Source organism: Vibrio iocasae (genome assembly GCF_042245395.1).
Classification (GTDB): Bacteria; Pseudomonadota; Gammaproteobacteria; order Enterobacterales; family Vibrionaceae; genus Vibrio; species Vibrio iocasae.
The window spans coordinates 2,072,133-2,187,475 of the sequence record NZ_CP145311.1; the positions used below are offsets into that span (position 1 = coordinate 2,072,133).

A 115,343-nucleotide genomic window follows, 5' to 3' on the forward strand; every position below is an offset into this window, starting at 1 on the left:
TCTTTGCTAACTTTTTGCAAAGTATCGTTTGCCGCGTTACCCGAAACGATTGAGAAAATAAAACCTTCTATCGTTGGTATTGGAACTCATAGCCGTCTGGCCTCTCCAAATACCCAATTAAGGGGCACTGGTTTTGTAATAGGAAATGGTCAGTTTGTTGCAACTAACGCACACGTGATACCAGACGTATTAAACAGCGCTATCAAGGAAAAGCTTGTTGTATTAGCAGGAACCGGGCGAAGACCCAATGTTAAGTTTGCCAATGTGGTGGCGTTAGATAAATCTCATGATCTAGCAATACTAAAAATATCAGGTAAAAAGCTTAAACCTTTAACGTTATCCGATAAAACAGTAAGAGAAGGCGAAAGCATTGCATTTACTGGTTTCCCTATCGGTTCGGTTCTGGGGCTATACCCCGTTACCCATCGGGGAATAATCTCAAGTATCACACCAATTGTTATTCCAGCGAAGTCCTCAAGAGATTTAACCATCACACAACTAAAGCAGCTAAAAGATCCTTATATGGTCTACCAGCTTGATGCTACCGCCTACCCCGGAAACAGTGGCAGTCCTGTTTACTCCCAAGATACAGGTCAGGTTATCGCAGTAATCAATAAGGTGCTGGTTAAAACCACCAAAGAGAACGTGTTATCCGATCCTAGCGCTATAACCTACTCCATACCTATAAGGTACTTGATCGAGTTGTTTTCAACAGTGGAGTAATACTGAGGAGAGCTATTGTTCACTCACTCTATCAGAAAACTTTCTACCGGCCGCCTTCTGGAGAAAGCTCTGGGTGGGCGAGCATAACCAATACGAAACAGTATAACGACTCGCTCTTTATCTGGCTGAGCTTCTATAAGCTCCTCAAGTTGTTGGATGTAGGTTTGCAAGAACTGCTTTTGTTGTTCATTGAAGCCTTCACCGTTAAGTTCTTTCATACGATAAATCAACAACGGAAACGCACCAAATGGCTGAAAGTGAACACCTTCATTCTTATTCACGGCTAACCAAAGCCGGTTTAAAGTCATACCTTGTTCCAGCTCATCTGCCTCTTTGGGAACAATCAAAGCCCCTATACGGTTGGCATTTTCAAGCGGAACTTTTGCGCCACGAAATGCCATGAAATAGTGCATTCCGATCAAGTTCAAAAAGTTAGCTACTGGCCACGGCTTTAATAACGGTAGTGTATAAGTAAACATGGACTCCAGCCCCAGAGTATCAGAAGCAAGTCCATCCGAGCTTTTTTCGATCTGGTCACCATACCGCAACTTAGAGTAAAAATCGTCATGTAGACTCTTATGCGTATACCTTATCCGATCTGTCGTCGTAATAATCCTGGTTATCTCATCGCGTTGACCTCCTTCAAACCAGTGCACCCTCGCTCCAGAAAGAGGCTCTACTGATTGCTCAATTCCTGCAATCAGGTCAAAAGGAATAGTCTTATCTCTTTCATAGAACCCTCTATGAGTGCACCGCTTTAAGATTGCACTCGCCAGTGGATCCTCACTATCTTCACAAGGTTCAAACTGCAATTGCGCAACTCTATATAGCGGTTTGTCTAAAACATGCTTCGTTACTAAGGTACGATACCCCATAGTCGATGCTCTAAGGCGAATATTTTCAATCACCCCTCCACATCCAAGTAAACTTGCATAACACTTAGCATCGAAGAACATTCCCAGATATTTGGGATCTAAGCGAAGTTCAATTTCATTATCAGAGAGCTTGAATTTGAATGGCTCACTATTATCAGGAGAAGATGCCGTTATACCGTAGGAGATAAGTTCGAGCAGTACTTTCTTATCGATCATTTGTATACCTACTCTGCTAGCCAGACCAAACAAGCAGGCTTGATAAAGCCTGCTTGCATTCAAAGACAGTTGATATTACGAAGAAGCTGATTCAAGTAACTCTCGTTGATCAGCAAATTTCCTAGCCGCCAGATAACGTTTAAGCTTCTGTAACGGTCCTTTGTTGCCCCACCTGAGTTTTCCTTTTTTGTACACACCACTATAAGTATCAAACTGAGCATAGCAAGGCGCAGCCATTGGCGGACGTTTGTTTAGTAAGATGATAAGCACTTCAGATGTAAGCAGCCCCGTAGCTATGTTACAGGCGCATGAAAGAGATGGTCCAGCGTGATCAGACGCGTCAACTTTACCTGTGTCCATGTATTTCAAATGCGTAGCCCAAGGAGCAATACCGACAACGAATGCGATTAACTGATCAAATAGATCCATACTCTCGTCGATGTCAAAGTACTCTTCAAACGTCATTCCATCCGGCATAAATACATTTAACGTTCCAGAAAAGCCAAGAGGGGCAGAAAAAACCACAGGTTTACCGTGCTTTCTCGCCGTGCGATAAAGCAGTATGCGAGCCGGCATCGAAAACAGGTCAATAGCGTCGACTATCACATCAGCGCTACTCACAAACTCATCTACATTTTCCGGTTGTATTCCTTCGGGGTATTGCTTTATATCCACTCCAGGGTGGATATCCGAGGCCATAGTCGCCATAACCTCTACTTTAGGAAGATCTACGGTTTTAGACGTTGCACCAATCTGTCGGTTAATATTTTTGATACTAAACTCATCAAAGTCTGCGACATTAAATGCACCAATACCCATTCTTACAAGATCAATCAGCTCTCTACCACCTAGCCCACCACACCCTGCAACAGCTACTCTAGAGTTTCTTAGTTTCTCTTGCTCCTGTTCAGTGACCAAACCTAGGTTTCTTGTTACCGCTAACTTATAAAAGTCATCTTTATTCATATTATTATGCTCTCATAGTATGTACTGACGCCATTGATGCCATTCGCTAAAATGGGAAGTTCGAACCACTACACTCATACTCTGAGCGAAGGATGTTCAAGTCTTTGTCATCAATATCTTCTATAAAGCTGGTTTTCTCAGTCAAAAAGTACTCTAACTCTTCACTGGAAATGGGCTTGCCTTCCCCTTTTTCTCTATTGTAGTTCTCTCCAAAAAAGAACCTGTGAAGATCCGCATCGAACTCTCTGCCACCATAAAACTCTTTCGCTTTTTTATTTGCATCAGCAATGTTTAGCCTATGCCCCTGCACTTTTAACTTGTATGCACCTGTATAAGGCATCAACTCGCCCATGGGCTCGAACAAACAAACTCTTCGGTAAAAGCGAATATGTCGCTCGGTTACTGAACAGCACAAATCCGTAACGCCTTTCATGTCAGCAAACTGGAAAAGCAGCTTAAACATGTGAAGAAAAACTTTGTATTTTGCATAGGTTGGATCAACGGCAAATGCCACAACCTCAGCTAGCTTTTTCCCTTCAGCTCTCATCTCAGCAATTTCGTCACTACAGAACTCTTCCATAGGTAACCCCATAGGGCTGTCTACAATAAGGGTAACGGTACCAACACATTTACCATCGCCTTTAAACTTACTCGGATCGCCTGCTGCTAGCTCTTCATGGAAATTTGCGATAAATACTTTGGTAGAGGGAAGAAAATGGTACTTGGTAAAACGCATACCTATATCATCAGAACGTTGAAGACCAGTCTCAACATAGTTCTTCCATACAAGAGAGAAAGCACTTTCTAACTCTTTTTTTCCCATTGCCACCTTATACGTTACCGAACTATCAAGTGGGCTCTCGGCCTGACTTTTGTCTAAACGTACTTCCTTTCGCCGTTCGATGGGAACGGTTCTACCGTTTAACTTTTGCTTTTCTTTATTCGCATTAGCTTTACTAAGTTCCTTAATCGGAGCCATTTGCGCACTAAGTTCAGGCGATTTATCTTTTTGGTTGGTCACAGATAACCCCCTTGGAAATGTAACAAATTAGTTTTCCTTAACCTAAATTTATTATATAGCAATTATACATAGATGCTGCGCGAGTATTTAATTTTTCGCAGATTTGCTAAAATAATTTTTGAGTTTTCTAGTACTAAAGTACCAATAATTTATGCAATTGAGTTTTCAAGCTGTTTAATAGTCCCCCACCAATCCAACCCCCTATCACACATTAAGAATAATAAGGTGTTTGAAATGGTCTTTATGCGTACTCTTTTTATTTAGAACCGAGAAACTCTAGGGCTCCTTCATACCAAATTGCTAATTGTCAGTATTTTTTACAGCAGTTGTTACAAACCGTTAATCATGATTTTAGGCGTATAACCATTTGTTTTAAATATAATATAGTATAACTCTGAAAACATATTTATCGCTAGACACCCTATACTCGTAGAATCATCATTATTAGATGACAGTATTTTTTACACTATCAATGAAATTGCTTACCTTACGTGTACATATACTCCTTTTACCCCAATAAATTCAATAGATTACAAACATGGCATTCAAATTGCAAATATCAGGCAGGGATATTGAAGTCCTAAACAAATAAAGAGGATTACATTATGCTTCATAAATCTGTTAAGGTTTTAGCGCTAGGTACAGCATTAGCACTTTCCAGTGGCTATGCTTCTGCTGCGCATCTAAACCTAGTAGCTGAAAACACCCTTATGGGCTTCAGCTTTGATGCGGGGGGCACTGCATCTACTAAGTTTGTTACATTTACCACTATTGATTACACTGGTTCTAGTATTGTAGATATAACAGATACCAATGGTAATGGTTTTATAGACAGTGGTGACGAGTTCACCGACTATGGCGCAATGACCAGTATTTCAGGTAACGCTTCAGGCAACGATGTCAACGGTACTACAGGTCTTCCTGATGGTGAGTTTAACTTCGGTGCTGCTGGTTACCAACTTTCAGCTTCTTTTACAAACTGGACTGGTGAGTTTACAAACCCTACGGGTGCAAGCACTCTAGAGTATGACTTCGCATCTGGTGACGTTGTCTGGAATGTACAGACCATAACTACTGGCGGCTTCGGAGCACCAACAATACTTTCTACAACACCATTACTAACCGCTTCTGTAATTGAAGGTTCAGGGGATTTAGAAGCAACCCCTGGCGGTGATGGCGAAATGAACGTTATTTTTGCTATTACTGATGTAGAAATCGACAATGCATTTTATGTTGACTTTAATGGTGATGGTATCATCACTGAAGATGAAGATGTGTTCGATAGACTTGCTGCGATTCGGATTTTGCTTGCTATACCTCCAGGCGACCCTATCCCTGTAGCTAGCTTTGAGCTTTTACCACCAGAAGTGAAGTCTCAACTACAGTATGGCTTGTCTTCGCCAACTACGAACTTACTTTCAGACCCAGATTTGACGCAAGCTGTAGATGCTATCAATACAGCGACAGGTGAGTCTTTTGACGCCGCTGATGCTATCGCTGCCAATACTATAAGTACTGGTGATGAGATCATGGTCGTAGATAACGATGGTTCATTTGTAGTTAGAGCGATTCCTGAACCTGGTATGTTAGGCTTGATGGGATTAGCATTCCTTGGCTTAGCTGGTTTCCAACGCCGCCGTAAGCACAGCTAATATATAATACTTATATCTATAAAGACCTTTGCCAGATTTGGCAAAGGTCTTTTATTTTAGTTGGTTATATAATCTATCCTGTAATATATTCATATTAAAGATTTACGTCATACGACAAGGTCAGATATTGAATATTTTATTTAGTATTTCAGGATTTATTGTTGCATCAGTTGGGTTTGTTCTGCTCTTTCTGTTATTTTTAACTGTCCGTAAAAACAGCCTGCAACGCACACTTTTATTATCATCATCTCTGTTATCTGCTTTGTGGGCGGCAAGTTCTGCCCTACAGATTCACTACAATTATTCCATATTTCAGCACCTATCCACTGAAACACTACGAAATTCCGGCTGGTTTTTATTAATAGTCACCGCACTCCGACCTAACAAAAACCTGATTACTATTGTTCAATCAAGCCCAATAATTCTTAGCATAGCTGTACTGCTGCTTATCAATCTCTTCCTGGAGTTGGGATATCCGCACTTAAATTGGCTTATGCCAAACCATATCCTTTCGTTTCATTTAGCTCAATCAGTCATCGGATTATGGCTTATTGAACAACTGTTTCGAAGTACAGATAAAAGTGCACGCTGGACAATTAAACCAATATGCTTAGGTCTGGGTACTGTATTCGCTTATGACTTCGCGTTATATGCAGACGGTGTACTCACCAATATGCTAAGCCGGGAATTTGTGCTCGCCCGAGGATGGGTTGTTATCATTTCTGTCCCATTGATTATGTTAACCGCCCGCCGTATAACACAGTGGTCAACACGCATTTATGTCTCCAGAGACATTGTCTATCACAGCACTCTGCTTTCCGTCGCTGGTAGCTATCTACTGGTAATGGCACTAGCCGGATATTACATCAAATACGCAGGTGGTGACTGGGGGGCAATGATCCAGAACGTTTTTTTTGCGCTTAGTGGTCTGGTGCTGGCCAGCCTCTTTTTATCTGAACCCCTAAGAAGAAAACTTAAAGTGTTTATTGCAAAACACTTCTATGCAAACAAGTACGAATACCGTCAGGAGTGGATGCGCTTTTCTTCAACTCTTGAGGAGGAAGCTGACTCACCTTATAAAATTGCCTTGCTAGCATTCATTCGTCCCTTTGAATGTGAGAGCGCTATGATAGCCTCTTTGATTCATAACAATCTTAAGTCTCAAGCCTCTTTGAATATCGACGAGAAAGATCAGGCCATACTTGGGGTTGCAACAATACTGGCCCGCGAGGCCATAAAGCACAACTGGATTATTGACTTAACTGAACTCAAAGATGACACATCAAAATTACCTTTTGATCTAGAAATAGATGATGAAGTACTATCCAATTTCAACGCGTTTAATTATATCATTCCTATCTCTAACCCCAGTGGAAGCCACAACGTTTGTTTCTTATCAGAGCCCAAGTCTACACACTCTATAAACTGGGAAGATAGAGACCTAATGTGGGCTATCAGCAAGCAGCTTTCGGTCTACCTCAACCTACACCAGTCAAACCAGATAATTGCAGAAAATCAGCAGTTTGATACTTTTAACCGAATGTCAGCGTTTCTCGCTCACGACTTAAAAAACGTACTCTCACAGTTACAACTGCTTTCCAGAAACGCAAAGAAACACAGAGATAACCCCGAGTTTATTGAAGATGCTTTTGCAACGATCGACTCTGCATCTGAAAGGTTGGAAAAGGTGGTTAACCACTTAAAGAAAAAGAACACTGACGAAAAGAAAGAGCAATCTTTTGATGTAGATAGCATTATCGAACAAGTATGCCATCAGCGCGCTATCGACAACCCCAAACCCAAGTTTCAGGGTGGCCTTATGCAAACCTCCATTACGGCCGATAAAAACCGCTTCAGCAATATTATTTCGCATTTGATTCAAAATGCTCAGGACGCTACAGAAGCATCTGGCTCAGTGACGGTGACCTCTTCTTTCAACGATGATTACAACCTAATTCGAATTAAAGATGATGGTGCAGGCATGACCGAAGAGTTTGTTGAGAGACGATTGTTTAAGCCATTTGATACTACTAAAGGTAACTCAGGAATGGGTATTGGTGCTTATGATGCAAAACGATTTATCGAGCAATTAGGTGGTTATGTTGAAGTCTTCTCAACCGTTGATAAAGGCACTCAATTTGAAATTAAAATCCCACGTAATTCTCAATAATGGTATTTAGTGAGCGCTATACGTCATAAACAGTTAGGCGGTATACTAAACTTGTTGGCGTAATCAAATAAAAACAGGCATTTCTGAATGGAATCATTACTTATCATCGAAGATGATTTAGGTATACAAAAGCAACTTAAGTGGACTTTTACAGATTACAATGTGGTTTTAGCGGGTGATAGGACATCGGCTATAACCGCTTTGCGTAGATACAGCCCTAAAGTCGTCACTCTTGACTTAGGCTTACCGCCAGATCCAGACAATGCGAGTGAAGGTCTGGCGACACTCAAAGAAATTCTCACCCTGTCTCCTAACACAAAAGTTGTAGTCATTACCGGAAATGATGATAAAGATAACGCCTTAAAAGCAATAGAAATGGGCGCTCATGACTTTTATCATAAGCCGATTGATGATGAGATTTTGACTGTCATTATAAACCGCGCTTTCTTTATCGCTAATATTGAACAAGAGAACGAAAAGTTAAAACGCTTCTCTCTTGATAGTAACGGTTTTATCGGCAGTTCCGAAAATGTACAACATGTATGCAGAATGGTAGAACGCATCGCTCCAACTGAGGTAACTACTCTTCTTCTTGGAGAGAGCGGAACCGGTAAAGAAGTCCTGGCAAGAGCCATTCACAACCAAAGTCAAAGATCAGATAAACCTTTTGTCGCGATCAACTGTGCATCAATACCTGAAAATCTTCTGGAAAGTGAACTATTTGGCTATGAGAAAGGCGCGTTCACCGGCGCTATGAAAACGACCGAGGGTAAAATTCAGGGCGCTCAAGGCGGTACTCTATTTCTGGATGAAATAGGTGACATGCCCTATGCGTTGCAAGCAAAAATACTGCGATTCCTACAGGAAAAAGTGATAACAAGGGTTGGTGGCAGAAAGGATATCGAGGTTGATGTGAGAATCGTTTGTGCCACGCATCAAAACTTACAACAGATGGTTTCTGAAAAAACCTTCCGCGAAGATTTATTTTACCGGATAAGTGAAATAACTATCGATATCCCTCCTCTAAGGGCAAGAGGTGAAGACATTATTCTGTTAGCCAGAGCTTTTTTGCAAAGCTACAACCAGCAGATAAACAAGAATATAAGCGGCTTTAGCGATGACGCAATCACAGCGCTTTTAAAACACTCCTGGCCCGGAAATGTGAGGGAGCTTCAGAACAAAATTAAGTCTTCCGTTATCATGTGTGACAACAAGCAGATCGGTGCTTTCGATCTAAACCTTATGAATGAAGAGCACAAAGAACAGTTAGTGCTGAATCTCAAGACAGTGAGAGAGGAAGCCGAAAAACAGGCTGTGAGTAGAGCGCTATCTATCGGAGACGGAAATATGTCCAATACAGCTGGCTTGCTAGGCATCACAAGACCAACTCTCTATTCTCTGATAGAAAAGTATGGGCTGCGAAAATAGCCCTAAAACTAATGAGTGAACTCTAATCTAGTGACTAACTTATGAGACATCCACTTCAAATAAGCCGCTGGTAGTGATTTAGCGTTGTGGTAATTTGCATAGTTTACGATAATTAGAAAGGTGGTACTAAACAATTAGACCTTCAATGTCGACTGGTTAATATATTTTTCTATAGGGATAGTTATGGATAGTCAACAATCCAGGGAAATAAAAGGAAGTAACACGTTTCCAAATAAACACAACGAATCTAGATTTAGTCGGCGTAAAGTTATTCAGTCCGGTCTTGCTGTATCCCCGCTACTTTTTACCGTCAAAAGCCCCACAGTCTGGGGGGCCGATCTCAACGCCTGTAATATCTCAACTTTGATTTCTGGTAATGTTTCACAACAAAACGATTGTGGAGGTAAAACGATCAACCCCGAGTCTCCAGGATATTGGCACCAAGTTTTCCACGCTACTAAGCAAAAAAAGGGAAAAGGAAATAAGTACAAAATACGCCGAGTATTGGCCAATAACTATCAGGTTTACGACTATACAGCTTTCAGCGCCTTAACAAACCTCGGCACGCTTCTTAGCAGTATCAGTACCACATTGGGAAGCAAGTGGACCGTCACACTGTCGGGAGTCTCACAGGATCCCGCGATGTCTACGGTTTTCCCTGACGGTGGTGTAACTAACGACTTTTCCCTTATTCTAAACTTCTACAGTACCGAAACGGGTAATGTCAGCGTTGACCTGACCGGTGGTACTACTGGCGGTAGCGGCGTATCTAACTTTCATCGTCATACTGCATCAGGATGTTTAAACGGTCTGTTTTCGGGAATCATCACTAGCTACTTTACCTATGCTCAGGTAATTCAGTTACTTCATGATGCTCTTCTTGATGTGTGTGTCAGTATAACAGGCTCTCTTAATAATACTCCCGCAACACCAATAGATTATGCCTATATATCCACTCGGCTTGGTGAAAATAATGGCGGCTTCCTGAAGGATATTATTGCGTGGTAGATACTGGCTGTTATTTAGAAGGTAAAAAGTTGCATCAGGAGTTTTCTACTGCTGAGTGTACCTACCAGCATCAAAACAGTTGCGTAATATACAGCCCAACGACAAATGAGAGCATCCTTTGCAAAAAGGATGTTCTTGAGTTTCTACTAAGTCTTGAAGGTTTAGACGATATCGAGGTTGTAATAAATAAATTTGTCCAACAAAACTCAGAATATGGATTTAATGTAATAAAACAGCTTGTTACAATGAAAATCCTTGTTGATTCGAATAGAAGATAATTGCTGATATATGTTGTCTGAAACTAAAAAGCATGTTCTTTCCGTTGGTCCATTTATGTTTTCTGTATCTTCAGATATACAGGCCGTTCACCAGTATCTGGAGCACCACTATCGCTCTAATCTCGTTTCACCTGATTCTAATCAGTTTGTTGATTATCACGTTTCCGTTGAGCATGGCTCTATATTAAGAAGGCTATACAAACCGCAGGTGATTTTTAAGTTTAACCACCGGGTTCCTTTTAAACCCCTTCCCCTATCTCAAGCGCATGCCATGCTGGAATGGGGAATGAACTGGGTAATATCCAAAAATGCCCATCAGTACTTAATCATTCACGCTGCCACACTGGAAAAAGATGGAAAAGGAATTATTATTTCTGCTCCATCAGGTTCAGGGAAAACGACCTTATGTGCCTATCTGGTTTCACAGGGTTGGAGGCTTCTTTCCGACGAACTGGCGTTAATTTCTCCAGAAGATGAACTACTATACGGCCTTGCCAGACCTATGAACCTAAAGAATCGTTCTATTGACTTGATGAGGCCTTATTTTGACCACAGTGATTTCAGTCAAGTGGCCAAAGACACTCATAAAGGTGAAATCTGCTTACTAAGACCACCTTCAGGAAGCAGTACAAACGCCCATATTGGTGTAAAACCAAGTTTATTAGTTTTTGTTAAATATAGTGCTAGCGAAGAATGTTATTCTGAACCTGTTGATAAGTGTCTGGCTTTGACAGAAATAATCCAGAATAGCTTTAACTTTGGACTCCTGAATAAGAAGGGATTTCAATATGCTCGCAATCTGGTAGACAATACAAAAGCGGTCTATATTGAGTACAATAATTTCAAGTCTTGCGAAAATGCTATCGTTGACGCTTTAAATAGTGAGGAATAATTTGATTCGACTTGCAGATGTTTTAGTTAACCCAGAGATACTCAATAAACTGTCTCCACTGGAGATATCAGACATTGTCTCTCAAGCCCGTTACCAAAATATGCTGAGTCAGCTTCACTATATATGCAAAGACAATGAAGTCTGGGAAAGTCTTCCGCCTCGATTAAAAACACACTTAGTCGCTTCGACTAAAGGGTATATCAGCCAACAAACCCAACTGCGTGCTGAAGCTGTTGAGTTTGGCCAACTTCTGCAGCCACTCGGAGTAAGTTGGGTCTACTTAAAAGGCTCTGCGTACCACCTTAAGGAGATGGATAACTTTAAAGGCCGAGTCATGGCTGATATTGATATTCTGGTCCCTGAAAAAGATCTCCCGTCCGTAGAGGCTGTTCTGGTTTCAAATGGCTGGGTTCAGAGCCATATTGATGACTATGATGATAAGTTCTACCGCGAATGGTCACACGAGATTCCCCCTCTAAGGCACTTAGAAAGACGAACCGAGCTTGATCTGCATTTCAACATTCTGCCAAAAACACTCAAGGAATCCCCAAACTCATCGGTCCTTATTCAGAACTCTATAGCGATTAACGAAAGCGCCCCTAACGCCAGAGTGTTGAGTCTACAGGCCATGGCAATACATAGTAGTATTCACCTGTTCTACGAAAGTGAGTTTCAAAAAGGCTTTCGGGATTTATTTGATCTTTACCTTTTATTGTCGGGTAAGAGCGAGCAGTTTTGGCATTGCTTACTGGATCTTCAGTCCCAACTGGGCAATGGCGATTCAATGTTTTATGCATTGAGATATTGCAAGTTAACTTTTGGGCTAAATGTACCAGGCTTTGTCACCGAGTTTTATTCAGCTTACAAACCGAACTCCATTAAATTACTTCTCGCTGATTTCGCATTTCGTCGAGTTTTTACCTACCCTTATCCTCCCCACAGACTTCCGCTGCATCATCTGGCTGAGTCAATGTTGTATTTGAGAGGGCATATAAAAAGGATGCCATTACAATTACTTATTCCTCACCTGGTGAAAAAGACAATAAAATCTTTTAAGAAGGAAGAAGAGCAGGGCCTTATTTTTTAGCAGGCACGTAATCTTTTTTACTAGTATTCCAACACTATCTAACTTCTTATCAATGAGACGACGTAACACAATAGTTAAGTTATTGTTGCCTATCTATCATTCACACACAATAATTAGATTAACTATTGATTGATATTATACTAGCCATAGTTGGTACGAAAGATAATGGATAAGCAAAACCCTACTAGTAATACAGAAAAGTCACGTTTTTCCAGACGAAAATTACTTCAGTCAGGTATAGCAGCCTCTCCTTTGTTGCTGTCAGTTAAAAGCCCCGTAGCCTGGGGAGGTAACTCGTTGGGAGCAGGAAATTGCAGCGTATCCGTTTTATTGTCAGCCAACGTTTCTGACCACAATATATGTCGCTCAAAAGCAAAAGACGAATGTTATTGGTATTATGCATTTAGTTGTCATCCAAGTGATCCGCAGCGTGTTGTTCGTGAAGCACTTGCAAACGCTACGCCCGACGTTCACTACTATACTTTTTTTAAAGATCGTCTACTTAACAGAAATAACTTCGGTATTATTAATGGGTGGAACAGCAGTATAGATTTACACCGCTCTGCAAACCCAGACTTTAATGATGTTACACACCAGTATCGTGCATATAAGTTGAAGTTTCTTTTTACCAAAACCGTTGGTAGCAAAACCATTAAAGTTGGTGTACCCGTCTATATTGATCGGTTGCATCAGATAGTAGCAACTGGCTATTTAAACGCGATGTTTTATCCGCATCTGATCGACTATATTGGCAATATCAATCATATTAAGTCTCTATTTGATACGGCTCTTGAAGAAACTGTTATAGAGTTATCTCGGATAGTCGAAAGCTACCTCTACGATGTTTCCTCTCTTAGTGATTACGAAATTCGTAGTAGAAGAAGAAAAATCCGAAACAAAGCAGATGAGTATGTTCATTACAATCGCATGAACCCTCTGACTCAGCTACGTGACTCATTAAGGCAAACCTGGGATTAATATCTATTCTTTAATAAAGCAATCCTTGTCAGATTGATAGGCACCCAGAAAATGACTTTCTTCTCCAATTTTATGCCCACAAAAGTCTTCTGTTGTTTTAAATACATAAGTGCTTTGTGGGTATTTTGCAGGATCTTTTTGTATTAACTGATCTTTCTGAAATGTAAAATCACCGATTTCAGCTGAAGTAAATACAGAGCTAAGCTGTTCTTCGTTGTTTAAAAAACCTCTTGGTACAACAAAGTTATTTGCTTTATTTAATTTAGCATCGCCAACATTGACTATCTTTCCGCCAACAATGTTATTCATTAGTTGAGCATCAGACTCCGGGAAACGTAACAGTATTCCATTTGTATTGTACACAGTATTGTTATTGATAAGACTTTCGTTACCTTTGTTTACGTAGACACCCATATCACTACAGTTAAATATGATGTTGTTCCGTAACACAACTTGAGACGCTTCAAAAGGTGCCGAATCTCTTCTGTCTTCGCTTCTCATCCCACCACCTCCGATGGATAACCCTACAGTGATATATTCAGGGTTTATTCGACCAGTGGCGTTGCATATCACCACATTGTTTTCCATCACCCCTCCTATTGATCCTCCCTTGATAAATGCACCATAGCTCACTTTATTTCCTGCAGCTTTTGAAAAGTCACGAATAATGTTATGTGAAACAACCCAATCATTAGCATGATCGATATTTATTGGAGTGACTGGATTCGAAGTCTGGCGTGAAGAAGTAAAGTAAAAGTGGTTGTATTTGATAACACCGCTATCAGGATAATGATATTTAACCCGGTTTACTTTAATCGCAGCATTGAAATCGACAAACTCATTATGGGCAATCACCGTGTTCTCAGCGTTTCCTGTTACGTGTAAAGCATGTTCGCATTTACTATGATGTTCGCAAACACCTGTGAATTTAAACCCTGATATACCCCAATATGGCTGGTTTATGAGTATTCCTTCGATGGTATCGAGTAATAGGTTTACCATTCCTGGGTTTTCAGCTATCAATCTCACAGGTAAGTCTTTAGATGGCTTATACTGGCTAATCTCTATTAACTTTCCAGATATCTTATAATCACCATCCGCAACGATTATCGTTTGCCCCGGCTTGACGTTTTTTATTGCTTCGACAAGCTGTTTTGACGTCGATATAAAGATTTTGTCTTCCGTCGTTTTTAGTTCCGCATCCGTAAGTTGCTTAAAATCTGGTCCAACCGTAGGCCAATTTTCTCGATCAAACTTCTTCCAATGATATGCTGGCTCATCAAGCTTGCGACTTAACTGTTTTAGAGGGTCAGACAGGCTATTAATCTGCGGGTGCTTTTCTATATAAATGGCTACTTTGTTCAGTAGTACAGGCAAAGTATAAAGGCTAAATAAACTATTACTTATATAAAAAACCAGAAAAAGACCCAGTACATTTGCCAATAATCCTGAAAGCAACAGGTACCGACGCAATAGTGTTTTTATCATTTTAAAGCTCCTATTCTTTCATAGCCCGCCGAGTGAGGAAATTATCTATCAGACAAAATTTCTCGTAATTGATCCAAATAAGGAAGCTCTGGTAACCGCCCATTATCTAGACCGGCTGCTTGCCGGCTTTCAAAATAGATGTTGTCTTTTTGCCATCGTTCTAAATCAAAATGCTTTCCAATCAGAATGTTATTGGCGATATTCACTTCAACAGGTATATGCGCATCTTTTTCACTTGGGAGGCCTATAAAAATATTACCTTGCTCTCTTTCCATAATAGCCAGGTTGTTTTCTATTTTGACACTATTTACCCGAGTTCTTTCTAACTTCTCAAGACCATAACCAATAACCTGACTATTTACTGTGTAGTTACTCTGGAAAAGTATCGAATTTTCAAGAATAAACTCCCCCCCATTGGAAATATCAAAAAGCCGACTATCCCGGCCCTTGCCAGTTGAAATAACAGAATCTCTGACAACAGTTTTCGCCGAACGAGATTTTATGGCATGTCCCTGACTCAGCATCGAGGTGAACCTTGAGTTTTCAATAATTAGTGCTCCACCGTGGGTATAAACTCCATGCGCCCTTCCGTTATAACCCAGTCTATGAAATCGGCTATTTTTTATCAGTAACTTCCCTTTGTTTGGTGCTTCGAGGATCCCTTGTTCGCTATCGTGAAAATAAACACCTGATACGGTTAAATTCTCACCTTGATGTCTGATACAAGCCCCATTCCCTGCTGATACCTGTATCTTGCTGCACTCTATGTTCTCGATAGTCGTATTCTTACCTGATGTAATAATTGCACCTTTACCTTCAATAGCGGCATCGACAAAGTGCGTGCCTCTGCTACCTGAAAGAATCACATTATCACTTCTTATGTGTATCCCTCGGGCATATTCACCGGGTCCTAAATAAACCGTGCTGCCGTTAACTATCAGTTGCTCTGCTTGCTTCATGTTATCGACAGTTACGCCATCAACAACAACTTCACCTTCAGCAAGCTCAGTGGCATGTAATGAGGTGGCAAGAGTTATGAGCAGAAATACCATCCAACTGATCATTCGTTCATCCGATTTCAGCCTCTCTTTTGGCTCGTTCAATTTCTAGAAGTAAAAATCTACAGCCATTTCAACAAAGTCATCCTTTCTCAATGAATATAGGGGATCCGTTGCAATATCATTCGTCATTCCCCAGGCTTCCATCCTGAGACTGAACTGGTTGCTTAACCTTGTTGAAGCTTCAATTCGATATATCCGAATGTCAGATTCATCGATATCCTGAGTCATACCTATCAATATCTCGCTGCTATCCTCATCATTGAACGCTAATCTGAGCCCGCCAAAAATATCATTTTGACCAATAGCATTAGAATCTGCCTCTCTGGAGTCGTAAAGATACTCAGAAATAATACCTAAGTCCCACACCCTTCCAAACGCACCAACCCAGGTATACTCAAAGCCCGCTACCGAAGCTGTGTAGTTTTCATAGCTATCTTTATATATTGCTTCAAGCTTCCATAGCCAGTCCCCAACTACTCCCTGAACATCTAAACCTGTATGTTTCATTTGTGCGTAGTATGGGATTAGATCCGTTCCTTCAACAAGCAGAGTTGGCTCTCTATCTGTGCCCTGTAAATAACTTACGCCTATGTCCCAGTCACCAAACATTTGAGAATAACGTAGTGCAAAATCGGCGTGTTTTTCTTTATCAGAAGATTCAAACCTGGGTTTATCTGTATTTACAACATAACCTGTACGTAACCTTCCATCTTTTCCAGGAAATGTCCTTTCTCGAAAATAAGGAAGGTAATAGACTTCGGTTGTTCCCCAGTCTTTGAACATTGAAAAGGTCCACATTGGCTGACCCAGCTTATCTTCACCATCTACCGATTCGATTAAATCTGTCTGATTGATAACATCAACCAAATGCGTTGATTCAGTGACACCCCAAAATACTTTCCCTATTCCAAACCGAAACTCATAATCTGACCATGCATTCAAATAAAGCATCTCTCTGATATCTGCATGTGTTCTTTCAGAATCCAGATTGTCATACCGATAGAAAGGTACAAAGGTAAAAGATGCGTCCCCTTCTTCGTCACTCAACGTCCAGTACATCTCCGGTTGTGCCAATATAGAAGGTTGCGACTGTTTTTGCCCCTGATCACCTTCACTTAAAAAATATCTGTACTCCGCACTTAATTTCCCAGAAAGCTCATACTCAAAAAGTGAAGATCCATTAACTGTAAATGTAAATAGAGTAGCCGCTACGCCAACAATATGTGTGAAAACGGAGTTGCGGTAAGCATCTCTGAGCAACATTGCAGGTCCCCCTAAATCACTTAACTCGTTTCAGAGTACTCTGTTTGAAATCTCTCTCTTCAAGCCCCGTTTGAAACTCAATATCTTTCGTCCTGAGGACGGTACTCTTCCCAGTCTGATGGTTAACCATCTCTAGCGTATGTGCACGCCAGTACTTATCCAGATACTGCTCGTAGTCAGAGAATGTGAGAGTTTTAAGCAAAGTATCTTTTCTATCGTAAAACTCCACTTTCAAGGGGCGATACTCCTCTTTGTCCAACCAGACTATCTGTCTCTTGTAGCCAGATTTTTTATCGCGTGGTTTTTGCTCCACAACGTATGAAGATAACTTCCCTATACTTTCATCTTTGAGATAAAGAAAGTCATACTTCTCTATCTCAAACGAGGTAAGGTCTTCGTACGCAAATTCGCTTCCCATAAATGGGCCAGATTTATTTCGCGACGAAATACGTTTCACTCGCTTCAGGGCAGGCAAATACAACCATTGGTCATCTGCTCCCTGTGTATGTGAATGGCTTAGAAAAGCAGTTCCTTTCACATCCCGGGGTTCATCAAATATGGTTAATCCTTTATCGCCGTCTCCTTCCACTTCCAATGACTTCATTCTCATTAATCGGTTAGCTGTATCTCCTCGGGAGTTTTTTAATATCATCTCCATAGAGGCTGAGCTGTCCTGCCACCCTTTATCTCTGAGTTTTCTTTCCTTAGCAATCTCTAGGCCTTTTTCGGCATTAGCCAGGACGAAAGAGGGATTCAGGAGTAATACCGAAGCAAAAAAACTTAAACCAATGGTCTTAATGACAGCAGTGAGACTTTTATTTCGAGATAACAGGGTCATTAGCTGTTCCTTTTTTATCAAACATCATTAACAAGCATGGTAAAAAGAAAAAATCCACAACCAAAGCCAGAAAAATAACTATGCTGCTGAGTTTTCCCATATCAGAGTTTAAGCGGAAAGAAGACATTGCAAGTACAAGGAAACCAGCCACAAGCACTACAGTCGTAATCCATAAAGCCCTTCCTACCGTATGAAATGCGTATCTGACCGCTTGTTCAGGATCTTTACCAGCGAGCCGCGCATTTTTGTACTTAGTCAAAAAGTGCACTGCATCATCGACCACTATCCCCAGCGTCAATGAGGCAACTACTGAGAGCCCCAGATTAACCTCACCAGATATCAGAGCCCAAACACCAAAGCCAATAAGCGCTGGCACCATATTTGGCACAATACTTAGCAGGCCTAACTTCAGTGAACGCAATGCTAAAAAGAGCAGTCCAGAGATCAATAACAAACTGACCGGTAGCGAAACCAGCATGCTTCTCATGTTTGTCTCCCCGATATGGGCAAACATAAGCGAAGGACTTGATGCCTTGACTTTATATTCCGTGCCTTTCGGAGCATTAATCTCTAACCAGTCGTATACTCTGTTTTCCAGGTTAACGAGCTCAGAACTGCCCAGGTTGTCTGTCTTTACCTGAATTTTGAGAGAAGATTTATCAATGTTTATTTGGTTGTTTAAATCCAATCCATATGGCAAAGACATCTCATACATGAGTAAGTATTGGGCAGCCAGTTCTCTATCATCTGGCAAGTAATAATAGCTCTCATCATCCCCATGCATGTTTTTGTTCAGCCTTTTAAAAACATCCGACATGGAAGAGACATGGTCAACCTCTGGCTGGACTCTTAACCAGGCGGTAAACCCTTCGATTGTTTTTAGAAACTCTGGATCGACTATCCCCTGCTCTTCGTTGGTATCTATAGCAATACTCATCGTGCCCATACCACTAATATGTTGCTGCATAAAGTCTACGGCCTGACGAAATTCGCTCTGCTTGCCAAAATACTTCACTGAGTCGTCATTTATTTTATTGAGTGGAATAGCAGCGCAGGACAGAAAAATAATAACAATCGATGTAGGTAATATTATTCTTCTTCTCTCAACGACGAAGTCCGCGATGCGGTCCATGAAGTTGCCATCACTTTTCTCATAACTCTTAAACTTAACAGGTAATACTCTTAATAAAGCAGGCAGAAATATCAAGGATAAAACACATGCGACCATTACCCCCAAACCAGCCAAAGTACCAAATCCCCTTAATACCGGAGAGTCAGACATATTCATCATCAAAAAGCCGATTGCAGTCGTCACAGAAGTAATGAGTACGGGAAGAGCATTCACTCTCAGGCTTTCTTTTATCGCAACGCTTTTTTCCGAACCATGCCTCATCTCATGTCTCATAGTGGCAATAATATGAACACAATCTGCTACAGCAAGCGTTAGAACTAAAGTCGGAATGTTGACAGTAGCAATGTTCATATACATTCCGGCCCAGCCGGAAAACCCTAACGTAGCTAAAACGGATGTAACAATGACGGCAAGCGTTGCTATAACGCTGGTAAACGAGCGCAAAAGAATGGTTAAGATAATCAGAACAACCAACAGCATCATCGGAACCAAGGTCATGATATCTTTCTGTGCAGAAGTCATAAATGCATGATTCATTGCAACAACCGCTGTTTTATAAAACTCTGTACCAGGATACTCTTCTTGATACTTGTCTATTAAACCCGTGATGTAATCATGAACTTCAATGACTTCTCTGGTTTTATCAATTTCGGGGAGCTGAACAGTCACATTAATAACCGCAACATCTCCATTTTCAGATACTATGGCGTTTTTTGTCACCGGTTCGTTGAGCGCAACATATTTTACCTTTGCAATTTCTTCGTCGCTAAACTCAAAGAACTCAGAAACAAGATCTTCCACCAAAAGGTCATCTTCTATCGCTTCTGTATGCTGATAATTTGAGAGAGAATCCACTCGGCTGGAGTATGGTGTAAGCCATGCATCTTCTGTGAACTTCTGGATTAAAGTGAGTGTATTTTGCGTAAATACATTGCCATCTGGAGGAGATATTACAACTGCCAGGCTGTCTGTTTTCGAAAAGGTCGACTGAATTTCTTCAAAGGCCAAAAGCTGAGGATTAGCCTTATCGAAAAAAATATTGTAATCCCCTCGAAAATAAAGGTTCTTAGTACCGAGCGTGGATAGGATTATCGAAATAATACAGATAATTATAGTAACTATCGGAAACTGAACGGGTATTTGATGCCATTTCTCTGACGCAACATTTTGATTATTCTTCTTGTTATTCACTATATTCCCCATTTTGTCCTTAAAATTCAGAATAACAGTTTTCTATTTGACCTCGATTCATATGTGAGGGTGTACAAAGGCCAAAGGTAAGCACTTATTATTGAGTCCAGTCAAAAACAGTATAGTAAGAGTCTCTATAAATAACATCATAGCCGCCCGTTTCGGACTTTCTGTCTGTTATCAACAAAGTCTTCTCAATATCATTTTTAAAACATCTATCCCCAAGGCCTGCAGAAAGTACAAAGTGCTTATTTTCCGTATAACTGGGTGCGGGATTCAGCGCCAGTAAATCAACAATCGGTGCTGGAAGCTGTTTCGAAATCTGAGCCCACCTCCCTTCAACAGGAGGTTGTTTTTCCAGTGGATGCCCCCAATTCACCCCGTTCAGGTATCGCTGTAACGACCAGAACGTATTTAATGTATTTTCAGCAACCACACACACCTTATTGTTGGAGTGACTAAAACTCTCTGAAACCACCTCTACAACTCTGGAAAATGCGATGGGTTCCTCTGGCTTATTCTTATGAATAAAACCCCAAAGATTTGCAACAACAATGACTCCGGGTAAGGATAGCTTTAGCAAACGATTCAGAGGCAACTTTACTATTACTCCGGCTAGAGCAATATAAATAGGCGGCAAAGCAAAGATGAAGTTTCTTTCAAGCCACAACGGCTTTATCAGGTGAGAAATAGCAAAGTAGAAAACAACCGGAAGCACCAGATAACAAATAATAATGTTACGAGACTCCGGATACCTCAAGGAAAGGAGAATAAATACCAAAGGTATAATTGCCAGATACAGATAATCGAGAATCAATATACCCTGCATAAACTCAATAACCGCTGTTATATCAGGTTTAATTGCATGCCCGACAGACTTGATCGCTGAATTTGCAATAACAGGTAACGACAATAAAAAAATCGAGAAGTGCGTGATACTCCATACTACAAGTTGTTTTCTGTTTTTATAAAGGTACGGCAGTCCGTAGCAGAAATGGAAAAACACAAACAAAATGCCAATTGCATGTGAACATAGAATTACAACCGCATTTATCATAATCCATTTGAATAACTTGTCGTTACCCTTTGAATACTCACTAACAAGTACAAACTGCACAAATGATAACAGAGCCAGGAGCGAGTACATCCTTATCCGCCCGCTATACTCAAGTAACAATGGGGATGAAAAAACCAGAATCGTAGCAATCAACGCTTCTGTAAGGCTTCTTCGTTTGCTTGTATATAAGAATACGCTCGAAACAAGAAGCGCATGAAAAAACATAGAGTTTGCTCTAAGCCAGATATCCGAACGGCTGATAAGCGCCCAGACATCCAGAAGAAGATAATAAAGCGGGGGGTGTAAGTCCCATCGCAAATTGAATACTAACACATCAAGCGGGTTTCCCAGCACGGCGGTTGCCCCCCAGGTATCATCACCTGTGATAGGAAGTTTTAAAACAGGTAGATTTAAGATACTAAGAGCAACTATCGCTACAAGTAGAACCAAAACAAAAGCAATCGTCTCTTTAGCATTTACCTTAGTCATAACTATCTCGATATGTAGTAGATACCAACAACAATTAACAGCGTTCCCAGCATTTTGTCTGCCGTTAAGGGCTCATTTAAAAACCAATAGGCAAAGAGCATGGTGCCAATAAATCCCAAACCAACAAAAGGGTACGCTTTGCTTACGTCTATTTTTGATAGAACAACCAGCCAGATCCCAGCACTAGATACATAAGCAAAAAGCCCGGCCAAAACAGGGATGCTTGTTAGAATTGCAAAAACAGCATTTTGTAGGTCTGCCTTTAGCGCTGTCTGAACCGTCACACTAGACATTCCCTGTTTCAGACAGATTTGCGCCGCAACGGACAAGCTGACACTTGCAAGAATCAGAGAGTAAGTTAAAAAGTTCATATAACCTGAGCCATTAATGTGATTAAGCAGCAGAATCCGATGGTAATCAAACTGCCCCTATCTTTTAGTGAAAAAACAATTGGGTCATCATCCATTTCACCTCGGTGAGTCTTGATCCACATCCTCATCAACCAGTAACACAATCCAGGAATAATGAGCCACAGAGAGTCAGGTTGCTGATACTGGTCTGACAGTGCACTGTTATTGATATAAAAACAGAACATTAATACTGCCAGCATTGCGGAAGAAGCACCGAAGCTAACTAACACGGAGTAATCACCGACCGTGTAGTCTCGTCCGCTCGCTCTCTCTTTCCCTGTTTTTTGCATTGAGTGAATCTCAGAGCAACGTTTTACCAGTGCCAGACTCAAGAATATGAAGATGGAGAAAGCCAACAACCAAAAAGACGCCTGTATACCTAACACGGCAGCGCCTGCGATAATTCTTACCGTGTATAACATCGCCAACATAACCACATCCATTCCGATGTACTGTTTGATTTTAAAGGAGTACGCCAGTGTCAATCCTAGGTATGCAATGAGAACAACGGTAAATTCGCTACTTGTTGACATTGCAATGACTAAAGAGCACACAATAAGAAGAATAGATGCTCGCAATCCGTCAAGAATACTTATATTACCTGCAGCCAAAGGCCTCTCTTTTTTTCTGGGGTGGCTGCGGTCAGATTCCAAGTCTAATAAATCATTAAATATATAAGTAGCGGATGCCAGTGATGAGAAGCTACTAAAGGCTAACAAAGATAAGAAGATACTGCCGGGTTGAAAAAGCATACCCGAGACCATTAAGGGAACAAAAATCAGTAAATTTTTTAACCATTGATGGACTCTCAATTGCTTGATCCAGCAAGCAAGTTGATTCGAAGACTGGGTATCAAATACCTTTTTAATATCGTACTGCTTTGAAGCTTCTAAAACTTTCTGTGACGGGTTAACCAGAAATGCCTCATTTGCATCTTTAAACAACTCAAAGTCGACAAAGTCATTACCAGCATAAGCAAACTCTTTATTTTGTTCCTTTATTCTACTTAGCTTTGCTGCACCTTTTATATTGTTTGATTCTGAGCTACCAATATAGTCATCAAAAATTTCGCTATTAACAACAACTTGTCTGGCAAACTTCTCAGTGGATGCTGTGGCGAGTACTATTTTTCTGCCTTTTTCTTTTTCCTGCACAAGGAACCGATTAAATTCGTCCGACACAGGCATTAATTCAATGTTTATATCGCAATACTGTGCCAGCTTGTACTTAAGATGTGCTTTTCCCTGTCGTAACCAAATGAAGCAGTAAAATATCACTAATGGGTTTGACTTCACTGCCGATATAAAACTCTCAAAAAGCAAATCAGTCTTGATGTAAGTTCCATCCAAGTCAACATATAACGTTGAAATATTATTATCACTTTCCATAGCGTAATACTTTTTTGTGAATACATTGTAAATATTACTTTAGTAACAAATAATATGTCTAGCGACAAAGTTGTTCCAAAACTGAGACTTAAAACCTTCCGTGCAACTATATATGCAAAGAGATGATCAAAAGAGTATTCTCAATATTGAGAACATGCAGTACTTTAGTTTAATGACTAATAATATGGTTTACTTATTACTTTCAATAACAAGTTATAGAGCGGTTGGTAAACATTCAACTAACGTCGACTCTTGATTGTAAGCATTGACAATAACTGTTTGATCTCGACCTTTGTCTTTTGCTCTATATAAAGCCTGATCCACGAGCTCTACGGCATCCATAGGTTTATTATTCGATTTCGGGACGCAAGTATATACGCCCAGACTCACAGTTAATGGCGGGTCAATATCCCTATTATCATGCTTCAGTTTGAGATTATTAATGGTTTTATGGATACGTTCAGCAACCGTTTTTGCTCCTGCTAAGTCTGTATCACACAGAATAAAAGCAAACTCTTCTCCACCATATCTATAAACACGGTCAAGAGGACGCTTCAATGGTTTCCCTAGCGCTTTTGCAACCAAAACTAACACTTCATCACCAAACACATGGCCATACGTATCGTTTAGTTTTTTAAATTTATCAATATCACACATGATCAAAGAGAAAGGAGTTTCCTTTCTTGCATGATTTTTCCACTCAGAAGTCAGGTGCTCACTAAACATTCTTCGATTACCTATCTGAGTCAATGAATCAATCAAGCTGAGCTTTTGGAAATTGTCTCGGGTCCGCTTCAACTCTTGTTTCGTCAGCTCTGTCTCTGTAATGTCTCGCGCAATAATAAATAATCCTGGTTTTTGGTTTTGCGGATTAGTAAAACGGAACTTACGAGCATCTAACCACTGTTTGTTGCCTAACCTATCTCGAACTTCATCAACCATCAGAAATGCTTCTCCAGTATCCAAAACCTTCCTGTCTGAAACTGAGAATTTTTCCAATACCTCCCTTGAAGCAACATCCTCCAAACGTTTTCCTAGTAAATCTTCAGGCCTATCTATTCCAAGTGGTTCTACAAAGGCTTGATTGCAAGCCTCATACACCAGATTATGATTCGTCATGCCTATCGCTTCTGGTACAGCCTGAATAATGGTATTAACTATTTCCCCATGAGAAGTAAAACTATGGTCAATGCTGTTTTGTTCATTAAATTGGACTAACCAGGTTGCTTTACCACGATACTTAAATGGTGAACAACACACGCCATTTCCTACATATAGGCGTTGCTCATACTTAATAACTTCAGTTAACTTTTCTTCGATATTTCCTTTTTGAAGATATGCTTTTGCTCCTGGACTTGCGTAAAGTATGTTCAATCGAGAATCCGTAACAACTGCCAACCCAAGGTTATCGATAGTTTGTTTAACCCCTCGATCATAAATCAAGTATGAAATAAAAAGAGATACAACCAAAAGTAATACGACTAACCAAATTTCCATATAAAGCTAACTCAATAAAATTATTTATAATTTTCAGCGTATTTATAACTTGTGATGACTTTTTATACAACTCACCATTTCTGAAATATGAACTCAGCAGTCTCACAAAAAAGATAAGTCTGCAAACAAAGTAAACAAATCTATATTTATCTTCATTGAAATCACAATAGGAATTCCGCACATACGAAAAAGCCCTAGCATTTCTGCTAGGGCCTTTTCTGAATTTGGAGCGACACACGAGGTTCGAACTCGTGACCTCAACCTTGGCAAGGTTGCGCTCTACCAACTGAGCTAGTGTCGCAAGATGGTGCCCCGGGCCGGACTTGAACCGGCACAGCGCGAACGCCGAGGGATTTTAAATCCCTTGTGTCTACCAATTCCACCACCAGGGCACGCTAGATAAGCGATGGAGACACCATCTATTCCTCCAGGCCTTTGCCTTGGGAACAGGGCGTACTTTACTGGATTGAAAATTTTCGTCAACAAGAAAATGTAATGTTTTGAACTGTATGGCTAAAAATCGGTCTTTCCGGCCAATTTCCATCCATATTGAACAAGAGTCAACCATACTTCAGTGGTGGATTCGTGCATAGTCTCTGTTCATGCTCTACTCTTTTATATGAGCAGGGCTAGCAGCATAAACAAAGCTTTATCTTAAAATCAGGTTTGATCTATATAAGTTGGGGAGGCCAAAGTATTGTGAGCACGCAATCAGATAACATAATAACTTCATCAAATGTCTATGATAGGTTGAAACACATCTTTTATCCTGCTTTCTACTTTGTTTTTGGTACGGCATGGATATATTTTTTAAGCAGTTACCTTCACGTTATACCAAATGGGATAGCCATTCAGATTAACGACGCAATATTTCATCTTGATACTTCAATTTGGATAAACCGAATAGAAAACCCAAACTGGACGGAGATATCTGTTTCTCATCCGTTAAGGCCTTTCATCTGGGCTGAGTTAGCCAGATATTTGTCCTTGACTGTAGATACCGACCTAGGTGTATCGGCAGTTTATGGTGCCAAGCTTTTAAATGCACTCCTTTTTGGAGTTGCGTTGGTATGTCTTACTTCATTTAGTAAACAACTCCTCAATGACAATATAAAGGTTTTCCTAATCTGCTTTTTTACTATGATGTGCTCGACTGTCGCTGTGGTAGCGACTCCGGACCACTTCGGCATCTCATTCTCATTGCTCATCATATCCGTATATTTCGCGCACCTGGATAAAAACCTAGGATACCTTATATTTTTGCAAATATTGATGCTTGTGTTACTTGGGGGAACAACCATTACAAACGCGCTATTTCCTTCATTAATGATTTGTTATCTCTTATATAGAGAAAACGCCACAATAGTTAATATATATAGAAAGTATAGAGCTAAGATAAATACAGTAGCTTTTATACTGGTTTCTGTAGCTATTCTTTTTGTTCTTGTCAGTAAATGGGACAGACTGGCAAGTGGTGATTCTTATTTTGTTAAGTTCTTTAATTTCAGGCTGATAGACGAGCCGCTTGTTGCGATTCAGTATTCACTCTCAGCAATCATTTATCCAATTGTGTCTGTAGCACCCCATATCGTAGAAAGCAGAGTGTCCTTAGAGCCCATTAATTTTAGTAACATCAACCCGTTCAATATTTTTACATCCTTAATATGGTTATATTGCCTTATAAAAGGTGTTTCTCTAATGTGGCAGTCAAGCACATCCAGACTACTGTTATTAGCGTTATCTGCCTGGCTATTCTTCAACATCATACTTCATAACTTATGGGGAGATGAGTTCTTCTTGTTCTCTCCACATTGGACAATTTCTCTATTGGTGTCTTTTATATATTTCGCCAAAAAAACAAAATTAACCGCCCTGTTATTGCTGATTACCCCTCTGTTATTAGGCCAATTACTTTTCTTTATTAAAGTAGAAAATCTACTTTCTTTGCTATATTAACGATCTTGGCTAACCAGACTTGTAAAAAGCAACCACCGCTCGTACGGTGGTTGTTTTTATTTCACTCCATTTAGATTGAATCAGTCACTACTGAAGCTCAATACCATTATCTTTCACAACATCAGCGAATGAGTCGTTAAGGTACTTCACATTTGTAAAGCCATTCTTAGTCAGCAGCGTGTAAGCCATAGCAGCTCGAGCACCTGCTGCACAGTGAAGGATGACAGGCTTATCTTTTGGCACTTTCGCCAAATGTTGATCTAGCTCACCTAGTGGAAGGTTGATAGATTTCGCAATATGTCCTTTTGCAACTTCGTCAGGGTTGCGAACATCGATGATAGTCGCAGTACCTTCTTTTGCTGCTTTAACAAAAGCGACTTCTTCAACCGCTCCTTTAACCAGCATCTTCTCATATACAAGCTCAGTTGCAATCTTATCTTTGCCTGTAGGAAGTTTTGCGGCTGCCCAACCTTCCATACCACCATTTAGAATAGTGACATTTTTAAACTTCCAGAAGTTTAAAATCTCATAAGCTTCAATCGCTTCATCAGCATCCGCTGTATCGGCAACAATTATGATTGGTGCTTTCTTGTCGCGAAGTTCAAAGATGGTGCGTTTTGCAACAGGCTTCTTCTCTTCGTTCCATTTGTCGTGCATGTCAGCTAGCTGAGCCGCGGGTAAGTGAACAGCACCTTGAACAAAGCTTGATGGTTCGTCACGAACGTCAAGAATGACATGGTGAATATTAAGGTTCTTAGCAACCCAACTCGAATTTACATGAGCCGGATAGATTTCACCTTTCCATGCAGGCATACCTTCTACATACGCCTTAACGTTTGTGTAGCCGTTCGCTTTAGCAATTTTCAACGCAGCCGGACTTAGAGGACAAGTCACACCACCACAATAGAACACAACCAACTGATCTTTGTCTTTCGGCAACCAACCTAAGTTCTCAGCAAGCTTATCAGATGGCGTTGCTTTCGACGTTGGGATGTGGCCAACATTGTACTTCCCTACTGGTCGAGCATCACCAATAAATACAGGCGCGCCTTCATCCAACAAGTCGGCCAAAGTATCTGTATCTATGATCTGATCATCAGGTAATTTAACTAATACACGTTTTATCTTGCTGGCATAACCGTTCTCGTCGATCTCAGCTTTAAACTTAGTGTTTACAGTAAGGTCTTTAAAACTTTCAGCATCCACTAAAGCCGTGTTCTCGTCATACTTAATGACGTTGACTTCTTTAGTTTTTGGATTCAGGTACTGGATTGTTTTGGTCAAATGAATCGCAGACTGAATCTTACCCACAACTTCGTCAGCGGCTACAGAAAAAGGTATTGTAACCAGCAATGAAGCAACTAGTGCAGTTCTCTTAAACATAATTTACTCCCTATCCTTTCGATTCCTAATTAGTTACAAGCTGCTAACTCACCACTATCAGCCGCATATTTCATCGCAAAATCTGCGACATCCGGTGCGATTTCCTGGAACTTATCACTCGCTAGAAATTCTGCTGATTCAGGGTGTTTCTTTGCGAATTTTTTGATAAAACGCTTTGCATCTTTCTTGAAGTAACGTTTCCACTCCACCTTCAGGTGCTGGGACGCAAATTCTTGCCCGTTATATCCAAACAGTGGTCTGAGATATTCCAAATAGTATTCTTGCCCTTTTGCTGCATCTGCCTGTGCACCAAATGAGAACAACACAATCATCATTCCTAAAATTAGCTTCTTCATAAGATCAACCTCTTTACTTTATAATTCTAAAAACTCTATTTATCTTTAACTTCTTCTTTGCCTGTCAGCATCGCTTTCATATGGCTGCTAAGCTTCTCACCCAATGTAATCAGGTATAGGTGGGTAACCAGAAATGCGATAACAACGTAAGCACATAAGGTATGGATAGCAGCAACGACTCCTATGTGACTCAAATAACCGGCCTCTCTCAGCTCTGGATAGAAGAAGAAAATCAATCCGGTAATGATTTGTAGGGGTACGATTACAAATACAACACCCAGATAAGCAAACCTTTGCAAAGGATTGAACTTATTTTCTGGTGTCATGTGATGAGGATGTTTCTCCCCGACAAACACACCATATAAGTAGTATCGAAGTACCCCATCAATGCCTTTCGTCGTAGGGACATATTGCTTCCAATCCCCGGTTGTAAATATCCAGGTAAAGATAAGAACAACCAACGCAAACCAAATAAATCCTGCAACATGGTGGTAGTGAGAACTGTGGCCGAAATAGAACACCTTAATCAGACCGTGCAGCTCTAATCCTGTAACAATCAAGGTGAGTATCAGTAAAGCCTGAGCCCAATGCCAAAAGCGTTCGAACCGTTTAAAAATAAGTACTGTCTTTTTCATTTTCTTATCCCCGCACCTTTATTTCTGAGCAGCCTTGCGGCGACGAATTGTAGAGATTCTGATTAAAGCGTGAACTACAACACCTGCAAGCACACCGAAGATCATGAGCGCCCCAATAACTTCAACAATGGTGTAGCTATCGCGCCCCACAAGGTAGAAGTCATTCAGCCCTTCTAAGCGGCTCTGTCTACTATGGCATTGACCACACTTTACGGTGTCTTTCGCTGGCGCAACCATATGCTTGATTGGCCAATAACCATTTGTCTCGATAAAGTCGTATTTTCCACTGTAATCGATATGATTTAATTTGGCCCCCGCATCCAGAGCCTTAGCCCAATCAAGCTCGGTCCATAAAGCACCTGTGCCTTTCTTGCCATAGAGTTTGATAGGCAACATATGATTTTGCTCTGCATCATACGGTTGCTTACCTCTATGAATCTTAAATGGCCAAATCTTCGCTTCTGGATCGTTGTAATCACCCGTTGGAGGGTTTACATCGATTGGTGCATCTTTAGGGTCGAAGATATCCAGATAGGTCATCTGTTTTAGCTCACCCTTGTACCAGCGATATTCAGGTACTACATTTTTACCCCAGGTAAAGGTACCTTTCTTACTGGTATAAGCGATGTTCTCAACGCCATCGAACATTTCATTAATAACGTACCCTTTACCGTCTTTCTTCTGACCTGCGGTCGACCAGTCCCAGGATAGTTTTGTTAAGTAAGGCCCTCTGGCCATCTCTGGAATATGACAAGATGCACAAGCAACTTTGGCGGTGTGATTATCTATATCACGATCATTGTGTGGTGTTTCACTGTGACAGGATTCACAAGAGACGTTATTACCTTCGCGTTCAGGTCGCCCCATGTTCAGGTCGTGGTCGATAAATGCTTTACGATCGTTATAACGCCCAGATATTTTATGCTCATCTGCTGTGTGACAATCCTGACACGAGAAATCCAGTTTCTCCGGACTCATATGTACATCAAGATCAAAATCTGGATTGACCAGCGACATGTCTGTGTCACCGTGTTTAACCCCGTTACCGCCGCCACCATTCGCATGACAAGCTAAGCAATTATCTCGCTCCGGCACGCCCACATGTTGTGCGACATAAGAAAGATCAACCGCTTTTTGTACGACCTTGCCGTTAACGATTTTGTCTTCATAAAATGGATGGCCTGACGAAGCAGAAGATTTTTTATAAGTCCCTGTCGTATCGTGACAAACCAGACAATCGACGTTTTCTTCTTCTTCAAGGTCAAAATCTTCATTACGCCAACCGTAACCGACATGACATTGAGTACAGCTCTCGTTACCTTTAGCGGACACGCAATAGTTGTTAAAACCATTTTGTGCTTTACCAACCATGACACCATCGACCTCTTTTGCCCACGTCCAGTGGAAAGTGGAATGTATCTGTTTTGCCGCTTCAGTATGGCATTCCAAACAAGCCAGCGTGACGTCTGGAGCATAGTCAAACTCATCATCCAATACATCAAACGTTGAATGATCTGCCGTACTTGCTACTGACGAAGGTTGACGTTTTTCTACTTTAACTTCCTGCCCACCAGCATTAGCGAATGAACCAGCAAAAATAACGAATAAACCGACAACCAGTGTGATTAATTTCTTCATTTTTATATCGCCTTAATACTAAGAGAGTTCATGTGATGAATGCATCAATGCATTAATTTAGAACCACCTAACATATCTTTTACTTATATATATATTTCTAATATAACTGATTAAGCCTTACAAATCTCATGGTTAAGGATAGAACAGATCAAACCTTCAGGCTGGATCACATTATATTTTTTGCATTTGTCAACACAAAAATTGATCCAAAACAAAAATGTCTATTTTATTTCGATATAACAAAAAGATAGAAATCAAAAATACTCAGAAAGTATTAGCCAAATTACACACATAAAGAGCCTTGTTACAGCAAACAAGCGAGTTCAGTCTGTAGTAAGAATTGAGAAAGGAGTAAGGTAGATTACGAATAATAGTTGAGATAGTAAAAGGAGGCTTACCTGCGTAAGCCTCCCTTGAAGTATGTGATTCAGCAAATTTCGTTGGTTGTTATTTCATCAGTGCATCGGATACATTCAGACCATATATCACAGCTAAACCAATCAGACCGGTCATGACTAGATAATAGAATGTAGGGATAACCGTTTTGCGTAGTGTTGCCCCTTCCCTGCCAAGTAAACCTACCGTTGCAGACGCTGCAACAACATTATGTATTGCAACCATGTTACCAGCCGCCGCTCCTACCGCCTGTAAAGCGATGATCACTGTTGTAGAGACACTGAGTGTTTGTGCCACTTCAAACTGGAACTGGCTAAACATCATATTAGAAACCGTATTCGAACCCGCGATGAATGCACCCAAGGCACCGATAGTTGCACTTAACATAGGGAACGCTTCACCAACAATACCAGAAACAAAGTTAGCGGTAGTGACTGGCATACTTGCTAAATCAGCTGCGTTTACACCAGAGTTGATAAAGATTCTCACCATAGGAATGGTAAATACAAGTACAAAGCCTGCTCCAATCAAGGTCTTACTTGACTCTCCAAACGCTTTGCCAAGAGGCGCTGCACTTTTTGAGTGGAATAGTGCTGCAAGGATTGCCACAAATACCAGTATCCCACCAGGCAGATAGAGAGGCTGAACCGCTGTACTAATACCAGTTTCACCAAGAATATTGCTAAATGACAGGCTTACACTCTTCAACATACCTTTAAATTCAGGGCTTACGCGGCTAGCTACCAAAATCAACGCCAATGCAACATATGGAGCCCACGCAGTAACCAGACTCATTGGTTTACCCGGCTTGTCATTCAGGTCTATTTTTAATGAACCTAACCATTCTGCTGGCCACTTATCTTCACTTTCAAAGTCCCACTTAGTCTTTGGAACAAGAAAGCCACGCTTCGCTGCGCTTACTACAACAGCGAGACCAACTAATCCACCGATTAACGACGGGAACTCTGCCCCCAAGAAAACACCGGTTAGTGCGTAAGGTACGGTAAATGCCACACCTGCAAATAAAGCAAAAGGCAAGATGTCCAAACCCTCTGTCCAGCTCTTGTTCTTGCCAAAGAAGCGAGTCAGCATCATAGCCATCAGAACTGGCATAAGCGTACCAACACAAGCATGAATAAGAGCAACACTTGACGTGATCTGCTGCAGATAGACATCCCAGCTCGCACCACCCGCATTTAGTGTTTCACTAATGTTGTGTACATCCAGACCTTTGTTGACACCTACGATAATAGGTGTACCTACCGCACCAAAAGAAACAGGGGTTGACTGAATCATCATTCCCATTAGCACTGCTGCCAGCGCGGGAAAGCCGATTGCAACTAAAAGTGGTGCTGCGATAGCAGCCGGAGTACCAAAACCAGAAGCACCTTCAATAAAGGAACCAAAACACCAGGCAATAATAATGGCCTGAACACGACGGTCTGATGAGATATCAGTAAAACCATTTCGAATCGTCGTTATTGCACCGGTATGTTTTAGCGTATTGAGCAAGAAGATGGCTCCAAAAACGATCCAGAGAACGGAGACGGTGATACCAAGTCCCTGGAATACCGAAGCGAATACACGCGTTGCAGACATATCCCAGAAGGCAAAGGCGATAAAAACGGTAACACCAAATGCTACCGGCATGGCTTTCTTAGCTGGCCAGTTAAGGCCAACAAGTAAAATTGCTGCCACCAAAATAGGTGAAAAAGCAATGAGGGCTAAAATTGATTCGTTCATATTGGCTTCCTCAGAAAGGCAAAGTGATAAAAGTTATATTTTTCTTGTATTGTTTTTGTTAACGCGAAGTGACAATAACCCATTTCTTTTTAGTGGATATAGAGAAATAATGAAAAAGATTTGTTCCCAAAATGCACTAATCCACCCTTACAAAGCGTTCACCCAGGGCGAGTTATTCTACAACTTGTTAAGTAAAATATGAGGGATATAGCTTCATTTATTAATATTTATCAATCAGATAAAACGAAACCACTCATCAAGCGGAAGGCATAATTAGAAAGGTTATAAGAAACCATATAAGTGTGTCTGTTTCTGATAAATTAGATAATAATTTGTAAAAAATGTGAAATGAAGACATGACTTTTGACAGCCTTACCTTCGCAGATTCGAGAGGAATGAAGGAAAATGAAAACACCCTGCAGTAAACAGGGTGCTGAAAGTCAGGTATAACAGGTAAGAAATTAACAGTAGTTTTGTCTTAAAACCTTTTTAAAATCTGCAACAGATAAAATCGACGTATCATGAATGCGTAACTTCTCTTCATCGAGAGCAATTTCAATGTGGTCAGCCAAACCATCGGTGTTCAGAATTGGAACTCCGTTGTTCTCGGCATTCAGTACCACATTCATGCAATCACCTTCAGGTGCAAACTCAAAATCTGCGGAACGTAAACTCAGCCCTATAAGACTAGGCTCGTTCAACTCAAGAGTAATCTGATTAACTGACGGGGTAAGGGTGGCTTCGGGGAAAGCCTTATTAAAAATAGCTTCAATTTTTTGTTCAATATTTTTCATTATGTTCTCCATGTCCTACGGCCTACAACAAGGGGGACTTTTTTATCGTAATAAAAATGAAACCTTTGAATGTGATCTAATCGTCAGAATTAAATTTCACGGACAAAAATTATTTCTCTTCTTCACAGCTACAACACCCCTCTCTCATATTCTGGAAACACAACATGGGGTATTGCAATCAATAAGCGGCTTCACTCATACTTATCTGAACTATATAAATAAGTTTTAGTATTCCTGGAGAACAACATGACTGATAAAACACTGCCAACAAGTGACGCATTAATAAAGGCATTCGGTGGTCAAAGCAATATCACTAAGATTGATGCCTGCTTAACACGATTGAGAATTTCAGTAGAAGAGTTCAATAGAGTTTCTCAAGAAGAACTTAAAGAGCTAGGTGCACTTGGCGTGGTCAACGCGAATGGTGAAGCACAGGCCATTTTTGGTAAAAATTCTGAGGAGCTTCGCGCGGCAATGCAATCATGGGTAGACGCACACCCAGAGTTAGGAATCGCTGGTGAGCTTATTTCCGCATTTGGTGGTAAAGAGAATATCAGTGCGGTAGATGCATGTCTTACTCGCCTGCGAATCTCTGTAAAAGAAACAGAGGGGATTTCAAAAGATAAGCTGAAAGAACTCGGTGCAATGGGTATCGTAGTACTTGATAACAATGTGCAGGCTATCTTTGGTAAGCAATCCGACGCCCTAAAGCAAGCGATGGAAAAAATCATCAAGGCTTAACTATTCATATCAAAGTTATTCGTGTCCAATCAGAAAAGGGCAACTTACGTCATCTAAAGTGCGAGTTGTCCTTATATTCTATAGTCCCAACTTTCATCAACGGTACACTGCCACTCAGCAGGCGCAGACCAGTTTTCTATCCACTGCTTAACTTCGGATGCAGGCATTGGCTTGGCAATACCATAACCTTGTGCATAACGGTACCCCATTTGTTTTAGCTCAATTCCATGCTCGATGGATTCCAGCCCTTCAGCAATAGCATTGATGTCGAAAGCCTGACACAGAGCTAAGATACCTTCCAAGATTGACCTGTCTTCCTCATCTTCAAGCATATCTATCACAAAACTTCGGTCGACCTTCAACATATTGATTGGTAGCTGTTTTAGATACGTCAAAGAAGAAAATCCCGTACCGAAGTCATCCAAAGCGAAAGCAACCCCTAGCTTTTGACACTCACGGATGACTGTAGCAACCGCGGTTAGGTTCTCCAGTGCTTGAGTTTCCAGAATCTCTAGCTCCAGCAAAGACGCAGGAACCTCGGGGTACTCATCGAGTTCTTGAGTCAGTACGCTGACTAGATTCTGTTGATTGAAATAAATATGGCTGACGTTGATGCTAACCGGTATCTCCATACCTTCCGATAGCCATAGTTTCAGTTGACGTAAGGCCTCCCCTATTACCCAGTCATCGATTTCAATCATCAAACTGTGCTTCTCTATTTCAACCAAAAATGCAGCAGGGGGTAACATTCCTTTGGTTGGGTGCTCCCATCTTATCAGGGCTTCCAGTCCAACGACCTTTCCACTACTAAGGTCAATCTTAGGCTGATAGAACAAACGAAACTCATTGTTTTCAATTGCCCGGCAAATTTCATTGAGCAACTCTTCTTGCTGAAGTGCCGCTTTTTCTATTTCCGAATTAAAGAAGTGATAACGATTCCTTCCTGAGTTCTTTGCAATATACATCGCCTGATCGGCTTGTCTTAACAGATGGTCTGCGTCGACACCATGTTCCTGCGGATATCGCGTGATTCCGATACTGCCACTAACAGAAACTTTAATACCTTCTATGTTCATTGGTTCCGATATCACACTTAGAATTCTGTGGGTAATCTCCAGATCATCTTCGGGTTTACCGGAATTAAGCAGCAATATTATAAATTCATCACCACCCAAACGTGCCGCAGTATCATTTTCTCTTATTACTTGTTGCAATCGAGACGTAACGACCTGTAACAAGCGGTCGCCGAATATATGCCCATATGTATCATTCACCGCTTTGAAACCATCCAGGTCGATATAGAGTACAGAGATAATGCTATTTTGCCGATCTGCATACTTCATCGCCTGTGCTAATCGATCTGAGAACAGAACACGATTAGGTAATCCGGTTAACTGGTCATAGTGTGCTATTTTTTTTAGTTGCTTTTCATGTGCCTTCTGCTCACTGATGTCCAAAGAAACACTGCATAAAGCGTAGGTTTCTCCCTCATCATTAACTAGGGGAATCTTTGTACTTTGTAAAACCTGTCGGCTCTTCCCCTCGTTGTACCATAGGCTCTCTTCACCCTTATAAAGAATCTGACTTTCCATCACAGCGTTGTCTGTGGTTTCTCGAAAATCTGATTTATCGTCATTAAACAGCTCTTTATCCGATTTTGAAGCAATGCTCTTCACTTGAGGGTTAAATAAAGAATACATGAGCTTGTTCGCGTAAAGATAACGCCCTGTTGCGTCTTTCATATACACATAGGCGTCAATGTTATCCAGGATAATTTGAAGCCTTTCTTCACTCGCTTTCAGCGTTTTAGCAAAAACCGCTTTATCTCTGTTTTGATGCGCCAGAATAATGATGATAAGCAACATCAGAACCATGATGATGGTGATTACCGTTATTTCTTCCCAGTATCTGACAAATATGGACTCTTCGTTGTAGCGAACCTCAGCGCTCTCAGGTAAGTCAGAAACCGAAAGACCAAACCTATCCATCACTCTTTTATCGACAACCACAATGTTAGGGCTCTTATCAAGAATGGGAATATCGATTGCCTTCGTAGCCGAAAAAAGTTGCTTAACCTTAATCGCGGCCTGACGAGCTTGTTCCTTGTGGCTAATGATCACTCCACCCAATACTCCATCGCCCATTCCATGTTCAAATGGGTGGAATATTGGCACCGTGCTATTTCTGGTAATGATTTCTAGTGAACTCTCGAAAGACAGGCTTTCATCATCTTTATCCCGATAAGCAGACAGTAACAGTAGTCCATTATTTTCCGGGATCTCACTCAGTTTTCTAGAAAGTTCGCTCCATCGAAGCTCAGCCATGTTAACGACATCAAACACCAGCTCAGGAAAATGCTTTTTTAAACCCATTGTTGTAGCGAGGTCAGAAGATCCTGATGATGTTCCATCAGAGACAACAGTAAGAGCCTCCATGGAAGGCAACAGTGTCTGAGCGAGCTCAATCGTCTCTTTAATGGAGACAGCTTCGACAACACCAGTCGCATTCGGATTACTACCCATCAGTCTTGCTAGCTTTATATTGTTTAACCCCAAGAAAACGAATGGGATGTCTGGAAATAGCTCCTCGCCTTCATCTAACACAAAATGCAGTGCGTTATCGTCCGCCGTTACAATGACGTCAAAAGGGTCTCGATTAGCGAGCTTGTAAGCAAGATTTCTTTTGTAAAGATCTCGACTTTTTTCGTCATACAAGCGTTTTGAATCCATGAACTCAACTTCAATTACTGGAAGGTTGTCACCAAACTCAGTTTGAAGGCCATCTAAGACTTTTGCAGAAGTAGGAAAGGTAGGATGGTACGAGTATAAGAGTAGAACACGTTTCTCAGAGAAATCTAGCGATTGGCTCGCTATAGAAAGACCAGGCAACATCGCACTGAAGAATGTCAAAAAGATTATCAGTAGCTTATGCACCTGATTCCTCGCAAAAAACGGTTAACTATTAAAAAATAGTAACAGTAATTAACAATTTATCAAACGTGGCACACAAAAAACCCCGGTGAAATACGGGGCATACACTCAAAGTAACGATCTAATTAAATAGAAAGGGTTAAACGTCCGGGGTTACTCGCTTCAATCTCTTTGAGAGCGACACCATCTAACTGAACATTAGCAAACCAAAATGGCTTATGCTTTTCGACGAAAGCATTGCTTCTTTGCATAATGTCATAGATGGAATAAGTTCTCGCCTGACCGAGTGCAACACCATGTAAACTTCGCTCTAAGATTGGCTCATCATCCAGATCTTCTAACAACGCAGCTCTGAGATGAAAGACTCGCTGATCCCATTCAATACTATCAACAACATTTCTGGTCAGTGTTTTTTCAAGTTTGTAAATCACTCTCGGAAGTATAGACAAAGTTGGTTTCACTTCTGAACAAGCAAAATACTCGTCCATCTCTTCTTTCTCTCGATAGCTTTTCATCACCTCAACAAGAGCATCTTCGAACACCTGATTAAAATAGTTGGCGATAGAAAAGACGGCTATCGTCCTTATTACTCCAATAAGAACGCCCTCATCGGGCTCTTTGTATCCTGAAGCCAACAAACGCATACGGGTTACGTTGGCGGTTACGACCATATGCTGCCACATTTTAGGTGCGATCAGTTTTGTATTTTTATCTGACCAACGAAGCAGCGGTCTTGCCATTAAGACCGGGAATAATTTTCGACAGTTTTCGATACCAATCATACCGACTGCCACTTTAGGGTCATTTGTGTGCTTCGGTGATTTTCCGAGTAACTCACAAAACTTAGGATTTCCAACCAGTTCGAGAATGGCTCCCCTCAACGTATTACTGAGTGTGGTCAGGCTCCCGAGTTTTGAGAAGTTGAGTGATGCAGAGTAAGCAAATGAGGAAAAGTGGCCAAAATCGGGAAAACCCCAAAGAAGTTTGGATACATCCATATTTGATAGCCTTTCGACCATCATCTTTTCAGTAGTAAAAGCAACCCGAGTGACCACTTTGTCGAGCACCTGCTGCCTTTCTTCAATTTGAGCCCGGCGCTCCATTACCTTTAGCTTTTCACATTGCAGAAGTATTCTCTGATTTTCGGTGACCCTTTCGTTTTCACCAAATATTACCGAATCACAATACTCTCCCTGAAGGCTAAGGACGCTATCGACGTCCGCTTGATCGACCAGATACTTCATACTCACAAGCCAGGTTGCAAAACGTTCGTTTGTCTTAGCCGTTATTTTTCTCGCGACTTCCTCTGCTTGGGTGTTGTATCGTTTGCCACTAAATAAACTCTTTTTCGCTTGAACGGAATTCAACTCTTTTTACTCTCAAATACTTGGGTCGATAAGTTCATTTGGCCGTCACACATAAGTGTGCAACAAAGCCGATATAAATAACTTACTAAATAATTTTTAAAGACTGAATACCTAGATTGTATGTCTATGTAAGCTTAAGCATAGCTTACTAATAAAGTGTATTGATCAATAAACAACACAATATTCAAACACAAACAAGTAAAATATTCTTCAAATCAATATGTTATATATCGCGGTGTATCTGTCTAAATTTTTAGATTTACACAGAATAATCATCATTTTTTATGCTATCGTACTGAAAAATACTTGAACAGCGTCACGAAATCGATTACATATTAGTCGTTCGGATTGGTTTAACTAGGGAAACAAAATGATTAAAAAGCGCTTTTTCAAAACTAAAGATGAAGTAGAAGTCACTTTTGAATGGCCGCAAGGGGAAGAAGGCTCCGTCGCTATTGCTGGTGATTTTAACGAGTGGACAGCAGAACCGATGAAACTTAATAAGAAAAAGAAGGCTTTTTCTTTTAAGACCAGACTTCCAAAAGAAGATAGCTTTCAGTTCCGTTACCTGATTGACGGAGATACATGGGAAAATGATCCTGCTGCTGACGACTACGTTCGCAACAGTTTCGGCAGCGACAATAGTTTAATATCTACCGTTGCTGAGTAATAGTTACTGAGAAGCCCCCACTCTGCTAAAAACTATTGATTTAGAAAACGAGCCTTAAACGGCTCGTTTTTTGTTTTAACGAAACAATAAACCTCTTTAAATCCGTACTCAAAGAAATTCAACTTTTGTATCAAGAATTAAACACATCAACTAAAGTATTAAATAGATAGCACTCAAAAGATAACTTAGGATTAACTTAAGATTATAAATACATTATTGATCTTGCTAGATAAGTAAGTGTTTGTTCAACAACATTCAAAAGGATTGAATACTATGGTTGTACGTGCCCGCTCCCCTCTCCGATTAGGAATCGCTGGAGGAGGAACCGATCTCTCTCCTTATTGTGATACTTACGGTGGTTGTGTACTAAATGCGACAATAGATATGTACGCCTACTGCACGGTAGAACTGCAAGAACCAAAGGATGGTATCGTTTTTCATGCTCCCGACATTGATACTAAGTTCGAATCACCGCTACTGAACTACATTGAAATGCAGGGAGAACTGCTTCTGCATAAAGCGGTATACAATAGAATCATTCGTGATTTTAATAACAACACACCTATACCGGTAAAAGTAACCACTTATTCAGATGCACCTCCAGGCAGTGGACTCGGTTCCTCTTCCACCATGGTTGTCACCATCATAAGTGCCTACCAAAAGCTCCTAAACCTCCCATTAGGAGAGTATGACGTAGCAAAGCTCGCTTTTGAGATAGAACGTATTGATTGCAACCTATCAGGCGGACGCCAGGATCAATATGCGACTACGTTTGGTGGATTCAATTTTATGGAGTTTTATAAGAACGAACACATCATCGTCAATCCGCTTAGAGTAAGGCAAGAAATTATTAATGAGCTTGAAAGTCAGTTGATGCTGTACTTTACAGGTGTATCACGCTCATCAGCGAAGATCATTGATGATCAGGTCAAAACAACCTCTTCAGACGACAAAAAGCCCCTTGAAGCAATGCATGATGTCAAAGAGCTAGCGTACTCAATGAAAGAGTGTCTGCTCAAATCAGATATCGAGGGAATGTCTGCTCTATTCCGTGACTCATGGTTAGCGAAGAAATCCACATCTTCTTCTATTTCTACACCTCAGATCGAGTTAATTGAAGACCGAGTACTAAGTGCAGGCGCTAAGTCTATAAAAATTTCCGGTGCCGGGGGCGGTGGATTTATGATGATGTTTGTCGAGCCAACCCGTCGACTAGAGATCATTGAGGCATTGAAAGATTTAGAAGGGCACCTACAACCTTTCCACTTCACACAACAAGGAACACAGTCATGGAGTGCGTAGATTATCTAAAGACACATATTGCATCTTCAATTGCCACCAAGCAGGCGATTCTAGATGATGAAGAACTTCTCAACACGATAGCCAAAGCAAGCGAGCTTTGTTTAGAAGCTTACAATAAAGGTAATAAAGTCATCCTCGCAGGAAACGGTGGTAGTGCCGCAGATGCTCAGCATATTGCAGCGGAGTTTGTTAGTCGGTTTGAGTTTGACAGACCCGGTCTGCCTTCAATGGCCTTGACTACTGACACATCTATACTCACCGCTATCGGCAACGATTACGGTTTTGAACGCCTTTTTGCAAGACAACTAGAAGCGAATGGTCAGCCTGGTGATGTCTTTATAGGAATTAGCACCTCTGGAAATTCTCCAAATATACTGGCTGCTTTCGAGTCCGCTAAAAAAATGGGCATTACAACTGTTGGTCTCGCTGGAGCCGGAGGGAAAATACAAGATATCTGTGACATCTGCTTAGCTGTACCTTCTACGCATACTCCACGCATTCAGGAATCACATATCCTCATTGGCCACATGCTCTGTGCATTCGTTGAAAAGGAATACTTTGATGCCCCGAAGTAAAAAAGATGTTATTGCTATTGTACTATGTGGAGGTTTGGGAACCCGTTTACGTTCAGTAACTAACGATGAAGTTCCCAAGCCAATGGTATCAGTCGAAGGCCGACCATTCCTCGAGTATTTGTTAGATTCAATTATTGATCAAGGCATTACTAACATAGTTCTGGCGGTATCGCATCGAAAAGAGAGCATCATGGAACACTTTGGCTCATCTTATAAGAGAGCGAATATTAGCTACTCCATCGAGTTGGAACCTCTGGGTACCGGAGGAGCAATCAATCATGCGATAAATGAAATAAGTCACTCTGTTGATGCTCCTGTATTAGTACTCAACGGTGATACGTTTGTAGATTTCGATTTAGCAACAATGTTGGATAAGCTTCCAGAGAACATGCTTTCTATCGCTGTTAAAGAGATGTCTAACACTTCTCGCTATGGAAGGGTCGAAATCACCACTTCAAACAAAATTATTTCTTTCACAGAGAAAAAGGAGGGATTACAGGGTTACATCAACGCTGGCGTATACCTTATAAACCCTGAATATTTTGAAGAGTTACCCCGAAAAGATAAGTACTCGTTTGAGCAAGAATTTCTTCACCCGAAAGCCAAACTTGAAAAATTCTATGCTCACGTGGTCAACCAAAGATTTATTGATATTGGCATTCCTGAAGATTACTACCGTTGTGCCGAACTGGTTTCGGGTTGAGTACAACATGTAGTATTAAGGATTACGTTGTCAGAAACACGAAAAAGCCCTAGCATTTCTGCTAGGGCTTTTTCTAAATTTGGAGCGACACACGAGGTTCGAACTCGTGACCTCAACCTTGGCAAGGTTGCGCTCTACCAACTGAGCTAGTGTCGCAAATGGAGGCGCGTCCCGGAGTCGAACCGAGGTCCACGGATTTGCAATCCGCTGCATAGCCACTCTGCCAACGCGCCTTAATACTTTCTGAAGAACCGCATTCCTCTTGAGTACGGGGAGGCATTTTACGGATTCACCGGAATGAGTCAACACTATTTTTCTATTTTTGTATCGTTTGACTACTAATCATCCAAAAGCAGTGAAATTGTTCAATTTTCTAGCAATTTATACTTAAAAATTCGCAAGTTAAATGTACTTGTATCTTCTCTCCTTCCCTTATCTTATTTCAAAAGAAAATAAAAAAGCGGACATTTCGCCCGCTTTCTCAAAATCACTTTAAATTGTTCGATTATTGATGCTCTTCGTCTAGGAGATCATCTTTGGCTGCGGCCAAATATTGGAACATAGACCAGTATGTCAGGAAGGTGGCAACGTATAGTGCAGCGTATCCTAACCAAATCATCCAATCATCGTAGCGCCAGAGAAGGACCATAAGTGCAAACATCTGAGACATTGTTTTCACTTTGCCTATCCATGAAACAGCCACACTAGAGCGCTTACCAATTTCCGCCATCCACTCACGCAGCGCTGAAATAATGATTTCACGAGCAATCATCGTAAGTGCAGGAATAGTAATCCAGATTGAAGCATAGTGTTCCGTGATAAGAATCAATGCTGTGGCTACCATGACTTTATCCGCAACCGGATCCAGGAACGCGCCAAAACGCGACGTCTGGCCTAGTTTTCTGGCTAACATGCCATCGAAATAATCGGTTACCCCTGCAATAAAGAAGACAAGTGCAGAAGCGAAGGGAGCCCAGCTATATGGTAAATAGAAAGTCACCACAAAGACCGGGATCAGTATAAGTCTCAGAAGAGTTAGAATATTTGGTATGGTAAAACGCATATTATTAGCTCGGGGCTTCATTATTTTCAGTGCTGCTCAATGGTGCGCCAATTTTGCTATTGTTTCAATGCCTGATGTATCTTTTCTGCCAGTGAGACGCTAATTCCCGGTATTTTGCTTATATCTTCAACACTTGCTCGCTTCAGTTCCTGCAAACCACCCATATATTTTAAGAGTGACTGTCGGCGCTTAGGACCGATACCCTCTATACCTTCTAAAGGACTTGTACGACGAGTTTTCCCTCGCTTAGCTCTATGCCCAGCAATTGCATGATCATGACTCTCATCGCGTATATGCTGGATTAAATGAAGCGCTGGTGCATCACTTGGAAGATTAAACTCTTCTCCATCTGTTGTTATAAGCGTTTCTAGTCCCGGCTTTCTGGTGACTCCTTTTGCAATACCAATAAGTCTTGGTCGTTTTGGCCAATCAATCCAGTGTTGGGAGATGATTTCAAATGCTCGGTTTAACTGCCCTTTACCACCATCAATAAAAATGATGTCAGGAATTTTCTCGACATCCAGCTGCTTACTATAACGACGCTCTAACACCTGCCCCATCGCAGCGTAATCATCACCACCCGTGATCCCAGTAATATTGTATCTACGATATTCTTGCTTTACCGGACCTTCGTGATTAAACACAACACAAGAAGCGATCGTACTCTCACCCATGGTATGGCTGATATCGAAACACTCCAAACGCCTGAGTGATTCAAGGCCCAGTTCATCCTGAAGAGCATTAAACCTCTGATTGATCGTCATCTTATGATTGATCTTCGTCGTAATCGCAGTCAGTGCATTCGTGTTTGCGAGCTTAAGGTAACGGCCCCGTGCGCCGACAGGGTTGTTGTGGAAGTGAACCTTCCTGCCCGCAAGTCCCGTCAACGCCTCCTGCAGAGGGACAACATCCTCAAATAAACCACCATTGAGTATCAGACGACTCGGTATGGTTCTCGCTTCATTGTGTCCGAGATAATATTGGCTAAGAAAACTGTAAAAGACTTCTTGTTGATCAGTATTGTTCGGAATCTTTGGAAAATGGCTGCGACTCCCTAATATCTTGCCATGACGAATCATCAAAATATGGATACAGGCGATACCATTCTCCTGCGCAAAGCCTAAAACATCCATATCATCCATACTATCTTCAGAAACAAATTGTTGTTCCTGAACTCGTCGTATAGCCTGAATTTGGTCCCTTAGCTTAGCTGCATCTTCAAATCTAAGTTCACGACTCGCCTCTTCCATTCTGGTGACGAGTTTACTCACAACCTTGCTGTCTTTTCCTTGCAGGAACAGACGAACATAATCCACCAGCTGTTTATACTCGTCGTCAGTGATGACGGTGGAGACACAAGGTGCAGCGCATCGGCCGATCTGATACATCAGACAAGGTCGTGTACGATTACTATAGACCGTATCCTCGCACTGACGAACTGGGAAGATTTTCTGAATAAGATGAAGTGTTTCTCTTACTGCGCCAGAATCGGGGTAAGGACCAAAGTACTCGCCTTTTCTTTTCTTTGCACCGCGATGCATCGATAGTCTGGGGTGTTTGTGTCCACTTAAAAAGATAAACGGATAGGACTTATCATCACGAAGCAGAACATTATATTTAGGCAGATACTGCTTAATATAGTTGTGTTCAAGAATGAGGGCTTCCGTTTCTGTGTGGGTAACAGTCACATCTATTTTGTCGATATGAGACACCAGCGCTCTGGTTTTCTCGCTATCAACGTTTTTTCGGAAGTAGCTGGAAAGCCTCTTTTTAAGGTCTTTGGCTTTCCCGACATAGATAATATCAGCCTCGGTGTTGTACATTCTGTACACACCGGGCTGATTAGTCACGGTCTTTAGGAATGAGACCGAATCGAAAGGTTGGGACACGATTTAGAGGGTCTCTGTATCGATCATTCCATGGCGAATCGCCAGATGGGTTAACTCAACATCACCATTGATATCAAGTTTACTAAATAGCCTGTATCGGTAACTGTTTACCGTTTTGGGACTTAGATTTAGTTGCTCAGAAATATCCGTAACACGTTGCCCTTTAGTAATCATTAACATGATTTGAAGTTCACGCTCAGATAAGTCTTTAAATGGATTTTCAGATGAAGACGAGAACTGACTCAACGCCATCTGCTGCGCTATTTCTGGAGAAATATAACGCTGACCACTATTTACAACTCGAATTGCATTCACCATTTCATCTGGCCCTGCACCTTTTGTCAGGTAACCCGATGCGCCCGCCTGCATCACTTTCGTTGGAAACGGGTTCTCTGTATGGATAGTCAGAACGATGATTTTTACGTCTGGATTGAAACGCAATATCTTCTTCGTTGCTTCTAAACCGCCAATACCTGGCATGTTCATATCCATCAGAATGACGTCGACATGGTTATTACGACACCATTTTATAGCTTCTTCACCGCTGTCAGCTTCCCCTGCTACGTTCATACCACGGACGTCTTCAATAATACGTCGTATCCCTGTGCGAACCAGCTCGTGATCATCTACAAGGAAAACATTAATCAAACTTGTATCTCCACACAACTAACATTGGTTCCGTTCAGCCCAATTATGAGCGAACACAACATTCCAATACTAACTCATTTTTCTATAAAAAACTGTAGAACAATTTGCTCTATCACTCAAACTTAAGCAAAAGCTCAAATATCATTCATACAGATACCTGATATTTCATATATTTATCATTTTTAAGGCAAATATACTTAGATAATCACCTATTAAGCATTCCTTAAGAACCATTAGTTCTTAAGGAACACCATACACTAACCTTTCATATACAAATTTTCCAATTTTAATTGTCAATATACACCGACTAGCTCAAAATATTGGGGAAATTAATTGCAACATAGAGATCAGATTTGAATCCGGGAAAAGGTTTCGTTTTAACACGACATGCGAGAGATACTGCAAACGGCAGTCAGATTGAGTTATGGCTCAATACACCAGAAGGTCCGACACAATTGCTCATTCCCGCAGAAAAATCTGTAATTTTTGTTCTTCAGGAAGATATCGAATCGATTCAAAGCCTTATAAAGGCCAATGGCTTAAAGATCGATATCACCATGCTTCCTCTCAAAACGTTTAGGCAGCAGCCTGTCGCTTCATGTTACAGTTCCAGCATTCAACAGATGAACCTATTTGCTTCATTGATGAAACAACAGGAAATTGTGGCTTTTGAAGCTGATGTTCGTCTTGTCGACCGGTTCCTGATGGAGCGTTTCATCTATGGCAGCATCGAGTTCACCGGTACATCTTACACAGCAGATCGCTACCTAAAATACAATCAAGTAAAGTGTCGAAAAGGTGATTATCACCCTTCACTCTCCTATGTATCTCTTGATATAGAGTGTTCAGAAAAGGGAATCCTCTATTCCGTAGGATTAGCCAGTGCATTAGATAGCCGGGTAATCATGATTGGTAGCCCCGAACCAGCTGAAACCAATATTCAATGGGTCGACTCAGAAAAGGCGCTGCTTGAGGCCTTGATAGCATGGTTTAAGACCTACGACCCGGACCTTATTCTCGGGTGGAATGTTATTGATTTTGACTTCAGGCTCCTCTCAAAAAGGGCGGAGTGGCACAAACTAAAGCTCAACATAGGAAGAGGAAATCAAAACGCCTACTTCCGACAATCTAACCAGTCCCAGCAAGGTTTTATATCAATACCTGGTCGTGTGGTTCTCGACGGTATAGATACATTAAAAACAGCGACATATAACTTTCGTTCATGGTCACTAGAGTCGGTTTCTCAGGAACTGCTTGGCGAAGGTAAAGAGATACACAACGTTCATGATCGAATGGACGAGATAAATCGCATGTACCGGGAAGACAAACCATCGCTGGCGAAATATAACCTGCAAGATTGCATATTGGTTAACAAGATATTCGAAACCACCCACCTTATCGAGTTTGCTATTGAGAGAAGCAAACTAACCGGAGTCGAACTAGACAGGCTCGGAGGCTCAGTAGCTGCATTTACTAATCTCTATTTACCTCAACTCCACCGGGCAGGATATATAGCCCCTAACCTTGAGCCAGAAAACTGGTTATCCAGCCCTGGGGGATACGTCATGGACTCCATACCTGGTCTGTATGATTCGGTACTGGTATTGGACTTCAAGAGTCTGTATCCATCTATAATTCGCTCTTTTTTGATTGACCCAATGGGCCTTATAGAAGGTCTTCAGATCGAGCCAGGCCCAGGTCAAAATCAATCAGTCAAAGGGTTTCGTGGTGCTCAGTTCCATCGGGATGAGCATTTCTTACCAAAGATGATCGAAGATTTGTGGTCCGCCCGTGACATAGCAAAAAAGAACAACGAAAAAGCATTCTCTCAAGCCATTAAAATCATCATGAACTCATTCTATGGCGTGCTGGGTTCGTCAGGTTGTCGATTCTTCGATTATCGCCTCGCTTCTTCAATCACTATGCGCGGCCATGAAATCATGAAACAAACCAAAGTGTTAATAGAAGAAAAAGGTTATCAGGTAATCTACGGTGACACCGACTCCACTTTTGTATCCCTCAACCGCTCGTTGCCCCAATCGGAAGCTGACAATGTCGGAAAAGAGTTGGTCACTTACATTAATCAATGGTGGGATAGACACCTAAAGGATGAGTTTGGCCTTCAATCGATTTTGGAGCTTGAATACGAAACTCATTACAAGAAGTTCTTAATGCCGACCATCAGAGGATCTGAAACCGGCTCGAAAAAACGTTATGCAGGACTGATTGGTGAAGGTGCAAGCGAGAAAATAGTATTCAAAGGGTTGGAAAGCGCGCGTACTGATTGGACCCCACTATCGCAGCAGTTTCAGCAAAACCTATATGAAATGGTTTTTCATGGTGCCGATCCGGTCGATTACGTCAGATTGTACGTTGAAAGCACGCTTAACGGTGAACACGATGACATGCTCATCTACCAAAAGCGCCTGAGAAGAAAACTAAGTGAGTATCAAAAAAACATCCCGCCACAAGTACGTGCAGCAAGACTGGCTGATGACATAAACCAGAAGCTAGGAAGGCCATTACAGTATCAAAACCGTGGAAAAATCGAATACGTGATAACAGTAAATGGCCCGGAACCGGCTGAATACAGACAAAGCCCTATTGACTACCAGCACTACATCGATAAGCAACTTAAACCTGTAGCAGATGCAATACTGCCATTTATTGGACTCGATTTTGAAAGCCTGAATGCCCCACAACTAGGTCTGTTTTGATAGCACATCAGCCTATTTTAAACTCGGTTTTTTTATAGGCTTTAACCAACCAATCCCCATAACCGTCAAGCAAACCAATAACCGAGCGTTTAGGGATCACTCGCCCTGAAAGAAGAATGCCCAAACGCTCAACCTCTTTTATTTTGTCTTGGTGATAGTTAAGGAACTGCTGGCCACACTCCAAAGGGCTCTCAAGCCACTTTTTATCTTTATGCATTATGAGGGAGTAACTGGCCCTTAATAGTTTCTTCGCAATAGCGACCTGTGCCCTACTCTGTTCCTGCGGTGTCTGGGCCTGCACTATTTTTTTACGATAAACAGATAACCACTCATCAACATCCATATTCCAATACTTGGCAATTTCCCAGCTTGGTTCAAATTCTCCAAAGCGAGTCGAAAGATCGTCACCGTGAATACACACGCAGCAGTGCTTAAGCATAAACCCCCAGGTAAATATACTTTCAAGGGTCAAAACTTCTTTCGTTGTCGCTACCTGAATGGACAAACCGTTTATAAATGGATAACTCCTTTTAAAGCGCCATTTAATCGTATTAAGAAGAGTGCCAAACTTAGCGTCAGGAGCTGAATGAGAAATGATAACGACATCCATATTTGAACGCCCTTTCTCAGCATTTTTTCTGGCCACACTACCAAACAAGTAAATACTGTGCAGATTGCTTCCCATTCCCCCTTTGATGTTTTGAATGAGTGCTTTTATGGCAGGGATATAGGCAGCCTGAAATGGTTCATTGGCATCTATAACTGGAAGTGAAGCTGAGACGTTCAAAAATTTTAACCTTGGGTATTACCTACGTTGTTGAGTATGATATTTACATACACAGAGAATTCAATCCATAGGTTGTATTTCTATACAAGAATCCCAATCTTATGGGCATGTTATATTAAAGTTCGAAGGACAAAGCTAATGCCAAAGGCAAGTGATATTAAAAAGGGCTACGCAGTAAGCCTTAACGGAAAAATTCTACTAGTTAAAGATTTTGATATTACAACTCCGGGTGGACGTGGTGGTGCTAAGATCTATAAGTTCCGCTTCAAGGATTTGGCTACCGGTGCAAAAGTTGAAGAAGCATTCAAAAGTGATGAGCTTCTGGATACCGTAGAGATGACCAAGCGCAACGTAACCTTCTCATACATTGATGGTGACGAGTATATCTTCATGGATAGCGAAGATTACAGCCAGTACAACTTCAATGAAGAAGATATCAAAGAAGAGCTTCTGTTTATCAATGAAGATACGCAAGGCGTTCAGGTTGTACTAGTGAACGACGAACCAGTCGGTATTGAGCTTCCTACATCTGTCGAAATGGTTATCGAAGAAACAGATCCTTCAATCAAAGGGGCATCCGCTTCTGCCCGTACTAAACCAGCGCGTTTTGCAACAGGGTTAACGATTCAGGTGCCTGAATACATTGCGACTGGCGATAAAGTTAAAATCAATACGACTGAAGTTAAGTACATGGGTCGAGCGGAATAAACGCCCGCTCCTATTAAAAGAGATAACATGTCTGAGAACACTATGACTGAAAACGAAGAGCTGATGTCGTATGACGACGTCATCGATACTGCCTACGACATTTTCCTAGAGATGGCTCCTGACAACCTCGAACCTGCCGATGTGATTATATTCACTGCTCAATTCGAAGATCGCGGAGCAGCAGAATTGGTCGAAACCGGTGATGATTGGCAGGCAGAAGTCGGTTTTGTTGTTGATAAAGAAGTATATGCAGAAGTGCGCATTGGCCTGGTCAATGAAGATTCAGATGAGCTTGATGAAGTATTCGCAAGAATGCTGGTAAGTCGCGATCCAGACCATAAGTTCTGTCATATGTTCTGGAAAAGAGATTAGTTTAGTAGCTTGCTAAACTCAGATACTAAAAAGGCTTGAGTCGATTAAGATTCAAGCCTTTTTTCAAAGTAGATTGGGAAAATTAACGCTGTCGAGTACTATTGTTCCTGTTTCGACGTGAGTTAGAACGCCCTTTCGGCGCATTCACACGTTCCTCGTGACGCTTAACAGCACGACGAATTTTCTGACTTCTTGAACGCTCACGCTTGCGCGAAGTGTTGTCTTTCTCAATCATCGTCGTTCTTTCAGCTGGCAACTCTACCAATTCTCTCAGGTAGTTCACTTCTTTCAGTTCAAGCTCCATCCACCCACCGCGTGGTAGCGTCTTCTCGAGGAAGATATCACCATAGCGAACACGTTTCAGGCGGCTCACTGTTGTATCCTGAGATTCCCACAAACGGCGAACTTCTCGGTTACGGCCTTCGTTGATTACAACATAGAAGGTGTGGTTCATACCTTCACCACCAGCGTAAACTACGTCTTCAAAACGAGCCATACCATCTTCCAGTTCAACACCCTGAACCAGATTACGAATTTTCTTTTCGTCCACTTCACCAAATACACGTACCAGATACTCTCGCTCAACCTGACGGCTAGGGTGCATCAGACGGTTTGCCAGTTCACCATCAGTAGTAAAAAGAAGTAACCCGGATGTGTTCGCATCCAGACGACCAACAGAAATCCAACGTGAACCGCGAATCTTAGGTAGGCGATCAAATACAGTACGACGGCCTTCGGGATCGTGACGGGTACACAGTTCACCTTCTGGCTTGTAGTACGCAAGAACACGACAAACTATCTCCTCGTCAGCTTTGATAGACACTTTATGTCCATCAATACGCACGATAGCGCTTTCATCTTCCAGACGCTCACCTAGTCGGGCAACCTGGCCGTTAACACTAACACGCCCGGCTTTGATAAGCGCTTCAAGTTCACGACGAGAACCGTGACCAGCACGTGCTAATATTTTCTGTAATTTTTCGCTCATTAATATACCTGTAATGTCGTCTTCTCAGACGTCAGTTTTGTGGAAAAGCAGATAGCCGCAAAATTTTTGCGGCTGGCGATTATACATTAAATTGTAGATTGTTAGGTAGAAAAATCTCCCAAAACTACACCTTAAATCGGCACACTAGACCATCAAGATGAACCGCGGACGATTTAAGAGAATCACTCGAAGATTCGATACTTGCGCAAGCCTGCGCGGTTAACTCGGTACTATCACTGATATTAACTACGTGAACATTGATTTCGTTAATCACGGCAGATTGTTCTTCTGTAGCTGTCGCGACCTGAGTGTTGAGATCGGATATATGCTGAACATTCTCGACGATTTCTTCCAATACGGTGTTAGTGCGCTGAGCGGCTTCTACGCCCATTATCGCCTGCTCCCGGCTCGTATGCACAGAATCAACCGCTACCTTGGCACCATCTTGTAGCTCAGTAATCATTTCATGGATTTCATCGGTCGATTCGCTAGTCCTCTGAGCCAGATTTCGAACCTCATCTGCCACAACGGCAAATCCTCTACCCTGCTCACCTGCCCTTGCAGCTTCAATTGCCGCATTTAATGCCAATAAGTTAGTCTGCTCCGAAATACCACGAATGACATCCAACACTCCGCTGATGGCGTCACTCTTTTCGGCAAGAGTTTCAATATTGTTTGATACCGTCTCCATCTCTTCTGCCATCTTGTTAATGGTGTCGGTAGACTCATTCACAACATGTTGCGCATCAAGTGCTTTAGAAGAAGCTTCGTTGGTCGCTTGAGCTGCTACACCTGCGTTATTGGCTATCTCTGCGATGGTGCTCCCCATTTCATTGATCGCAACAGAAACCTGATGAGCTTCATCACGTTGTTTGTCTGACGCTACTTTAGACGCCTGAGCATCTCGGTACACATCTTCCGAAGAGTTTTTCACTTCTTTTGATGTACTCGTTACATCAACAACGACCGTTTGGATATTCCCGACAAAGGTGTTAAACCCTTTGGCTAATGCAGAGATTTCTATGGCTTCTTCTTCAGAAACCCGACTTGTCAGATCACCTTCACCTGCACCTAGATCAGTAAATGTGTTCGCCATCTTCTTAATCGGCTTAGTAAGGTTATCCGACAAATAGTAACTAATAATTAAGAATGCAACAGAAACGACGATGAATATCATTATCATAGAAAGCTTAGCATCTTCTATATCTGCATATAGTTCAGCTTTAGGTACCTCTGCTACTACGTACCATCCAAGGCTATCGATATAACTTGTTGAAATAACAAGTTCCTCAGTGGTCGCGAAAGCAAAATCCTTCTGTGATATCAGTTGATTAACATTGATGCCTTCGTATATGTCAGCCAGCGTTAAAGATTCATTATAATCATCTCGCTGATGCACTTTAACCAACCCTTCTGAATCAACAAGGTAGACAAAACCGCTCTCCTCAATTTGAAAGCTATTAAGATAATTCACCATTTCCTTAAACGACTTCGATACACCAGAGACTCCGCGACCGTTGGCTTGCTGGTAGTTAACAAATATATCGACTTTATCTGAAGTCGTACTTCTGTATACGCTTGCTGACTCTGTATTACCACTAGACTTAAATGCAAAAAACCATTTATCCCTATCTGGAGTCAGAACCCTTAAAAAACCTTCTTGATTCCAATACTTATGCGACTCTTTATCTGCAAATGATGCATTGCTAAAACCATTATCTTTTGCAATTTGATCCAGATAATCAACCACCAGTTTCTCTATATCTTTTCCTGCACCACCTTCTAACCATTTGATAAAAAGAGTGTTCTCCGCTAATGCTCTTGTCACCACCTTCATCTGTTGGATTTCGCTATTCACTGAGTTACGAACACTTTGAACCAGGTTCGGCAACTCTGAGCGCTCGAGTCGACCCAATAGGTGACTCTTAGCATTACTTTGGCCGACATAAGCGATGATGCTGGAGGAAACCAATACCGCAAAGAGCATTGCCATCATGATACGGTTTTTTATGGATATGGAGTTCATTGTATTGTTTATCCTTTCCTTGCACTAACCTGTATAACTGCCATATGCGTGGAACACATTATGTGTTTGAGAAACTCAAACTAAGCAGGCATGTTGTTTTTTAAGCGTATTTTCGAGCGGGTATAGTTCAAGACTAGGAGAGGTTATTGGATAACACAATGTGGGATGTTTGTATAAGATATGAAGAGAAGTACCAGCATTTGCTGGTACTTAATATGGTTTATTCAAACGGGGCCGGGTCGCCTGCTCCTAGTCGTGCAACCACAGGGTCATCGTCACTAAAGTCAATGACTGTTGTAGGCTGTTCACCTAAGTAACCACCATTCATAATCAGATCTACAGCATGTTCCAGCTTGTCGCGAATATCTTCTGGATCAGCTTCTGCAACGTCATTCCCTGGAAGGATGAGCGTAGTAGACATCAGTGGTTCACCAAGCGCTTCAAGCAAATCCAGCGCAATCTTGTTGTCCGGAACTCGAATACCAATAGTCTTTTTCTTCGCGTTCATCAAACGTCTTGGTACTTCCTTTGTTCCTTTAAAGATAAAGGTGTAAGGGCCAGGAGTATTGTTCTTTAACAGACGAAACGCACCGTTATCCACTCTTGCATATAAAGAGAGTTCTGAAAGGTCACGGCAAAGCAATGTGAAGTTGTGCTTGTCGTCCAACTTACGGATGCGGCAGATACGATCCAGTGCCTGTTTGTTCTCAAGCTGGCAACCTAACGCGTACCCCGAATCCGTCGGGTACACAACAACACCGCCATTTCTGATAATTGCGACGGCCTGGTTAATTAACCGGGCCTGCGGATTTTCGGGGTGTAGATAAAAAAATTGGCTCATTGGGACTCCTCAGTGTCAGAATGCCCGTTATGGTCTTGTGTCATTATAGAAGAGGGTAAGTCCCACATTTCCCATACCGGTTCAACGCCCGAAGGTAACCAGAGGTTTCTTCCCAGCTCCATCCACGGAGAAGGATAATGAAAATCTGAACCTTGAGAGGCTAATAGTTTGTATTGTATAGCATAATCTGCAAGATTGCGCCTTTCTTGTTGACCTTGTTGAGGCTGCGCAACCTCCATCGCGTCTCCCCCGGCTTCAACAAAAGCCGCGATGAGTCTCTTAAGCCACTTGGCTGTCAGCTTGTAACTGCCAGGGTGCGCAAGTACAGCAGTGCCTCCAGCCGAGTGAATAACATCAACCGCTTCTTTAATCGAACACCAGTTTGGTGGTACATAGCCTGGGTTATTGCGCGTCAGAAACTTCTTAAATACTTGCTGCTTATTCTTAGCATAGCCATTGGCTATCAACCAGTCAGCAAAATGTGCCCGCGTTACCGGAGCGTCTCCTGCGAGTGCCCGCACCTCCTGAAGCACTCCCTCGCGAGTCGACTTTTCTAACCGCTCAGCAATTGTCTGAGAACGCACTTCACGTCGTTTTTTCTGTTGTTCAATCAAGTCATTCAAAGCCAACGATTCAGTATCAACATTCAGCCCGACGATATGGATATCTTTATTCTGCCAGAGAGTCGAAAACTCAATACCATCAATAAGTTGAATCTCTAGTTGGTTCTCTTCGATATAACGATGAGCTTCGTTTAAACCATCGACAGTATCGTGGTCAGTGATAGCAAGAACCTGAATATTAAACTCACAAGCCCGTTCAATTAGCGCTTGAGGTGCAAACTTCCCATCAGAAGCCGTCGTATGACTATGTAAATCTATTTTCATTTAATGCTTGACTTTAATCTTTCGTACTAGTTAACTAGTACTCGTTTTATTACTAAGAATTAGACGAACCATGTTACAAGACTTTCACAAAAATACGAACCGTTCTCAATCTTCTGTTTCTCCTATGAATGCAGAAATGGGTTGGTGGCGTATCTGGTGGAATCCGGAGGTGGGTTAACGTCTATAATTCAAGAAAGAATTTACGTATAGCCCGCAATTTATCGCGGGCTTTTTTATGTTGCCGAATAAAAATACCAGTTTGCCGAGTTAACCGTCCAAAATTGCAGCAAATATAGATTATTCCTAATTGGGTAGCGCTTCATATTATGCGACCATGACGGTAGCAAAACAGAGAATATATACAGGAGGTCTTATGAATAAGGCCATTGAAATCAAAAAGACAGGTCAGTTGGATATACTTCGAAAGGAAGTATCGTATACACAAGATCCCACACGCCTTTTTCAGGTATTGTGCGCTGAGAAAACGAACAGCCTTTTACTTGAATCAGCCGATATTGATTCTAAAGAAGATCTAAAAAGTATGCTGCTCATTGATGCGGCAATACGAATTGTTTGTCGTGGTCACGATGTAGAACTAGAAGCACTAACAAAAAATGGTGAACACGCGCTAAAAAGAATAGAAAGTCACGTTTCTGAGAATATTAAGACTTCTAGCGAACAGGCCAAACTAAAAATCCACTTTACACAGCCAGACATCAATCTTGATGAAGATAGCCGCCTTCGAGAAGCATCCTCATTTGATGCGCTCAGATTGATCCAGCATAGTTTTGATATTCAAGGCAAAGACAAGTTTGCACTGTTTATGGGTGGATTGTTCGCCTATGATCTGGTTGCTAACTTTGAGCCTCTTGGCGATGCGAAAGCATCCAACCAATGCCCCGACTATGTGTTCTATCTGGCTGAGACATTGATGGTCATCGACCATCAGACCCAGAGCTGTACCGTCCAGGCTTCCGTATTTGATGGTAATGAAGAAACTAAAGCGACTCTTCTGGAAAGACTTGCTGAAATAGATAAGTTAAGCCATCAGCCAGCACCACTAAAAGACACGGTAAAGCTCAATGAGTTTGAAGCAGTGCCTAGCGTTTCTGATGAAGATTTCTGCCAGACTGTCCGAGATCTTAAAGAGTACGTAGTAAAAGGCGATATCTTTCAGGTTGTCCCATCACGTCGGTTTACCTTACCTTGTCCATCTCCACTTTCCGCCTATCAGGAGTTGAAGCAGAGTAATCCAAGTCCATATATGTTCTACATGCATGATGAGTTGTTCACTCTGTTTGGCGCGTCTCCTGAGAGCGCTCTGAAATACGAAAAAGACAGCAACCAGATTGAGATTTACCCAATCGCAGGAACGCGTCGTCGCGGTAAAAACCCGGATGGCAGCATTAACCTTGATCTGGATGGCCGAATGGAGCTTGAACTTCGTAGTGATATGAAGGAGAACGCAGAGCACATGATGCTTGTGGACCTTGCTCGCAACGATGTCGCTCGTATCTCAGAAGCGGGTAGCCGTCATATTGCTGATTTATTAAAGGTTGATCGTTACAGTCACGTAATGCATCTGGTATCTCGTGTGGTTGGTCAACTACGTAATGACTTAGACGCTCTGCATGCCTATCAGGCATGCATGAACATGGGAACACTTACTGGCGCCCCCAAAATTCGCGCGATGCAGCTTATCCGGGATGTTGAACAAGCTCGTCGAGGAAGCTATGGCGGAGCCGTAGGCTACTACACTGGCGAAGGTGATCTGGATACCTGTATTGTTATTCGTTCAGCGTATGTTGAAGAAGGTGTTGCTCAAGTACAAGCGGGGGCGGGCGTCGTCTACGATTCCGACCCGCAATCTGAAGCCGATGAAACACGTGGAAAAGCTCAAGCGGTCATCTCCGCGATAATCAAAGCGCACAAGGGGTAATAAAATGGCAGATATTGTATTTGTAGATAACTTCGATTCATTTACTTACAACCTTGTTGACCAGTTTCGTTCATTAGGCCACGAAGTTACTATTTATAGAAATCACATCTCAGCAGAAGTGATCGCCGAAGCGGTAAGTAAATTAGAAAAGCCTGTTGTGGTTCTATCTCCTGGTCCGGGCGCGCCATCAGAAGCAGGCTGCATGCCTGAGCTCATCAAGCGCCTCAAAGGTAAAGTACCTATGATAGGAATTTGCCTTGGACATCAGGCCATTGTTGAAGCTTATGGCGGTAAAGTCGCTGGAGCGGGAGAAATCATTCACGGAAAAGTGTCAATGATGGAACACCAAGGTCATACGGTTTATCAAAACCTTCCATCACCGCTTGCTATCGCAAGGTACCACTCTCTGGTTGCCACAGAGGTATCAGAAAGTTTGGAAGTGACGGCTGAAGTAAATGGACTGGTAATGTCGGTGGTTAACGACCATGATAAAGTTGTGGGCTTTCAATTCCACCCAGAATCAATTATGACTACCTATGGAGCAACTTTACTGTCAAACAGTATTGAGTGGGCTATATCCAAAGATCGACAAAAACTTAAAGGGGAAAACAAAATGCAAGAGATCGTCAACAAATTATATGACCTGCAGCCTCTAACCAGAGATGAAAGTCAGCAGATCTTTGACAAAATAATAAAAGGCGAAATGGATCCAGCGATGCTAGCATCAGTTCTCACTGCATTAAAAATCAAAGGTGAGACACCAGAAGAGATAGCTGGTGCAGCAACTGCTCTATTGGAAAATGCAAACCCATTCCCTCGCCCGGATTACGATTTTGCTGACATCGTCGGCACTGGTGGTGATGGTGCAAACACCATCAATATCTCTACAACCGCTGCATTTGTTGCTGCCGCTTGTGGTGTAAAAATTGCGAAGCATGGTAACAAAAGCGTTTCAAGTAAATCGGGTTCTTCTGATCTGCTAGACTCCTTTGGCATTAACTTATCTATGACTCCGGCAGAAACCCGAAGTGCAGTGGACGATCTTGGTGTTGGCTTCCTGTTCGCTCAGCAATATCACTGGGGTGTTCGTCATGCAATGCCAGTACGTCAGGGCATGAAGACCAGAACCATCTTTAATATTCTTGGCCCATTGATTAACCCCGCTCGTCCAAACATCGAACTTATGGGTGTATACGATGCTTCACTGGTGCGTCCGATCGCTGAAACCATGTCTAAAATGGGACTAAAACGAGCTGCCGTTGTTTTTGGTAGTGGACTTGATGAAGTCGCTATTCACGGTGAAACCCAAGTTGCTGAAATCATTGAAGGAGAGATAACTGAATACACTTTGACTCCTGAAGATTTTGGAGTAAATACCCACCCGCTTGAATCGATCAAAGGTGGCAACCCGCAGGAAAACAAAGCCATTATTACTGATATTCTGACTGGGAGAGGTACCGAAGCACAGGTATCGGCAATCGCTGTGAACGTAGCGCTACTTCTTCGGTTGTTTGGAAACGAAGATTTAAAGGCCAACACGCAAAAAGCGATTGAAGTTATCAACTCAGGTAAAGCGTATGAGTTGGTACAGAAGCTGGCTGACAGAGGTTAGTATCAAATGTCGGAACATATCACATCACAAAACAGAGAGATGGCTCAGGTACTGGCAAAAATCGTTGCAGATAAACGTATCTGGGTTGAGGAACGAAAAGCGACTCAGCCGTTAGATTCGTTTAAGTCTGAACTTAAATCATCAGACAGAAGCTTTTATGAGGCGCTTTCTGGTGACCAGACGGCATTTATCCTTGAATGCAAAAAAGCATCACCTTCTAAAGGCTTGATTCGTGATGACTTCGATCTGGAGTACATTGCTTCGGTCTACAACAATCACGCGAGCGCAATTTCGGTACTGACAGACGAAAAGTATTTTCAGGGTAGTTTCAAGTTCCTTCCAAAGGTGAGAAGTATTGCTGAGCAGCCTGTTCTGTGTAAAGACTTTATGGTCGACACCTATCAGGTTTATCTGGCTCGTCATTACAGTGCAGATGCTATTTTGCTGATGCTCTCAGTACTCAACGATGATGAGTATCAGGAACTGGCTGATGTAGCTCACTCTCTGGGACTTGGTATTCTTACTGAAGTCAGCAACGAAGAGGAGCTTGAAAGAGCCATCAAGCTAAAGGCAAAAGTGGTTGGCATTAACAACCGTAACCTGCGCGATCTTTCCATAGACCTGAACAGAACCAAAGAGCTGGCACCGAAACTGCCCGACGGCACTATCGTTATCTCTGAGTCTGGCATTTACAATAATCAGCAAGTGCGGGATCTGGCAAATCATGCGGATGGTTTCCTAATTGGTAGCTCTCTGATGGCAGAAGAGAACCTGGAGTTAGCGGTAAGAAGCGTGCTTCTGGGTGACAACAAAGTTTGCGGACTCACCCACGCTGATGATGCAGCTACTGTGTATAAAGCTGGTGCTGTGTTTGGCGGGTTAATCTTTGCAGAAAAATCCAAACGTAAAGTTGATTTGGAGACTTCAAGGCTAACAATGAGTGGGGCACCTCTCAAGTATGTCGGTGTATTCCAAAATCAAAGTGAAGAGTTCGTTCTTGATACTGCAGAGAAGCTTGGACTATCAGCCATTCAGTTACACGGTAACGAAAATCAAGCCTACGTAGATGAGATTCGTGCAAAACTTCCTGGCGCTTGTCAGATCTGGAAAGCATATGGTGTGACAGACTCTATGCCTGAACTTTTAAACAACAATGTCGATCGTCACTTGCTTGATAGTAAAGTGGGTGAACAATCTGGTGGAACAGGCAAGACTTTCGACTGGTCTTTAGTCAATACCACGCAATCCATTATGCTGGCTGGAGGCCTAAATCCAGACAATATAAAGCAGGCAGTAGCGCTTGGCTGTATGGGGCTGGATCTTAACTCGGGCGTAGAATCTGCGCCGGGGAAAAAAGATGCCCAGTTAGTACAAAAAGCATTTGAAAAAATCAGAAAATTTTAATCGGGAATTGTCATGGCTAAATTAGACGCTTACTTTGGCGAATACGGTGGTCAGTTTGTACCACAAATATTGGTCCCTGCTCTGGAACAGTTAGAACAGGAATTTATCAAAGCTCAGGATGATCCTGAGTTTCACTCTGAATTTATGACTCTTCTGCAAGAGTATGCTGGCCGCCCTACGGCTTTAACACTTTGCCGTAACCTGACTAAAGGCACAAAAACAAAGATTTACCTGAAACGTGAAGATCTCCTGCATGGAGGTGCACACAAAACCAATCAGGTACTTGGTCAGGCATTACTTGCAAAGCGTATGGGCAAGCACGAAATTATCGCTGAAACAGGCGCTGGGCAACACGGTGTTGCAACGGCACTCGCATGCGCACTTCTTGGGTTAAAATGTCGTGTCTATATGGGCGCAAAGGACGCTGAGCGCCAAAGTCCTAATGTGTTCCGTATGAAACTAATGGGGGCTGAGGTTATTCCTGTGCACTCCGGATCTGCGACACTTAAAGATGCATGTAACGAAGCTCTTCGTGACTGGTCTGGTTCTTACGAGACAGCGCACTATCTACTAGGAACAGCTGCAGGCCCTCACCCATTCCCGACCATTGTTCGCGAGTTCCAGCGTATGATTGGCGAAGAGACAAAGCACCAGATTTTGGCACGTGAAGGCCGCCTTCCTGATGCTGTCATCGCTTGTGTTGGTGGTGGTTCAAACGCAATCGGTATGTTTGCTGATTTTATCGAAGAAGAGAATGTGAAGCTAATTGGTGTAGAACCTGCAGGTAAGGGGATCGATACTGACATGCACGGTGCACCTCTAAAGCACGGTAAAACCGGGATTTTCTTTGGCATGAAAGCCCCTCTAATGCAAGATGAACATGGTCAGGTCGAAGAATCTTACTCTGTTTCTGCAGGTCTGGACTTCCCTTCAGTTGGTCCTCAGCATGCTTATCTAAACGCTACTGGCAGAGCCGAATACGACTCAGTCACGGATGATGAAGCTTTGGAAGCATTCCAACAACTTGCTAAGAGCGAAGGTATTATTCCTGCGCTAGAGTCATCTCACGCTCTCGCTCATGCTGTGAAGATGGCCTATGAAGATCCTGAGAAAGAGCAACTGCTTGTTGTTAACCTATCAGGCCGTGGTGATAAAGATATCTTCACCGTACACAAACTACTTGATGAAAAAGGAGCGCTGTAATGGATCGCTATCAATCATTGTTCCAGCGTCTTGCTGATAAAAATCAGGGGGCTTTCGTTCCTTTCGTCACTGTAGGTGATCCAAACCCTGAGCTTTCTCTAAAAATCATGGAAACGCTTGTAGAGTCAGGGGCTGATGCCCTTGAGCTAGGCATCCCGTTTTCTGATCCTCTGGCAGATGGCCCAACTATTCAAGGGGCTAACATTCGCGCCCTGGACTCAGGTACCACGCCTGCCATCTGTTTCGAGCAGATTACCAAGGTAAGAGCCAAATATCCGGAACTTCCAATTGGTCTTCTGATGTATGCAAACCTGGTCTATTCTCGAGGAGTGGATAATTTCTACCAAAGCTGTGCTGAAGCTGGCATTGATTCGGTACTGATTGCAGACGTACCAACCAACGAATCTTCAGAGTTCAAACGCGCGGCTGACAAGTATGGCGTTAAAGCGATCTTTATTGCTCCGCCTACTGCTTCAGATGAAACCTTAAAAGAAGTCGCTCATTTGGGAGGTGGATATACTTATCTGCTTTCCCGGGCAGGTGTAACTGGAGCTGAAACTAAAGCTAACATGCCAGTGACGAACATGCTTGAACGCCTTAACCAGTATGATGCACCACCTGCCCTGCTTGGCTTTGGTATCTCTCAGCCAGAACAGGTGAAAGAAGCGATTGAAGCTGGTGCTGCCGGTGCTATTTCCGGTTCTGCCGTGGTGAAGATTATTGAGTCTAATTTGGATAACCCAGAAGCAATGCTCTCTGCGCTTGCTCAGTTTGTCTCCTCGATGAAGTCTGCGACAGACAAGTAGTCGATAATATAGTCAAAATGGCCGCTTTGCGGCCATTTTAGTATCTGAGTCTATCTTTCCGGTTTTGAATTCCCGACAAATTGGTTAGACTGTCCGCTATTAAATCACAAGATGCCATATTGAAATGAAACAACTTATTGATTTTATTCCTCTGATTATCTTCTTCGCTCTATTTAAAATGTACGACATCTATGTCGCAACAGGAGCGTTAATCGTTGCCACGGCTATTCAAATCGGTCTTACTTACTTTCTATATAAGAAACTTGAGAAGATGCAGGTTATCACCTTCGTTATGGTTGCAGTGTTCGGTGGTATGACCATCTTTTTCCATGATGACAATTTCATTAAGTGGAAAGTTACCATTGTTTACGGATTGTTTGCAGGAGCGCTGGTTGTTAGTCAACTAATGGGTAAACCAATTATCAAAGGCATGCTTGGTAAAGAAATCTCTCTACCAGATACTGCCTGGAGTAAAATTAACTGGGCATGGACACTTTTCTTTGTGGTTTGTGCACTATTAAACATTTATGTTGCATTTTATCTGCCTCTGGAAGTTTGGGTGAACTTCAAGGTGTTCGGACTTCTTGCCGCAACCTTCACGTTTACTTTGATAACAGGTGTCTATATCTATAAACACCTGCCGAAAGAAGACTCCGAAAAATAAGATACAGTAATAAGAAAGAAGACGTACAAAGATGGAAGCAGTAAAACCTATCAACCCAAAAGGGATGCAAATTATACGTACTCTGGCGATGCCGGCAGATACAAACGCAAATGGTGATATATTTGGTGGCTGGATAATGTCACAACTCGATTTAGCCGGGGGCATATTGGCTAAAGAGATCTCAGGAGGCCGAATTGTTACCGTATCTGTATCCAGTATCACATTTAAAAAACCTGTACGTGTCGGTGACGTAGTTTGCTGTTATGGTGAGTGCACAAAAATTGGCAGAACCTCCATGTCTATCGATCTTGAGGTATGGGTAAAGCCGGTCAACGAAAAGGGTGTAATGGACAGATATCAAGTTTGTGAAGCAACCTTTAATTACGTTGCAATAGACGCTGATGGAAAACCTCGCCCAGTGAAAAAAGAGAGTAAATAAAAGGATTAATCTATGTGGTACGTCATTTTCTCCCAAGATGTAGAAAACTCATTGGAAAAACGTATGGGTGTTCGTGAAAAACACCTGGAAAGATTAAAAGCACTTCAGGCAGAAGGTCGCTTGTTGACTGCTGGCCCTATGCCTGCAATTGACTCAGATAACCCAGGAGAAGCAGGTTTTACAGGCTCTACTGTCATTGCTGAGTTCAACTCACTAGAAGATGCAAAAACATGGGCTGATGCCGATCCGTACATCGAAGCAGGTGTATACGAAAAAGTCATTGTTAAGCCATTTAAGAAAGTATTTTAAAATGACTTCAAAAGTTATAAAAATCATCTCGTTAGTAGTACTAAGTACAGGTTTGTTCGCATGTTCTTCCACAAGAGAGCAAGATGCGAAGATAGAAGCAATTGCCTCTCATCGAGCGCAAATACTGTCAGCAGGTTTACCTATTGAGCATGGACCACTTACCGTTATGCAAGCCAAAGCAGACGGAAAAGTCATAAATATGCTGATGATTTATAACTCTTCGAATGGCCAGCTGCCTGAAGGACTGTTAGACAAGAGTACTAAGTACTACTGCTCCAACAATGAGATTAAAACCAATCTGGAACAAGGTATCTCTTACAAGATCACGATCAAGAACTCTAGAGGTCAGACGCTCGTTGAGCATCCGGTATCTCAGGCATCCTGTGAGTAATACAAAGCGCATGGTCATGAAAAAGAGCACTTTTTAGTGCTCTTTTTAGTTTTTGGTGAAATAATTTATTGATAAGTCAGGTCTATAATCAAAATACGCCAAATCGAAAGGATGCTAATGAAAAAACTTATTCTATCAATGATGCTTCTTGCACCATGGTTTTCTGCAAATGCCGAACAAAGTTGGAAAGAGATCGAAGATAAAGCCAAAAATCAAACTGTCTATTTTCATGCCTGGGGAGGAAGTCAGGAGATTAACTCTTACCTCAACTGGACAGGAAAACAGCTCAAGAAACGCTACGGGGTAAACTTTAAGCACGTTAAAGTCACTGATATTGCAAAAACCACATCCCTGTTATTGGCGGAAAAAACTGCTGGGAAGAACAGTGATGGCAGCGTCGATATGGTTTGGATCAATGGTGAAAATTTCAAATCGATGAAAAGTAACGAACTTCTATTTGGTCCATTTGTTGAACAACTGCCAAACTGGGAGTTGGTTGATAAATCACTGCCTGTCGACTCTGACTTTGCAGAACCAACAGAAGGTCTGGAAGCACCATGGGGTGTTGGACAACTGGTATTTATCCACGACACGGAACAACTTAACAACCCACCCGCTTCATTTGCTGAAATGTTAAGTTATGCCAAAGCTTATCCAAACAGAATCAGCTACCCGAAACCACCTGAGTTTCACGGCACGAGTTTTCTCAAAGCACTGTTGATTGAGCTAACGAATAACGATCCTTCTTTAGCCAAAGCGGTTGATAATAAATCATTTGATATCATCACACAGCCTCTGTGGGAGTATTTGGACGAGTTTCATAAATACACATGGCGTCAAGGCGAACAATTTCCAGCCACTGCATCTGAAATGGTACAGCTTTTAGATGATCGCCAATTAGATCTGGCCGTTACATTCAACCCGAACTCTGTATTTTCAGCTCAGGCTAGCGGTAAACTCGCACCTTCGACAAAAGCTTATGCAATGGATAACGGTGCCCTTTCCAACATTCATTTCCTGGCTATTCCATGGAATGCAAGTGCTAAAGAAGGGGCTATGGTAGCGATCAACTTTTTGTTAAGCGCTGAAGCTCAATCTCGCAAAGGTGACTTGAATATCTGGGGTGACCCGTCTGTTCTTTCCAATCAATATCTGGAAGGCAGTGCGAAAAACACCACTCTATTTAAGTCACAAGCCGAACCTCATCCAAGCTGGCAAGGTGCGCTGGAAGAAGCGTGGCTTCAGCGCTATGGTAACTAATACATGAGGCAACTGAGCATGGACCCAGATTTGATATGCTAAGAGCTTTATACCTGTTACTGATATTGATATGTGTAGTCCCGACCATTCCAGGATTGGTCGGGGTGTTCGCATCTGCCTTTAGCTATATTCCACCTTTAAAACTGTACAGCGTCAATCTAAGCGGATTTACTCAGGTTTGGGCCTGGAGTGGAGTATGGAAATCTATAGGATTAACAATTGTAACTGCACTGGTTAGCCTTGTTCTCACTATCGTTATCACCTTTTCAATATTGAGTAGCGCATGGGGACAAAGCCTTTGGAGTAAGGTCGAAGCCTCGCTGTCACCAATGCTCGCTATTCCTCATGTAGCGTTTACTATTGGACTGGCTTTTTTACTCTCCCCTACAGGCGTAATTGCTAGGCTGGTTGAGCCAGTGCTGGGAAATGATATCTTCGGTTGGTTTGTGCGTGACCCTTTTGGTATTGGGTTAATTCTTGCGCTCACCCTAAAGGAAATCCCGTTTTTGCTCCTGATGAGCATCCCAACGTTAAAGCAACTTCGTGTAGATGAGAGCAGAAAAGTCGCATACAGCCTGGGATACGATTCCAGTGCATTCTGGTGGAAGTGTGTTTTTCCTCAATGGTTAGAAAAGATCCGCTTCCCTGTTATAGCAATTATCGCATTTAGTGCGTCCGTAGTAGACGTAAGCCTAATTATTGGCCCGACAAATCCTCCAACCTTCTCGGTATTGGTTTTTCAGTGGTTCAGCGAGCCGGACCTCTCATTGATGCCAAGGGCTGCTGCCGGAGCGTTACTGCTGTTCATTATATGCACGGCATTGATTCTGATCGTTCGGGCTATTGAGTGGCTATTGCTCAAAAAAATCAGAGACTGGCAATTTAGTGGCCGTAGAACGATATCGTTACCGGGAAAGAGTCTTTATCTGACTGTAGGGGGATTGTTTATTGCGACACTGTTAACTACGCTAGTTTGGTCAATCGCGAAACGGTGGCGTTTCCCAGATCTTGTACCATCAAGCACGAGTCTACAGTTTTGGGGCACTGAGCTGCCTGGTATCACACCGATTATTACTGAAAGTTTGAATATCGCGTTTGTATCCGCGACTGTTGCTTTGGTCCTCGCTTTGATTGCCCACGAATATCGGATTAAATACCGCCTCGCGATACCCTCCTATGTGATTGCAATACCGATGCTTGTACCTCAATTGTCACTTTTATTCGGTATGCAGGTAACGACCTTATACATCAGTTCGGATTATTACTATCTATGGGTTGTATGGTCCCATGTATTCTTTGCCTTCCCTTATATTTATTTGTCTTTGGATGGACCATGGCGAAGCTTCAACCCAGCGTACATGCATACAGCAAGTAGCTTAGGTAAGTCTCCAATTAATGCCTGGTTGAAGGTAAAACTCCCACAATTATACTCTGCTGTATTATACGCTTGGGCAATCGGGACTAGTGTCAGCCTTGCGCAATACTTGCCAACGCTGATGCTTGGTAATGGCCGAATTTCTACCCTCACTACTGAGGCGGTAGCGCTTGCCAGCGGATACGACCGAAGAGTGACAGCAATATATGCGATATGGCAAACCCTGGTGCCATTTATCATCTTTGCTGCAGTCGTACTAATCAATCGCCAGAATGGTGTAAAAATAAAAACAAAAGGAATCATCATTAATCATGAGCCTATCTCTAAAGAACCTCACCGTCTCTAAGATAAAAGGCGAGCCGCTGTTTTCTCCGGTAACACTCAATATCGCTCCAGGTGAAGTAGTCACTTTAATGGGCCCCAGCGGTTGTGGAAAATCTACGTTACTAAGTGCGATTGCTGGTCATTTAGCCACTGAATTTGACTATCAGGGAGATATTTACCTCGAAGACACTCGAATTAATGACACTCCAGCTTATAAGAGAAAGATAGGTATTTTGTTTCAAGAAGACCTGCTTTTTCCACATTTGAGAGTATGGGAAAACCTCGCATTTGCCCTGCCCGATTCGGTTCAGACGGAAGAAAGAAAACAGCGTGCATTATCCGCGTTAGCTAAGGTTGATTTAACTTTAATCGCGGATTCTTTTCCAGATCAAATATCAGGTGGACAGCGAGCAAGGGTAAGTTTGCTTCGCATGCTGATGGCAGAACCAAAAGTAGCGCTGCTAGATGAACCTTTCAGTAAGCTTGATAAAGAGTTAAGGCAAAACTTCCGATTTTGGGTTTTTGAACAACTGAAACAAGCCAACATTCCAACACTCATGGTAACGCATGATATAGAAGACACACCAGAAAATAGTCGTACCATCACCTGGCCGTGGGAATAAAGAGCACCGTATGTTAGACAGATTCAGTATTAAGTTAATCAAAAAACCTCTGGCGGTAGCTGCAAACCAGCTACATAAGGCTGGTATATCGGCAAACCAGGCGACACTGTTTGGGTTCGCAGTAGGTTGTATCGCCTTTCCACTACTTGCTTTTGAGTACTACACTGCGGCACTGGTGTTTATCCTACTAAATCGTATCTTTGATGGCTTGGACGGGGCACTAGCCAGAATTAATGGTTTAACGGATTCCGGTGGTTTTTTAGATATCAGCCTCGACTTTCTATTTTATTCCCTAATTCCATTTGGCTTTGTACTAGCAAACCCGGAAAACAATGCTGTTGCCGGTGCTTTTCTGATTTTTTCATTTATCGGGACAGGTACTAGCTTTCTGGCTTTTGCTGTTATGGCTGGTAAGAACCAGATTGAGAACCCGGTATACAAGAACAAGTCACTCTATTACATGAGCGGGCTCACTGAAGGAACAGAGACCATCAGTTGTTTCGTACTTTTTTGCTTGTTCCCAGATTACTTCTGCCAGATCGCCGTTTTCTTTGGTGTTTTATGTTGGATAACCACCTTCAACCGTATATGGGCTGGCTTTAATACGATTAAAGATCACGAAACCACACAAAAAAATAGCCTGTAACAGACAGGCTATTTTCTTTCTATCTCTATAAGGTGAGTTTAAGACATGAACTTTCTGGCGTTGTTTTCAGCCAGCTTGACGATGACTTCAACCGCTTTTTCCATTCCCTGAACAGTAATAAACTCATGTATACCATGGAAGTTGTAACCACCAGTAAAGATGTTTGGACATGGTAAACCCATGAACGATAGTTTTGCTCCGTCTGTACCACCTCGTATTGGTTTCACATCTGGAGTAACACCACAATCCAGCATAGATTGTTTTGCCAGCTCAATAATATGAGGGTGTGGTATCACCATCTCCTTCATGTTCGCGTAGCTGTCGGTGATCTCTAGTTCGATACTTCCTTTTTCAAGCTGGTTGTTAAGCTCCGCTACCTTTTGTTCCATAAAAGCTTTACGAGAGGCCATACCATCAGCTTCAAAATCACGGATAATATAGTGTAATTCTGTCGCTGCAATACCAGATTTAATAGAGGTCAGGTGATAGAAACCTTCATACCCTTCCGTGCACTCAGGTGTTTCGTCAGCAGGCATAGATAGCTGAAATCTGGCAGCAATATTCATCGAGTTAACCAACTTGTTCTTTGCCGTACCAGGATGAACACTGACTCCGCGACATGTAACTACTGCGCTGCTTGCATTGAAGTTTTCAAACTCCAGCTCACCTACCGGACCTCCATCTATGGTGTATGCCCATTCAGCCCCAAACTTTTCTACGTTGAACAGATCTGCGCCACGACCAATTTCTTCGTCTGGGGTAAAGCCGATGCAGATATCACCATGTGGAATTTCTGGGTTAGATAGCAAGAGTTCCATCGCAGTCAGTATTTCTGCAATTCCTGCTTTATTATCTGCGCCCAGTAACGTCGTTCCATCTGTTGTAATCAGATCATGCCCCGACAATGTCCCCATATCAGGATACTGCTTTGGTGATAGAACCTGTCCGCTATCTCCAAGCACAATATCGCCACCTTGATAGTTTTCTATCAGTTGTGGTTTTACACCCTTACCTGATTCATCGGGTGCGGTATCCATATGTGCCACAAAGCCTATCGCAGGTACCTTTTCGTCCACATTGGCTGGTAGTTTAGCAAGCAAGTAGCCGTTTTCATCCAGACTAACATCTGACAATCCCATCGAGATCATTTCAGACTTTAGCTCTTCAGCGAGTACTCTTTGACCTGAGGAACTTGGGCATACAGGGTTATCTCCGTCAGACTGAGTATCAAACTCAACGTATTTTAGGAATCTGTTGACTAAATTGTTCATAAATTGTTTTTTCTCTTAGGTTATTATAATTCTTTGTTGTTATTAGATGATGAGTTAACGAGAAAACACTAAAGCTTTCAGGCTAGCTTCCTCATCGATATCTTTAAACTCCGGTGGATTTTCCAGACGCTTCACAAATGTGAGTTCAGGAGCTTCCTCTTTCATCGAATCGATCAGGAAATCCGACGAAACTGAGGGGGAGTTGACACATGCTAGGACTAGGCCATCTTCTGTAAGTAGCTCCGGTAGACGTCTCAATATCTTTTTATAGTCCTTCGTTAGGGCAAAGCTTCCTTTTTGAAACGAAGGGGGATCGATAATAATGAGCCCGTAAGGACCTGCCTTTTTGAGCTTTCCCCATGACTTAAAAATGTCATGTCCGAGGAAGCTCACTTTACTCAGATCATGTTCGTTAAGCCTATGGTTATCTCGCCCTTTGCTAAGCGACGATTTCGCCATATCAACATTGACGACCGCCTTGGCACCACCTTCAATAGCAGCAACAGAAAACCCGCACGTATAGGCAAATAGATTCAAAACTCGCCGCGCAGAGGCGACATCTTGTACCCAGCGCCTACCATTACGCATATCAAGAAACAGTCCTGAATTCTGATTCTTGCCAAGCTCTAACTGATATTTCAATCCTGATTCAACAATAATGGGCCTGGAATCCAGCTCCCCAAATATGGTTTCCGCTGGAGCACCATTTTGGTATCGGTGCTGCAAAAGAATGGAACGCCCGCCCCTTAGTTCCCACTCTGCACTTTGGCTAAGTTGATTCAATCCAGATTTTAGTTCATCTATAAAAACATCATCGACTTCCTTAAACAGGCTAACAACAAGCTGCCCATTCAACCAATCACAAGTGAGTTGTTCTAGCCCAGGCCATTGCTGTCCTCTGCCATGAAAAACTCTTCTTGCTTCGTCTGGCACGGTTTTCAACTGCTCGGAAACATGGTTAACAAATGTCAGGAGTTCTTTATGATTCATATTATTTTGTTTCTATTATTAAATTGAAGGCCAGTTTAAAGCCCATGGATCAGCCCACTCTTCTATCCCTTTTCGCACTGATTCGCTTTGCCACTTATCCCCTAAACATTCAGCGTCGGTAGGATTACAAACAAAAGTGTGTTGCAAGCCACAATAAGTGAACTTCAATACATAAGCGTGTAGATAGCCTCGGTCAGATTTGTTCGATGAGTTGTAGATGGGATCTCCTACAATAGGAGAGCCGACCGACTTTAACGCAACCCGTATCTGATGCGTTTTGCCAGTATGAGGTTTACACAAAAACAAGCGTTCGCCCGGCTCTGCTGCCAGGGTAAAAAACTGAGTGGTCGCAGGATTGTTCCTACTTGAAGTAAGTTTCCAGGCGGAGCGTCTTGTACGCTCCATATCACCGGAAATAAGGCCCTGTTTCTTCTTAGGCTTTTTGCTACCAATAGCAAGGTAGTACTTTTCGATCTGTTTATCTGCGAAAAGCTGTGACAATACGCTGGCAGCATTATGTGAACGTGCCAAAAGAAGGATACCAGACGTCATTTTATCTAAGCGATGCACAAGAAACAGCTTGTCGTCTTCTGTTACCTTTGCCACTTCTTCTAGAAGCATGGTGTCGCCATCATCTTTATGTACGCTGACACCGTGGTGTTTATTGATAACAATAAAGTCGGGATGTGTGTATAAAATTTCGAACATATATACCGGGCTCCTGATAAGGCGCCAAGTATATATGTTCTGCAAGAAGATACCAGATTATCTAAGTCGGAAACGTGTAAGCAAAGATTCCAGCTCAGCACTTTTTTCTTCTAATGTGGATACATTTTCAGCACTTCGTGAGATGAGTTTGACTGACCTGTCCGAAATATCATTAATTACCGTAATGTCCGTCGCTATTTCTTTAGTAACCGCTGTTTGTTCTTCAGCAGCGGTCGCAATGGCATGTATCATATCTTTTACATGATTAGTACTTTGAACAATCTGTTCAAGTGCTTCGTTAGCACCTTCAGAATGGGAAACCCCTAAATCGACAAGCTGACCACTCTCCTGTGTCGACTGTACCGCTTCCTGAGTACCGACCTGAATAGAGGATATGATGCCAGCCACCTCTTTGGTTGCATTTGTTGTCCGCTCAGCCAGCGCTCTCACTTCATCTGCAACTACCGCAAACCCTCGCCCGTACTCCCCGGCTCGAGCTGCCTCAATTGCAGCATTTAGAGCAAGTAAGTTGGTCTGTTCAGCGATATCCTCGATAACCTTAATAACACTGCCAATTTCTTCACCATGCTTGCCTAGGTCGCCCATCTGCTCAGTCATCGACCTCATATGTACCGACACTTGTTCAATGCTAGCGACCATTTCTCCCATAACGTTCTGGCCATTCTGTGCTGCGACTCCTGACTCTATTGCAGTATCTGCAGCAGAGTTACTCTGCTGCGCCACTTCAGCAATGGTTAAAGTCAGCTCCTCTGACGCTGTGGCAATCAAACTCGCTTTGCTCGCCTGCTCATTAACTCCCTCTACAACTTCACTACTCACTTCTGAAAGTCCCGCAGATACCGCTTTAACTTCATTACCCACCTGAGTGATCGCTGAGATTAGTTCTCCCAGAGAGTCTTGCATGCTATTCACCGCATTTGCCAGTTCAGAGAGCTCATCACCACTGTCGTCACGAATTCGCTCAGCCGTTAAATCGCCAGATGATAGTTTAATAAAGACATCCCGTAGATTGGTTACTCGAGTTGTGATTGAGTTAGATAGCCACACACCTATTCCGATAGCAACGGTTGTTGCAAAGACGGTCACACTTATCATGACTCTTTCCATCATGGTGAATGAGTCTGCTAAAGTTGTTAACGCGGTTCTCGCGTCTTCATTTTCGTCAAGAGAGCGATCATCCAATAATGATTCAAGAGGTATCAGCGTAGAGGCCATAAGTTCGTCTAAAATCTGGTATAACCGTTTTTGGTTCTCTACCTCTTCAATCCCACTAAATCCAGGAATAATCTGGTTTTCTACACCGGACAAGAAGGTATCCATATAGTGGCGGATCAGCCTAATATTTTCTCGATCAGCTGCGTTATTACTTTCCAAAGGTTCAAGCTCTCTCAGGACATCAAAAAACTGACCTTTATTCCCATTTAAATCTGCAACCGCTGTTGGTTTCCCTGACAAAATCTCTAGTGTGTTCTTGTATACATCACCCGCTTCATCAATCAGAGTTAAATAAAGTTTTACCCCCGGTACGTCGTCATGACGAACCTCGTTTTCTATTTTGTGCGCTATTGTTAGCTGTGACCAAATAACAATACCCGTAATAATCATCAACGCGATTATTGTACCAAATGAGCATGTTAGTTTTTGTTTTACCGTTAACTTCATCACCTAACTCCCTTACCAAGCAATGTTCGTCCAAATCGGATACCACTAAACAGAACAACCTAAGTAACGTTCTGATAGTGACCTGCTCAATATATTATTTATTAGATGAATATTTTAATTGCACATGTAACACCCAGTTAAAAAGTAATGCATTTTAAAGTCAGCTAGAGATATCAACTCCTTATTCTGATTGAATATCCACAATTTTAGTAAGTAAAACTAGTAACAGAAATACCGCATAGTGAGCCTGATAAACGAGATATGAGCTGCAATTTACCTAAAAAAACGGGAGCCTCGTCGGCTCCCGTTTTAACAATTAAAGATTCAGTAATATCGGAATATTACAACTTCTTGGACACCAGACCTGCCAGTGCAATGATACCAATACCCATCAGCATGATTTCACCTTTACCTGAATCAAAGCCAGCTTTGATGCCAGAGAACGCTACGATAGCAACAGCGAATGGGATTACATATTTTACTAGTCCATACCATAGACCGAATAGCGGGAAAGATACCTCACCATCGTTAGTGATCTCTTTCTCAAGATCTTCACGGCTTAATCTCCAGCCAGCAAAGATACAGATTAGCATACCGCCTACAGCCAGGAAGATCTTATCCGTTAGCAGATCGAAGATGTCGAACGCACCAGTATCAAACAGAGTAGGACCTACACCGCCTAGAGACAGAGAAGCAAATACACACAGGAATGCCATTACAACACTTGCTGTAATTACCGCGGCAGGACGTCTCATGCCTTTCTCGTCGATAAGGTAAGACACAACCACTTCAAGCAGAGAAACAGATGAAGTCAGTGCAGCAACACTTAGGCCAACGAAGAATAGCAGAGCAAGTAATAAGCCGATCACACCGCCCATTTCAGCAAATAACTGAGGTACGACGACGAATACAAGACCAGGGCCTGCTGCTGGTTCCATACCAAATGCAAACATTGCCGGGAACATAGCGACACCCGCAAGGATTGCAACGCCGGTATCCATTGCAGTTACCATTGCAGTCGTCTGAACCAGGTTCTCTTTCTTCTTCAGGTAACTACCATATGTGATCATACAACCCATACCCAAACTTAGAGAGAAGAATGCCTGACCAAGAGCAGCCAAAACAACATTACTATCTACTTTAGAGAAGTCAGGTTTGAAAAGGAACTCAAGACCAGCGTAAGCGCCTGGAAGCGTCAACCCTTTTACTGCAACAGTGATAAGGATGGCAAACAGAAGCGGCATTAGGATCTTACCCGCTTTCTCGATACCGCCTGAGATACCCTTAGCTACAACAAAAATGTTGAGTAGCATATAGATACCCATCCACATTAGTGGTTGTACAGGGTTCGAGATAAATGAACCAAAGCTATCACCAATAGCTTCAGGTGAGCTCAACAGGCCAGTCGCGACTTTTTGAACATAAGCCAGTGCCCAGCCACCTACTACCGGGTAGAAGCCCATAATTAACAGACCACTGAGTACACCAATAACACCAACGAATGACCAACGACGGTCAGTTGATTTAAATGCACCTACTGCAGACAAGCCCGTTTTACGACCTACTGCAAATTCGGTCAGCATAACGCTAAAACCAATAAAGATAACAAAAAGAAGGTAAATTAGTACGAATGCACCGCCACCACCTTCACCTGCTGTGTATGGAAACTTCCATATATTACCAAGACCTACTGCTGAACCAGCAGCAGCCAAAACGAAACCTAGTTTCGAGCCCCATGTGTCACGGGATTTAGCGGTTGTAGTATTAGTATCCACGACCTCTCCATTATTAATATGTTGTGTTAATGCAAAGGGGCACCTTAAAATTGTGGGTGTAAAGTTATATTTACAAACATTAAAAATAACCTTACGAACACTTAAAATATGTGTGGCACCCTAACGCTGGCAAGTAAACCAGTTTGTCAATAAAATTGGAACCCCCAAAAGTGTATTTCCCGCTTTAATCTTGCATTATCCTGCTTAAATTCTATTTTTTTGATCGATGTAGCGTTTTGAGTCTGTGTTACGATATTTTAAAAACAGATTCAACTGATGATAAATTAATCAGTAATTCACCCGATGAACGAATGTTTACAGTTTCACTACATCACACATCCTCTTTTTCAGGCATTCTGTCGAATTCAAAATAAACAACGGACATATAAGGTGAATCGTATTATTATCAATTAATCTCAACACCTTACTTTCAGGGAATAATGGAAAAGTTTTATCAGGTTCTAACACTATTTAGTCTGATCGGATACTGGGTACTGGTTGCGGGTGTCACCATTCGCGTAGTGCTGAGACGACGAGCGGTCAGCGTTTCTCTGGCGTGGCTGATGATCATCTATATCATCCCTATTTTTGGGGTGTTCTGTTATTTTCTTTTTGGAGAGCTTAATCTGGGGCGAAAGCGCGCTGAACGAGCCAAGAGCATGTTCACTCCCTATGGGGATTGGTTCTCTCAACTTCACAATTGCAATGCTCATTTGCCTCAGCTAATGAGCCCTCAGATATCGAAAATCGATGATTTATGTACGAATCGAATGGATATCCCTGCCCTATGCGGTAACGAACTCTCCCTCAACGACTCACCTCAAGATATTCTTCGAGATCTCGTCGATGATATCGAAAGCGCTCAGTCACATATTCGTATGGTTTTCTACATTTGGCACGTTGGTGGTCTGGCAGACGCGGTTGGTTCAGCATTAGTCAGAGCAGCGAAGCGCGGTGTGAAAGTACAGTTGTTATTAGATTCTGCCGGTAGCCATCGCTTTTTCCGTAGCCACTGGGTAGAAATGCTAGAGTCATCTGGTGTGACGGTTAAACAAGCGCTTGGTGTAAGCCCATGGCGTGTGTTTCTTCGCAGATTAGATCTCAGACAACATCGCAAAATTGTCGTCATTGATGACGAAGTGGCTTATACAGGTTCGATGAATCTGGTAGATCCTTCATTCTTCAAGCAGGATGCCGGTGTTGGGCAATGGATTGATGTGATGATTAGAGTTACAGGTCCAACAGTCAATGTGCTGTCGGCTATCCACGCCTGGGATTGGGAAGTAGAGACAGGAGAAAGAAACCTACCAACCCTTCCAGAATGTTTTATTGAACCCGCAGAGAAACCACTACCTGTTCAAGTTGTCCCATCAGGCCCAGGCATGCCTGAAAACCTGATTCAACAAGTACTGACGTTAGCAATCAATCAGGCTAATCACTCGCTGAAAATTACCACGCCTTATTTTGTACCTAGCGATGAGTTGCTTGAAGAGTTGAAAATGACCGCGCAAAGAGGGGTTCAGGTCGATATCATCATTCCAAAAAAGAATGACTCTCTGATGGTGCAGTGGGCTTCGCGAGCCTACTATGACGAGCTATTAGCTGCCGGAGTAAGAATATTCGAGTTCGAAGGTGGATTGCTACATACAAAATCCGTGGTTGTAGACGAACAATACTGCTTAATCGGAACGGTTAATCTGGATATGAGAAGTCTATGGCTCAACTTTGAATTAACTCTTGCGGTTGATAGTGTCGAGTTCACTCAAAAAGTCCATCGATTACAGATAGACTATATCAACTCTTCTACACAGATTACCAAAGAGCAGTGGAGTAACCGGAAGGTCTACTACCGATTCTTCGAAAGAGTCTTTTATCTGTTTAGCCCACTACTCTAGTCAATGTAAAACCAAAGAGTATATGTAATGACGTTACGCACTTGCGTAACCTTCTTCATTCTGGTTTTATCACTAGTAATTACAATTCACTGTAAAGGTTGAACTGGGTGCTCCCAACAACGATCTTTATGTTTGTCGGTATTTTAGGGACCAATAATGACCGAAAAGAAAGAAACCACATTTGTCACGGCTGGCAGAGATAAAAAATGGACCAACGGAGTTGTTAACCCACCGGTTCAACGTGCTTCTACCGTTGTTTTTGAAACAGTTGCAGAGAAGAACGAGGCTACAAAACAACGTGCGAATAAAGCGTTGTTTTATGGACGCAGAGGAACTAACACCCATTTTGCTTTTCAGGAAGCAATGAACGAAGTTGAAGGCGGTGTCGGTTGTGCCCTTTATCCTTGTGGCACGGCTGCAATATCTAACGCAATACTCTCATTCGTCAAAACCGGCGATCATATCCTGATGGTTGATACTTGTTACGAACCAACTCGAGATTTTTGCGATGTGATTCTCAAGAAAATGGGGGTTGAAACAACCTACTTCGATCCATTAATTGGAGAAGAAATCCGAGATCTGATACAGCCAAATACAACCGTGCTATTTCTTGAATCCCCTGGTTCAATAACAATGGAGGTTCAAGACGTCCCTACTTTGGCTAGAATCGCTCACGAATCAGACGTAGTGGTTATGCTGGATAACACGTGGGCGGCAGGTGTCAACTTTTCTCCATTTGAACATGGCGTTGATATCTCTATTCAGGCAGCAACAAAGTATATTGTTGGTCATTCCGATGTCATGCTGGGAACTGCCGTTACCCATGAAAAATACTGGGATCAACTGCGCGAGCAAAGCTACCTTATGGGGCAGTGTGTTTCCCCAGATGATGCTTACCTTGGCTTAAGAGGAATAAGAACTCTGGATGTTCGCCTGCGCCAACATCAGGAGAACAGCCTGAAAGTCGCCAACTGGTTATCTCAAAGACCTGAAGTGGATCATGTCCGACATCCCGCACTGGAAAGCTGTCCTGGTCACGAGTTCTTCAAGCGAGATTTTACTGGTAGTAACGGACTGTTCTCTTTTGTGTTAAAAACTTCTGATAGCAAAGCAACGACCGAATTATTAGATGGTATGAACCACTTCAGCATGGGTTACTCATGGGGTGGCTTTGAAAGCTTGATTCTGGCTAATGAACCAAGCTCATTTAAAAGTTTGAGAACCGTAGCAAATCCAAAATTTGAAGGCACGCTTATCCGCCTTCACATCGGGTTAGAAAATGTCGACGACCTTATCGCTGATTTAGAAGCTGGTTTCGAAAGATATAATGCCAAGCTAAATAGCTAATAAGTCACACCCCAGATTTGAGCTAATACCGATTAGTGCTGATAACATGTATCAGCACTTATCTTTTCTGCACCAGCAATCTTCCAAGTGATCGTCTACCAGCCCTATTGCCTGTGCAAATGCATACATAGTTGTTGTTCCAACAAACTTAAAGCCCCGTTTTTTCATATCCTTGCTCATTTGATCGGATAGTGGTGTAGACGCAGGGACATCTTCGAGAGATCGCCAGTTGTTAATTATTGGCTTACTGTCTACGAATGCCCATATGTAAGTATCCAGAGAACCATACTCTTTTTGTATTGTTCGAATCACTCTGGCGTTATTGACCACGGATTCGATTTTACCTCTGTGTCTCACTATCTCTGGGTTTGCGACTAATGAATCAATTTTTGACGTGTCAAAAGCGGCAACCTTTTCAAGATCGAAGTTGCAGAAAGCTTTTCGATAACCTTCTCGCTTTTTAAGTATCGTGCTCCAACTCAGCCCAGCCTGAGCACCTTCCAGTGATATACATTCAAATAACTTGTTATCATCATGAACTTCCCTACCCCACTCTTCATCGTGATATCTGGCATCGAGTTCAGAGACATTTGCCCAGCCACATCTGTTCTTTTCCATTGCTCCACCTGACAAAAAACCTCCACGTATGGAGGCTTTCATATTAAATAAACGATTGAGTACCAGTTTTTGATTGCTAGTTATAGCTTACGAAACTCGCGATTGACTTTATAGGCATCAGAGGTAACGTAGGCCTCTACAACCCGCACTTTTTTGTCAACTTCCCCAAGCTCAGATTCTATATTTTCCAATAGCTTAACGGCTGGTTGACCGGCTTGCCATGCTTTACTCTTTAGCTTGTGGTCTCGTTGAGTTTTCATCGATTCTTGATATTCGTAAGGCTGCTTTTCTAGCATCAGAGTAAATGCCACATACGCCAATACCACAAGAAAACTACCACCTAGCAGGGCTGCCGAAACAACAAGAATACGGATCAGCCATATCTCCGCACCAAGATAGTTGGCAATACCAGCACAAACCCCCATCAGTTTCCCATTTACAGGGTCTCTGTACAGTTGCCTGTTATTCATAGTTTTGCCTCCAGTTTGGCGTTTCAGAATCCAGAATACGCTCCAATGAGTTTACTCGCTTCTGTAGTGACTCCGCCTTCGCCGACAGCGATTCTAGCTTTTCATAATCTTCCTGAGATAAGCCACTGGCTGACGTTTTCTTGCTTCGGTAGTGAAGAAACAACCACAGAGGTGCCACGAAGATCAGAAATACGATTAATGGTACCGTGATAAAGGCTGTTGACATAGTTCACTCCTATTATTGGTTCTTATTCATCTGCTCTTTAAGTTTCGCTAACTCACTCTCAATTTCATCCTGAGCCTGAAGTTCTGCAAACTCCTGATCAAGCGATTTACCCTGTCCTGAAAGAGCATAGCTGTCTGCTTCAGCTTCCAGTTCATCAATGCGTCTTTCATACTGGTCAAATTTAGATAATGCTTCATCAGTTCGACTTGTATGCAGTGTACGCTGAACGTCTCGACGACTGCCTGCCGCTTCCCGACGGATAACGAGCGCTTGCTGCTTTGCTCGCGTTTCGTTGATTTTAGCTTCCAGCTTACCAATTTCTCCAGTTAACTTCTCAATGGTTTCTTCAACCAATGTTTGTTCTGTATGCAAGCCTTTAACGACATCCTGCAGTTTCTGCTTTTCAATCAAAGCTGCACGCGCCAAATCTTCACGCTCCTTCGTCAGTGCCAATGTTGCTTTTTGCTGCCACTCCAGAATCTGAACTTCCATAGCATCTACTCGACGGGCAAGCTCTTTTTTATCAGCCATTGCTTTTGCAGAGTTTGTTCTTACTTCAACCAGAGTGTCTTCCATCTCTTGTAAAATAAGACGAATCATCTTTTCAGGATCTTCTGCTTTATCTAATAGTGCACTAATGTTTGAATTCACGATATCTGCAAAACGAGAAAAAATACCCATAATTTAACTCCTTAGTAAATCACCTAGTTCTTTGAGACTATGCTCTTAAAGTTACTATCTAATAACCAAGATGCATGCCAACTTTTTAAGTGTTAAATTTCAACCAGTTAGATATTTAGTGTAATTCACACCATTCATGCTACGATGAGAATAACCAACAAGTGGTGATTTTTACCATCCAATAAGGCCATTATATGAAGGAACAAACCCTAATAGGTGAATCAGCCCTTTTTCTCGCGGTACTAGACAAAGTTTCAAAGCTAGCGCCAATCGAAAGACCTGTATTGATTTTAGGTGAAAGAGGTACCGGTAAAGAGCTTATCGCCCAGCGACTCCATTACCTTTCTAAGCGATGGGACCAACCTCTTGTGTCCTTAAACTGTTCTGCTCTAAGTGAAGGACTCATTGATTCTGAGTTATTCGGTCATGAATCAGGATCCTTCACTGGCTCGAAAGGCAAGCACCAGGGGCGATTTGAACGAGCAGAAAATGGCACCCTGTTTCTTGATGAACTGGCCACAGCCCCCCTTTCTGTTCAGGAAAAGTTATTAAGGGTGATTGAATATGGTGAGTATGAACGTGTGGGTGGTAATAAGACTCTTCAGTCCAATGTTCGACTGATTTGTGCAACCAATGCTGACATACAAGAACAAGTAGCAGAAGAAAAGTTCAGGCCAGACCTGCTTGATCGATTAGCTTTCGATGTGGTGCATATCCCTCCACTCAGACAACGTAAAGAAGATATTCCACTGCTTGCCGAGCACTACGCCATAAAAATGTGTCGAGAACTAAAACTTCCTTTGTTTACCGGTTTTAGTGAATACGCATACTCTCAGCTAATGGAGTACAAATGGCCGGGGAATGTAAGAGAACTCAAAAACGTCGTAGAAAGAGCGGTATATAGAAACGGTACGTCTGAACTGCCCATTGAAGAACTAACCCTCAATCCTTTCATTTCACAATGGCAGGAAGATAAAGAATCTGTATCAGAAAGTACCCAACCTACTGAAGATATAGATAAAGCACAGCATTCTGAAAAGTTTTCTTTTCCAATAAACTATAAAGACCGGCAAGAAGAAGCTGATATCAATCTGCTTAACGCCGCACTTGAGCACGCAAAACACAATCAAAAAGCTGCCGCTGGCCTTATGGGCTTGAGTTACCACCAACTGCGCGGAATGCTACGAAAATACAATTTAGTGGGGCCAACTGCAGAAAACAACAGCAACTAAGGCTACTATGACTATGTATATGTTTGGTCTATAAAGATAATAGTGGTAAATTATGCGGATCAAAAAATTCATCGCCATAAAGCGATCGGTCTAACCAAGACTACTCTTTCTATGAAAGCATATGTAAAAGTTATTTTTTCAATCTTCAGTTTAAGCGCTCTGGTAGGGTGTGGTGAAGAGTTTGACGACTCTCAAGTCCGGAAGGACGGTTTCGTATTTTGTGGTCAAACTGCCCCTACATCGTTTAACCCCCAGCTTGTTGATAGTGGTATCACTTCTGAAGTATTGAGTCAGCAGCTGTTTGATTCTCTGCTAAAGCTTGATCCTGACACTCATGAGCCAGCAGCAAACCTCGCCACCAGCTGGACTGTTAATGATGAAGCAACGGAATTCACTTTTAAACTCAAAGACGATGTTCAGTTTCAGACGACCAGTTGGTTTTCTCCTAGCCGCCCATTAAACGCACACGATGTTGTGTTTAGTTTTAGTCGTATCACTGATAAATCTAACCCTTACCACCATACCAGCAATAGTGGATACCCTTGGTTTAGTAGTATCGGTTTTGATGGTCTAATTCAGTCTGTATCTGCTATCGATGATCACACGGTTAAGTTTACGCTTTCGCGCTCGGACAATACTTTTCTATCCAATATTTCAACATCCTTTGCCGTTATTCACTCTCTTGAATACGCAGAGCAGTTGAGAGTCAACAACCAGCTACGAGATATCGATACTCACCCCGTCGGTACCGGTCCATTCTATCTTGCTGAGTATCAGGTTGGTGATCTGGTCAGACTGAAACGGCATGTGAATTACTGGCGTGGACAACCAAAGATGAAGCAAGTTGTCTTCAATATTTCTGCAAGAGGCACAGGTCCACTGGCTAAGCTGCTAAGACAAGAGTGTGACGTGCTTACCTCTCCACTTTCCAGTCAGATTCCGATTATTAAAGAGCACGAAGATTTAATACTCGAAACTAAAGAAGCAATGAACGTTGCTTTCGTCGCAGTAAACACTGAACACCCTGCATTGAACGACGCCCGTGTACGTAAAGCTCTTAGCCTATCTATAAACCGGAAAAACATTCTCGATTCTGTTTATTATGGAACGGGGTCTCAGGCCTATACACTTTTACCTCCTTCGTCCTGGGCCTATGCGAAAGATAACCGTGTCAGATACGACAGAAACTATGCGTTGGCACTTCTAAGGGAAGCTGGTTATCGCAACGGTCTTGAGCTCTCTATGTGGGTACCATTAGAGCCTAAGTCGTATAATCCTAGCCCTAGAAAAACAGCTGAGCTTATTCAGGCAAGTTTCGCCGATATCGGAGTAAAGCTTGAGCTGCTTACAAGCGATCGATTTGATCGAACTGAGCTGAGCAAAGTCAGGAACATTGACCTTATTCTCACAGGCTGGATAGCCAGTACCGGAGACCCGGACAACTTTTTACGCCCTCTACTCTCTTGCAACGCAGAGCAAGCCGGTTTAAATGTTTCTATGTGGTGTAACCCGGATTTCGACTTTCTTTTGGATTTGGCTAAAGAAACCAACAACTCTAGGCACCGACTCAACTTATATCGTGAAGCACAAGCCATTATGACTGAAGAGGTCCCAGTTATTCCTCTGGCTCATGGCGTGCAATTCCAGGCTCATCATAAGTCTTTAACTGGCTTTGATATTAGCCCTTTTAGCTCACAATCTTTTTATCAAGTGGAGAGGCGTTAACGACTATGTTCAAATATACCATTCGTCGCCTTAACCTGTTTGTTATTACACTGATCATTCTGACAATGGTTGGGTATAGCATTCTGCGTCTGGATCCTAATTCCGCTGCCGCATCAGTGCCCTTCTTTCCAGGCTGGACTCAATATCTGGAACAGATTTTTCAGCTTGATTTTGGTGTAAACAATAACGGTACACCTATCATCGAAGAACTGGTTGTGGTTTTTCCGGCCACTCTGGAACTCTGCTTTTTTGCTTTTACTTTTTCTTTGCTTATCGGTATCCCGCTTGGCACTCTGGCTGGTATGCGTCAGGGCAAGATGGTCGATAGCGTTATCTCGTTTATCTCAATGTCCGGTTACTCAGCCCCTATTTTCTGGGTTGCGTTGCTGATGATTATGTTTTTCTCTTTAAACCTTGAGATTTTACCGGTATCCGGTCGTTACAATGTTCTTTACGAAATAGATCACGTCACCGGATTTGCCATTATTGACGCCATGCTGTCTAACAAACCGCACAGAGCTTTAGCATTGGAAAGTGTTTTAGAGCACCTTGTGCTCCCTTGCCTGGTACTGGCACTTGGACCGACTACTCAGGTAATCCGTTTAATGAGAGCCTCTGTTACCGAAGTCATGGCTGCCAACTATATTCGTGTTGCAAGAATCAAAGGTTTATCCAAATATGAAATTATTATGGAGCATGTGATGAGGAATGCGCTTCCTCCAATCGTTCCAAAATTTGGTGTACAGCTTTCAAGTATGTTTACGTTTGCCATCATCACGGAATCAGTGTTCAACTGGCCTGGTATTGGTCGATGGCTGATCGATGCCCTTGCCAATCAGGACTTTGCTTCTATTCAAGCTGGCGTTATCGTTGTCGCAACGGTTGTGTTGTCAGCAAACATTCTGTCTGACCTCATCGGAACCATGGTAAACCCATTAGTAAGGAAAGAGTGGTATGCTAACAGATAGTATTTATCAGGAAGAGCATGTCCCGACTCAGTTCGAGCGTTTCTGGCGAAGTTTCAGAAACAATAGTCTCGCGATGTTTGGACTGTGGTGCCTACTGGGTATCATTCTTGTTACTCTTGCATCACCATGGATAACTCCTCACGATCCGCAGCTTCAGACCGGAAACTTGCTTGTCCCACCTTCATGGAACACTCTTGGTACCGTCGAATACTTTCTGGGGACAGATGACCTTGGCAGGGATATACTCTCCCGAATTATCGAGGGATCACGATTAACATTTGGTGCAGCCGTTATCATCACAGCGATTGCCGCTTTTATTGGTTGTCTGATTGGCATTCTGGCAGGTATGACCAAAGGCCTGCTTTCCAGTACGCTGAACCATCTTTTCGATACTGTAATGTCGATACCATCTCTGCTTCTAGCGATCATTTTTGTCGCCTACCTTGGGTTCGGCGAGTTCAATATCTTGCTGGCGATTTGTCTCGCACTAGTTCCACGTTTTATTCGTTCGCTTTACACCGCAGTTCATGCTGAGGTAGACAAAGACTACATCATGGCCGCAAGACTAGACGGAGCGAACGACTTCTATCTGCTCTGGAACTCTATTTTCCCTAACATACTCCCAGTGATTGCTGCTGAACTCACTATGGCATTAACCATTGCTATTCTGGATATCACTGCTCTTGGTTTCCTTGGTCTGGGGGCTCAGGCACCGAGCACAGAATGGGGTGCGGTACTTGGCGATTCCGTAGAGTTAATTTACCTGGCACCCTGGACGGTAACACTACCAGGACTGGTTATTATGTTTGTTGTTGTGACCATCAACCTCGTTGGTGATGGTGTACGACAAGCCCTGAATGCGGGAGTTGAGTAATGCCATTATTAGATTTCCGCCACCTTACGATAGAAATCGAGACACCTCACGGCTTAGTTAAAGCTGTAGACCGCGTAAGCCTCACCATTCAGGAAGGTGATATTCGTGGATTAGTGGGTGAATCTGGCTCAGGCAAAAGCCTGGTCGCTAAAGCCATTGTTGGAATATGTAAAGACAACTGGCGTGTAACAGCTGACAGAATGCGACTTGGCGATGTGGACTTGCTCCAGCTTTCTCCAAAGGAGCGACGGCAAGTGATTGCACGCGATGTTGCAATGATTTTTCAGGAACCTCAAACCTGCCTGGACCCATCCGAAGAAGTAGGACACCAGCTTGCAGAGTCCATCCCTTCTAAATCTTTTGAAGGGCGATGGTGGCAAAGAGTGAAATGGCGTCGGAAACAAGCAATAGCGCTGCTTCATAAAGTTGGTATCAAAGATCATAAAAGAATCATGACCTCCTACCCATACGAACTCACCGATGGCGAGTGTCAGAAGGTTATGATAGCGATGGCTATCGCAGCAAAGCCAAGAATACTGATTGCAGATGAACCAACGAACGACCTGGACCCCATCACTCAGTCGCAGATATTGAGGCTATTGAGCCGGATGAATCAGGTTAACAACACAACCATTCTGCTTATCGGGCATGACCTGACTACGATTACTCAGTGGGCTAAGAGAATCACCGTTATGTACTGTGGTCAATCGGTGGAATCCGCATCAACAGAGCAAATTCTAAATTCGCCAAAACACCCTTACACTATCGCTTTGCTTAAAGCGATGCCTGATTTTGGGGATTGGATACCGCACAAACAGAAGTTGCAGTCACTGCCCGGGTCTATTCCACCCCTGCAGCACTTGCCTATCGGCTGTCGACTAGGGCCTCGTTGCCCTTATGCTCAGCGTCAGTGTGTCGAATACCCGTTCAGCAAGAAAATCAAAGGCCATAAGTTTTCCTGCCACTTCCCTCTGAATACGGAGAAGCGTCAATGAGTTCGTTGTTAGAAGTTGAAGAGCTATCCAAAGTGTTCGTCAACCGTTCTGGTTTTTTCAGAAAGAAAACCAAAGAAGCGGTAAAACCAGTAAGCTTTTCGTTGGATGCAGGGCAAACAATAGGCTTTATTGGCCAAAACGGATCGGGTAAATCCACGATAGCAAAAATGCTGGCAGGTGTTGTAGAGCCGACTAGCGGTGAAATTCGTATAAATGGCGAAAGACTAGAGCATAAAGATTACTCGACTCGCTGCAAACTGATACGCATGATTTTCCGCGATCCAAATACATCGCTTAATCCTCGTATTCAAATTGGCCGAATACTCGAAGGCCCGTTAAAGCGGAATACGAACATGCCACCTGATGCTCGAATGGCGCGCGTAAAAGAGACGCTTTCCCGCGTAGGATTGCTTCCAGAGCATGCTTATTTCTACCCGCAAATGCTGGCTGCCGGTCAAAAGCAGCGCGTGTGCCTTGCCAGAGCTTTAGTGTTACAACCTTCCGTTATTATCGCAGACGAAGCGTTAAATGGTCTGGACATGGCTATGCGCTCTCAGATTATCAACCTGTTCTTAGAGCTTCAGGAAGAAATGGGAGTATCGTTTGTCTATGTTTCACAGCACATCGGCATCATCAAACATATCACCGATAAGGTGATGGTTATGCATGAAGGTGAAGTTGTGGAATACGGTGAGACAGATAAGGTACTTACCTGCCCTCAGCACCCTATTACACAAAGATTGGTTGAGAGCCATTTCTATACGGCTCCAAACCATAAAAGGTGCTGATTTAGAATCAAAAAACAAGGATGTTTGAAGATGGTTAGGTATTTCTCAATTCTAGTGTTTTTTGCCCTAAGTGGTTGTACTACACCTACTGAACAGATGTCAGATAAAGGCTCAAGTGTTCAGGTGCTCTACATCAATACGGCTCGTATAGACAATTGTGAATGGCTCGGGAGAGTAACTGGCACAGAGGGACATTGGTATAACTACTTTTTATACGGCAACGATGTGATGATTACAGGGGCGATGAATAAAGTGGTTAATGCGGCAAGTGAAATTGGAGGTGATACCGTTGTACTGGCACCACCTCACGACTTTGTTACATCTGTGACCTATCAGGCCTCAGTATATAAATGTCAGAAATAATCAGCTGACTATCTATTTTTGTTATTCTGTTTCTTAAGTTCAAAATCGAACTCGTCAGGAAACAGAATTACGCCTTCTTCATTCGCATTCGGGAAAACGGCAATTGACAGCTCATCGTCTTCAAGCCCGACAGTCCAGCGACTGTGCCACTTGTTCAACGAGATAGATTCCGGAACACACTCTTCCCAGTCACCCGTTGCCCACTCTTTGGCGAACTCTTCGTTTGGCCATACTGGCACACAGTCATCATCTTCAGTGTTTAGCATGACGCAACCATGCTCATCTTTAAGAATCCAGACTTCACGGCTCGCTACGATCTCTTTAATGCAGTACTTAAATCGCTGTTCAAGATCCATTTTGTTTATTTCATCAATGCGGGATTGTTCAAGTTTTTTTGTCATTGTCATACCAAGCCTTTTACTTGAATAGGTTGAACAAGTTAGGTTGTTGTGCTGGAGCAAACATAATTGTACATGGATGTACAGTTTTAAGCGCACATGGATGTCATGAGCGGTTTGCGGAGGCATGGCTACCTAGCTTGTGGGCCTAGTGGGTTATATGATTCTTCCGTAAAAACGCCGCAAGTACTTCCATGTAGGCTCCGGTTTTTCGTCCATGAAAAACAGGTTTTACTCCAGAAGCATATAACCCACTCAGCGAACTATGTCGTACAAAACAAAAGGCGAAGGTAAACACCCTCGCCTTTCTATTCGTTTATGGGAAAACGAATTACGCCAATTCACCCTGAAGCCAAGGCCAACCTTGCTTCTTACGGCTTAGCGTGTTTTCCATCATTAGCATGCCGTCTTGCTCATGCTTAACCAGCTTCTCAGCCCACTCACCTTTGTATAGAAGACGAGTTGTTGCTGTTGTGATGTCCGTTAGCATAACCGCAGCAAATGCAAGACCTTCTTCGTCACAACGACGCTGAAGATCTGCTTCAAGGCCTTCAATCATACCTTCAACCTGCTCAAGTGTTGCAAGCTCGATCTGACCAACAACAACATCACGCTCGTTGAATGGGTAAGCTTTAAGATCTTTTTCTACAAGTTGAGCGGCTGTAAGACCTTCGATATCAGTTTTAGCAATTAGAAGGTTTTTGATGAACAAATCAAGATCTTCAACTTCAGCAAACTTAGCAAGCTCCTGAACAGCATCTTTATCTTTTTGAGTACAAGTTGGAGACGCGAAGCCTACCGTGTCAGAAAGAATTGCAGACATCATTAGCGTTGCAAGAGGTTTAGTGATTTCAACTTCTTCCATTTTGAAAAGGTTGAAAAGGATAGTACAAGTACAACCAACAGGCCAGATCCAAGCTTCAAGAGGGTTTACTGTCATCACATCACCTAGTCGGTGGTGATCAACGATACCTACGATTTCAGCTTCTTTAACATCATCTGGTGCCTGAGCAAGGTCAGAATAGTCTACCAGCCAGATTTTCTCGCCAGCAACGCCAGTACACATCTCAGGTGCTTCTACTCCAGCTTGCTCAAGAATGTATTGAGTTTCACGGTTAAGTTCGCCCTGGCGAACTGCTTTCGCTTCCAAACCACGTGCTTTAAGTAGCTGAGTCGCTACTAGTGCACTACAAATACTATCGCTATCCGGGTTTTTATGGCCGACAACTTGAATCATGTTTCTTCCTATTACAAGTATAAATTTGGGGTTCATTAAGTGGGTACACTCCTCATTGAAGCTCCCTGAACCTGCTCACATTTGGTGATTACTTTACATGAATTTTTCAATTTGTCATTGGCTTAAAGTAAGAAAAAAGCAACAATCCCGTTATATTCCGAAGCTTACCAGCATCAACTAAGTGAAAATTATGAAAATTACAAAACCTTTGCTGCTCTCAGCCCTTATTTCCGTCAGTTGCTCAGTCTATGCCGATGTCAACCTTCAGTTCGATGGCAGTATTGACTTATATGTTGTCAACGGTCAAAAAGCCGATTCAAAAGGTGGCGGCCTGTTCTCGTCAACCAAAGCAGTTACGTTACCAGATGGTGAAAACCAAATTGCGTTTAAATACTCCTATTACTTTGATAAGAAAGATGAAAGAGAAGTGCTCGAAAGTGATGTCATTATTGCCAAGTTCAACGCCTCAAATGCTGAACTAACGATAGATATAGATAAAGCGAAAAACCAAAAACAAGCTAAACAGTACTTAGCTGAGAAAAGGTGGGCATTAGTAGATACTAAACTGAATCAAGCCGTTCCTGTTGCTCAAGACACGTTGCATTTCGAAGGTTTTCAGTTAAGTAGAAATTTTCAAACTGAAGTATCCGAATATAACAAAGCTGGAGGCCCGGCTGCGATAACCCGACACAAGGAAATTGTCGCTATCGTACCTGAAATGGAGGCTCAGGAAGGACAGTTTAAAAACAAAGAAGAGTCAATGCTACATTTCTGGTATGAACAGGCAGACGAAGAAACAAAAACAAAGTTCAAAGAATTTATAAACAACCAATAATTTATCTTACATATGTAAAAAGCCGGTCACTCATTAATGACCGGCTCTGTTTTCGCTATCAGGTTGATTTCTGAATCAGAAAATTAACCTTCAACAATCATTGGACCGCCAAACGCTGTCACTGGTGGAACTTCGCCAGCAAACTTCTCGAAATCTACAAGACATGTGTTTGCAGATGTCGCCTGAGCAAGCTCAGAAGATGGGATATCCTGAGTTAGTGTGTTTGGATCGCCGTAGGTATCGATAGCACCCTCTTTCTCGTTCAGAGGACCATACCATGCACCTTCTTCGATACGGATAACACCAGGAGCGTAACCTTCATCAAGAACAGCACCAGCCAGTAGCTGACCACGGTCGTTAAATACGCGTACGATGTCACCATCTTTGATGCCTTTCGCTTTAGCATCAGCTGGGTTCATGTAAACAGGCTCACGACCTTGTACTGCGTATGTCGCACGGAACTCTTCAGAGTCACACATCTGAGAGTGCAAACGCTTATCAGGGTGGCAAGACTGCATCCAGAATGGGTGCTTCTTAGAACCTGGGCCGCCGTGTGAACGCTCAGATTTTTCGAACCACATTGGGTGTTCCTGACAGTGCTCGTAACCGAACTTACCAATCTTGCGGCTAGAGATTTCAAGGAAACCAGAAGGTGTACCTAGTGCAGCCATTTCTGGATCATCACGGAATGCTGCGTGGCGAACCCAAGGCTTTCCTTTACCAGCGTCGAAGTAACCTTTTTCCCAGAACTCATCGAAAGATGGCATTGCGAACTTGCCTTCGTTCTTCTTAACACATTCTGCGTAAAGGTGCTTAACCCAAGCCATTTCATCCATACCACGAGTGTATTCTTTATCACGGCCAAAGCGTTTAGTCAGGCCTGTCATGATATCGAAGTCAGAACGTGATTCGAATAATGGCTCAACCAGCTTGTGCATTGCTACCATACCGCGGTTTGAGTATGAACCGTAGTTATCGATGTCGTTACGTTCCCATTGAGTACAAGCAGGAAGTACGATATCTGAGAAGCGACAGCTCGCAGTCCAGGTAAAGTCGATAGTGACAACAGTCTGAAGGTTCTTAAATGCCGTCTTCATTCTGTTGCGATCCTGATGGTGATGCCATGGGTTACAACCCGAGATAACCATCATCTTGTAACCAGGTAGGTTAACTTTGTTACCGTTGTGGTTGATAACCTTACCAGGTTCTAGCAGACAGTCTACCCAACGAGCAACAGGGATAACCTTGCTGTGGCCATTGAAGTCTTCGCTGTCCCACTTAGGCTTGTTATCAGGGTTACGAGGGAAACTACCAGGGCCAGCAAAACCAGTTGAAGGAACACCGATAGAGCTGTAGTGGTGACCATAAGAAACACCACCGCCCGGCAGACCAACCTGACCAATCATCGCCGCTAGTACTGCACCCATCCAGTATGGCTGCTCACCATGCTGCTGACGCTGAATACACCAACCAAACAGAAGCTGAGTACGACCTTTAACAAGTTCGCGTGCTAGGTTACGGATATCGTCAGCTTTCACGCCACAGATTTCAGCTGCCCACTCAGGAGTTTTAGCCACTTTATCTTTAGTTTCACCGTTAACGTAAGCAATGAACTCTTCAAAACCAAGACAGTAAGTGTCAACAAAATCTTCGTCGTACAGACCTTCGTTATACATTACGTGTGCCATTGCAAGCATCATCGCGACGTCAGTCTGTGGGTTTACATACATATGGTCGTTGTTAAGGAAGCGCTGAGTCTTGTTCTTAACAGGGTCGATAGAGATAACTTTGATCTCTTTCTTAGCCACTTTTTCTTTCAGTTGCTCTAGGTATTCAAATGATTCGTGAGTCTCACATGCCCAACCAACCTGAAGGTTTTTAACTGGATCGTTCGCCCACATTACGATTGTGTCGCTGTTCTCCAGAATCTCAGACCATGAAGTGCCCTGTGCATATACTTCAGTAGAACCAAGAACGTAAGGAAGAATTGTCTGGCCAGCACCTGTAGAGTAGTCACCTACTTTCTTCACGAAATTACCGTGCATCGCTACCGCTCGCTGCATGTGGTTACCAGCAGAGTGAACCTGACCAGTCTGACGCCAGCCAGTCTGACCTGCGTGAAGAGCCCATGGGCCGTATTCTTTCTGAACGCGTTCTAGTTCCTGATAGAAAAGATCTAAAGCTTCATCCCAGCTTACACGAACGAAACGGTTGTTACCGCGCGTGTCTGCAGCGTACTTGTGCTTTTTCTTCCAATCCAGACGAACCATAGGATAACGTACACGCGATGGGCTATAAAGAATGCCCTTGATGCCGTTGATCATTTCAGTTGGGTACTTATCCAACTCAAGTGGTTTGATCTCATTTACTTTTCCATCCACCACGTGAGCGCGGAACGCGCCCCAGTGAGAACCCGAAGTTTTCCAGCTACCTTTACCTTCTGCTGCCTTAGCAGAAGCTGATACTAGTAAACTCGGACCAATTACAGATACAGCACTGGTAGCGGCTGCGCCTTTTAAAAAGCGTCTGCGTGTAATTGTCATCGTTGTACTCCTTTAAGCTTAATGGCTGTTTTCAGCAAAATCTGAAGAGTGTTTCTGTAGGTACTTCAATACCAGTGCTTCTGTGTCAGTATCGAAGTTCACGAATGCCAGCATGCCATTGAACATACCTGGCCAGGTGTTCGCGTCAAAGTGAGCTTCTTCCGGCTCTGTGTGACATGTCGAACAGTTGTTTTTGTAAGCCTGCTCAGATTTCTCCCAGATAGGATCTACGCTGTTTAGCAGGTCTTCTTTCTTAATCCAAAGTGTTGCAGTCACTGTCTGCCATGGCAGGCCAGTCATCTCGTCGACTTGTTTCTTACCTTTTTTGATAATCTGTTTATTTTTAGCGGCTTTCTTAGTCAGAGCAGCAACACCAATGTTCATGCCGAAGTCTTCCTGAATCACTCGAGCAAAACCACGCGCTTTACGCCAGCCGGAGATCTCGATCTGAGCTGCATCGCCTTCTTCGGCAATAATTTTCATTTCAGATGCTGGTTTAACTTCACCCGCTTCTACTGTCATCGCTGCATCTTCAAATAATTTAAGGTGGCGTACTGACACTACAGTGTTACCCACGCTGTAATCTGTATCTTTAGTCAGAGCAACCAACTCTTCCATCATGTTGCCCGCACCGCTGAAACCTTCTGGCAGCTTGTGTGCAATGCCTTTGTGACAATCAACACAGCTTTGATCTTTCTCTGCGGCCATCTTCATTTGGGTTTGTGCATTTGCAGACATCTTTGAGAAGTCCATAGAATCGTAGTCGTGACAGTTTTTACACTCTAACGAGCCGTTAGCTGAGAAACGGTCCCATTCGTGTTGAGCCAACTCACCACGTTTTGCTTCAAACGCACCTTCTTCGCCATAGTTACCAAACACCATTGCGAATACTTCTTTTGATGCCTGCATCTTACGGGCAATTTTGTCAGTCCAGTTATGCGGTACGTGACAGTCAGGACAGGTCGCACGAACGCCAGAGCCGTTTGACCAGTGAACGGTTTCCTGTAGCTCTTTGTATACATTGTCTTCCATTACGTGACAGCTGATACAAAACTCTTCAGTATTGGTTGCTTCCAAAGCGGTGTTGAAACCACCCCAGAAAATAATGCCTGCGATAAAACCACCCAGAGTCAGCACACCAAGGCTGATATGCACCGCTGGGCGGGTCATGGTTTTCCAGATGTTTACAATTGTGGATTTCATATTTCGGTATCTCTAAAACTGAATATTAAAAGGGTGAATTAACCGTGTGTGCCAGGAGGTCCCATAAACAGAACCTGCATCATCCAAATAAGAAATCCATATCCACCGACAAGTGCCACACTTAATACAGGAAAAAGAACGACTGTAATTAATAGAAAGGATTTCCATTCCAGCTTACGAGTTATTTCCCCAGCGGTGTTATTAACATTTTTCATACAAACTTACTCAAATAGTGAATTTTTAACTCTGTTAAAGAGTTCTTCTACCAATCAATATTTTTATTAACTACGTAAATTGTAGACCACATAATTTATGAGGTTCAATGCAAAGAACCCTTGCGCCGCTTACTAATTGGGGAATTTTTGATATCAAACGGAGATGTGATTTATTAAGATTTTATATGAAAAAATGTGTAATTTTATTAATATTCTGTAATATTGATTATTTGTTAATTATGTTGCGTATATTTTGCCAAATAACTTATAATGAGAATCATTAATAATAATACAGCGGCTAAAATATAATTCTTGCCCGAGTAAACACCTTATTTCCCATAGATAGATGTTATATTTATGTAAAATTAAAACTGTGGTATAAAAGTCAAAAAGTTAAAGGGAAATCAAACGTGCAATCGGCATTGGATATTTCATGGTTTAGCCTGGGTTTATTTTCGTTGTCTCTATTAATTCCTTTTGGAATCAATCATTACTATCGTTTAGCACTCACTCGCGAGTTTGCAATCAGCTTATCCCGAATGGTTATACAACTGACGCTGGTTGGTTTATATCTCGAGTTTGTATTTGAGAAGAACAGTTTGCTTCTAAACGTTGTATGGCTTGTGATCATGACCGTCGTTGGCGGCAGTGCCATAGTAAGCAGAGCAAAGCTCCCTCACCAGTTTATACTCTCTTCTGTAATCGCTGGCTTGTCTATCGGTCTGGCGCCCGTTCTTGTCCTTATGTTTGGTGCGATTATCAAACCGGAACCTGCATACAGCGCACAGTACCTGATTCCTCTTTCAGGAATGTTGCTGGGGAATAGTCTCAGTGGCAATATCGTTGCATTGCAGAATCTTTTCTCTGCATTTGAACTAAGAAAAGGGGAGTATGAAGCCGCTTTGTCATTAGGCGCGTCCCCTTCTTATGCTGCGGCTCCTTTCGTAAGAGAGGCAATGCAAAAGGCACTTGCACCGATACTAGCCTCCATGGCCACAACAGGCATAGTGACGCTCCCAGGGATGATGACGGGACAAATTTTAGGTGGAGCCAGCCCAATGCTTGCTATCAAGTATCAAATTATCATCTTGATCGCTATTTTCGTAATGATGAGCATTTCTTTGACACTGACCCTACAGCTTTCCCTCAAAAGAGCAGTAACAAAGGAGGGGAGAATTTTGGTGAAATTTTTAGAAAAATAACTTGAATCTTTCGAGTGGCTTAACAGTAAAGGGCTCTCACTGTTTATCCACAGATATTGTGGATAAACAAATCAGAAGGGTTTCTATCTTGTTGTTTTATTATGCTTTGATTCAAACACAGGAAGATAGGTTATTCCGAACAGCCATCTGTTCGGAATAATGTTCATTGAGTTAGTCTCTAAGATAGATAAGCCAGTAACCCATCCCAACGAAAATACCACCACCAATGATATTACCAATGGTAACGGGAATAAGGTTATTTAAAATGAAATTGCTCAGGGTGAGGTCTGCGAAATCCAACGGATTCGCCCCTGTCAACTGCCAAAATTCAGGGGAAGCGAATGTTTTAATTCCTATCGCCATCGGTACCTGAAACATGTTAGCAATACAGTGCTCAAATCCTGCTGAAACAAACATGGCTACCGGTAATATCGTTACCATTATTTTGTCGTTTAAGCTTCGACCACTGAAGGTCATCCAAACAGCGATACAAACCAATACGTTACACATGATGCCAAGTGCTATTGCCTGGAAGAAACTATGATGAAGTTTATGCTGTGCAATCTTCATAGTGTTGATGCCAACCTCACCATGGTCAAACATGTATTGCTTCGCAACCAACATAATTCCCACAAGGAGAAGCGCACCAATCAAGTTACCCACGTAAACTATCATCCAGTTAACAATCAGGCTCTTAGAGGTTATTTTTTTACTCGCATGCGCAACCAGAGTCAGAACTGAACTTGTGAATAACTCTCCACCAGTGATAATGACCAGAATAAGACCAAGACTAAAGCCCAAGCCACCAACGAGTCTGATAAGTCCCCAAGGCAGCTCAGAACTGCCCGTCGTTATCGTCGTATAAAACACAAAGGCGATACCAATATGAATACCAGCAGTAATCGCCAGTAAAAAGGATTTCATTGGATCTTTGGTGGCTTTACCAACACCAACTTCAGCAGCGCGCTCGGCCATTTGAGGGGGAAGAAGAGAGTCAAATTGATTCATAAGTGGGCTCTAGTTCACAGTTTCAACATATTAACGTGCGCGCATAATCTACCTCTCGCTACCATTTATCAAGCAAATTTTGTGTTAATGGTGAATTTTTATTCAATGTAATTCATTGTGAAAACTTATAACTAAAAAGCCTTCCAATCGGAAGGCTCTGTATCCATATATTGCGTTAATGAGTCGGCCTATGCTTCGGGTTCCGGAGTCAGTGTTGCCGTATCTTCCACCACTTCTTTCGTACTCTCGACAACGTCAGAAGCTACCTCTTTCTCTTTTACAGTAGCCTCACTTTCTTCTGTTGCTGCAACATTTTCTTGATCCGCGGCTTCTGGAGTTCCGGCTGTCTGTGCCTTATACATCTCAACCATCCCTTGAAGCGTAGCGATCTGAGCATTAGCTTGCTCAAACTGTGTCTCCAGGTGGGTCTTTTCTATCTGCAACTGCTTTGTTTTGCTTGACTCGACATTTAGTGATTCTTTCAACTGACTATTTTCATCCGTCAGCTTCTTAACGCTGTCACTATGAGTCATGGTTGCCGTTTCTAAGCTGGATTGTATTTCCTTTATTTCAGCAAGAATACTTTCAGCCTGTTCCCGGAGCGTACTATCTCTATAATCAGAGTCACTCAATGCAATCGACAACGTAAGAAGTTTGTTCTCAAACTCAAGCACCATAGGTTCAAACTTATCACTCTTAACGCTGGCTAGTTTTTTAACTTCTAAAGCAATATGTTTGACGTGATCTAGCTCGAACTGAGCATCATCTACCGCATCTTGTATTACATTGATATCGCGAGTATTCGCTCTTACTATCTGCTCGGTTGCAGCTATTTCAGCCTTTGCTTTGGCAAAACTAATTGCCGCCACCTCATCAAAGTCCTGTTTTCTTAAAGAGCTGAGCTCAGCTTTCAGAGGATCAACAAACTGCTTCAGAACGACTTTTTCTTCCAGAGTTTTGGCCTTATTTAAAAAGACAACCTGATCTGCTTGCGCATCGTCAATATCCCCATCTTCAACTTCTTCATATAAGTCTTTGTATAGGGAGAAAACTTTGTTGTACTCCGATTTGAAGAACTTTTGGGCCTCGATTTCATCCAAATACAACATCTGACTTTGAGCTTCAGCCAACACTTCATCAGCTATCGCTTTTAGTTCAATAAGCTTGGTATAACTTTCTTGCGTCAACGCCAGGTGTTCGTTGAACTTTTCTGAATATGTACCAGAAGAAAATACTGAATAGCTTTTGGTGCTTTTCGAAGGATCGTTCTCAATATCCTGATACACATCGACAGCTTCAGCCCAGTTTTCCATTACATCGCTATAAAGTGATTTTGAATACAACTTAAGACCTTTTGAGTCTTTTAACTTAGCCAGCCAGGTTTCATACTTCAGCTTAGCACTTTCATATTCAGCGTAACTATTGTCTTGTTGCTCGGCCTGATTAGTACCTGCCACCTGAGTTGGCTCATCGGATGTACTTTGACAACCTACGACCCCGATTAATACCGCTGCTGCTAGTACTGTTTTTGCTAGTTTCATAAGCATCTCTTTTTTATGTGTTTGTACCAGACCTAACTGTGCTTTTTGTTATTAAACCAATATAAGCAGATACAATGAATAGACATAGGAAATAGTAACTAAAAGAATAAACCTCCGTATAGGATATTTTTATTTATCAGCTCACAAAACGAATATTAATCGAGTTAAACCTTTGAGACATTCGATGCAAATTTGTCCAATTTGCTTTCACATAACACTTCTTATATCTGATTCTTGTCCTTAAAGGAGTGGCACTCTATGGTGGTTATATTGAGAAGAAAGAGGATACACATATGAAATTTTCAACAGAATCAATTGCAGAGCTCAACTTGCTGCTTCAGTTTGATATTAGTAGCGCAGCAACTGGTATAAAGGTTCACCATGAAGCATCCGAAGAAATGCAGCAGGCTGTGAAACGTCTATACGACAAAGGTCTTTGTACACTTCCAGATGGTGGTTACCTCACTGACGAAGGTATCGAAATGGCGGAACATGCTGACAAGATTTTGCGTGTACTTTCTGCAAAATAGAAGTTACGGACAAGCTATATGACAGAGATTGCAATAATTGGAGCTGGTTGGCTTGGCGCCCCCCTCGCACAACAGCTTACAAAACAAGGACATTCAACCATTGTAACCAAACAATCTCAGGATGGTTTGGATTCTCTCGATAGCCTGTCAGGTTTTGTCTGCAATTTATCAGATAGAGACTCAGCCAGTGACTTGGTTTTCCAGTTAAAAAGACACAGCGTGCATACCGTCATCGGTGCTTTTCCACCCGGATTTCGTAAAGGAAAGAGGGAAGAATACGTAGACTGGTGGAAAACGTTGGTAGAGGCCTCTCTTAGTGCAGGTGTAAAAAAGCTTGTCATGGTCAGCTCTACGACTGTTTATCCTTCTGTTGCAGAAGTTATGACGGAAGAGAAAGCCAGTTACGAACTCGCCAGAGACAACTCGCAATTCTCAGATAAAGCTAGGCTGATGCTGCTGGCTGAAAAACAAGTTATCGATTCTACTTTGAAGTTTGCCATTGTTCGTCTGTCCGGGCTGTTTGGCCCGCAGAGAAACCCAGCTCGATTCATTTCCAAGCTTAAAGCGATAAGTCGTCTGGCTCCGGTCAATATGCTTCACTTAGACGATGCGATAAACGCAACGATTTTTGCTGGTCTAAGTATAGACAATGAAGTTATCAACGTAACAACACCCAATACGGTGTCCAAAGCGGAGTTTTACAGTAAAGCTGCTGAAATATCTGGTTTGAAGGACGAGTTACCAGAGTTTGTAGATGTTGTAGACAAACAAATATCCCCTTCAAAGCTACTCAAGCTGGGGTATCATTTTCATCATCAACATGTGTTTGATGGGCTGAATGCCCTATAGAAAATCGCTCTCCCTCATATAGTCTGTGAGAGAGAGCGTTTACTTTAGATAAGTGACTCAATACCGTATTGAGCACCATATTGCTCAACAACAAAGTCAATATCTTTATCACCGCGACCAGAAAGGTTAATAAGAACAGAGCCCTTCACACCCTGCTTCGCCAACTTAAATGCGTAAGCGACTGCGTGTGAAGATTCAATAGCCGGAATAATACCTTCCAAGCGAGATAACTCGAAGAACGCATCTATCGCCTCTTTGTCATCAACTGTACCATAGCTCACTCTGCCAATATCTTTTAAGTAACTATGCTGAGGTCCTACTGACGGATAATCCAATCCGCTTGCGACTGAATAAACTTCCTGAGGTTCACCAGCACTGTCTTTCAGCATGTAAGATTTAAAGCCATGCATCACACCCGGCTCACCCAAAGTCAACGTCGCTGCATGCTCACCTTCTTCATCTAACGTTCGTCCCGCCGGTTCACAGCCATGGATTGCAACACTCTCATCTTCAAGGAACGCCGTAAATAGCCCCAGAGCATTTGATCCACCACCAACACAAGCAACCAGATTGTCTGGTAGTTCTCCTGTCATCTCTTTGAACTGAACTTTTGCCTCGTTACCGATGATCGACTGAAAATCCCGAACCATCATTGGGAATGGATGAGGACCCACAACAGATCCGATGGCATACAATTGTGTAATTGGATCTTTCAAATAAGCTTCAAACGCAGCATCAACCGCTTCTTTTAGTGTTTTACGGCCATGTGTTGCAGGAATAACATTCGCTCCTAAGATACGCATACGCACTACATTCGGGTGCTCTTTGGCAATATCCACTTCACCCATGTAAATATCACATTCAAGCCCCACTAACGCTGCTGCTGTTGCCAGTGCTACACCATGTTGACCCGCACCAGTTTCAGCAATTAACTTCTTCTTACCCATCTTCTTAGCGAGTAATGCCTCACCAAGACAATGGTTGATTTTATGCGCACCCGTATGGTTTAGGTCCTCACGCTTCAAATAGATATCCACACCATATTTTTCTGATAGATTTTGTGCGTGGAAAATCGGACTTGGTCTTCCTACAAAGTGTTTATAAAGACGTGCGAGCTCACTTTGGAACTCAGGATCCTGCCGGCAAATCTGATACTCTTCATTGATTTGCTGCATAATAGCTTCCAGCTCAGGTGGAATAAAACTACCACCATACTCACCAAAATAGCCATCTTCGTTAGGTAGGTTATGCTCAAAACTGTTTTTCATTTTATTATCCGGTTAGCAGCTAAATTTCAAACAGATTACAACGAGATAACTTGGTAAAACAGATAGAAATAAGTCGAAATGATGAAATCGTGACCACGATCTAGTTAACTAGTACATAAATGCAATTAGCTGGTCACTGTGTTTTTCCCTCCTTCCTTAGAAGCATAGAGCGCATTATCAGCACGAACAAATATCTCATGCTCATCATCCCCTTCAATAGCCTCTGCAATACCAAAACTGACGGTGCACTTCTTTACTACGGGGAACTCATGGGTTGATATTAAGTCTTTCAGCTTTTTCGCCTGACTTGTTGCTGCATCTTTATCGGTATTAGGGCAAAGAATGACAAACTCTTCCCCTCCCCATCTGGCTAGAATATCACTGTCGCGAATATTACCTTTCAATAAGTTAACTAAAGCAACCAACACATCATCGCCAACAGAATGGCCATAATTGTCATTCACCAACTTAAAGTCATCTATGTCTATAAGAATCAGCGAAAACACCTGTTCATAACGCCTGAATCGAGTTATTTCACATTGAAAACAGCTCTCAAACTTTTGTCTGTTACAAATACCTGTCAGCGCATCCGTTTCCGAGAGCGCTTTTAATTTTTCTGTTTTCGCATCCACCTGACGCTTCAGCATTAAGATATAGAACACCGTAAACATGATGAGAAGCAATGAGATAACGAATATAAAACCAGGAACAATCCAGTCTGGAAGCTCTCTGTCCGATTGAATCCACTTATTGAGAATTCGGTCAAACTCTTCCTGAGGAATTTCATTAAGCGCCTCGTTAACCGTTGATAATAGATTTTCATCGCCCTCTGAAACAGCCGCTCTCAGCTTCTCCATATATAAGGTTTCGACCGCTTGAAACTCAGTTGGATAGCCACGTTTATGAAGAAAGTACATTGCCGCGGTATAATCCATCACAAATATCTTTATCTCACCAGAAATGGCTGCATCAATAATATCTTTAGAAGTTGAATACGCCTTCCTTTTGACCTCTGGATAATTGGCCTTTATAAACCCATCAGAAAAACCACCTCTTGTCACCCCTACTGTGTACTCACCAATTTCAGAAGCATTGTCCACTTCCAGATCGGAGGATACAAATAATCTCGTCGCAATAGGAATTCCAATGGGTATGGAGAAATCCAAGTACTCATCTCGATCTGTTGATTTAAACAAACCTGCATGAATATGCGCTTCACCGCTTCGCATTTGCTCTAACGAGTTAGCCCAGGCAGTATTAACATACTGCACATTAATACCTTGCCTTTTGCCTATCTCGGTCCACAAGTCATACAAAATACCTTTAGGTTCGCCATCTTCACCAATAAAGGAAAATGGAGGCCAGGAAGCAGAGTTGACGACTACAACTTTGTCTCTTTTTTTAGATGCGGTTTTGTCAGATACATTTTTATCTGATGCATAGCTGCCTGGAACCAGACACAGAAGGAGTGGAATTAGTAAGAGTGAGAAAATAATCGATAAAAGCGTTTGTCTTTCGAACATCAACTACCAAAGCTGTTATATACATATTTATAAATAGTATATGACAACAGATGAGTAATCACGTTATGAATATATGAGAATGTCTGGTTTATGAGATCTATTACTGCGATCCGACTGTTGATCACTTGAGTTCAAGTCGAATCGCAGTAATTTAGTAGAAGAAACGTATTCCTATGAGGAAATTACCAGTTCTTTCTGTGGCCCTTTAGAGGCATTTACCAGCAAGATACCAACGGTGAGAACGATAGAACCGCACAACAGGAATAACATTCGTCCACTCACATCGTTTGGAATCAATGCCATCGCCAGGATACCAAAACCTGCAGTACTGATTAACTTCCCAAGCATTGAACGCTGTTTTGTATCCAGATTCTTCTGCTCTTCGCTGTCTGCAACTACAGGTGTGTTCCAGTTCGCAAATAGTTGTTCTACCTCTGCTTCACGCTCAGGGGTTAAGCCTTTATAGAAACGTGTTGTCAGAATGAAGTATCCACCCGTGAACACTACGTGTGCTGCTAGGCTCAATCCAACCTTAAGATCTGACCACTCACGTCCCGTAAATGACTCCTCAAGCCCGAACAGATTTTCGACTGTTTCCGCCTGAAGTGAGATACCAAAGACATAGGACACGATGCCACCTACAACCAACGTAGACCAACCCGCCCAGTCTGGAGTCTTACGAATCCACATACCAAGAAGAACAGGGATAAGCATTGGGAAGCCAATCAGAGCCCCAACATTCAATACAATGTCAAACAGACTCAGGTGACGAAGTGAGTTTATAAACAGACCAATACCGATGATGATAAAGCCCATCATAATCGTGGTGAGTTTACTCACAATAACCAGCTCTTTTTCTGAGGCGTGCGGACGTACGATTGGAGAATAGAAATTACAGACAAAAATACCCGCATTTCGGTTCAAACCAGAGTCCATTGAAGACATAGTTGCAGCAAACATTGCAGACATCAGTAGTCCAACCATACCTGCTGGCATCACATTTTGAACGAATGCGAGATAGGCTGCATCTCCACCAACAGAACCGTACTGCTCAGCAAAGTCAGGCATAAATGCCGCAACATACCAGGAAGGCAGGAACCAAATCAGAGGGCCAATCACCATCAGAATACATGCTAAGCCCGCTGCTTTACGTGCATTTTCACTGTCTTTTGCACATAGGTAACGATAAGCGTTGATGCTGTTGTTCATCACACCAAACTGCTTAACGAATATAAAGACAATCCACAGAACAAAGATGCTGACATAGTTCAGGTTGTTCCCCATGAAGAAATCACCTTCGAAGTTGCTGACAATATTTGTCAAACCACCACCATGGAAGTATGCAGCGACAGCACAGGTAATGGTTACCGCCATAATAACCAGCATCTGCATAAAATCAGACGCAACAACAGCCCAGGAGCCACCTGTTACCGCCATTAGCATGAGAACCAGACCGGTAACAACAATCGTCGCTTCCATAGGGATGTTAAATACGGCAGCCACGAAGATCGCCAGACCATTTAACCAGATTCCCGCGGAAATCAGACTGTCCGGCATTCCAGCCCAGGTAAAGAACTGTTCAGACGATTTACCAAAACGCTGGCGTATCGCTTCAATTGCAGTAACCACTCGCAATTGACGAAACTTCGGAGCGAAGTACAGGTAGTTCATGAAGTAGCCAAACGCATTGGCCAGGAAAAGAATTACAACGACAAAACCGTCGTTAAATGCGCGTCCTGCGGCACCGGTGAACGTCCATGCTGAAAACTGTGTCATGAAGGCAGTTGCACCTACCATCCACCACAACATTTTGCCGCCCCCTCTGAAGTAGTCACTTGTGGATGTAGTGAACTTTCGGAACATCCATCCAATCGCAACTAAAAAGAAGAAGTAGGCAAGAACAACAAGCGTATCAATAGTCATTTTTCAGCCTTATTAGTTTAGTAATTAACCTGAGACTATAATATATCTTACCGCACTTTATTTGTAATACAATATTCTTTATATGTGATCGAGAATAGCTCGCTGGCATTTTTGACAAATTGCTGACAACAGCAAGAAAAATATGATCATCTAAAGCCTTGCTGGGTTATTGAAGATGGTTCCCCAAATTAAAAACCAAACAATATATAATACAAAAGGCGCTAATTAGCGCCTTTTGTTTAGAGTCATAACGAGCCTATCAACCTTAATCTACCGTCAGATCTTCCACAGACTCATCACTCTCGTTGATTGCAGGTTCATCTGGCTGCGGTTTTGGCAGTTCACCAAACCCCCGTAATCCTACAACATGCACATGTTCGTGGTCTTTAAAGACTTTACGAACCAGCTTGTAAGTTGTGCCCTTCTCCGGACTAATGTTTTCCGGTGCAGCGATAAGCAACTGCATGTCAAGCCTGTCACAGAGTTCAAACAGCGTCGAAATCGATTTTGCATCAAGTCGAGCCGCTTCATCAAGGAACAATAATCGACACGGTACGATATCCTTGCTTCTCAGTCTGCGAGACTCTTCTTCCCAGCTTTGTACGACCATCAGAAGAATCGACTGACCAGTACCAATTGCTTCACCCGTTGAAAGCGCACCTGATTCTGCCTGCAACCAGCCGTCAGAGCCACGGTTCACCTCGATGCTCAGCTCAAGGTAGTTACGGTAATCCAGCAGCTCTTCACCGAGAACCTGCGGAGAACGCTGACCAACATCAATATGCGGATTCACCCGCTGGAACAATTTTGCCATTGCTTCAGAGAAGGTTAACCTTGGGTTTTCAAACAGATCTTTATGCTGATCTTGCTGTTGAGCCAAACCACTCAGAAGCACCTCATGGCTTTCACGCACATTCACATTCAGGCGAACCCCTTTCACCTGACCAAAATGAATATTGGATAATCCCTGGTTCAGCATACGAATTCGGTTCTGCTCGCGCTGAATCGTCTTCTTGATAATGCTGGCAACAGATTCAGAACTGATAGCCAGACGGTTCTCACGCTGTGTCAGCTCTTCGGTTAGTCGAGCAAGCTCAACTTCCATTTCTTCTATCGCCTCTACAGGATCATCCGTCCGGATAATATCCTGACGAATACGCTCTTTCAGGTGCTGATACACGGAGATATAGAACAATACTTTACGCTCTGGATGAGTATTGTCTTCTGAAGCACGAAGCGCGTCACGAAGCATTTCATTGTCAGCGACAGCAAGACGCAAAGCACCTAAAGATTTATCGGACATTGAGCGAAGTTCATCTGCGCTCAGATACGCAAGCTCACGTTTATGCAGTCTGCGTTCAACATCGTTGTCCTTTGCCAGACGCAATACTGCACACCAACCTGCTTTTGCCAGAACGACGAAAGTACGTAATTCACGGTATTCTTTTTCAGCCTTCTTCGCCTTTTTCACCAGAGCTTTCATCTCAAGCTCGGTAGAGGTTATGGTTTTTTCGTACTCACTCTTACGAGTTCGTGAAGTTTGAAGACGCTGATACAGATCGTCTTTCCTGCTTACTGCTCTCTCTTCGGCTCCTCCATCAGCATGAACACCAAACTCCTGAAGTTCTATGCGAAATTCCTGAACCGTCTCGGATTTTGCCTGATGAGAGCTTTTTAGCGACGCCAACACCTGATTGTACTGACTCAGCTGCTCCTGATTCTGCTTAAGCACCTCTCTGGAGCGGCTACGAACACCTTCAGCGTTCACTAACTTAGCTTTTAACTGTTCACTTAACTCACTACTTTTATTCAACAGATCCACCGAATCTGAGTAAGCAAAGTAATGTCTTCGCTCATGCACATCTTCCAGAGTGAACAAGGTTGATTTCAGCTTTTGGAGTGCTTCATCAGCCACCTGATATTCTTGATTCAAAGCATCAAATTGCTCAGGGTCCGCTTCAAGTGCACCAATCAAACCTTCCAGTTCTTTAGCTGCTTTGCCATGGCGGGACACAAATACCTTCGCTTCCGAAAGCTGTTCCAGTTTCATACCTAGCTCTTCGAAGCGTTCAACCTGCGTTTCGTCTTCTATCAGTCTTATCTGAGGAGCCAGTTTGTCCAAAAGTGTTACAGCCTGACGGCTCAGCGCTATCTGTGACTTCTGTTGCTGATCTTTCTCTTCAAGCTCTCTTAGCTGGCGGTATGTTTGATTTCGGCTATCACGAAGTCGCAACAATTCAACCTCAGGGTTTGCCTCGAAAGCAATCTGAATATGGTTGGCAACAAAATCGTTAAAGCTCTGGTAAATACGTTGTAGCTTTTGAGAATCAAAAGCGGCTTTGGCATGCTTCTCAACAACGTCTTCACGCTCTTCTCGCAGAAGTTCTAATCTCTGCTCTCGCGCAGCACGGCCAAATAATGGGATGTCAGGAAAGCGCGAGTAACGCATCTGTCTTTCATTGAACTGCACACAAACCGCACCTTCCAGCTCTTCAGCATCGAATGAGCTGTCATCAAATGCGTCTACATCACCTTCAATGATATAAAGATCTTCAGGGCAATCATCCAGAGTAACCAGCTTCTCTTTAATACCCGTCAGATCAGAAACTACAATCGCATGACGCGCAGGACCATACATAGCGCTAAAGTAAGGCGCATCATCAATGGTGATATCGTCATAAATTTCTGACAGCAATACTCCACCAATAGAGTCCGCCAGTCCCTTCAGACGTGGATCATTGGCACCACCCGGAGAGGCAAGGCGTTCGATCTCTTGGTCCAGAGATTCGCGACGCTCAGCCAGCTTCTCTTTCTCAATCGACTGTTGTTTCTCACCTTCAAGCACTTGCTGCATTTGGCTCATTACAGCTTGACCGTTATCAAGCTCAGCACCGCTTTGCTCACGCAAATGTTCCAGAGCATCACTGGCTACAATCCAGCGTGGAGCGATAGATTCAAGATGCTCGATTTTGCCCTGAAACTGCTGCTCCCTCTGCTTAAGGTCACTACGAAGTTCGCGACTACTATCCTGTTCAGACTCGATTAGCTCGATGTTCGCTAGTTGACGTTCGCGTTCCTCTTCCAGTGTCAACTCTGTGGTAAGGGTTACGTTGTGCTGTTTCTGATATTGATTCGCTAACTCTTTGGCTTGACGTTGGTTATTTATGTCTCTTTCAAGGTCACGATATTGCGCACGCCACTGAGCTTCATTACCTAGTAGACTGTCTGCATTTCGTGCTTTTTCAATCGCTTCTTTCGCATGCTGAGAGGCATTGCTACGCTCAACACCAGAAACAATACTCTTGACCAGAGCGAGCCCCTCTTCAAACTGCTGTGCAGCTGCAGATGAGATATCCAGCTTATGCTTAAGAGCAAGCAGCGTTTCGGTTCGATCACGCTCTTCCGCTTTTAGCTGGTTAAGTGTTACCTGTACGTTCTCAGCAGAAAGTGCTTCGTCCTGAATCAACATTCGTGCTTTTTCCAATGCCTGCATCGCCTGTTGATACTGAAGCGCTCGGGTCTGTTGCACATCCAGAGCCTGCTGGTAATCAGCGAGCTGGGATTTAAGACTGTCTACCTCTTCCTCACTAACATAGGAACGCTCTTCTGCTTCAGCAACACGCTCTCTTGCTTCTTCAACAACCATTACTTGCTCTTCGAGCCTTTCATTCAGCTCTTCGAGATCTTCCTGATAACGTTCGATCTTCTCTTGCTGACGCAGTGCATTTTGTACTAGCTGCAGGTGGTCAGAAGCCGCCTGATAATCCTGCTCAAGGTCAGACTCTTGCTCTACCAGTTGCTCCAGTTCTTCCCGAATCCGTGTAACCAAAGCATTGCTTTCAATAAGCGACGAGCGCGAACCTAAGAGTTCTCCACGAATCGACAGTGCCTTGTCCAGCTTATTTCTGCGATCATTCGCATGGCGCATGTAGTCTGCCGCTACATAGTTAGTGGATTCCGTGATCAGATGTTTAAACAGGTCGCGGTCAGCCTGAGTGGTTTTGATCGCTTCCAGTGTCATTCGGTTTTCACGAAGTGCGGATTCCATATCCTGGAACGCTTTCTTCACCCCACCATTTTGAGGTAGAAGATAATCACGCAGAGAACGAGTGATCGCACTGGAAATACCACCATAAAGAGAAGCTTCAATCAGGCGGTAGAACTTAGAGCGGTCACTACTGTTACGCAGTTTCTTTGGAACCACACCAAATTCAAACATTTGAGAGTGATACTCCACTACTGAGTTGAATGCTTTATAGCTGACACCTTCAACTTCACTGGATATCTGTTTTACTTCATTCAGGTTCCGAACTCGGGCTTGCCCGTTCTCAAGCGCTTCGATCAAAATATCTGTCGGCTTGTATTGGCTTGGTAGCCCCTGAATGACAAAAGGCTTAATATCTACTTTTTTGTCACGACCCGCTACCTGTTGCAGCTTGACACCAAACAACAGTCGTTGTTTCTTTGAGTTTACAACATCCAGAGCCGCGTAACAGACTCCTGGTTGTAACTTACCGTACAAACCTTTATCACGAGACGCCTGCGAACTTCCTGCCTCAGTGGTATTTCGGAAATGAAGTAGGCTCTGATCTGGAATAAGCGCGGTGATAAACGCTGCCATGGTCGTAGACTTACCGGCACCATTACCACCAGAGAGTGTGGTCACCAAACCGTCGATATCAAATGTACGGGCAAAGAAACCGTTCCAGTTGATCATGGTAAGTGATTGATATTTACCTCTTTCAATCATGCTTGTTCTTCTCCGGCATCTTCACTAAACAATTCACTCTGAGTTGGCATTGGTTCTTCTTGCTTCTGCTGAACTACGGCCTCACCATCACGGATCAGGCGTAACTGAGCTTCACGGACATCATCACCCACACGCACATCGGCTCCAAAACGGAACACGGCTTCACTTATCTTAAACTTGCCTTCTTCACCTATGGAAATCACCATGCCCAGACGCTTAAGCCGGCGCAAAGAGGTTCTGACTTTCTCGAACAACTTCTCTTTATCCAGATCTGACCCTGTTGCACGGTTGGTCACCAGACGCATCAGTTTTGGTTCATCAGCAAGTGCGATCAACTCTTCATATAATTCCTGATTGGTGAAAATACCTTCGTGAGCAATTCGCTCTGGGCTCAGGTATAGGAAACAGAGTACTTTGCCCACCAACATATCCAGCTCAGATAAAACACTTCGTCCTATTAACGCTGTAGAACGTGGTCTCAGGTAGAAAAAACCCTCTGGGGCTTTAATAAGTTCAATATTGTAACGTTGATAAAAGTGCGAAAGTTCTGTATCAAAATCGCTTAAAAAAGCGTGGTTATCCAAATCCTCACTGGAAATATGACGTCCTGCACGCAGCATGCTATCAACGGCAGGGAAAAGAGGATTTGCAATGGCTTTTGCCAACTCTGTTGGCAAAAATTCATCAATATTTGTCAATGACATTTGCTTGTACCTTTGCACCAAAATTGTTAATTACTTGCCAGTCAGGTTGGATTGCCTGATAGTCTGACTCGGAGTAGCCCAGGCGTACAGCCTGATCGATAACAATTCTGGCTAAATCGAAATGGTGCGCTTCAGGGTGCTGAGCGAGGTAATCTTTCAGTATCAACCCTAAATCGATTGGTGTGCCGTTCGTCTTGTGAACGGTCAGCATCGCAGAGATGCGTTCGGTTAACTCATCATTAACCTGTTGGAATTCTTCATATTCTACTTCTGACGGTGCATGACCTGTTACTTCATCGTCCCGAAGTACCAACGCTTCATCACGCAGGTCAGTTAAGCGTTCTGCATCCGCATATGTGAGGTACCATGGGGCATCAAAGTACTCGTTCACCGACTGCCTTAGCCTTTGGCTAAAGGCTCGGTTTTTATCCATATCAATAGCGGTACGGATAAACTTATGTACGTGACGGTCGTAGCCAATCCATAGATCAATGGACTGTTGCCCCCAACTGATGAGTCGATCCAGTTTCATCTGCAGGTTAAACAGTATTTCACCAATGTAATCTAACTCATCACTACCGTAGATGGTTTCCTGAATATCAATAATCTGGGCCTGAATTTCGTCACCAGCTGCCTGCAGTGTGTCCTGCAACTCTCTCAGGGTGCCAGAAGTGGCCGATAGCAGGCTCTCACAGTTGTTAATGGCATCACGCCAGTCTTTATTCAGCAGATCAGCAATCTGCTGTTTCACTTCCTGCTGTTGTTCATCCATCACTCTCTGGTTAAGATCTATCTGGTCGAAAATTTCCGCCACAGAAAACTTCAAGACTGCGTATACATGTTTACGCCAATGGTTTTCGCTTCCACCTTCGCGTGCTGCTTCTGTCGCTTTTGCCATTTCGTCAGCAACCATAGAAAGCTGAATAGAGAGCTTTAGCTTAGAAAACTCTCTGTGACGAACATAGTAATCGGAAATACCGACAGCAAGAGGAGACAAGCGATAGATGCTTGCCCCTTCGTTCAATTCACTGGTAAAGCGACTTAGCAAACGTTGATTAACTAACTCGTTAATCGCGTTGTTTGCCCGAAAAGCAGACGCCTCACCAGTAGTGTTAAATTGCCGGGTGATGATCTTGAACGCATCGTGCAGTTCACCCTCACCCAGTTCCTCATCAAACCTTTCTTTGCCGAGCACTGCGATCGCGATAAGAAACGCAAGTCGCTCACTAGAAAGGTTGAGCGAGAAATCATGCTGTTGCACCCAGCCAACCATCTCATCGATGGTTTTGCCGGCCACAGCCTGAGTCAAATCACTCATTTTAAATCCTGTTGTTTTTCTTTGCCGTGTTCAGAGTGCCTTTCTGATTACACGGTTTTTCGGGCCCACACATGGATGTAGCGCCCAAGGGATAAGTACGGTTCCTGGCGACAAAGTCTTTTCTCTAGTTCGAGAACGTCTTCCGGCTCGTAGTCACCCATATACTGCATATTGCCAATATAATCATGAAAAGAGCGAATACCGGACTTCCCGCAAATCTCAAATCCCGCCTCTTCAATCCAGCGGTAAACTTCTTCTGGTTTTAACCCCTTTTGAGGCTGGAGTTTAAACCTTTTTCGATGAGGCATACCATCCAACACATGGGGGATATTTCCACAAATCACGTTTTTAAGAACCAATCCGTGGTGGTTATAGAACATGACAGAGGCAATGCCGTCTTTTTTTACCTGGCTCAGCACAATATCGAGGGCCACTTTAGGATCTGCCAGCCACTCCATAACGGCGTGAAACAGAACCATGTCGACACTTTCGCTTAAATGCTCGCCGATAGACTGAACAGGAGAGTGAATAAATTCGAAGGAAGAGGACAAGCCGTGCTTTCCGATATCTTCTTTAGCAAGCTGCAACATTTCCGAGGAGATGTCGCATAAAGAGATACGATGACCCGATTCTGCGATTTTCTGGGACATCTGTGCCAGTCCACCACCTGCATCGAGGATATGGAGCGTCCTTTCGTCAGCTTTGAGGGACGAAAGTGCTTGAGTTAAATCTTCCCACACAATCGTCTGCCTTATGGCTCCCTTATCGGAACCATAAATGTTTTTTGCGAATTTGTGTGCGATGTCGTCGAAATTACGATCTTCTGTCACGGCTATCTGGGTTATCATGTTCTATCGTGCCGCTTATTCTGTCATAGGAATATCAGGAATAAAGCGTTATGCTGTATTTTTACAGTTAAGTGATGATTTTTCGGACTATTGGATAATGTTTGAGCTGAAAAAAGTACTATCGTCTCTTGCGATGCCCCTACCCGCCTTGCTAATTATCGGATTTGTTGGCCTTGCACTGATTATGTTTTCGACCCGCCACCGTTTCGGGGTGTTGTTTGTATTTTTATCTTTAACCGGTATTTTTCTAGTCTCTTTCCAGCCTGTTTCAACCCAGCTACTGCTGCCCATGGAAAGAGAGTACATAGGTTATCTTCCACAAGAAAAGTCGGTGGATTACGTTATGGTACTCGGCAGCGGACACGTTGTTGATCATGAAATACCACCAACCTCAGAGCTCAGCCGTACTGCTCTGATGCGCCTGACCGAAGGGATTCGTATTCAAAGAATGTATCCCGGAGCTAAGCTAATTCTCTCTGGTTATGCGGCCGGAGCAGAAATGAGCCATGCGAAAATGCTGGCAAGAGTGGCGCTTGCACTGGGTGTTTCTAAAACCGATATCGTGTTGCTGGAAACCGCGAAAGATACCTGGGAAGAAGCAAGACAAGCCGCCGCCTTCGTCAAGCAAAACAATTTGGTCGTAGTGACCTCTGCTAGCCATATGACTCGTGCATTATCAGAGTTTCACGCTGCTGGCTTGAATCCAATACCTGCACCGACCAACTATCTCGCTCAAAAGGAAATCAAGCAAGCCTGGACAAAATACACACCTAGCGCCAGATACCTTGAGCAGAGCGAAAGATACTGGCATGAAAAACTCGGATTAATCTGGCAGGATATTCGCGATAACCTAATCTCCACTGAAGAGCTAGAATTACAAAGTTTTGGAAAAACCGAGTAAATCGCAAGTGTATACAAACTAATAAGGCCGGCATAATTAGCCGGCCTTATTATTTTGAATGATTTTCTATTTTGAACTGCTTTCCGAAAATATTAGTCACCTGCGAACATATAGCCTTCACCATGCACAGTGACAAATATTTGAGGGTTCTTTGGATCATATTCCATTTTCGCTCGCATACGTCGAATAAGAACATCAATTGTTCGGTCGTTTGGAGCGTCAACTCTGTGACTTATCATGTTGATGATTCTTTCACGACTTAATACTGTATTCGGATAAGAAGAAAGAGCCACAAGCAGCTCATATTCGGCTTTCGTCAATTTAACCGGCTCACCATCACGAGTTAGTGCTCTTCTCTGAATATCAAACGTCCAGTCACCGAAATAGATAACATTTCCATCATCTTCATCAGAATCGTTATTTCCACCGCCTGTACGTACAAGAGAAATACGCCACAATAAGTTTTTGACACGAACCAGCAATTCTCTGAGTTCAAATGGTTTTGTAACGTAATCATCCGCCCCCATTTCCAGACCAACAATTTTATCTATGCTGTCTGTTCTGCCTGTGACTAAAATAATTCCGATATCTGATTGGCTGCGTAGTTCACGAGTTAACATCAAGCCGTCTTCACCTGGTAAATTAATGTCTAACATCACCAGATCAATATTCTCTTCAGCTAGAATCTCTCTCATCTGCTCGCCACTCTCCGCTTCGCTTACTGAATATCCTTCACTCTGAAAATACCCAACCAGCTTGCTTCGTGTAACAACATCATCTTCAACTACTAATACGTGACTACTCATGTCTACCACTTCACTCTGCCGAAAATTTCGATCAACAATTTTATCAATATGCCGACCGTATTTTATTCATAACTTTTCATAATTCTAGCGAATAATAGGAATTCTGCCCAAAAGTTCGGAATTTATTGACCCAACGCAACTCTCTGACTTGCGGTTAATTTTCCTTAATAAACTGTCATTTTTTTTCATTTCAATAGTTAGTTTTATTAATATTTTTTGTTTACACTTATAGGAAATAACTATGTCTCAGGAACCCTGCAATGGAAGAAACAAAAGCATTTAACGAAAAGCGCGCTGAAATTTACTGGTGGCTTTCAAGCCTGTTCGCTAAAGAGCTGACAGAACAAGAACTCGAAGCTTACCAATCTACCGAAATCCGATCTTTTCTGACCGGGCTAGGTGAAAACGAAGCACTTAAAGAATCGATTGATAAAGTTGTCGATGCTTTAAACCGACTACAAACACGTGAAGATGCCCAGCTAGAATTGGCTGCGGATTTCTGCGAGCTGTTTTTAACATCAGATAAAAATGCCGCACTGCCCTATGCTTCTATGTATATTGGAGAGTCAGGATTACTTAATGATAAACCGGCTCAGGAAATGGCTGCTCTGATGGAAGAAAAAGGCATCGCCATCAAAGAAGGCTTGAATGAACCAGCCGATCATATAGCGCTAGAGCTGGATTTCCTGGGCAACATGATTATTCGCTCTAACGAGTTAGAAAAACTTGAGCATATTGAAGAGGCCTTATTGGACCAGAAAGCATTTATCGAAAAATATATGCTAAGTTGGTTCCCTCAATTTAAAGATAAGTGCGTTCAACATGATGATTTCGGTTTCTATGCAGGTATCGCGGCTCTTCTTGTAGACTTCTGTCAGCTAGATTGCTCTTACCTTGCTGGTGAGTAAATAATAATATTTGTGACAACGCCCTATATAAGGGCGTTGTTTCTGTTTGCATTTACGTCTAAAATCAGGCCGCAATCGATAAAATTATGAATATTTCTGTAAACCGCTTTTTCAAGCGGTTTTTTGTGTTTTATCACAAACAGAGAAACTGCTGATAAACTTATTTATAGTAGAAGAAAAAACAGCAGTTCAGATAGGACAAATATATGGCCACTATTAAAGATGTCGCACGCTTAGCCGGTGTTTCAACCACAACAGTATCTCATGTTATTAATAAGACTCGCTTTGTTGCTGAAGCTACTCAAGAAAGAGTAATGGAGGCGGTAAAAGAGTTAAATTACGCCCCAAGTGCTGTGGCCCGAAGTCTGAAATGCAATACAACCCGAACAGTAGGTATGTTGGTGACACAGTCAACAAACCCGTTTCTGGCAGAAGTCATCGACGGCTTCGAGAGTTACTGTTACAGGCAGGGTTACACACTCATCCTGTGTAACACAGGCGGTATCTATGAAAAGCAACGAGACTACGTTCGATTCCTTGCAGAAAAGCGTGTAGACGGCATCTTTGTACTTTGCTCTGATTTGACAACTGAGCTACAGGAAATGCTGGAGAGCCATACTGACATCCCTAAAGTGATCATGGACTGGGGTGATTGGGAAAATCAGTCAGATAAAATCATTGATAACTCTGAAGAAGGTGGGTATCTGGCGACCAAATACTTACTTGAACGTGGGCACGAAAAAATCTTCTGCCTGTCAGGACACCTGGACAAAACACTTTGTATTGAACGTATCGAAGGCTACAAACGCGCACTACAAGAGTTCGATATCGAGTTCAATCAAGAGAATATTCTTGAAGGTAACTTTGAGTGTGACATGGCCGTTGAAGCTGCGGATAGAATTCTTGAGCTCGATGAAAAACCAACAGCTGTATTCTGCTTCAATGACATCATGGCTCTAGGCCTGATGAGCCGTCTACAGGAGAAAGGAATGCGAATCCCTGAAGACATCTCTGTTATTGGATATGACAATATTGACCTAGCAGCTTATTTCTCGCCACCATTGACCACTGTTCACCAGCCAAAACGACGTGTTGGTAAAACAGCGTTCGAAATTCTGCTGGAAAGAATCAAAAACAAAGAGCACGAACGTCGCGTTTTTGAGATGCACCCGGAAATCATCTCACGTAAGAGCGTTAAAGAGCTAAACTAGTCTGATAAACTATTAAAGCTTGCGGCTACTAACTACTATTGAGTGGTTAGTAGTACACAATCATTTGTATATCATACGGCATAAGATTTGGAACCAATATCACACCGGATAATTTAATCCGTGATCTTTATCCAAATCACGCCTATATTTATAACGTCACGACCAGGGCAAACCATTCGAAAGAATGGGACGCAAAGCCACCGGCCTTAATCTGAAGAGGTATCGTATTGATATTTCTATACTCAGAATGGCAGCGGGGCTGCCGAAGGCAAATTAGCAACGTAGAGCAGATACTTTACGAGTTTCTGACAACAGATCACACAGATTTGCTAATTTCTCGGTATCAAATTGGTTGAAGCAATTTTTAACCCGAGACAGACGCAATGGATAAACCAGTACTAAAAGACTCATTGAAACTTTTCGAGCAATTTGGCCAAGTCAAATCTCGGTCTATGTTCGGTGGGTTTGGCATTTTCGTAGACGAAGCAATGTTTGCTCTCGTCGTTAATGACTCTCTTCATATTCGTTCTAGCGACTCCACTATCGAAGAGTTTAAATCATCCGGTTATGAACCTTACGTTTATAAAAAACGTGGGTTCCCTGTGGTTACCAAGTACTTCGCACTACCTGACAACATTTGGGAAAACACGGACGATATTCTTACTCTCGCAAAACACGCTCTAGAGCTAGCTAAAGAAGAAAAAGCGGTTCAGGCAGAAGAGAAACCGACTCGCCTTAAAGATCTACCTAACCTTAGGCTTGGTACAGAACGCATGCTTAAGAAAGCAGGTATCG

Annotated in this window: 100 protein-coding genes, 4 tRNA genes, 1 riboswitch and 1 other annotated feature (2 of these 106 cut by a window edge); of the genes, 48 read left to right on the top strand and 56 right to left on the bottom strand. The window is 42.7% G+C overall.

What is annotated here, in order from left to right; all coding sequences use genetic code 11:
• Positions 1 to 723: the 3' portion of a serine protease gene (locus SNR28_RS19140; protein ID WP_375750139.1), read on the top strand. 36 nt of this gene lie to the left of the window's left edge; the window shows 723 of its 759 coding nt (coding positions 37-759); its start codon lies beyond the left edge, outside the window; the stop codon is at positions 721 to 723.
• A gap of 23 nt (positions 724 to 746) precedes the next feature.
• Here SNR28_RS19140 and SNR28_RS19145 read toward each other — a convergent pair whose 3' ends face one another.
• From SNR28_RS19145 to SNR28_RS19155, 3 genes are all read right to left on the bottom strand, one after another.
• Positions 747 to 1,814, bottom strand: coding sequence for a hypothetical protein (locus tag SNR28_RS19145; protein ID WP_375750140.1), 1,068 nt, complete (start codon positions 1,812 to 1,814; stop codon positions 747 to 749).
• 75 nt (positions 1,815 to 1,889) lie between these two features.
• Positions 1,890 to 2,780, bottom strand: a complete 891-nt coding sequence (locus tag SNR28_RS19150) for a ThiF family adenylyltransferase (protein ID WP_375750141.1) — start codon at positions 2,778 to 2,780, stop codon at positions 1,890 to 1,892.
• Between the two features lie 46 nt (positions 2,781 to 2,826).
• The gene (locus SNR28_RS19155) at positions 2,827 to 3,801 is read right to left on the bottom strand and encodes a hypothetical protein (RefSeq protein WP_375750142.1); all 975 of its coding nucleotides are present in this window, start codon (positions 3,799 to 3,801) and stop codon (positions 2,827 to 2,829) included.
• Positions 3,802 to 4,406: 605 nt separating this feature from the next.
• Here SNR28_RS19155 and SNR28_RS19160 point away from each other — a divergent pair.
• From SNR28_RS19160 to SNR28_RS19195, 8 genes are all read left to right on the top strand, one after another.
• Positions 4,407 to 5,453, top strand: a complete 1,047-nt coding sequence (locus SNR28_RS19160) for a PEP-CTERM sorting domain-containing protein (RefSeq protein WP_375750143.1) — start codon at positions 4,407 to 4,409, stop codon at positions 5,451 to 5,453.
• A gap of 127 nt (positions 5,454 to 5,580) precedes the next feature.
• The gene (gene prsK, locus SNR28_RS19165; RefSeq protein WP_375750144.1) at positions 5,581 to 7,623 is read left to right on the top strand and encodes an XrtA/PEP-CTERM system histidine kinase PrsK; all 2,043 of its coding nucleotides are present in this window, start codon (positions 5,581 to 5,583) and stop codon (positions 7,621 to 7,623) included.
• An 87-nt stretch (positions 7,624 to 7,710) separates the two neighbouring features.
• Entirely contained in the window at positions 7,711 to 9,051 is a 1,341-nt protein-coding gene (gene prsR / locus SNR28_RS19170; protein WP_375750145.1) for a PEP-CTERM-box response regulator transcription factor, read from the top strand.
• A gap of 183 nt (positions 9,052 to 9,234) precedes the next feature.
• Positions 9,235 to 10,059, top strand: a complete 825-nt coding sequence (locus SNR28_RS19175; protein WP_375750146.1) for a hypothetical protein — start codon at positions 9,235 to 9,237, stop codon at positions 10,057 to 10,059.
• The gene (locus SNR28_RS19180) at positions 10,053 to 10,337 is read left to right on the top strand and encodes a hypothetical protein (RefSeq protein WP_375750147.1); all 285 of its coding nucleotides are present in this window, start codon (positions 10,053 to 10,055) and stop codon (positions 10,335 to 10,337) included. The genes SNR28_RS19175 and SNR28_RS19180 overlap by 7 nt, the downstream gene beginning before the upstream one ends.
• A gap of 10 nt (positions 10,338 to 10,347) precedes the next feature.
• The gene (locus SNR28_RS19185; protein WP_375750148.1) at positions 10,348 to 11,229 is read left to right on the top strand and encodes an HprK-related kinase A; all 882 of its coding nucleotides are present in this window, start codon (positions 10,348 to 10,350) and stop codon (positions 11,227 to 11,229) included.
• Position 11,230: 1 nt separating this feature from the next.
• Complete coding sequence (locus SNR28_RS19190) at positions 11,231 to 12,316, top strand: nucleotidyltransferase family protein (RefSeq protein WP_375750149.1); 1,086 nt, start codon at positions 11,231 to 11,233, stop codon at positions 12,314 to 12,316.
• Positions 12,317 to 12,481: 165 nt separating this feature from the next.
• Positions 12,482 to 13,294, top strand: coding sequence for a hypothetical protein (locus tag SNR28_RS19195; protein WP_375750150.1), 813 nt, complete (start codon positions 12,482 to 12,484; stop codon positions 13,292 to 13,294).
• A 3-nt stretch (positions 13,295 to 13,297) separates the two neighbouring features.
• Here the strand turns inward: SNR28_RS19195 and SNR28_RS19200 are convergent, their stop codons facing one another.
• From SNR28_RS19200 to SNR28_RS19250, 11 genes are all read right to left on the bottom strand, one after another.
• The gene (locus SNR28_RS19200; RefSeq protein ID WP_375750151.1) at positions 13,298 to 14,782 is read right to left on the bottom strand and encodes a NosD domain-containing protein; all 1,485 of its coding nucleotides are present in this window, start codon (positions 14,780 to 14,782) and stop codon (positions 13,298 to 13,300) included.
• Positions 14,783 to 14,823: 41 nt separating this feature from the next.
• Positions 14,824 to 15,846, bottom strand: a complete 1,023-nt coding sequence (locus SNR28_RS19205) for a right-handed parallel beta-helix repeat-containing protein (RefSeq protein WP_375750153.1) — start codon at positions 15,844 to 15,846, stop codon at positions 14,824 to 14,826.
• Between the two features lie 42 nt (positions 15,847 to 15,888).
• Positions 15,889 to 17,106: a hypothetical protein gene (locus tag SNR28_RS19210; RefSeq protein ID WP_375750154.1), complete on the bottom strand. Its 1,218-nt coding sequence runs from the start codon at positions 17,104 to 17,106 to the stop codon at positions 15,889 to 15,891.
• 16 nt (positions 17,107 to 17,122) lie between these two features.
• Positions 17,123 to 17,944 (bottom strand): outer membrane lipoprotein-sorting protein, encoded by an 822-nt coding sequence (locus SNR28_RS19215; protein ID WP_375750155.1) that lies wholly within the window; start codon positions 17,942 to 17,944, stop codon positions 17,123 to 17,125.
• On the bottom strand, positions 17,922 to 20,267 hold the full coding sequence (locus SNR28_RS19220; protein ID WP_375750156.1) for an RND family transporter: 2,346 nt from the start codon (positions 20,265 to 20,267) through the stop codon (positions 17,922 to 17,924). The genes SNR28_RS19215 and SNR28_RS19220 overlap by 23 nt, the downstream gene beginning before the upstream one ends.
• Positions 20,268 to 20,364: 97 nt before the next feature.
• Positions 20,365 to 21,813, bottom strand: a complete 1,449-nt coding sequence (locus SNR28_RS19225; RefSeq protein ID WP_375750157.1) for a hypothetical protein — start codon at positions 21,811 to 21,813, stop codon at positions 20,365 to 20,367.
• 2 nt (positions 21,814 to 21,815) lie between these two features.
• Positions 21,816 to 22,184 carry an EamA family transporter gene (locus SNR28_RS19230; RefSeq protein ID WP_375750158.1) on the bottom strand — a complete coding sequence of 123 codons (369 nt, stop codon included), beginning with the start codon at positions 22,182 to 22,184 and terminating at the stop codon, positions 21,816 to 21,818.
• Positions 22,181 to 23,611, bottom strand: a complete 1,431-nt coding sequence (locus SNR28_RS19235; RefSeq protein WP_375750159.1) for a UbiA family prenyltransferase — start codon at positions 23,609 to 23,611, stop codon at positions 22,181 to 22,183. Before SNR28_RS19235 ends, SNR28_RS19230 begins: the two co-directional genes overlap by 4 nt.
• 213 nt (positions 23,612 to 23,824) lie before the next feature.
• On the bottom strand, positions 23,825 to 25,108 hold the full coding sequence (locus SNR28_RS19240) for a GGDEF domain-containing protein (protein WP_375750160.1): 1,284 nt from the start codon (positions 25,106 to 25,108) through the stop codon (positions 23,825 to 23,827).
• 225 nt (positions 25,109 to 25,333) lie between these two features.
• Positions 25,334 to 25,409: transfer RNA gene (locus tag SNR28_RS19245), tRNA-Gly, on the bottom strand.
• Positions 25,410 to 25,413: 4 nt separating this feature from the next.
• Positions 25,414 to 25,500, bottom strand: a tRNA-Leu gene (locus SNR28_RS19250).
• Between the two features lie 307 nt (positions 25,501 to 25,807).
• Here SNR28_RS19250 and SNR28_RS19255 point away from each other — a divergent pair.
• Entirely contained in the window at positions 25,808 to 27,064 is a 1,257-nt protein-coding gene (locus tag SNR28_RS19255; RefSeq protein WP_375750162.1) for a hypothetical protein, read from the top strand.
• Positions 27,065 to 27,151: 87 nt separating this feature from the next.
• Here the strand turns inward: SNR28_RS19255 and SNR28_RS19260 are convergent, their stop codons facing one another.
• The 6 genes from SNR28_RS19260 to SNR28_RS19285 all read right to left on the bottom strand — a co-directional run bounded on the left by SNR28_RS19260 (position 27,152) and on the right by SNR28_RS19285 (position 34,009).
• Entirely contained in the window at positions 27,152 to 28,447 is a 1,296-nt protein-coding gene (locus SNR28_RS19260; RefSeq protein WP_375750164.1) for a rhodanese-like domain-containing protein, read from the bottom strand.
• Positions 28,448 to 28,476: 29 nt separating this feature from the next.
• Positions 28,477 to 28,803, bottom strand: coding sequence for a hypothetical protein (locus SNR28_RS19265; RefSeq protein ID WP_375750166.1), 327 nt, complete (start codon positions 28,801 to 28,803; stop codon positions 28,477 to 28,479).
• Between the two features lie 35 nt (positions 28,804 to 28,838).
• Positions 28,839 to 29,438 carry a cytochrome b/b6 domain-containing protein gene (locus tag SNR28_RS19270; protein ID WP_375750168.1) on the bottom strand — a complete coding sequence of 200 codons (600 nt, stop codon included), beginning with the start codon at positions 29,436 to 29,438 and terminating at the stop codon, positions 28,839 to 28,841.
• Positions 29,439 to 29,456: 18 nt separating this feature from the next.
• On the bottom strand, positions 29,457 to 31,076 hold the full coding sequence (locus tag SNR28_RS19275) for a tetrathionate reductase family octaheme c-type cytochrome (protein ID WP_375750170.1): 1,620 nt from the start codon (positions 31,074 to 31,076) through the stop codon (positions 29,457 to 29,459).
• 447 nt (positions 31,077 to 31,523) lie between these two features.
• Positions 31,524 to 33,215, bottom strand: a complete 1,692-nt coding sequence (locus tag SNR28_RS19280; RefSeq protein WP_375750171.1) for an L-lactate permease — start codon at positions 33,213 to 33,215, stop codon at positions 31,524 to 31,526.
• A gap of 461 nt (positions 33,216 to 33,676) precedes the next feature.
• Entirely contained in the window at positions 33,677 to 34,009 is a 333-nt protein-coding gene (locus tag SNR28_RS19285) for a hypothetical protein (protein WP_375750173.1), read from the bottom strand.
• Positions 34,010 to 34,255: 246 nt separating this feature from the next.
• Between SNR28_RS19285 and SNR28_RS19290 the strand changes: the two genes are divergently transcribed.
• A complete protein-coding gene (locus SNR28_RS19290) occupies positions 34,256 to 34,750 on the top strand; it encodes a glucose PTS transporter subunit EIIB (RefSeq protein ID WP_375750174.1) in 495 nt (164 codons plus the stop codon).
• A gap of 71 nt (positions 34,751 to 34,821) precedes the next feature.
• On the opposite strand, the gene SNR28_RS19295 is transcribed toward SNR28_RS19290, so the two are convergent.
• Both SNR28_RS19295 and SNR28_RS19300 read right to left on the bottom strand, forming a co-directional pair.
• Complete coding sequence (locus tag SNR28_RS19295; protein WP_375750175.1) at positions 34,822 to 37,683, bottom strand: ABC transporter substrate binding protein; 2,862 nt, start codon at positions 37,681 to 37,683, stop codon at positions 34,822 to 34,824.
• 122 nt (positions 37,684 to 37,805) lie between these two features.
• Positions 37,806 to 39,047 carry an HDOD domain-containing protein gene (locus SNR28_RS19300; protein ID WP_375750177.1) on the bottom strand — a complete coding sequence of 414 codons (1,242 nt, stop codon included), beginning with the start codon at positions 39,045 to 39,047 and terminating at the stop codon, positions 37,806 to 37,808.
• A 370-nt stretch (positions 39,048 to 39,417) separates the two neighbouring features.
• On the opposite strand from SNR28_RS19300, the gene SNR28_RS19305 reads away from it, so the two are divergent.
• The 4 genes from SNR28_RS19305 (at position 39,418) to SNR28_RS19320 (ending at position 42,297) form a co-directional block, all read left to right on the top strand.
• Positions 39,418 to 39,717: an isoamylase early set domain-containing protein gene (locus SNR28_RS19305; RefSeq protein ID WP_375750178.1), complete on the top strand. Its 300-nt coding sequence runs from the start codon at positions 39,418 to 39,420 to the stop codon at positions 39,715 to 39,717.
• 273 nt (positions 39,718 to 39,990) lie between these two features.
• On the top strand, positions 39,991 to 41,019 hold the full coding sequence (locus SNR28_RS19310) for a hypothetical protein (protein WP_375750180.1): 1,029 nt from the start codon (positions 39,991 to 39,993) through the stop codon (positions 41,017 to 41,019).
• Positions 41,007 to 41,594 (top strand): D-sedoheptulose 7-phosphate isomerase, encoded by a 588-nt coding sequence (locus SNR28_RS19315; protein WP_375750181.1) that lies wholly within the window; start codon positions 41,007 to 41,009, stop codon positions 41,592 to 41,594. Before SNR28_RS19310 ends, SNR28_RS19315 begins: the two co-directional genes overlap by 13 nt.
• The gene (locus tag SNR28_RS19320; RefSeq protein ID WP_375750182.1) at positions 41,581 to 42,297 is read left to right on the top strand and encodes a nucleotidyltransferase family protein; all 717 of its coding nucleotides are present in this window, start codon (positions 41,581 to 41,583) and stop codon (positions 42,295 to 42,297) included. The genes SNR28_RS19315 and SNR28_RS19320 overlap by 14 nt, the downstream gene beginning before the upstream one ends.
• 80 nt (positions 42,298 to 42,377) lie before the next feature.
• Here the strand turns inward: SNR28_RS19320 and SNR28_RS19325 are convergent.
• From SNR28_RS19325 to uvrY, 5 genes are all read right to left on the bottom strand, one after another.
• A tRNA-Gly gene (locus SNR28_RS19325) sits at positions 42,378 to 42,453 on the bottom strand.
• A 3-nt stretch (positions 42,454 to 42,456) separates the two neighbouring features.
• Positions 42,457 to 42,530 (bottom strand) — tRNA-Cys (locus tag SNR28_RS19330).
• 272 nt (positions 42,531 to 42,802) lie between these two features.
• Positions 42,803 to 43,360, bottom strand: coding sequence for a CDP-diacylglycerol--glycerol-3-phosphate 3-phosphatidyltransferase (pgsA, locus tag SNR28_RS19335; protein ID WP_375750183.1), 558 nt, complete (start codon positions 43,358 to 43,360; stop codon positions 42,803 to 42,805).
• Positions 43,361 to 43,416: 56 nt separating this feature from the next.
• Entirely contained in the window at positions 43,417 to 45,249 is a 1,833-nt protein-coding gene (gene uvrC, locus SNR28_RS19340; RefSeq protein ID WP_375750185.1) for an excinuclease ABC subunit UvrC, read from the bottom strand.
• Positions 45,250 to 45,252: 3 nt separating this feature from the next.
• Positions 45,253 to 45,897, bottom strand: coding sequence for a UvrY/SirA/GacA family response regulator transcription factor (gene uvrY, locus SNR28_RS19345; protein ID WP_375750187.1), 645 nt, complete (start codon positions 45,895 to 45,897; stop codon positions 45,253 to 45,255).
• A 353-nt stretch (positions 45,898 to 46,250) separates the two neighbouring features.
• Here uvrY and SNR28_RS19350 point away from each other — a divergent pair, with 353 nt between their 5' ends.
• A complete protein-coding gene (locus tag SNR28_RS19350; RefSeq protein WP_375750189.1) occupies positions 46,251 to 48,614 on the top strand; it encodes a DNA polymerase II in 2,364 nt (787 codons plus the stop codon).
• 7 nt (positions 48,615 to 48,621) lie between these two features.
• On the opposite strand, the gene SNR28_RS19355 is transcribed toward SNR28_RS19350, so the two are convergent.
• Entirely contained in the window at positions 48,622 to 49,401 is a 780-nt protein-coding gene (locus tag SNR28_RS19355; protein WP_375750191.1) for a nucleotidyltransferase domain-containing protein, read from the bottom strand.
• Between the two features lie 138 nt (positions 49,402 to 49,539).
• Here SNR28_RS19355 and yeiP point away from each other — a divergent pair, with 138 nt between their 5' ends.
• Together yeiP and SNR28_RS19365 are read left to right on the top strand one after the other, a co-directional pair.
• Positions 49,540 to 50,109 (top strand): elongation factor P-like protein YeiP, encoded by a 570-nt coding sequence (yeiP, locus tag SNR28_RS19360; protein WP_375750193.1) that lies wholly within the window; start codon positions 49,540 to 49,542, stop codon positions 50,107 to 50,109.
• A gap of 42 nt (positions 50,110 to 50,151) precedes the next feature.
• Positions 50,152 to 50,481, top strand: a complete 330-nt coding sequence (locus SNR28_RS19365) for an HI1450 family dsDNA-mimic protein (protein WP_375754122.1) — start codon at positions 50,152 to 50,154, stop codon at positions 50,479 to 50,481.
• 82 nt (positions 50,482 to 50,563) lie between these two features.
• Here SNR28_RS19365 and rluB read toward each other — a convergent pair whose 3' ends face one another.
• The 4 genes from rluB to SNR28_RS19385 all read right to left on the bottom strand — a co-directional run bounded on the left by rluB (position 50,564) and on the right by SNR28_RS19385 (position 55,223).
• Positions 50,564 to 51,469 (bottom strand): 23S rRNA pseudouridine(2605) synthase RluB, encoded by a 906-nt coding sequence (rluB, locus tag SNR28_RS19370; protein WP_375750194.1) that lies wholly within the window; start codon positions 51,467 to 51,469, stop codon positions 50,564 to 50,566.
• A gap of 124 nt (positions 51,470 to 51,593) precedes the next feature.
• Positions 51,594 to 53,495, bottom strand: a complete 1,902-nt coding sequence (locus SNR28_RS19375) for a methyl-accepting chemotaxis protein (RefSeq protein WP_375750196.1) — start codon at positions 53,493 to 53,495, stop codon at positions 51,594 to 51,596.
• Positions 53,496 to 53,715: 220 nt separating this feature from the next.
• The gene (locus SNR28_RS19380; protein WP_375750198.1) at positions 53,716 to 54,336 is read right to left on the bottom strand and encodes an L-threonylcarbamoyladenylate synthase; all 621 of its coding nucleotides are present in this window, start codon (positions 54,334 to 54,336) and stop codon (positions 53,716 to 53,718) included.
• The gene (locus SNR28_RS19385) at positions 54,333 to 55,223 is read right to left on the bottom strand and encodes a PHP domain-containing protein (protein ID WP_375750200.1); all 891 of its coding nucleotides are present in this window, start codon (positions 55,221 to 55,223) and stop codon (positions 54,333 to 54,335) included. Before SNR28_RS19385 ends, SNR28_RS19380 begins: the two co-directional genes overlap by 4 nt.
• A 136-nt stretch (positions 55,224 to 55,359) precedes the next feature.
• Positions 55,360 to 55,460: a sequence feature (Trp leader region), on the top strand.
• A gap of 136 nt (positions 55,461 to 55,596) precedes the next feature.
• Here SNR28_RS19385 and SNR28_RS19390 point away from each other — a divergent pair.
• From SNR28_RS19390 to SNR28_RS19450, 13 genes are all read left to right on the top strand, one after another.
• A complete protein-coding gene (locus SNR28_RS19390) occupies positions 55,597 to 57,162 on the top strand; it encodes an anthranilate synthase component 1 (RefSeq protein WP_375750201.1) in 1,566 nt (521 codons plus the stop codon).
• A 4-nt stretch (positions 57,163 to 57,166) separates the two neighbouring features.
• Positions 57,167 to 58,774: a bifunctional anthranilate synthase glutamate amidotransferase component TrpG/anthranilate phosphoribosyltransferase TrpD gene (gene trpD / locus SNR28_RS19395; RefSeq protein WP_375750203.1), complete on the top strand. Its 1,608-nt coding sequence runs from the start codon at positions 57,167 to 57,169 to the stop codon at positions 58,772 to 58,774.
• A gap of 6 nt (positions 58,775 to 58,780) precedes the next feature.
• Complete coding sequence (trpCF, locus tag SNR28_RS19400; RefSeq protein ID WP_375750205.1) at positions 58,781 to 60,178, top strand: bifunctional indole-3-glycerol-phosphate synthase TrpC/phosphoribosylanthranilate isomerase TrpF; 1,398 nt, start codon at positions 58,781 to 58,783, stop codon at positions 60,176 to 60,178.
• Positions 60,179 to 60,190: 12 nt separating this feature from the next.
• Entirely contained in the window at positions 60,191 to 61,381 is a 1,191-nt protein-coding gene (gene trpB / locus SNR28_RS19405; RefSeq protein WP_375750207.1) for a tryptophan synthase subunit beta, read from the top strand.
• Positions 61,381 to 62,187, top strand: a complete 807-nt coding sequence (gene trpA, locus SNR28_RS19410) for a tryptophan synthase subunit alpha (RefSeq protein ID WP_375750209.1) — start codon at positions 61,381 to 61,383, stop codon at positions 62,185 to 62,187. The genes trpB (SNR28_RS19405) and trpA overlap by 1 nt, the downstream gene beginning before the upstream one ends.
• A 124-nt stretch (positions 62,188 to 62,311) precedes the next feature.
• Entirely contained in the window at positions 62,312 to 62,851 is a 540-nt protein-coding gene (locus SNR28_RS19415) for a septation protein A (protein WP_375750211.1), read from the top strand.
• Positions 62,852 to 62,882: 31 nt separating this feature from the next.
• Complete coding sequence (gene yciA / locus SNR28_RS19420; RefSeq protein WP_375750213.1) at positions 62,883 to 63,290, top strand: acyl-CoA thioester hydrolase YciA; 408 nt, start codon at positions 62,883 to 62,885, stop codon at positions 63,288 to 63,290.
• A 12-nt stretch (positions 63,291 to 63,302) separates the two neighbouring features.
• The gene (locus tag SNR28_RS19425; protein WP_375750215.1) at positions 63,303 to 63,599 is read left to right on the top strand and encodes a YciI family protein; all 297 of its coding nucleotides are present in this window, start codon (positions 63,303 to 63,305) and stop codon (positions 63,597 to 63,599) included.
• Between the two features lies 1 nt (position 63,600).
• A complete protein-coding gene (gspS2, locus tag SNR28_RS19430; protein WP_375750217.1) occupies positions 63,601 to 63,990 on the top strand; it encodes a type II secretion system pilot lipoprotein GspS-beta in 390 nt (129 codons plus the stop codon).
• Positions 63,991 to 64,107: 117 nt separating this feature from the next.
• Positions 64,108 to 65,250: an ABC transporter substrate-binding protein gene (locus SNR28_RS19435; protein ID WP_375750218.1), complete on the top strand. Its 1,143-nt coding sequence runs from the start codon at positions 64,108 to 64,110 to the stop codon at positions 65,248 to 65,250.
• Between the two features lie 35 nt (positions 65,251 to 65,285).
• Positions 65,286 to 66,971, top strand: a complete 1,686-nt coding sequence (locus tag SNR28_RS19440; RefSeq protein WP_375750220.1) for an ABC transporter permease — start codon at positions 65,286 to 65,288, stop codon at positions 66,969 to 66,971.
• On the top strand, positions 66,937 to 67,572 hold the full coding sequence (locus SNR28_RS19445; RefSeq protein WP_375750222.1) for an ATP-binding cassette domain-containing protein: 636 nt from the start codon (positions 66,937 to 66,939) through the stop codon (positions 67,570 to 67,572). Before SNR28_RS19440 ends, SNR28_RS19445 begins: the two co-directional genes overlap by 35 nt.
• Positions 67,573 to 67,582: 10 nt before the next feature.
• Positions 67,583 to 68,218, top strand: a complete 636-nt coding sequence (locus SNR28_RS19450; RefSeq protein ID WP_375750224.1) for a CDP-alcohol phosphatidyltransferase family protein — start codon at positions 67,583 to 67,585, stop codon at positions 68,216 to 68,218.
• 38 nt (positions 68,219 to 68,256) lie between these two features.
• Here SNR28_RS19450 and pepT read toward each other — a convergent pair whose 3' ends face one another.
• The 5 genes from pepT to SNR28_RS19475 form a co-directional block, all read right to left on the bottom strand.
• Complete coding sequence (pepT, locus tag SNR28_RS19455) at positions 68,257 to 69,489, bottom strand: peptidase T (RefSeq protein ID WP_375750225.1); 1,233 nt, start codon at positions 69,487 to 69,489, stop codon at positions 68,257 to 68,259.
• A 54-nt stretch (positions 69,490 to 69,543) separates the two neighbouring features.
• Entirely contained in the window at positions 69,544 to 70,479 is a 936-nt protein-coding gene (locus SNR28_RS19460; protein WP_375750227.1) for a class I SAM-dependent methyltransferase, read from the bottom strand.
• Between the two features lie 18 nt (positions 70,480 to 70,497).
• Entirely contained in the window at positions 70,498 to 71,187 is a 690-nt protein-coding gene (locus SNR28_RS19465) for a TIGR01621 family pseudouridine synthase (RefSeq protein WP_375750229.1), read from the bottom strand.
• Positions 71,188 to 71,244: 57 nt separating this feature from the next.
• The gene (locus SNR28_RS19470) at positions 71,245 to 72,870 is read right to left on the bottom strand and encodes a methyl-accepting chemotaxis protein (protein WP_375750230.1); all 1,626 of its coding nucleotides are present in this window, start codon (positions 72,868 to 72,870) and stop codon (positions 71,245 to 71,247) included.
• 341 nt (positions 72,871 to 73,211) lie between these two features.
• Entirely contained in the window at positions 73,212 to 74,645 is a 1,434-nt protein-coding gene (locus SNR28_RS19475; RefSeq protein WP_375750231.1) for a sodium-dependent transporter, read from the bottom strand.
• Positions 74,646 to 75,085: 440 nt separating this feature from the next.
• Here SNR28_RS19475 and cls point away from each other — a divergent pair, with 440 nt between their 5' ends.
• Together cls and SNR28_RS19485 are read left to right on the top strand one after the other, a co-directional pair.
• Positions 75,086 to 76,540, top strand: a complete 1,455-nt coding sequence (gene cls / locus SNR28_RS19480; protein WP_375750233.1) for a cardiolipin synthase — start codon at positions 75,086 to 75,088, stop codon at positions 76,538 to 76,540.
• Positions 76,541 to 76,696: 156 nt separating this feature from the next.
• A complete protein-coding gene (locus tag SNR28_RS19485; RefSeq protein WP_375750235.1) occupies positions 76,697 to 77,887 on the top strand; it encodes a cystathionine beta-lyase in 1,191 nt (396 codons plus the stop codon).
• 51 nt (positions 77,888 to 77,938) lie between these two features.
• Here the strand turns inward: SNR28_RS19485 and SNR28_RS19490 are convergent, their stop codons facing one another.
• From SNR28_RS19490 to pspA, 4 genes are all read right to left on the bottom strand, one after another.
• The gene (locus tag SNR28_RS19490; RefSeq protein ID WP_375750237.1) at positions 77,939 to 78,505 is read right to left on the bottom strand and encodes a DNA-3-methyladenine glycosylase I; all 567 of its coding nucleotides are present in this window, start codon (positions 78,503 to 78,505) and stop codon (positions 77,939 to 77,941) included.
• An 80-nt stretch (positions 78,506 to 78,585) separates the two neighbouring features.
• Positions 78,586 to 78,975 carry an envelope stress response membrane protein PspC gene (gene pspC / locus SNR28_RS19495; protein ID WP_375750239.1) on the bottom strand — a complete coding sequence of 130 codons (390 nt, stop codon included), beginning with the start codon at positions 78,973 to 78,975 and terminating at the stop codon, positions 78,586 to 78,588.
• The gene (pspB, locus tag SNR28_RS19500) at positions 78,968 to 79,201 is read right to left on the bottom strand and encodes an envelope stress response membrane protein PspB (RefSeq protein WP_375750241.1); all 234 of its coding nucleotides are present in this window, start codon (positions 79,199 to 79,201) and stop codon (positions 78,968 to 78,970) included. Before pspB ends, pspC begins: the two co-directional genes overlap by 8 nt.
• Positions 79,202 to 79,213: 12 nt before the next feature.
• Entirely contained in the window at positions 79,214 to 79,882 is a 669-nt protein-coding gene (pspA, locus tag SNR28_RS19505) for a phage shock protein PspA (RefSeq protein ID WP_375750243.1), read from the bottom strand.
• 194 nt (positions 79,883 to 80,076) lie between these two features.
• On the opposite strand from pspA, the gene pspF reads away from it, so the two are divergent.
• The 7 genes from pspF (at position 80,077) to SNR28_RS19540 (ending at position 86,827) form a co-directional block, all read left to right on the top strand.
• Positions 80,077 to 81,114 carry a phage shock protein operon transcriptional activator gene (gene pspF, locus SNR28_RS19510; protein ID WP_375750245.1) on the top strand — a complete coding sequence of 346 codons (1,038 nt, stop codon included), beginning with the start codon at positions 80,077 to 80,079 and terminating at the stop codon, positions 81,112 to 81,114.
• 111 nt (positions 81,115 to 81,225) lie between these two features.
• Positions 81,226 to 82,839: an ABC transporter substrate-binding protein gene (locus tag SNR28_RS19515; RefSeq protein ID WP_375750246.1), complete on the top strand. Its 1,614-nt coding sequence runs from the start codon at positions 81,226 to 81,228 to the stop codon at positions 82,837 to 82,839.
• Positions 82,840 to 82,844: 5 nt separating this feature from the next.
• Positions 82,845 to 83,807, top strand: coding sequence for an ABC transporter permease (locus tag SNR28_RS19520; protein ID WP_375750247.1), 963 nt, complete (start codon positions 82,845 to 82,847; stop codon positions 83,805 to 83,807).
• A complete protein-coding gene (locus tag SNR28_RS19525) occupies positions 83,794 to 84,681 on the top strand; it encodes an ABC transporter permease subunit (RefSeq protein ID WP_375750248.1) in 888 nt (295 codons plus the stop codon). Before SNR28_RS19520 ends, SNR28_RS19525 begins: the two co-directional genes overlap by 14 nt.
• On the top strand, positions 84,681 to 85,676 hold the full coding sequence (locus SNR28_RS19530) for an oligopeptide/dipeptide ABC transporter ATP-binding protein (protein ID WP_375750250.1): 996 nt from the start codon (positions 84,681 to 84,683) through the stop codon (positions 85,674 to 85,676). Before SNR28_RS19525 ends, SNR28_RS19530 begins: the two co-directional genes overlap by 1 nt.
• Positions 85,673 to 86,464: an ATP-binding cassette domain-containing protein gene (locus SNR28_RS19535; protein WP_375750251.1), complete on the top strand. Its 792-nt coding sequence runs from the start codon at positions 85,673 to 85,675 to the stop codon at positions 86,462 to 86,464. The genes SNR28_RS19530 and SNR28_RS19535 overlap by 4 nt, the downstream gene beginning before the upstream one ends.
• Before the next feature lie 30 nt (positions 86,465 to 86,494).
• Positions 86,495 to 86,827 carry a DUF4156 domain-containing protein gene (locus SNR28_RS19540; protein WP_375750252.1) on the top strand — a complete coding sequence of 111 codons (333 nt, stop codon included), beginning with the start codon at positions 86,495 to 86,497 and terminating at the stop codon, positions 86,825 to 86,827.
• An 8-nt stretch (positions 86,828 to 86,835) separates the two neighbouring features.
• Here the strand turns inward: SNR28_RS19540 and SNR28_RS19545 are convergent, their stop codons facing one another.
• The gene (locus SNR28_RS19545) at positions 86,836 to 87,228 is read right to left on the bottom strand and encodes a DUF2750 domain-containing protein (protein WP_375750254.1); all 393 of its coding nucleotides are present in this window, start codon (positions 87,226 to 87,228) and stop codon (positions 86,836 to 86,838) included.
• Between the two features lie 328 nt (positions 87,229 to 87,556).
• A complete protein-coding gene (locus tag SNR28_RS19550; RefSeq protein ID WP_375750256.1) occupies positions 87,557 to 88,462 on the bottom strand; it encodes a manganese-dependent inorganic pyrophosphatase in 906 nt (301 codons plus the stop codon).
• 190 nt (positions 88,463 to 88,652) lie between these two features.
• Here SNR28_RS19550 and SNR28_RS19555 point away from each other — a divergent pair, with 190 nt between their 5' ends.
• Positions 88,653 to 89,297 carry a DUF2057 family protein gene (locus SNR28_RS19555; RefSeq protein ID WP_375750258.1) on the top strand — a complete coding sequence of 215 codons (645 nt, stop codon included), beginning with the start codon at positions 88,653 to 88,655 and terminating at the stop codon, positions 89,295 to 89,297.
• Positions 89,298 to 89,380: 83 nt separating this feature from the next.
• Here the strand turns inward: SNR28_RS19555 and torA are convergent, their stop codons facing one another.
• The 3 genes from torA to torE are packed head-to-tail and all read right to left on the bottom strand — an operon-like array spanning position 89,381 to position 93,258.
• Positions 89,381 to 91,840, bottom strand: coding sequence for a trimethylamine-N-oxide reductase TorA (gene torA, locus SNR28_RS19560; RefSeq protein ID WP_375750260.1), 2,460 nt, complete (start codon positions 91,838 to 91,840; stop codon positions 89,381 to 89,383).
• An 18-nt stretch (positions 91,841 to 91,858) separates the two neighbouring features.
• Positions 91,859 to 93,043: a pentaheme c-type cytochrome TorC gene (gene torC / locus SNR28_RS19565; RefSeq protein ID WP_375750262.1), complete on the bottom strand. Its 1,185-nt coding sequence runs from the start codon at positions 93,041 to 93,043 to the stop codon at positions 91,859 to 91,861.
• A 38-nt stretch (positions 93,044 to 93,081) separates the two neighbouring features.
• The gene (gene torE, locus SNR28_RS19570) at positions 93,082 to 93,258 is read right to left on the bottom strand and encodes a trimethylamine N-oxide reductase system protein TorE (protein ID WP_375750264.1); all 177 of its coding nucleotides are present in this window, start codon (positions 93,256 to 93,258) and stop codon (positions 93,082 to 93,084) included.
• 410 nt (positions 93,259 to 93,668) lie between these two features.
• Here torE and SNR28_RS19575 point away from each other — a divergent pair, with 410 nt between their 5' ends.
• Entirely contained in the window at positions 93,669 to 94,460 is a 792-nt protein-coding gene (locus SNR28_RS19575; protein WP_375750265.1) for an ABC transporter permease, read from the top strand.
• A 171-nt stretch (positions 94,461 to 94,631) separates the two neighbouring features.
• Here the strand turns inward: SNR28_RS19575 and focA are convergent, their stop codons facing one another.
• Together focA and SNR28_RS19585 are read right to left on the bottom strand one after the other, a co-directional pair.
• On the bottom strand, positions 94,632 to 95,468 hold the full coding sequence (gene focA, locus SNR28_RS19580) for a formate transporter FocA (protein ID WP_375750267.1): 837 nt from the start codon (positions 95,466 to 95,468) through the stop codon (positions 94,632 to 94,634).
• Between the two features lie 188 nt (positions 95,469 to 95,656).
• A complete protein-coding gene (locus SNR28_RS19585; RefSeq protein WP_375750269.1) occupies positions 95,657 to 97,009 on the bottom strand; it encodes a DNA repair protein in 1,353 nt (450 codons plus the stop codon).
• Between the two features lie 293 nt (positions 97,010 to 97,302).
• Here SNR28_RS19585 and SNR28_RS19590 point away from each other — a divergent pair, with 293 nt between their 5' ends.
• Both SNR28_RS19590 and SNR28_RS19595 read left to right on the top strand, forming a co-directional pair.
• The gene (locus SNR28_RS19590; protein ID WP_375750270.1) at positions 97,303 to 97,539 is read left to right on the top strand and encodes a TIGR02647 family protein; all 237 of its coding nucleotides are present in this window, start codon (positions 97,303 to 97,305) and stop codon (positions 97,537 to 97,539) included.
• 18 nt (positions 97,540 to 97,557) lie between these two features.
• Entirely contained in the window at positions 97,558 to 98,388 is an 831-nt protein-coding gene (locus SNR28_RS19595) for an NAD-dependent epimerase/dehydratase family protein (protein WP_375750272.1), read from the top strand.
• 44 nt (positions 98,389 to 98,432) lie between these two features.
• On the opposite strand, the gene trpB (SNR28_RS19600) is transcribed toward SNR28_RS19595, so the two are convergent.
• From trpB (SNR28_RS19600) to cmoM, 7 genes are all read right to left on the bottom strand, one after another.
• Complete coding sequence (gene trpB, locus SNR28_RS19600; RefSeq protein ID WP_375750274.1) at positions 98,433 to 99,656, bottom strand: tryptophan synthase subunit beta; 1,224 nt, start codon at positions 99,654 to 99,656, stop codon at positions 98,433 to 98,435.
• A 125-nt stretch (positions 99,657 to 99,781) separates the two neighbouring features.
• Positions 99,782 to 101,179 carry a diguanylate cyclase gene (locus SNR28_RS19605; RefSeq protein WP_375750275.1) on the bottom strand — a complete coding sequence of 466 codons (1,398 nt, stop codon included), beginning with the start codon at positions 101,177 to 101,179 and terminating at the stop codon, positions 99,782 to 99,784.
• A 171-nt stretch (positions 101,180 to 101,350) separates the two neighbouring features.
• A complete protein-coding gene (locus SNR28_RS19610; RefSeq protein WP_375750277.1) occupies positions 101,351 to 103,102 on the bottom strand; it encodes a transporter in 1,752 nt (583 codons plus the stop codon).
• Between the two features lie 265 nt (positions 103,103 to 103,367).
• Complete coding sequence (mukB, locus tag SNR28_RS19615) at positions 103,368 to 107,852, bottom strand: chromosome partition protein MukB (RefSeq protein WP_375750279.1); 4,485 nt, start codon at positions 107,850 to 107,852, stop codon at positions 103,368 to 103,370.
• Positions 107,849 to 108,556 (bottom strand): chromosome partition protein MukE, encoded by a 708-nt coding sequence (gene mukE / locus SNR28_RS19620; protein ID WP_375750280.1) that lies wholly within the window; start codon positions 108,554 to 108,556, stop codon positions 107,849 to 107,851. Before mukE ends, mukB begins: the two co-directional genes overlap by 4 nt.
• The gene (mukF, locus tag SNR28_RS19625; RefSeq protein ID WP_375750281.1) at positions 108,537 to 109,874 is read right to left on the bottom strand and encodes a chromosome partition protein MukF; all 1,338 of its coding nucleotides are present in this window, start codon (positions 109,872 to 109,874) and stop codon (positions 108,537 to 108,539) included. Before mukF ends, mukE begins: the two co-directional genes overlap by 20 nt.
• A gap of 47 nt (positions 109,875 to 109,921) precedes the next feature.
• A complete protein-coding gene (cmoM, locus tag SNR28_RS19630) occupies positions 109,922 to 110,704 on the bottom strand; it encodes a tRNA uridine 5-oxyacetic acid(34) methyltransferase CmoM (protein ID WP_375750283.1) in 783 nt (260 codons plus the stop codon).
• A gap of 16 nt (positions 110,705 to 110,720) precedes the next feature.
• On the opposite strand from cmoM, the gene elyC reads away from it, so the two are divergent.
• Positions 110,721 to 111,623, top strand: a complete 903-nt coding sequence (gene elyC, locus SNR28_RS19635; RefSeq protein WP_375754123.1) for an envelope biogenesis factor ElyC — start codon at positions 110,721 to 110,723, stop codon at positions 111,621 to 111,623.
• A 92-nt stretch (positions 111,624 to 111,715) separates the two neighbouring features.
• Here the strand turns inward: elyC and torR are convergent, their stop codons facing one another.
• The gene (gene torR / locus SNR28_RS19640) at positions 111,716 to 112,429 is read right to left on the bottom strand and encodes a two-component system response regulator TorR (protein WP_375750284.1); all 714 of its coding nucleotides are present in this window, start codon (positions 112,427 to 112,429) and stop codon (positions 111,716 to 111,718) included.
• Between the two features lie 260 nt (positions 112,430 to 112,689).
• On the opposite strand from torR, the gene torD reads away from it, so the two are divergent.
• The 3 genes from torD to SNR28_RS19655 form a co-directional block, all read left to right on the top strand.
• Positions 112,690 to 113,337 carry a molecular chaperone TorD gene (gene torD / locus SNR28_RS19645; protein ID WP_375750286.1) on the top strand — a complete coding sequence of 216 codons (648 nt, stop codon included), beginning with the start codon at positions 112,690 to 112,692 and terminating at the stop codon, positions 113,335 to 113,337.
• Positions 113,338 to 113,543: 206 nt separating this feature from the next.
• The gene (gene purR / locus SNR28_RS19650; RefSeq protein ID WP_375750288.1) at positions 113,544 to 114,548 is read left to right on the top strand and encodes an HTH-type transcriptional repressor PurR; all 1,005 of its coding nucleotides are present in this window, start codon (positions 113,544 to 113,546) and stop codon (positions 114,546 to 114,548) included.
• Between the two features lie 156 nt (positions 114,549 to 114,704).
• A riboswitch (cyclic di-GMP riboswitch) is annotated at positions 114,705 to 114,815 on the top strand.
• A 116-nt stretch (positions 114,816 to 114,931) separates the two neighbouring features.
• On the top strand, positions 114,932 to 115,343 hold the 5' portion of the coding sequence (locus SNR28_RS19655) for a TfoX/Sxy family DNA transformation protein (protein WP_375750289.1). It continues 176 nt past the right edge of the window; the window shows 412 of its 588 coding nt (coding positions 1-412); the start codon lies at positions 114,932 to 114,934; its stop codon lies beyond the right edge, outside the window.

Bases quoted from the DNA above. Each gene is read 5' to 3' on its own strand.
- torA (WP_375750260.1), bottom strand. From the start codon at position 91,840: ATGACAATTACACGCAGACGCTTTTTAAAAGGCGCAGCCGCTACCAGT.
- SNR28_RS19445 (WP_375750222.1), top strand. From the start codon at position 66,937: ATGAGCCTATCTCTAAAGAACCTCACCGTCTCTAAGATAAAAGGCGAG.
- SNR28_RS19260 (WP_375750164.1), bottom strand. From the start codon at position 28,447: ATGTTTAAGAGAACTGCACTAGTTGCTTCATTGCTGGTTACAATACCT.
- SNR28_RS19210 (WP_375750154.1), bottom strand. From the start codon at position 17,106: ATGTTGCTCAGAGATGCTTACCGCAACTCCGTTTTCACACATATTGTT.
- SNR28_RS19280 (WP_375750171.1), bottom strand. From the start codon at position 33,215: ATGAACGAATCAATTTTAGCCCTCATTGCTTTTTCACCTATTTTGGTG.
- SNR28_RS19525 (WP_375750248.1), top strand. From the start codon at position 83,794: ATGCTAACAGATAGTATTTATCAGGAAGAGCATGTCCCGACTCAGTTC.
- elyC (WP_375754123.1), top strand. From the start codon at position 110,721: ATGTTCTATCGTGCCGCTTATTCTGTCATAGGAATATCAGGAATAAAG.
- torR (WP_375750284.1), bottom strand. From the start codon at position 112,429: ATGAGTAGTCACGTATTAGTAGTTGAAGATGATGTTGTTACACGAAGC.
- rluB (WP_375750194.1), bottom strand. From the start codon at position 51,469: ATGAGCGAAAAATTACAGAAAATATTAGCACGTGCTGGTCACGGTTCT.
- SNR28_RS19450 (WP_375750224.1), top strand. From the start codon at position 67,583: ATGTTAGACAGATTCAGTATTAAGTTAATCAAAAAACCTCTGGCGGTA.
- SNR28_RS19550 (WP_375750256.1), bottom strand. From the start codon at position 88,462: ATGATTCAAGTTGTCGGCCATAAAAACCCGGATAGCGATAGTATTTGT.
- SNR28_RS19545 (WP_375750254.1), bottom strand. From the start codon at position 87,228: ATGACAAAAAAACTTGAACAATCCCGCATTGATGAAATAAACAAAATG.
- torC (WP_375750262.1), bottom strand. From the start codon at position 93,043: ATGAAATCCACAATTGTAAACATCTGGAAAACCATGACCCGCCCAGCG.
- mukE (WP_375750280.1), bottom strand. From the start codon at position 108,556: ATGTCATTGACAAATATTGATGAATTTTTGCCAACAGAGTTGGCAAAA.
- trpA (WP_375750209.1), top strand. From the start codon at position 61,381: ATGGATCGCTATCAATCATTGTTCCAGCGTCTTGCTGATAAAAATCAG.
- prsR (WP_375750145.1), top strand. From the start codon at position 7,711: ATGGAATCATTACTTATCATCGAAGATGATTTAGGTATACAAAAGCAA.
- trpD (WP_375750203.1), top strand. From the start codon at position 57,167: ATGGCAGATATTGTATTTGTAGATAACTTCGATTCATTTACTTACAAC.
- SNR28_RS19195 (WP_375750150.1), top strand. From the start codon at position 12,482: ATGGATAAGCAAAACCCTACTAGTAATACAGAAAAGTCACGTTTTTCC.
- SNR28_RS19520 (WP_375750247.1), top strand. From the start codon at position 82,845: ATGTTCAAATATACCATTCGTCGCCTTAACCTGTTTGTTATTACACTG.
- SNR28_RS19385 (WP_375750200.1), bottom strand. From the start codon at position 55,223: ATGAAAATAGATTTACATAGTCATACGACGGCTTCTGATGGGAAGTTT.
- SNR28_RS19285 (WP_375750173.1), bottom strand. From the start codon at position 34,009: ATGAAAAATATTGAACAAAAAATTGAAGCTATTTTTAATAAGGCTTTC.
- SNR28_RS19365 (WP_375754122.1), top strand. From the start codon at position 50,152: ATGACTGAAAACGAAGAGCTGATGTCGTATGACGACGTCATCGATACT.
- SNR28_RS19485 (WP_375750235.1), top strand. From the start codon at position 76,697: ATGACCGAAAAGAAAGAAACCACATTTGTCACGGCTGGCAGAGATAAA.
- SNR28_RS19605 (WP_375750275.1), bottom strand. From the start codon at position 101,179: ATGTTCGAAAGACAAACGCTTTTATCGATTATTTTCTCACTCTTACTA.
- SNR28_RS19460 (WP_375750227.1), bottom strand. From the start codon at position 70,479: ATGAATCATAAAGAACTCCTGACATTTGTTAACCATGTTTCCGAGCAG.
- SNR28_RS19530 (WP_375750250.1), top strand. From the start codon at position 84,681: ATGCCATTATTAGATTTCCGCCACCTTACGATAGAAATCGAGACACCT.
- SNR28_RS19490 (WP_375750237.1), bottom strand. From the start codon at position 78,505: ATGGAAAAGAACAGATGTGGCTGGGCAAATGTCTCTGAACTCGATGCC.
- SNR28_RS19320 (WP_375750182.1), top strand. From the start codon at position 41,581: ATGCCCCGAAGTAAAAAAGATGTTATTGCTATTGTACTATGTGGAGGT.
- SNR28_RS19145 (WP_375750140.1), bottom strand. From the start codon at position 1,814: ATGATCGATAAGAAAGTACTGCTCGAACTTATCTCCTACGGTATAACG.
- SNR28_RS19310 (WP_375750180.1), top strand. From the start codon at position 39,991: ATGGTTGTACGTGCCCGCTCCCCTCTCCGATTAGGAATCGCTGGAGGA.
- SNR28_RS19240 (WP_375750160.1), bottom strand. From the start codon at position 25,108: ATGGAAATTTGGTTAGTCGTATTACTTTTGGTTGTATCTCTTTTTATT.
- SNR28_RS19590 (WP_375750270.1), top strand. From the start codon at position 97,303: ATGAAATTTTCAACAGAATCAATTGCAGAGCTCAACTTGCTGCTTCAG.
- pspF (WP_375750245.1), top strand. From the start codon at position 80,077: ATGAAGGAACAAACCCTAATAGGTGAATCAGCCCTTTTTCTCGCGGTA.
- SNR28_RS19415 (WP_375750211.1), top strand. From the start codon at position 62,312: ATGAAACAACTTATTGATTTTATTCCTCTGATTATCTTCTTCGCTCTA.
- cls (WP_375750233.1), top strand. From the start codon at position 75,086: ATGGAAAAGTTTTATCAGGTTCTAACACTATTTAGTCTGATCGGATAC.
- SNR28_RS19425 (WP_375750215.1), top strand. From the start codon at position 63,303: ATGTGGTACGTCATTTTCTCCCAAGATGTAGAAAACTCATTGGAAAAA.
- focA (WP_375750267.1), bottom strand. From the start codon at position 95,468: ATGAATCAATTTGACTCTCTTCTTCCCCCTCAAATGGCCGAGCGCGCT.
- torD (WP_375750286.1), top strand. From the start codon at position 112,690: ATGGAAGAAACAAAAGCATTTAACGAAAAGCGCGCTGAAATTTACTGG.
- SNR28_RS19160 (WP_375750143.1), top strand. From the start codon at position 4,407: ATGCTTCATAAATCTGTTAAGGTTTTAGCGCTAGGTACAGCATTAGCA.
- SNR28_RS19200 (WP_375750151.1), bottom strand. From the start codon at position 14,782: ATGATAAAAACACTATTGCGTCGGTACCTGTTGCTTTCAGGATTATTG.
- mukB (WP_375750279.1), bottom strand. From the start codon at position 107,852: ATGATTGAAAGAGGTAAATATCAATCACTTACCATGATCAACTGGAAC.
- SNR28_RS19205 (WP_375750153.1), bottom strand. From the start codon at position 15,846: ATGATCAGTTGGATGGTATTTCTGCTCATAACTCTTGCCACCTCATTA.
- SNR28_RS19390 (WP_375750201.1), top strand. From the start codon at position 55,597: ATGAATAAGGCCATTGAAATCAAAAAGACAGGTCAGTTGGATATACTT.
- SNR28_RS19175 (WP_375750146.1), top strand. From the start codon at position 9,235: ATGGATAGTCAACAATCCAGGGAAATAAAAGGAAGTAACACGTTTCCA.
- torE (WP_375750264.1), bottom strand. From the start codon at position 93,258: ATGAAAAATGTTAATAACACCGCTGGGGAAATAACTCGTAAGCTGGAA.
- trpCF (WP_375750205.1), top strand. From the start codon at position 58,781: ATGTCGGAACATATCACATCACAAAACAGAGAGATGGCTCAGGTACTG.
- yeiP (WP_375750193.1), top strand. From the start codon at position 49,540: ATGCCAAAGGCAAGTGATATTAAAAAGGGCTACGCAGTAAGCCTTAAC.
- SNR28_RS19555 (WP_375750258.1), top strand. From the start codon at position 88,653: ATGAAAATTACAAAACCTTTGCTGCTCTCAGCCCTTATTTCCGTCAGT.
- SNR28_RS19595 (WP_375750272.1), top strand. From the start codon at position 97,558: ATGACAGAGATTGCAATAATTGGAGCTGGTTGGCTTGGCGCCCCCCTC.
- SNR28_RS19540 (WP_375750252.1), top strand. From the start codon at position 86,495: ATGGTTAGGTATTTCTCAATTCTAGTGTTTTTTGCCCTAAGTGGTTGT.
- SNR28_RS19470 (WP_375750230.1), bottom strand. From the start codon at position 72,870: ATGAAGTTAACGGTAAAACAAAAACTAACATGCTCATTTGGTACAATA.
- trpB (WP_375750274.1), bottom strand. From the start codon at position 99,656: ATGAAAAACAGTTTTGAGCATAACCTACCTAACGAAGATGGCTATTTT.
- pspA (WP_375750243.1), bottom strand. From the start codon at position 79,882: ATGGGTATTTTTTCTCGTTTTGCAGATATCGTGAATTCAAACATTAGT.
- SNR28_RS19435 (WP_375750218.1), top strand. From the start codon at position 64,108: ATGAAAAAACTTATTCTATCAATGATGCTTCTTGCACCATGGTTTTCT.
- SNR28_RS19585 (WP_375750269.1), bottom strand. From the start codon at position 97,009: ATGAAACTAGCAAAAACAGTACTAGCAGCAGCGGTATTAATCGGGGTC.
- SNR28_RS19230 (WP_375750158.1), bottom strand. From the start codon at position 22,184: ATGAACTTTTTAACTTACTCTCTGATTCTTGCAAGTGTCAGCTTGTCC.
- SNR28_RS19315 (WP_375750181.1), top strand. From the start codon at position 41,007: ATGGAGTGCGTAGATTATCTAAAGACACATATTGCATCTTCAATTGCC.
- SNR28_RS19515 (WP_375750246.1), top strand. From the start codon at position 81,226: ATGAAAGCATATGTAAAAGTTATTTTTTCAATCTTCAGTTTAAGCGCT.
- yciA (WP_375750213.1), top strand. From the start codon at position 62,883: ATGGAAGCAGTAAAACCTATCAACCCAAAAGGGATGCAAATTATACGT.
- pepT (WP_375750225.1), bottom strand. From the start codon at position 69,489: ATGAACAATTTAGTCAACAGATTCCTAAAATACGTTGAGTTTGATACT.
- SNR28_RS19465 (WP_375750229.1), bottom strand. From the start codon at position 71,187: ATGTTCGAAATTTTATACACACATCCCGACTTTATTGTTATCAATAAA.
- gspS2 (WP_375750217.1), top strand. From the start codon at position 63,601: ATGACTTCAAAAGTTATAAAAATCATCTCGTTAGTAGTACTAAGTACA.
- pgsA (WP_375750183.1), bottom strand. From the start codon at position 43,360: ATGCGTTTTACCATACCAAATATTCTAACTCTTCTGAGACTTATACTG.
- SNR28_RS19215 (WP_375750155.1), bottom strand. From the start codon at position 17,944: ATGACCCTGTTATCTCGAAATAAAAGTCTCACTGCTGTCATTAAGACC.
- SNR28_RS19440 (WP_375750220.1), top strand. From the start codon at position 65,286: ATGCTAAGAGCTTTATACCTGTTACTGATATTGATATGTGTAGTCCCG.
- SNR28_RS19305 (WP_375750178.1), top strand. From the start codon at position 39,418: ATGATTAAAAAGCGCTTTTTCAAAACTAAAGATGAAGTAGAAGTCACT.
- SNR28_RS19185 (WP_375750148.1), top strand. From the start codon at position 10,348: ATGTTGTCTGAAACTAAAAAGCATGTTCTTTCCGTTGGTCCATTTATG.
- trpB (WP_375750207.1), top strand. From the start codon at position 60,191: ATGGCTAAATTAGACGCTTACTTTGGCGAATACGGTGGTCAGTTTGTA.
- SNR28_RS19380 (WP_375750198.1), bottom strand. From the start codon at position 54,336: ATGAGCCAATTTTTTTATCTACACCCCGAAAATCCGCAGGCCCGGTTA.
- SNR28_RS19375 (WP_375750196.1), bottom strand. From the start codon at position 53,495: ATGAACTCCATATCCATAAAAAACCGTATCATGATGGCAATGCTCTTT.
- SNR28_RS19265 (WP_375750166.1), bottom strand. From the start codon at position 28,803: ATGAAGAAGCTAATTTTAGGAATGATGATTGTGTTGTTCTCATTTGGT.
- pspB (WP_375750241.1), bottom strand. From the start codon at position 79,201: ATGTCAACAGCCTTTATCACGGTACCATTAATCGTATTTCTGATCTTC.
- mukF (WP_375750281.1), bottom strand. From the start codon at position 109,874: ATGAGTGATTTGACTCAGGCTGTGGCCGGCAAAACCATCGATGAGATG.
- SNR28_RS19270 (WP_375750168.1), bottom strand. From the start codon at position 29,438: ATGAAAAAGACAGTACTTATTTTTAAACGGTTCGAACGCTTTTGGCAT.
- SNR28_RS19150 (WP_375750141.1), bottom strand. From the start codon at position 2,780: ATGAATAAAGATGACTTTTATAAGTTAGCGGTAACAAGAAACCTAGGT.
- SNR28_RS19225 (WP_375750157.1), bottom strand. From the start codon at position 21,813: ATGACTAAGGTAAATGCTAAAGAGACGATTGCTTTTGTTTTGGTTCTA.
- SNR28_RS19535 (WP_375750251.1), top strand. From the start codon at position 85,673: ATGAGTTCGTTGTTAGAAGTTGAAGAGCTATCCAAAGTGTTCGTCAAC.
- SNR28_RS19235 (WP_375750159.1), bottom strand. From the start codon at position 23,611: ATGGAAAGTGATAATAATATTTCAACGTTATATGTTGACTTGGATGGA.
- SNR28_RS19610 (WP_375750277.1), bottom strand. From the start codon at position 103,102: ATGACTATTGATACGCTTGTTGTTCTTGCCTACTTCTTCTTTTTAGTT.
- SNR28_RS19290 (WP_375750174.1), top strand. From the start codon at position 34,256: ATGACTGATAAAACACTGCCAACAAGTGACGCATTAATAAAGGCATTC.
- purR (WP_375750288.1), top strand. From the start codon at position 113,544: ATGGCCACTATTAAAGATGTCGCACGCTTAGCCGGTGTTTCAACCACA.
- SNR28_RS19275 (WP_375750170.1), bottom strand. From the start codon at position 31,076: ATGAAGAAATTAATCACACTGGTTGTCGGTTTATTCGTTATTTTTGCT.
- pspC (WP_375750239.1), bottom strand. From the start codon at position 78,975: ATGAATAACAGGCAACTGTACAGAGACCCTGTAAATGGGAAACTGATG.